Here is a 113,394-nt window from a genome sequence, read left to right as displayed (position 1 = left end):
TCCTGAAGGACGTGCCGGGCATTGCGCCCATGGGCGAGGGCGGCGAAGCCTCGGCCAACCATTCCTATTTCCCGATCCTGGTGGGCGAGGATTACCCCGAGTCGCGCGACGCGCTGTACGCGCGCCTGAAGGAAGCCGGCGTGCATGGCCGCCGCTACTTCTATCCCTTGATCAGCGACTTCCCGATGTACCGCGGCTTGCCCTCGGCCCGGCGCGACAACCTGCCGGTGGCGGGCGACGCGGCGGCGCGCGTCCTGTGCCTGCCGATCTATCCCCAGCTGGCGCTGGAAGACGTCGAGCGCATCGCGGCGCTGATCCGCGCCGCCTGATCCTTACGCTTCCTGGGCCGGCGCATGGGCCTGCGGCTCGGCCGGCAGGCGCAGCGCCAGCTCGGTGACGGCGCGGAACACATCCAGCGTCAGCGCCTCGGCCGCCGCTTCGGCATTCGCGACCACGGCGTGGCTGCCGCCGAAGGGCAGGCGGTCCGACAACTGCCAGCGCACCACCTGCACGCCGGCCTTTTCCATTGCCGCTTCCAGTTCCGGCTGCAGCGCGCGCAGCTGCGCCAGCGCATCGGGCGTGGCCGCGCACAATTCGATCGCCACCCCCTGCGGCAGCGGGTCCACCTGGACCACCACCGTGCTGCCGTCCGCCAGTTCCAGTTCCAGGCGCAGGGCCGCGCGCGGGCGCTTGCGGCGCCCCGGCGGTTGGTCGGCGTCGCGCGCCAGCACCGCCAGGTGCTGGGCGCGGTGGTCGCCCGCATGCACGGTGAAGCGCCAGGCATCCGGATGGGGCAGCAGCTGCTCGGCCACGCGCGGGGCCTGGCCCTGCTGGGCCAGGGCCAGCTGGGCCGGCGACAGCAGCCCGCCGCTGGCGGCCATGGCGCGCCCGCTCAGCTGGCTCCCCAGGCTGCGCACCTGGAAGCGCCACTGGCGCGCCAGCGCGGCGCCATCCTGGTGGGGATAGGCCAGCTGGCGCGCCAGCAAGGCCTGGTCGGGGCGCATCGCCGCGCCCTCGGCGCCGGGGTCCGCGCTTGCCGCCGGCAGCGCCGGGAGGGCCTCGGCCAGGGGATTGGAGAAGGGCAGCTCGGGCGCGCCGCCCTGGGTGAGCAGGGCCACGGGCGCGGCCGCCGCGACGGCGCCGGGAGCGAGCGGGGGAACGGCGGCGGGAGGCAGGGCGGGCAGCGAGACGGTCATGATGGACCCCGATCAAAACGAAAAAAGGCCAACCGGAAGGCTGGCCTTTGAAGATTCTACCCGGGCTGGCCCGGGTTGGCGGCCATTACTGCAGCAGCGACATGACCATCGAGGACATGCTGTTCGACTGCTTGAGCATTGCGGTACCAGCCTGCAGCAGCATCTGGTTCGAGGTCATGTTGGCGCTTTCGCTAGCGAAGTCGACGTCCATGATCAGGCCTTGTGCGGCCTTGCTGTTGGTGCTGATGTTCGACAGGTTGTTGTACACGTGTTCCAGGCGGTTCGCTGCAGCGCCCAGGCCCGAACGCACCTTGTTGACGCTGTCCAGTGCCGTTTCCAGCTTGCCGATGGTGGCGTTGGCGCTGGCGGTCAGTTCGGTACCGGTGGTGGTGGAGGTGTAGTTCGCGGTTGCAGCGCTGACCTGCGATGCCATCGAGGTCATGTCGGTCGACAGGTTGACCGACATCGTTTCGCTCGACGAAGCGCCGATCTGGAAGGTCATCGACGAAGCGACGGTGCCGCCGACCAGCAGCTTGGTGCCGCCGAAGGTGGTGTTTTGCAGGATGTTCTTCAGTTCCAGGCCCAGTGCATCGTATTCCGACTGCATGGCGGTCTTGTCGGCTGCGGTCGACGAAGCGTCGGCCGACTGGGTTGCCAGATCCTTCATGCGGACCAGCATGTTGCCGACTTCGTCCAGCGCGCCTTCGGCGGTCTGCAGCATCGAGGTCGAATTCTGGGTGTTGCGCATTGCGACGGCCATGCCCGAGGTCTGGGCTTTCAGGCGCGAAGCGATCTGCAGGCCGGCAGCGTCGTCCATTGCCGAGTTGATGCGGTAGCCGGTCGACAGGCGGGTCATCGAGGTCGACAGCGAGCTCTGGGTGCGGCTGATCGAGTTTTGTGCGGACAGTGCAGCGTTGTTGGTGTGAAGGCTCAGCATGTTCAGCTCCTGTTGGGTTCGGTTTCGAGTGCGTCACTCGCTCTCAACAGTACAAGGCGACCGCCACGAACCCGGCATTAAGTGCCGCACGGAAATTTTTTTAAATTTCTTTCTTTTTCTTTTTCTCAGCGTCACAAATGCGTCCGGCCGCAGGGGCGGCGGCCGGACAGGCCATCAGGCCGGCAGCTTCAGGTCCGACAGGCGCACCCGCAGCGGGGCCGGGGCTTCGTCCGCGCACCAGCGCTGCCACATCATGCGCCAGGCGCACTCCAGCGCCGCCGCCGTGATGCCGGGGTAGCCCAGCAGCGAATCGGTGAAGCGCTTGCGCATGGTGGCGCGCATGGTCGCCAGCGCATCCAGGTTCTGCGACAGGAACACGCCGAGGGCAATATAGGTCGCTTCGCTGTCGGCCACGAAGTCGGCCAGCCCGAGGTGGGCCATGACCGGCACGGCCGCATGGCTCGGATTGGTTTCCCCGACCGGAATCAGGGTCGGCACGCCCATCCACAGCGCCTGGCCGATCGTAGTCGAGCCGCTGTACGGGAAGGGGCACAGGCAGACGTCCACGTCGTGGTGCTGTTCCAGGAAGCCGTACACGTGGGTGCGATTGCGGAACAGCAGGCGCTCGCGCCCGATGCCGTGTTCGGCAAACCAGCTGGTCAGGACTTCCTCGGTGCCGGTCTGCATCCCGCCCAGCAGCATGCGCGAGTCCGGTACGGCATGCAGCAGGCGTGCCCACTGGCCGATCACGTTCCGGTTCAGCTTGTTAAGGCGGTGGAAACTGCCGAAGGTGATGTAGCCGTTGCGCAGGGCCGGCAGCTCGTTCACCGGCGGCGCCACGGTGGCCGGGGTGAACGGCGCGCCCAGCGGCAAGCGCACGATCTTTTCGCTGAACTGCTCGTCATAGCGGCCTTCCGGCAGCGAGAACTGGTCGTACAAGATGTAATCCATCGCTTCCAGCCCGGTGGTGCCGGCGTAGCCGATCCAGCTGCATTGCAGCGGCGCCGGCTTGCGCGCGAACAGCGGCAGGCGGTTGAGCGCCGAGTGCCCGGACAGGTCGATCAGGATGTCGATCGCGTCTTCGCGGATCAGACGCTCGGCCGCATCGTCGTCCAGCTGCGCGATCGGGCGCCAGGCGGCGGCGACCTCGCGCAGCTGGGCCGTCATCGCGTCCTCGACGGTATTGTTATAGTAGGCATACAGCGCCACGCCCGGGCTGTCCTTCAGGGCTTCGAACACCGGCGCCACAAAGTTGGTCACCGCGTGGTCGTACAGGTCGGCCGAGACGATGCCGACGCGCAGGCGGCGCTGCGGGTCGCGGCTGTTCGAATGCGGCTGGCGCAGGGCGCGCAGCCCGGTCTCCCAGCGCTCGGCGAAGGCGAAGTGTTCGCGGGTCAGCTCCTCGGCATCCATGCAGCAGTGGCTCATGATGAACAGCAGCACACTGTGGGCCTGCGCCGAGGGGCGCAGATCGAGCGCCTGGCGCGCCAGCTGCATCGCCAGCTCCCACTCGCCCATGGAGAAGCAGGCGCCGAGCAGGACGTACATGACTTCGGTATTGTCCGGCGCCAGTTCCAGCGCCTGCTGCATCAATGCCGCGGCACCGGCCAGGTCGCCGGACATGCGCAGCGCGGCGCCCAGGTCGATCAGCACCTCGATGCGATCCGGGCTCAAGGCGTGCAGGCGGCGGAAGTAGCCGGCCGCATCGGCGTATTGTTTCAGGGCGCGGCTGCTGCGGCCGAGCTGGAGCAGGGCGCCGGCATGTTCCGGCGCGGCCTCGAGCACGCTGCGCAGGCAGGCGATCGCCTCACCATGGCGCGCGCACAGGGCGAGCAGCAACCCGAGGTCGTAGCGCGCATCCAGCAGGTCGGGCGCGAGCACCAGCACACGCTCGAATACCGTGACCGCTTCCTCCAGCTTGCCCTGTCCATGCAGGACATTGCCCAGGCTGAGCAGCAGCGCCACGTTGCTCGGAGCCAGCTCGACGGCGCGCCGGGCCGGGGCTTCAGCCTCGGCGGCGCGACCGAGGCGCAGCAGTGCGTCGGCCAGGCCCTGGTGCAGGTCGGCGCCGTTCTCGAAGCGCAGCGCGGCCCGGTAGGCGCTCACCGCTTCCTCGAAGCGTTCGAGTTCGAACAGGGCGGCGGCCAGCACGGCCTGCAGGCCGCGCACCTTCGGATTGAGTTCGAGCGCGCGGCGCAGGCTGGCAACCCCGGCGTCGAGCTGGCGTGCTTTCAGCAGCGCCAGGCCGAGCAGGGCGTGAGCGTTGGCGTCGCGCGGGTTGCGCTGGACGGCGCGGCGGTGCTGCGCAAGCGGATCCTGGCTGGCAGGCTGGACGTGAAGATTCATGAGGATGGGCAGGTTTCTGTGCGGAAATTACCCGCGATTTTAAATCGCCGCGCCTTCCGATGGTTTGGGATTGTTGCGCCTGCTTCGAAAAAATTTTCGTTTTCCTAGCGTTTAGACACTGTCGACAATTCTTACAGTACAGTTTCATGTCGAAACTGAAAGCCAAATAAATCAGTTACTTGCATCAACGGTATGTTTCTTGCTTGTGAGAACTATCGTAAATATTAATGAGGTTTCTTGATGAGTAAATTGCTTCGTGCTGTGGCCTCCTGCGTGCTGCTGACCGCCGCCCAACTCGCCCACGCCGTTCCGAGCGCCGGCTGGACCACGAGCGACGGGTATGCATATGGGACTTCCCTGGATTTCGACGGCGCCGGGCAGCTCGCCGCCAATACGCTCATCACCAACCAGTTCCAGGCACAGGGCGTGACCTTCTCAGGTTCGGTGCGCGCCAACGCATGCGGCTACGGCGCCTGGAGCGCCTACGGCATGCCCATGAACAGCCTCGGGACTTATGGCCCGGATTGCAGCAATAACGCCCAGGAGGACAGCTTCGCGATCCGCTTCGATGGCACGGTGTCGAAGCTCGCGCTGGACGCCTTCCTCGATGACCGCCAGGGCACGGCAAGCTTCGACCTGTACCTGAAGGGACAACTGGTCTCGAGCTTCTCGCTGTCCGCGCTGGCCTATGGCGACCTGGCCTGGAATACCACCATCAATGTCGACAACCGCTATTTCAGCAATGGGCCCTACGGCCGCGCCGGCATCCTGCGGGTCGACGGCGCGCTGTTCGACGAAATCCGCTTCGCGGAAAACCTGGCCAGCGGCAGCGCCGGCTTCCTGTTCTTCGACAACCTGCGCTTCGACGCCGCGCGCGAAGTGCCGGAGCCGGCCAGCCTGGGCCTGATCGCACTCGGCCTGGCAGGCATCAGCGCGCTGCGCCGCAAGCCGGGCGCCACGCGCCAGGCCTGATTCGCCACCCCTGCGCCGCGCGGCGCGACGCGATCCGCCGGTCCATCTTCGTTATGCTGCGCCTGCCCTGATCCGCATGGCCTGCCCCATATACGGACGGGCAGGCGCATTTGGTCTATCATGTCGCCCTTTCGCTGCTTTTCGCGCCGTCATCACCGTCGCGCGACCGATCCATGTCTCTCGCACCCGTCCGCTCCGACCTTTCCGCCAAGGCCCTGCCGTCGCGCCGCCTGTCCGTCGCCCCGATGATGGACTGGACCGACCGCCACTGCCGCGTCTTCCACCGCCACATCACCAAGCACACTTGGCTGTACACCGAGATGGTGACCACCGGCGCCCTGGTCTATGGCGACGTCGAACGTCACCTGCGCTACGACGACAGCGAACACCCGGTCGCGCTGCAGCTGGGCGGCAGCGACCCACTTGATCTCGCCAAAAGCGCGAAGCTGGGCGAGCAGTGGGGTTACGACGAGATCAACCTGAACTGCGGGTGTCCTTCGGAGCGGGTGCAGAAGGGCGCTTTCGGCGCCTGCCTGATGGGGGAGCCGCAGCTGGTGGCCGACTGCGTCAAGGCGATGCGCGACGCGGTTTCGGTCGACGTCACGGTCAAGCACCGCATCGGCATCGACTACAACGAGGAATACGGGTTCGTGCGCGACTTCATCGGCACCATCGCCGACGCCGGCTGCCGTACCTTCATCGTGCATGCCCGCAATGCCGTGCTGAAGGGCCTGTCGCCCAAGGAAAACCGCGAAATCCCGCCGCTGCGCTACGAAGTGGCGTATCAACTCAAGCGCGAGTTCCCGGAACTGGAAATCATCATCAACGGCGGCATCAAGACCAGTGACGAGGTCGCCCTGCACCTGGAACACGTGGACGGCGTGATGCTGGGGCGTGAGGCCTACCACAACCCCTGGGTGATGGCGGACTGGGACCGGCGCTTCTACGGCGACCTCGACGCGCCAGTAAAAACCCGGGTGCAAGTGCTGGAAGCCATGATTCCCTACATCGCCGAGCAGCTGCGCCTTTACCAGCAGCATGGTTTCAAGCTCAACAGCATCACCCGCCACATGCTGGGCATCATGACCGGACTGCCGGGGGCGCGCGCCTTCCGCCAAATGCTGTCCGACCCGAAGAAGCTCGCGGGCGCCGATCCGGCCCTGCTGCTCGAAGCTGCGGCGCGCATGCCGATCGCCGCCTGAGCCGGCTTTTGTCTCTCTCCTAAGGCGTACTTCGGTACGCTTTTTTTATTGCTTGTCGGCAAATAGCGACAGTTGCGGGTCAAAAATGCCTAGACAAGTTGCTTAAAGCTTGCCGAGCGGCAAGACTACACGCATAATTTCTCTCGCTCCCTACACGTTGAGTGTCACCAACACTGTTGTTGAGCTGAAACAGTTCGGATGTTGCAGTCGATTTCTGACTTTCCGGTGGGAACTTTTGATTTATCCTGTCGGAAATACCCATCGGTCATGAAATGACCGTGGAACGCGTCGCACGGCGCAGGGAACCGGGCGAAATTCGATCAATAGATACAGGGATGAACAGGAATGGCTTTTTTGAATAACTTGAAGGTCGGTACCCGCCTCGCACTCGGTTTCGCACTGGTGCTGGTGCTGCTGATCGTCGTGACCGCGGTCGGCATCATGCGCATGGCGCAGATCCAGGACCGCCTCGACAAGGTGGTCAGCGTTAGCAACGTGTCGACCGGCCTGGTGATCGACATGCGCAACAACGTCAGCGACCGTGTCGCTTCGCTGCGCGTCCTGACCCTGATGACTGATCCGGCCGACATGGAACCGGAAATGGTCAAGTTCAAGGAACAGACCAAGAAGTACGACGAAGCCCAGAAGAAGCTGTCGAGCCTGTTTGCGGCCCACGCCACCGACAAGGAAAAAGCCCTGCTGGCACAGATCAAGGAATTCGAAGGCCAGGCCATGCCGGCCATCCAGAAAGCCTCGGAACTCTACCTGGCCAACAACGCGATGGACGCTACCCGCGTCATGATCCGCGAAGTGCGCCCGGTGCAGAAGAAGTGGATGGAAGCGCTGGACCAGCTGGCGATCCAGGAAGAAAAGCAGAACGCCCAGAGCAAGACGGATGCAGAGTCGGAGTTCCAGAACGCCCGTAACTTCATGATCGTCATGCTCTTGACCGCCGTCGCCATGGGCGTGGCCGCAGCCTGGGTGATCGCTCGCAGCCTGCGCAAGCAGCTCGGCGGCGAACCGGCCTACACCGCGGCGATCGCCGGCAGCATCGCCCACGGCGACCTGTCGATCTCGATCGAGACCGAAGAGTCGGACCGCGGCAGCCTGCTGGTGGAAATGAAAGAAATGCGCAACAGCCTGGTCGGCATCGTCGAACAGGTGCGCCGCGGCACCGAGACCATCGGCACCGCCTCGCGTGAAATTGCAGCCGGCAACATCGACCTGTCCTCGCGTACCGAACTGCAGGCCAGCTCGCTGGAAAAGACTGCCTCGGCGATGGAAGAATTGACCTCGACCGTCAAGCAGAACGCCGACAACGCCCGCCAGGCGAATGCCCTCGCGGCAACCGCCTCGGACGTGGCCCGCAAGGGTGGCGAAGTGGTGTCGCAGGTGGTCGGCACGATGGGTGAGATCAACAGCTCCGCAAGCAAGATCTCGGACATCATCGGCGTGATCGACGGCATCGCGTTCCAGACCAACATCCTGGCGCTGAACGCCGCAGTGGAAGCTGCCCGTGCCGGTGAACAGGGCCGCGGCTTCGCGGTGGTGGCCTCGGAAGTGCGTAACCTGGCCCAGCGTTCGGCTGCTGCGGCCAAAGAGATCAAGACCCTGATCGGCGACTCCGTCGAGAAGGTCGAGCGCGGCAGCAAACTGGTCGGCCAGGCCGGCGTGACGATGGACGAAGTGGTGACGAGCGTGAAACGCGTGACCGACATCATGAGCGAGATCGCCAACGCCAGCGCCGAGCAGAGCGCCGGTATCGAACAGGTCAACATGTCGATCATCGAGATGGACAGCATGACCCAGCAGAACGCCGCCCTGGTCGAAGAGGCCGCTGCCGCCGCGCAGAGCCTGCAGGACCAGGCAAGCGAACTGGCCCGCGTCGTCAGCATCTTCAAGCTGAGCGAGGGCGAGCAGTACCAGGCCGAGGTGCAGGCAACTGCAGCTCCGGCCACCAGCACCGCGGTTGTGGTGCGTCCGGCCGCTGCCAAGCGTCCGGCCCCGGCCCTAAAAAAGCCGGTGGTGAAGAAAGCTGCGGGCTCGGCTGCAAAACCGGCCGCGGCGCAGGAAGAAGCACCGGCTGCACCAGCTGCCAAAGCAAAGAAAGCCGCCACCGTCGCCAGCGACGAGTGGGAAGAATTCTAAGAAGAGAAGAAGGGCCGGCCTCCGGGCCGGCACGCAGTAGAGACTGCCAACTTAATTCAACAAAATCTTATTGGGGAAAAACATGAAAAACCTGACCGTGAAACTGATCGCTGCAATGACCCTCACCGCCGCCGCTGGCGCCACCTTCGCTGCCGAAGTGCCGGCATCGTTCGACCCGAAGAAGTGCGCGGTCGAATACCCGAAGGCCTCGCTGATGAACGAAGAGCAGGGCACCACCTCGGCATCGTTCCTGGTCAGCGCCGACGGCACCGTGACCGAATCGAAGCTGGAAAAGTCGAGCGGTTTCAAGAACCTGGACAAGGCAGCCCTGAAAGGCCTGTCGTCGTGCAAGTTCAAGCCGGGCACCAAGGACGGCGCACCGGCAGCGACCTGGACCAAGGTCGACTACGCCTGGAAGCTGGACTAATCCAGTTTTTCCCTGAAGCACGAAGCAGCCGGCACCCGCCGGCTGTTTTCTTTTGTGCTTCAGTTACATTTTCGTGGCGGCATGTTTCGAATGTAAGAACTTTTTTCATTTCTCCCGTGCGCGGTTGGGCTTGGCTATAGTGGTTCCAACACAACCGAAAGGAGAAGTACCATGAAAAGCATTCTTGCCGCTACCGCAGCTGTCCTGATCTCCACCGCAGCCTTCGCGCCGGTCCAGGCGCAGGCCCAGGGTCGCACTGAAGTGATCGTGGTGCGCCAGGCGCCGCCGCCGATGCGCAACGAGGCGATCCCCGCCGCCCGCCGCGGCTACGAGTGGGTGCCGGGCTACTGGAGCTATAACGGCCGCCGCTATGTGTGGGAACGTGGCCACTACGAAAAAGTGCGTGCCGGTTATGTCTATAATCGTCCGGAATGGCGCCAGGACCGTAACGGCTGGTACTTCGAGCGCGGCGGCTGGGTCCGCGACCGCGACCACCGCATGGCCCGCCGCGACCGTGACGGCGACGGCGTCCCGAATCGTTACGACGAGCGCCCGAACAACCCGAACCGCCACTAAGCACGACGAAGCCGCCCCATCCGGGGCGGTTTTTTTTTGGACTTACATCGCGAGCGGGGGAACCGGCGCCGCGCCGGTGTTGTCGAGATCGGTGCAGACACGGTTGCGGCCGTTCGCCTTGGCGCGGTAGAGCAGGGCGTCGGCGCGCATCACGAAGGTTTCCGGGTCCTCGTTGTCGCCCGGCGCCCCGTGGAAGGTGCAGGCGCCGGCGCTGATGGTGGCGGTTCCGAGCGGATTGTCGGCGTGCGCGATGCCGAGGTCCATCACCGCCAGGCGCAGGCGCTCGGCCACGTACCTGGCGCCGACCTGGCCGGTGGCCGGCAGGATCATGGCGAATTCCTCGCCGCCGTAGCGCGCTGCCAGGTCGGTCGGGCGCGCCAGGCAGGCCTGCAGCGCGGCCGCCACCTGGCGCAGGCAGTCGTCGCCGGCCACGTGGCCGTAGCGGTCGTTGTACTTCTTGAAGAAGTCGACGTCGAGCAGCACCAGCGAGAGCGGGGCGCCGGTCCGGCGTGCGCGCTTGAGTTCGAGGCACAGCGACTCCTCGAAGTGGCGCCGGTTGGCGATGCCGGTCAGGCCATCGTTGGTGGCCAGCACCGTCAGCTCCTGGTTGCGTTCCTGCAGGTGCTCTTCGGCGATGCGCAGCTCGGCCTCGAGCAGGTCGCGGATCATGATCTGGCGTACCAGGCGTGCGCCCACACCCACCAGCAGCAGCACCACCAATAAGGTGGCGGCCGACAGCAGCAGGGTCGATTGCTGCCACTCGGCCAGGATCTCATGCTTGGACTGGGCGGTGGCGACGATCAGCGGCAGCTTGTCGAGCCGGCGGTAGCTGTACAGGCGCGTCACGCCGTCGATCTGCGAGCGCAGCATCGCCGTTCCCATCGGACCGGATGAGCGCACCATCTGGAACACGGGGCCGCGCGAGACGTCCCTGCCGACCAGCTTTTCGCTGAAGGGACGGCGGTAGATCAGCGTACCGTCGTCGCGCGCCAGGAACACCACGCCTTCGCGGCCGACGTCGAAACTCTCATACAGCTCGGCGAAGAAGGCAATCTGGATGGTGCCCAGCGCGACGCCGGCGAAGCTGCCGTCCGGACGGTCGATGCGGCGCGACACCGGCAGGATCCACAGCCCGCTCGAGCGGCTCTTGATGGGCTTGCCGATGTGGACGGCGCGGCTGCGGTTGTGCAGGTGGTACTGGAAGTATTCGCGGTCGGCGTTGTTGCCAGCGATAGGGCGGTCGAGCGAGGTGACCAGCCAGCTGCCGTCGGCGCCGTAGACGAACAGGCCGTTCAGTTCCTTCACCTCCGACACCATGTTGCGCATGTGGCTGCGCAGGCGGTCCGAGGCGGCTGGGGTGATGCCGTCGACTTCGACGCGCTCGACCACGCCGGCCAGCACGGTGTCGACGATCCGGATCGTGCTTTCAGCCTGGGCCGCGAGTGCGGCCGCCATGTTCGAGGTCGCCGCCGTGTTCTCGGCGAGCCGGCTCTGGCGTGCAGTCCAGGCGCTCCAGCCCTGGGCCGCGACCAGCAGCGCGCAGAACAGGATCAGCACCCGGATCGCATAGCGAACCGCCGGGCGCTTCTTGGCGGTCAGGCTGCTGATGGGCGTAGGGGCAGGATGCTGTTGGGGCATGAGTGGCGACAGGGTTACCGTAGTCCTGAGCATATCCATGGTGCATGTAAAAGTCGAGCAAGAGTACGCGTTGCGTCGCAATGCTGGTTTACTTCGCCGGGTCAGCCTCTTAGAATAAGTTAAACGTTTTCCAAAAAGGAGGCAACATGCAGCGTGAGACCCGGGAGCGCCGATCGGCGGCCGTCAAACCTTTTGTGGCGGCCATGCTGCTCACCCTGAGCGCCGGCAGGGCGCTGGCCTGCGCGGCGCCGCCGGCGGCCGTGTTCGACATCGACGCCAACCGCTATTACACGGACACCCGCAGTTCGATCATCGACCCTGTGCTCAAGGCGCGCAACGAGGCCGCGGTCAAGCCGGTCAACGATTACCTGGAAGCGGTGGCGCGCAGCGCCAACGACTGGCAAGTCAAGCGCGACCCGCAGGATGCGCGCTGCGCCCTCGGCTGGCTCGAGGCCTGGGCCAGGCAGGGCGCCATGCTCGGCAAGATGACGACCAACCAGTCCTGGTATACGCGCAAGTGGACCTTGGGCGGCCTTGCCCTGAGCTATGCACGGGTGCAGGCGGCGGCCACGCCGGAACAGCGCAAGTTCATCGAGGACTGGTTCCGCGCGCTGGCCGACGTCACCATCGTGCACGCCGACGCCAACAAGGGCGTGCGCAACAACCACTACTACTGGGAAGGCCTGGCCATCACCGCCGTGGGCGCCGTCACGGGTGAGCAGCGTTACCTGGCCTGGGGCCGCAAGGTATTCGACCACGCGATGGGGCAGATCCAGCCGGACGGCTCGCTGCCGCACGAGATGGCGCGCGCCGCCAAGGCCCTGCATTACCACCTGTTCGCGGCCGCTCCGCTGGTGCTGATGGCCTCGATTCTGGACGTCCAGCATCCGAACCTGGACCGCCTGGTGCGCTTCGGCGCCGAGGGTGTCGCCAACCCCGCCGCCATCGAGCGCCTGGCCGGCGTCGCGCAGGAACGGCCGCAGCGCGTGCCCGGCTGGATCGCGATCTACGACCGCCACGCCGCGCAGCCGGTGTCGAACGTCCCGCCGCCGGCCAACAACTGGGATGCGCGCATGGGGGGCGACCGCAGCCTGCCCAATCCTCTCGAGCATCCGCGCCGCGGCTGAAGTTTGACCGCTTGGTAAAAAAAAGCCGGACCGGCGACAGGGCCGCGGGTCCGGTGACAAACGCGAGGAGTCGCGTGGAGAGCAGGGGACTTACTGGTAGCGGATGGTCCAGCGCACCACCAGCGGCTCGCGCATGCTGAAGGCGCCGCTGCTGCAGCGGACGATCGTGTTCATCTGGCCGTAAGGCGCGCGATACAGTTCGCTGCCGGCGGTCGGCTGCGCCGTGCAGCTCGACAAGCCGCTGACCTCGAAGGCCTGTACCGCGCCTTCCTTGAAGCGCACGGTGTTGCCCTCGACCGTGGCGCCGCTCGAGAACGAGGGGAAGTCCAGGGTCAGCTTCGACACCTCCAGCGGCGCGCTCGGGATGTAGCGGTCGGTGCGCGTGATGGCGCCCGGCTGCAGGCTGTATTCGGTCTCGACGCGGATGCGGCCATCCTTGATCGGCAGGTTCTTGCCCAGCTTGCTCACGGCATCCTGGCGATACGTGACGGCCTGGCCGGCGCCGCGCGGCGTGGCCTGGATGTCCTTCATCCACGCGGTCGCAATCAGCTCGCTGCCGTCGGCCAGCGTGAACTTCGGCAGCAGCTGCGAGTTCTCCGGGCCGCTGTCGGCCACACCGGAAATCACATTGTTCGCGAAGGGCAGCGGGAAGTAGGGGCTGTTGTCGTGCTGGCTCTGGCCGCCGTTGATGATGGACAGGCTGAACACATGGCCCTTGTCGCGCCAGATCGCCAGCGCGCGATCATATTCGCCGCGCGCGAAGCGCGTCAGGCTGAACTTGGGCCGCGTGCGTTCCAGCCAATTGGCCAGGTCCTTACGCGGCACGATGTCCTTCATGCCGGCCTTGTTCCACATCTCGTTGGTGGCGATCAGCTGGTGCAGCAGCGAGAAGTTCTCGCCCAGGATGCGGTGCTTGCCGCGGTAGGTGTCGGTGCGGCGCCCGCCGTTCCACATGTCGACCGAATGGATCTCCGGGTTGTACCAGAACTTCATATAGCGCTCGGCGATCCGGCTCGAATAGGCGTAGGCGTATTCCTTTTCTTCCAGGCTGAGGACGCCCAGGTAGGCCGCGGTCGACAGGATCTCCAGCATCGCGGTCTCGCCGTAGGGACCGAGGCTGCGGCCCATGGTGAAGCCGCTGCCGTCGGCGGTGGCGCTGTTCAGGGCGACGTCGGCCGACTTGCGCAGCAGGGCCTTGAGTTCCGGCGTGACCTCCAGGCCGGTCTCGATGAAGCGCTCGCAGATCTCGGCCGCCAGCAGGATGCTGTAGCGGTCGAAACGGCCCTGGCCGTCGGTCTCGTCGCTGAAGCCGAATTCGCCCGAGTAGGCGGCATAGTGCTTGAGCATCTTGTCGAGCAGGACTTCGCTGCCGGCCGTGTCTTCCCAGCCCATCAGCATGCGCAGGCGCGCGATGCTGAAGGCGACGCCATAGTAGTTGGTCGGCAGGTTGATCAGCTCATAGCTGGGCGTGCGGACGAACGTGCGCCAGTCGAGCTTCTTGCGCAGCGCTTCCAGGGTCTCCGGGCGCACTGCGCGCTCGAGCAGGCCGGCCTGTTTCAGGCGGTGCAGGGCGCCGATGTAGTAATAGATGCCCCAGGTCTCGTTGTCCATGCCGATGGTGAGGTCGGCGATCTCGGCGTAGTCGCGCAGCATGCCCGCCAGGCGTGGGTCGTCCTTCGGCAGGTGCAGCAGCACGTCGGCCAGGCCGGTAGCCACTTTCCCGGGCAGGAATTTGTCCTTGGCCTTGAAGGACTCGCGTCCCTCCATCGTCATGCCCGCGCGTTCCTTGGTCAGTTTCTGGAACAGGTATTCGAGCTGCGGGTAGGCCTGCTCGACGCTGCGCTGCAGCGGCGGCGTGACCTGGGCGGAAGCTGGTACGGCCAGCAGCGATGCTGCCGCCAGCAGGGGAAGTGCATGACGCATGAAGGAAGTCTCCGGTGTTGTTAAACGTTTTCCTAAATATAGGCGAACGCTACCGGAATGTAAAGTATTGCAGGGCCGGATTTTGTATCAGGACTTGCGCGCTTGCGTAGAAGCGCGCAGCACCAGCTGCGGCGCGACCTTGGTCAGCTTCTCGACCTGCTCGCCGCGGATCACCTGCAGCAGCTTGCTCATCGCAGTGGCGCCCATGCGCTCGCTCTGCAGGTCCACCGTGGTCAGGGCCGGTGACACGTACTTCCCGTAGGCGATGTTGTCGAAGCCGACCACCGACAGGTCGCTCGGGATCGACAGCCCGAGATTGGCTGCCTCCTTCATGAAGCCGAGGGCCATCAGGTCGTTGTAGCAGATCACCGCGTCGGGCCGCTGCGCCTGCAGCACGATGGTCGAGCACATGCGCTCGCCCTCGGCCATCGACGGGGCCTCGCCGTCGAACACGGTGAGTTCGATGCCGGCCGCGTCCAGGCATTCGCGCACGCCGCCCAGGCGTTCCTCGTCGCGGCGCGACTTCGAGAAACCGAGGTAGGCGACGCGCTGGTGGCCCAGCATGCGCAGGTGCTGGGCCAGCAGGAAGGCGCCGCCGTGGTCGTCGCTGGCCACGGTGGGAATCGGCAGTTCGTTCAGTGAGCCGAAAAACACCAGCGGCTTGTCGATCTCGGCCATCCAGGCCATCTCGTGCTCGCGCAGGCGCGAGAACACGATCATGCCGTCCACGCGCCGGCTCAGGTCTTCCAGGGTGCGGCGCTCGCGGCTCGGGGTTTCTTCCGTATCGACCAGCACCACTGAATATTCATGATCGTGCGCGACCCGGTTGGCGCCTTTCAGGATGCTGCTGAAGTGGGGGTTGGTCACGTCCAGCACCGACAGCCCGATGGTGTTGGTGCGCCCGGTGATCATCGACTTGGCCAGCGGATTCGACTTGTAGCCCAGGCTGGCGATGGCCGCATCCAGCGCCGCCTCGACCTTGGGCGAGAAACGCTGGGCGCCGTTGATGTACTTCGACACGGTGGCGGTGGACACCTGGGCTGCTGCGGCGACGTCGCGAATGGTCGGGGCTGAACTTTTCATGATCGGGTAATCGTTATTTGACTGGACATCTTAACATGGCCCGGCAGCCGGAAAGCCGGTCGCTGTCGGGGGAAATCGATTGTCCGTGGCGTGAAAGCGGCGCTTCCGGCATTGACGCACACAACGTATCGGCTATACTTCAGTTAAACGTTTAACTCAACACCGGAGTCCATCCATGAATGAAGCAACACCGCGCAAGCCCTTCCACCGTCTGCTGCTGACCGGCGCCGGGGGCGGTCTCGGTACCGTGCTGCGCGAGCGCATCAAGCCCTGGGCCGACGTGGTCCGCCTCAGCGACGTCAAGGTCATTCCACCCGCCGAGGACGGCGAAGAGGTGGTGCGCTGCGACCTCGCCGACCGCGCGGCCGTGCTGGCGCTGCTCGAGGGCGTGGACGCGGTGCTGCACTTCGGCGGCGTCTCGATCGAACAGCCGATCGACGATATCGTCCAGGCCAACATCGTCGGCCTGCATCACCTGTATGAAGCGATCCACAAGCAGGGAGTGAAGCGCGTCATCTACGCCAGCTCCAGCCACGTGGTCGGCTACTATCCGACCACCCAGGTGGTCGACGCCGGTGCGCCGCTGCGCCCGGACTGCATCTACGGCGTCTCGAAGTGCTTCGGCGAAGCGTTGTCGCGCTACTACTACGACCGCTTCGGTATCGAGACCGTCTGCCTGCGCATCGGCTCCTCTTTCGAAGAACCGCGCAACGCGCGCATGATGACCACCTTCCTCGCCTATGACGACCTGGTGGAACTGGTGCGCTGCGCACTGTTCACGCCGCGCGTCGGTCATACCATCACCTTCGGCGTCTCGGACAACCCGACCCGCTGGTGGGACAACCGCCTGGCCGCCCACCTCGGCTATGAACCGAAGCGCAGCTCGCGCGAATTCGCCGACCGCTTCCCGCCGAGCGGCGCGCGTCCGCCGGCGGATGACGTCACCGCCACCTACCAGGGCGGCCCCTTCGTACTGGCCGGTCCGATCTACAAGGACTGATTCCACCTAGCTCCACACACTTGCGGCGCCTTTCACTTCCATGAAAGGCGCCGCATTTTTTTACCCAGCGTTTCGGCAGGATGGCGGCAGCGCCGCCATCCCTTCACTACTTAGAACTTCACGTCCAGCTTCACGCTGTAGAAGCGGAACACATCGCGCGGCGGCACCCAGCTGTCGACGTTGATGCCCGGCGAGGTCGAGGTCGGACCGGCGCGGAAGCTCGGGCCGCTCGCATTCGCGTTCGGGATGTAGAACTTGTCGAACAGGTTGTTGATGCGGAAGCTCAGGCGCCAGCGGTCCTTGTTCTCGCGCAGGCCGAAGCCCAGGTCGGCGATGGTGTAGCCGTCGTTGACCGAACGCGGATCGTTGTTGATGTTGGTCTGGTAGTCGCTCTGGTAGCGCACGTTGCCGTTGATGAAGGCGCGGAACGGCATCGACGTGAAGCGCAGGTCATAGTTGCTGCCGATGTTGACCTTGATCTTCGGCGTGCCCGGGAAGATCCCGCCCGACAGGTCCTGGATACCGGTGGTGGCGCCGGTGCGGATCGGGAAGCAGGCGCGGTTCCAGCCGCCCAGCGAACCGCCTTCACCCAGGCCGGTGGTGCCGATCGCGGGGTTGGTGTTGTCCTGGTAGCAGGGCCCGTTCTTCCAGTCCTTGATGCTCGGACGGGTATAGGCCAGCGCGGCGTTCATCGACCAGCCGGTCGTGATCAGCATGTTGGCGTCCAGCTCGAAGCCCTTGGTGCCGATCTTCGGGATCGAGTTCAGCTGGGTGTAGATGGTCGGGTCGTTCGGCAGGACGAAGGAGGTGTTCTGCTGGTAGTTCTTGAAGTCGGTCTTGTAGACCACGGCCGCCACCGACATGCGGTTGTCGAACAGGTTGGCCTTGGTGCCGATCTCGAAGGTGCGGCTGGTTTCCGGATCGACCGGGAAGGCCGCCGAGGCGCGCAGGCCGCTGGTCACGTCATAGGCCTTGCCCTTGTGGCCGGTGGCGGTCATGGCGTACACCATCACGTCCGGGGTCAGCTGCTTCTGGATACTCAGCTTGCCCGTGGTGGCCCAGTCCTCGTTGCCGCTGCTCGAGAACACGTCCACGCCGACCGGACCCGGCACGAAAGTCGAGCGGTCCAGCTGGTCGGTGTAGAAGTTGCGCTCGTAGTTGAAGCCCGATTCTTCCAGGTTGCGGCGCAGGCCCGCGACCAGGGTCCAGGTCGGCGCGAAGTCCCAGGTGGCCTGGCCAAACACCGCCTTGTTCACGTTGTAGATGTCGGTGTAGTAGTTGGTCGGGCTGGACGGCGAGTTGGACGCGCACTTGGTCGGTGCGACGCAGAAGCCGCGGATGAAGTGGCGTTCGATCTCGTTGCGCGCCCACCAGAGGCCGGCCACGTAGCGCAGGCTCCTGTTGTCCGGCGAGACCAGGCGGAATTCCTGGGTCTTGGAGTTGATGTCGTAGGTGCCGAACTGGTTGTTGCCGACGGTGAGCTTGGTCTCGCCTGGACGGGCGATGGTCGGGACGTCGGTGAAGTCCTGGTCGCGCGAGTCGTTGGCCTTGTAGCGCTGGTAGGACGAGATCGACATCAGGGTCGCATCGTTCGGCAGCGTGTACGAGAACTTCAGGCCGGCGCCGTGGGTGCGCGAGGCAATCCCGGTCGGGAAGTCGCGGCGCACCAGGCGGTTGCGCGGGTCGGTCGGGTCGATGCCCGCCAGGACCAGGGACGCCGGCAGATCCTTGTTGCCGTTCATGTAGGCGGTGTTGATGTCGACCGGGATGCGCTGCAGGTTGCCTGCGGCGGCCGAACCGGTGGTGCGGTAGAAGCCGTTCACCGCGGTCACGCCGCGGGTGTTCTCCTGCTCGTTATATTGCGGCATGAAGTCGATGTCGAGGTTCTGGATCGGGGTCCAGCTGAACTTCGCCATCATGGTCTTGCCGGAGGAGCCGTTGACCTTCTGACCGTTGGTCAGGTTGGTGAAGTTGCCCGGCATGTCGCTCTTGTTGGCCGCGATGCGCATGCCGAAGCTGTCGGTCAAGCGCCCGCCCATCGAGGCCGCCAGGCGGTACTCGTGGTCGTTGGTGTAGTAGGCGCTGCCGCGGTAGGTCATCGGGCCGCTGATCGGCTTGGTGACGATGTTGATCGCGCCGGCCACTGCCGACTTGCCGAACAGGGTACTCTGCGGACCTTTCAGCACTTCGACGCGGGCCACGTCCGCCAGGTCGCGGAAGGCCTGGAACTGCACCGCGATCGGGATGTCGTCCAGGATCACTGAGACGTCCGATTCCACGCCGATGCCGACCGAGACGGTACCGATGCCGCGCATGAACAGGGCGTTGTTGGCGGCGGTGGTGCCGGAAGCCTGGGTGAGCGATGGGGTGAGGGCGATGACGTCCTCGATCTCGCGCACGTTATTGCGCTGCAGTTCCTCTTCCGACAGCACCGAGATCGCCATCGGCACGCTCTCGAGCTTCTCGACGCGCTTGTTGGCGGTGACGACCACCGACTGCAGCTTGGTCGGATCCGGCTGCGCTTCCGGCGCTTCCTGTGCGTAGACGGGCAGGGCCCATTGGGCCACGGCCAGTGCGACAACCAGTGCCAGCGGTTTCACCGCGATGTGGGCACTTTCGATTCTGTTCTTGTTCAACGCTGTCTCCTCCGGTTTTATAGATGTTTACTTCTGGCTGGCCTTCAGGCGCAGCAATGCTTCGAGAAAGTAGTAGTCCGCGTAGTTGAGCGGCACGTCGATTTCCTTACCGGCCGGCTTGTGGCCGGTGGCGTGCTTCAGCAGGAAGCCACCGTTCTCGCCCGCCGTTGCCAGGTACTCGGGCGACGAGAGGCTGCGCAGCTGGGCTTCGGCGAAGCCGCGGTAGCGCTGCGCCAGCTGTTTGTCAGAGAACTGCGCCAGCTCGAGCAGGGCCGAGCTGACGATGGCCGCGGCCGACGAATCGCGCGGCGCATTCGGGATGGCCGCGTCGTCGAAGTCCCAGTAGGGGACTTTGTCGGCGGGCAGGCGCGGATGGTTCATGAAGAAGGCGGCAATCTTGTGCGCCTGCTCCAGGTACTCCGGCTTCTTCGTCTCGCGGTACATCATGGTGTAGCCGTACAGGCCCCAGGCCTGGCCGCGCGCCCACGAGGACGCATCGGCATTGCCCTGCACCGTCTGTTTGCCACGCACCGCGCCGGATTGCGGGTCGTAGTCGACCAGGTGGTAGCTCGAGTTATCGGGGCGGAAGTGGTTCTTCAGCGTGGTGTCGGCGTGCGCGATCGCGATCTCGCGGTAGCGCGGCTCCTTGGAGGCCTGCGTGGCCCAGCTCAGGAGCTCGAGGTTCATCATGTTGTCGATGATGACGGGGAAAGCCCAGTTGGTGTTCTTCCACAGCTCCCAGGACTGGATGCTGCTGACCTTCGGATTGAAGCGCGTAACCAGGGTGGTGGCGCCGGCCAGCATGGCGTCACGGTAGGCCGGGTTCTTGGTCAGGCGATAACCGTTGCCGTAGCTGGCGCCCAGCATGAAGCCGAGATCGTGGTGGGTCTTGTCGAACTTGGCCGGCGCCATGCGCGCGGTGTAGTCCTCGGCGGCCGCGCGCCATTTCTTGTTGCCGGTGGCTTCGTAGAGGTACCACAGGGAGCCGGGGAAGAAGCCGGCGGTCCAGTCCTTTACTTCGACGATCTTGACCTGGCCATTCTCGACGGTGCGAGGGAAGCCGGGCGTCGACTGGACGGCGGCGAGCATGCCGGTGTACTGCTTCTCGGCGCTGGCGAGGCTGCGCTTGACCAGGTTCGAGGTGGATTCTTCCGCTGCCGCAGCGCTGACGCCGGCTGCGAACAGGAGGCCGCCCAGCAGCATGCTGGCGCGAGGGACGGCGAAAAAGGCGGGTTGTGCGTGCCGCATGTTGACTGTCTCCAAACTATTTTTTTGTACTTGAGTAAATCCTAGTGAGAGATTAAAGCAAAGTCAACAGATTTAGGAAAACGCTTAACTAGGTTGTTGTGAAAGCTGCATGCTAGGTATTTCACTGCTAAGGCGGGAGGATGATTAGCGAATTGCAAGATTTTTGACAGGTTGTGAGAAAACGTTTTGCCGGTCCTGTGGTCCTGTCCGTGGGGTATCTCGGGGGAAGTTTAAAAGTTTGGCTAAAACCACACGCTTGAGAAGGTGGAAACCTTGCCAAGTGCTTTTGGTAGAACATCAGGCATGAGCGGCCGCATGAAGTGTGCGCTGTTCCAAATGTGCGGTCTTAGTTTCGGCCGGGGCTGGTGTGAGCGAGTATGTAGTCGATCTGGCGGTGCAAGGACGCATGGCGTGGCAGCGGTGCCGCGAGGAGGGCGCGTAGGCTTGTCAGCGCTTTCCGGTCAATTCTATTGCATGTAGGAATTGCAACATGTAGCATCGAAGGAAAATATACGGGTGAAATATGCGCACGATTGATAGAAGGATCTCGTTAAACGAGTCGTTCTCTTTGTACCTCGACCTGGCAAGGTTCCTTGCTGCTGCAATGGTAGTGATCACCCATTGCATTCAGCATAAGATCATAGGCGAGGGCGCTGCTCGATTTATACCCAGCCTGGGTAGAGAGGCCGTTGTGACCTTCTTTGTTCTCTCCGGGTTTGTTATTGCTTATGTGACCAGCACTAAGGTCGTATCAGCTCGTGATTACATCGTTGCTCGAAGCGGGCGGATCTATTCAGTTGCTCTACCCACTCTTCTCATTGCTTGGCTATTTGCTTTAGTGATCGGAGATGGCGACTACCAGCTATCGAAGCCGTACGTCTACATCCCGCTGCATCTCATGTTTCTCGGGCAGAGCTGGAACTTTTCTGAAGTGCCACCTTTGCTAGGGGCATACTGGTCGCTCTGCTACGAGGTCTGGTACTACGTTCTGTTCGGAGTCGTCTATTTCATGCGTGGATGGGGGCGGCTCGTAGTGACGGCCTTGGTCCTGGGAATAATGGGGTTCAAGCTTTGGCTAGTGCTTCCAGTCTGGCTTGCCGGTGTCGCGGTCTACCACCTCCAAGACAGGATTCGAATGACTCGGTTACCTGCGCGGGTTGGATTCGCAGCGTCTCTTATTCTCCTCCTTGCGTACAACCTTGCCGGCCTTGAAGGTGTTTTAAGAGGGCTTGCGGTAGATATCTGGCCCAGCAGGACCTTTGACCTTGGTAGCTCTGAGCGCTTTTTGGCTGACTACGTCGTGGCAGTGTTGGTAGGCGGGAACTTCCTGTGTGCTCGCTATTTAGATCTCGGAGGCCTGGTTAAGTACGGCGCTGCTATACGTGCTCTTGCGAACTACACCTTCACGCTTTACCTGGCGCATATGCTCGTGATCTTGGCTTGGCTAAGGTGGTATCCGCACAACAATACCAGCGTTATCGATATCGCGAACTGCTTGGTTCTAGTGGCCTTGGGAACGGTCGTTCTTGCGCAGATTACAGAGCAGAGAAAGCAGAAGTTTCAGGTTCCGGTTGCGTGGTTCCTCGCGTTCTTCTGGCCGGCTAAAAATGAAAAATCTTTGCCACGAGCTGTAGTTTAGAAAAGTTCGAAGGCAAGGGTTCTCCTGCGCGCATGGTACGCTTGCTTATCCGCAACTAGGGCCGGCCACCATGTTTGCAGAACGATACCTCGTAACGCTCAACACCTCGGACTTACGCGACGATGAACAGCACCAACAGACGGAGACGCTCGCCGCTGCAGCGCTTGCTGACCAGGGCGGAGGCCGCTCAGTATTCGGCTCGCTGCTGGCTCGCGCGAAGTACGTGCGACTTCAAGCTAACAACTCTCGGGGCGAACTAGATGCTGTTCAAGGGGTTGGAGCGTGACTCGAGCGGCGCCGAGTGGGTCCAAGAGTAGTCCGTTCAGGTGAACGGCGCATTGTTGGCTGAAGCAGTACGCGGGGATGAGCTTTAACCGCAGGCCGAGTTGGAATAGCACTTAGGCGGCGCAGGCAATGTGCTGAGACCGGATTAGGTCGATGGCTAGGTCAACTTGACATGCGGTCGTGCGGTTAGTTCGCTTATGAATTTGGGGGCACGACATACTCTGACCGCTAGCACTTTATGCACCTCATGCTTGTAGCATGCGCACGACTTCGAAAAACCACGAGACCACTATATAGCCCGTTACCTCACTAGGCAACATGACAGTTCGTCATTAGAATCAAGTGATTCTTGAAGGAATCTCATGACGCAACATGTTCCCTATCTTGACGGCTGGCGTGGCCTTGCGGTCTCCTGTCTTCTTCTCGGCCATTTTTTCCCCGTTCCAGGGTTTAATTTCGGCACCGTTGGGGTTGCATTGTTTTTCGTGCTCTCGGGTATGTTGATGACCAGAGTATTGTTTGTCCAGCGTTGCGAAATAGGGACCTTTTACCGTAGGCGTATCTCTAGGGTATTCCCATCCTTGTTTGCCTACATTGGGATAATCACCCTACTATTCATCGCGTCGGACCAGCCATTTGATCCTGCTGAAATTCTGACTGCGCTTACTTTCACGAACAACTACTTCGTGGCTGAAAAATGGACGCTACCGTTCGGGCACATTTGGTCGCTAAGTGTCGAGGAGCATTCTTACGTGATCTTGTCGATAGCGGCAATCTGGTGCAGGTGGAGAGGCTGTAGAGAGGTTGCAGTGGTTAGCTTGATCCTATTGCTTATCCTTTCGGTGATCGCCATTTATTCGCTATCCCCCGATGGCTTTGCCTCGAACTTCGCTTTGCGAACGGAAGTTGCCTCGTTCGGTATTTTCTTCTCAGGCCTCCTTTTTCTGCTAGGTGCTCGACACAAAGTCCGTCTCTCGAAGCCGTGGATTGCTCCGGCCACATTAGCCTTGGGCATCTTATGCCACTGGTGGAGTGTGCATCCCGCGATCAAGGTGGTGATTGGCTGGGGAGCCCTGGCGTTGGCAATCAACGCAATGTCGGCGGCGCCTGCAATGATCCGTCGCTTCCTTGAGAATCCATGGCTACAAAAGCTAGGCCTCTATTCATTCTCCCTTTACCTGTGGCAGCAGCCGTTCTATCAACTCCACCGTCATCACGGGATGCCGGCCTTAGTTGCGCTGCTGCTGTCGCTCGTAACTGGTTACTTGGCGTTTCGCTTTGTGGAAAACCCGGCTCGTATATACCTCAACACCCACTGGAGACCGGCGAACATTGGTGGAACTCAGGCTAGCAGCGTCGGATAAAGTCCAAGAAGGCGCTAACAGCCGGCGTAGTCGTCAGCATCGCATTCGTCGTCTGGCGCACATACTCGATTTGCTGAAGCCTCTGCATTGTCTGAGCCAGCGACGCCCGCACCGTTTCGAAGAATGGCCGAAGCTTCTGGTCGATCACAGCGTGGCACGGTAGGTCTTGGTGCGCATGCAGCCTGATAGTCCAATCAACCAGCTCGGCCAGTGGCGATTCGACCACAAGCGCGCTCTTCATCTCACCCGGCGGTTAACTTAGGCAGCACCGATTTGAAGGGATCTGCTTGATCGCTGAAATATTGCACGAGAGTGGGCGCTGATTGCCCCTCGGCCAGGCAGAATTCCATGCTTAGCTGTTGCTGCGCTTTAATAAACACGATCCATTCAGACAGCGGCGCCAAACAAAAAAGCCACCTCAAGGGTGGCTAATCAGATCGGCACGTTGTAAAGTTCCGATTTACGTTGTAAATTTCATCATCTGAAATTATTAGATTCGCATAACTGCTTGAATCTAAACGAATTCTTGGGGTGGCTGATGGGACTCGAACCCACGACAACAGGAATCACAATCCTGGACTCTACCAACTGAGCTACAGCCACCATTGTCTTGCTTTGTGTCTCGCTGTTTCCGAGACAGAACAAGATTATACAAAGGTCTTCCCGAACTGGCAAATTTAAATGTGCGGTCCCGTCGGGTTGGACAGCGTCGCCCCAAGGGCGACTTCATGCACAGGCGGATTCTGTCCGAGCAGGCCGGCGAATGCGGAGGACAGGGCAGTGCCGCTGGCGCTGGTGAAGCCGGTCAGCTGGGCCGTCTCGGCGCTTGCCATGCGCAGCAGGCCCGCTGCCTCGAGCAGACGCGCCAGTTGGCGCGCCACCGCGTCGCCGGTATCGATCAGCGTAACCTCGCCATCGGTGTGCCGCCTGATCACGCGCTCGATCGACGCCTGGACAAGCGGATAGTGGGTGCAGCCCAGCACCAGTGTATCCGCGCCCTGCGCCAGCAGCGGCGCGATATAGCGCTCCAGCATGGCGTCCAGCGCCGGGGCGCCGGTTTCGCCGAATTCGATCTGGTCGGCCAAGCCCACGCAGGCTTGCAGCAGGAAGCGGGCGCCGGTTGTGTCGACGATCTGGTCGCGCAGCTGCAGGAATTTGTCGCCGGCGAGCGTACGCTCGGTGGCCAGCACGCCCACAAGGCCATTGCGGGTGCTGGCTGCGCCAGGCTTCAGGCCCGGCTCGACGCCGACGATCGGCATGCTTGGGTAGCGTTCGCGCAGGATGCGCACGGCGGCGACGGTGGCAGTGTTACAGGCCACGACCAGGGCCTTCACGCCGCGCGACACCAGGAAGGCGGCGACGCCGAGGACACGGTCGATGACGACGTCTTCCGGTTTGTCACCATAGGGCGCAAAGCCGGAATCGGCGAAGTAGAGGAGATGTTCGTGCGGCAGCTGCGCCTGGATGTGGCGCAGTACCGAGAGACCGCCGACGCCCGAGTCGAAGATGCCGACCGGGGCGCCAGGGGAGAGGGGAAGGGTGGTCATGGTCGAAGACGCGGGCGTATCAATGGGTGACACGCCCACACGGCCTTACGCGGCGTTGACCGGGATGCCCTTCAGCGATTCGATCTTGGCCGACCATTCCTTCGGACCGGTGTTGTGCACCGAGGTGCCGGTCGAATCGACGGCCACGGTGACTGGCATGTCGGTCACGTCGAACTCGTAGATCGCTTCCATGCCCAGGTCTTCGAAACCGACCACTTTCGCGGTCTTGATCGCCTTGGAGACCAGGTAGGCCGAGCCGCCGACCGCCATCAGGTAGGCCGACTTGTGCTTCTGGATCGCTTCGATGGCTGCCGGGCCGCGCTCGGCCTTGCCGATCATCGAGATCAGGCCGGTCTTTTCCAGCATCATGTCGGTGAACTTGTCCATGCGGGTCGCGGTGGTCGGGCCGGCCGGGCCGACGACTTCCTCGCGCACCGGATCGACCGGGCCGACGTAGTAGATCACGCGGTTGGTGAAGTCCACCGGCAGCGGCTCGCCCTTGGCCAGCATGTCCTGGATGCGCTTGTGCGCGGCGTCGCGGCCGGTCAGCATCTTGCCGTTCAGGAGCAGGGTCTGGCCCGGCTTCCACGACGCGACTTCCTCTTTGGTGAGGGTGTTCAGGTCGACGCGCTTCGACTTCTCGGTGTCAGGCAGCCAGTTCACGTCCGGCCAGGTCGACAGCGCTGGCGGTTCGATGTAGGCCGGGCCCGAGCCGTCCAGCACGAAGTGGGCGTGGCGGGTGGCCGCGCAGTTCGGGATCATCGCCACCGGCTTGGAGGCCGCGTGGGTTGGGTACATGTTGATCTTCACGTCCAGCACGGTGGTGAGACCGCCCAGTCCCTGGGCGCCGATGCCCAGCGCGTTGATCTTGTCGCACAGTTCGATACGCAGTTCTTCCAGCTTGTTCTGCGGGCCGCGCTGCTTCAGCTCGTACATGTCGATGTCTTCCATCAGCGACTCTTTGGCCATCAGCATCGCCTTCTCGGCGGTGCCGCCGATGCCGATGCCCAGCATGCCCGGCGGGCACCAGCCGGCGCCCATCAGCGGCACGGTCTTGATGACCCAGTCGACCAGCGAGTCGGACGGGTTGAGCATGACGAACTTGGTCTTGTTCTCCGAGCCGCCGCCCTTGGCCGCCAGCTTCACGTCGACGGTGTCGCCTTCGACCAGTTCCATGTGGACCACGGCCGGGGTGTTGTCCTTGGTGTTCTTGCGCTCGAAGTGCGGGTCGGCCACGATCGAGGCGCGCAGCTTGTTGTCCTCGAACGCGTAGGCACGGCGCACGCCTTCGTTGACGGCGTCGGTCACGGTGCCGGTGAAGCCTTCGAAGCGCACGCCCATGCCCACTTTCAGGAACACGTTGACGATGCCGGTGTCCTGGCAGATCGGACGCTTGCCCTCGGCGCACATGCGCGAGTTAGTCAGGATCTGCGCGATGGCGTCCTTTGCGGCCGGGCTTTGCTCGGTCTCATACGCGCGCGCCAGGTGCTGGATATAGTCGGCCGGGTGGTAGTAGCTGATGTACTGGAGGGCTGCCGCGACCGATTCGATGAGGTCGCTTTGGGTGATGACGGTTGCCATAATTTTCTCGATCAGGAGGAATGTGTGTTTCGCTCAGTGCTTGGAGTGGGTGGTCATGACGATGCGGTCGGTGTAGGCGATGGCCATGGCCGACAGCAGGAAAGCAAGGTGAATGATGGTCTGGAAGATCAGGGTCTTCTCGTTGTACGCGCTGGCGTTGATGAAGGTCTTCAGCAGGTGGATCGACGAGATGCCGATGATGGCCATCGCCAGTTTCGTCTTGAGTACCGAGGCGTTCACGTGGGACAGCCATTCGGGCTGGTCCGGGTGGCCTTCGAGGTGCATGCGCGAGACGAAGGTTTCGTAACCGCCCACGATGACCATGATCAGCAGGTTCGAGATCATGACCACGTCGATCAGCCCGAGCACCACCAGCATGATGGTCACTTCGGTCAGCTTGGTCGGACGCGGCGCGCCCGGGACGGTGACGGCGTCCAGGATATGCTGGAGCGAAGCCACGTTGCCCAGGGCCGCACCGATCAGGTCCTTCAGCTCGACCCAGAAGTGGAACACGTAGACGCACTGCGCCAGGATCAGGCCGAGGTACAGCGGGAGCTGCAGCCAGCGGCTGGCGAAGATCAGGTTGTTCAGGGGGCTGAGTTTCTTTGCTTCAGTCGGGGGAATTAACTGCGCCATCGAGTTGCTGACTCCTGGAAAGCTGGACAAATACAGCCGAGCATTTTACACCTGCCGGCGCGCGCATGCCCGGCTTCTTAGCGCACGCCGGCAAGCTTGGTAGAATTGCCATCGACGAGAAGCGACCGGCTGGCCCGATGTAAGGGCTCAGTAAGCGATCGCCCCTATGGTGTTTGGTAAAAACCTACCAATATGGAGACAATGATGGCCGAGAACGAGAGCAATCAAGAATTCACGCTGCAGGAAAACCGCGTGTTCCCACCACCTGCCGAGTTCGCGAACAAGGCCGCGATCTCCGGCATGGAAGCCTACGAAAAGCTGTGCGCCGAGGCCGCCAGCGACTATGAAGGCTTCTGGGCGCGCCTGGCCCGCGAAAACATCGACTGGCACAAGCCATTCACCAGCACCCTCGACGAATCCAATGCGCCGTTCTACAAATGGTTCGCGGACGGCCAGCTGAACGCGTCCTACAACTGCCTCGACCGCAACCTTGCCAACGGCAACGCCGACAAGACCGCCATCATCTTCGAGGCGGACGACGGCACTGTCACCCGCGCCAGCTACCGCGAGCTGCACGAGCGCGTCTGCAAGTTCGCCAACGGCCTCAAATCCCGCGGCATCAAGAAGGGCGACCGCGTCATCATCTACATGTCGATGTCGATCGAAGGCGTCACCGCGATGCAGGCCTGCGCCCGCATCGGCGCCACCCACTCGGTGGTGTTCGGCGGCTTCTCGGCGAAATCGCTGCAGGAACGCATCATCGACGCCGGCGCGGTGGCCGTGATCACCGCCGACGAGCAGCAGCGCGGCGGCAAATCGCTGCCGCTGAAGGCCATCGTCGACGAGGCCCTGGCGCTGGGCGGCTGCGACAGCATCCGCGACGTCATCGTCTACAAGCGCACCGGCGGCAACATCAACTTCCAGGAAGGCCGCGACCTGTGGCTGCACGACCTGGTCGCCAACCAGCCGGCCGAGTGCGAGCCGGAATGGGTCGATGCCGAACACCCGCTGTTCATCCTCTACACCTCGGGCTCGACCGGTACGCCGAAGGGCGTCCAGCACTCGACCGGCGGCTTCCTGCTGTGGGCCGCGCTGACGATGAAGTGGACCTTCGACATCAAGCCGACCGACATCTACTGGTGCACCGCCGACATCGGCTGGGTCACCGGCCACAGCTACATCGCCTACGGCCCGACCGCCGTCGGCGCGACCCAGATCGTGTTCGAAGGCGTGCCGACCTTCCCGCACGCGGGCCGCTTCTGGGAAACCATCGCCAAGCACAAGGTCTCGATCTTCTACACCGCGCCGACCGCGATCCGTTCGCTCATCAAAGCGTCCGAAGCCGACGCCAAGGTGCACCCGAAGAACTTCGACCTGTCCAGCCTGCGCCTGCTGGGTTCGGTCGGCGAGCCGATCAATCCGGAAGCCTGGATGTGGTACTACAAGAACGTCGGCCAGGAACGCTGCCCGATCGTCGACACCTTCTGGCAGACCGAGACCGGCGGCCACATGATCACCCCGCTGCCGGGCGCCACGCCGCTGGTGCCGGGTTCGTGCACGCTGCCGCTGCCGGGCATCATGACCGCGATCGTGGACGAAGCGGGCAACGATGTGCCGAACGGGCAGGGCGGCATCCTGGTCGTGAAGCGTCCATGGCCGTCGATGATTCGAACAATCTGGAACAATCCGGACCGCTTCCGCACCAGCTACTTCCCGGATGAATTGGGCGGCAAGTACTATCTGGCCGGCGACGGCGCGGTGCGCAATAAGGACACAGGTTACTTCACCATCACCGGCCGCATCGACGACGTGCTGAACGTCTCGGGCCACCGCATGGGCACGATGGAGATCGAATCGGCGCTGGTGGCGCATCCGATGGTCGCGGAAGCGGCGGTGGTCGGTAAGCCGGACGACACCACCGGCGAGGCGATCTGCGCCTTCGTGGTGCTCAAGCAGGCGCGCCCGAGCGGAGAAGATGCCAAGAAGCTGGCGGCCGAGCTGCGCAGCTGGGTGGCGAAGGAAATCGGCCCGATCGCCAAACCGAAGGAAATCCGCTTCGGCGACAACCTGCCGAAGACCCGCTCCGGCAAGATCATGCGCCGCCTGCTGCGCGTGCTGGCCAAGGGCGAGAACATCACCCAGGACGTGTCGACCCTGGAAAACCCGGCCATCCTGGAGCAGCTGAAGGAAACGGCCTGAGGGTTTAAATGAAAAAGCCGCCCTGTTGCGACAGGGTGGCTTTTTTTATGCGCCGTCCGCTTCTCCGCCGCCGAAGGCTCTCATCAAGGCTTCGCGGTCGAGCGCTTTCTTGTCCAGATCGGCGCCAGCGCGGCCGCGGCGGCCGGTGAACTCTTCCTCGATGTTGTCGCGGTAATAGCTCCAGGCAGAGCTTGACGTCGACAGCTTGCGCCAGACTTCCGCGCCGACGGCGTCGTAGTCGATGGCGCTGCCGTCGTCGAATTCCACGCGCAGCCGGCGTTCGCGCGCGTCATAGCCGATCGCACGCAGCTTGCCGGCGTTGATTCTCTTCATTTCCATGCCGCTCTCCTGTCGGGGTGCCTGCAGACAGTCTACAGCTTCTCGAGCTGCTGCTTCGCGTAAGCCGACTGCGAGCCCGTCGGCGCCAGCTCCAGGTAGGTCTTGTACGCCCCCTTCGCCTTGTCCTTGTCGCCGCCGCGCGCATAGGCGTCGCCCAGGTTCATGTAGGCGATCGCGCGCGATGGATCCATCTTGACCGCGTTCTCGAACCAGCGCGCCGCCTCCAGGAACTTGTCCTGCTTGTAGAACACGAAGCCCAGGTTGTTCGCCGCCAGCGCGAAGTTCGGCCGCAGCTTGAGCGCCTCGGTGAACTGCGCCTCCGCCTGCGCATACTGCTTTTCCTTGTACAGCAGCAGCCCCTGGTCGTTGGCGCGCTGCGCCTGCTGGCGGGCGGACACCGGCACCGCTGCCGGCGCCACGATCTTGGTTTCGCCACCCTGCAAGTCCTTGACCACCACCGTGGTGGCGGGCGCCGAGGCCTGGGCGTCGAGCTTGGTATTCAGCGCGATCGCATCGTTGGACAGCTGCGCGGTATTCGTATTCAGGAACTCGGTTTCTTCCGGCAGCTCGAACACGAACTCGCCGCCTTCCGAGCCCGGCAGGCTGCCGAAGGCCGGCGTCTGTTGCGACACGCTCGATACCGCCGGCGCCACGTAGGCCGCCAGCTCGGTGCCGGTGATCAGGCTGTCGCCATTCAGGTCGGCCTTGCCGCCCAGGCCCTGCAGCAGGGTCCAGGTGAACACCGAGTGACCGTTCGGTCCGCCATCCGACACCAGCTGGTCGGTGCCGCCGGCCGTCAGCATCTGGCGGCCGAGGCGCTTGGCGTTATCGCGCAGGAAGGACGCATTCGCCGCGCCGCGCGTGAGACCGAGGCCGCTGTAGCAGGCGTCCATCACGAACAGCGCGTGTTTGGCCGGCAGGCTCTCGGCGATGTTCTGGATCTCGGTCATCGGGATCGCGTCGGTCGCCAGGTTGTTCGGGTCGGCGTCGACTGGCACGATGTAACCGAGGTCGCGCCCCGAGCTGAGCTTGCGCGTGGCGCCATGGCCGGCGAAGAACACGAAGATGCGGTCGTTCGGCTGCAGGTTGCCGTGGGCCAGCTTGTCGTGGAAGGCGGCCAAGATGTTGTTGCGCGTCGCCTGGTCGTTCTTGAGGGTGATCACGCGCTCCGGCGCGAAGCCGAACTTCTGCACCAGCACCTGGCCGACGCCTTCCGCATCGCGCACGGCATATTGCAGTTGCGGCCATTTCTGGTACTTGTCGATGCCGACCACGATCGCCCATGAATTGGCGTAGCCAGTGACGGCCGTGCGCTGCACCGGCGCCGGCGCTGCCGACCCGGATACCTTGAAGGTCTCGCCATCCCAGCCGGCGAACTGGTAGCCCTCGGCCACCAGGCGGTCGAGGATGGCCGGCAGCGCCTTCACGGTGCGCTCATGGATGTCGTGGAACAGGATGATGCCGCGGCCCTCCTTGTCGACGCTGCGCAGCACGCGGTCGGCGATGGAAGACGGCACCGGGTCGGCCCAGTCGAGCGAATCGATATTCCACATCACCGATTTCAGGTGTGCGTTCTCGAGCGTCTGCAAGCCTTCGCGGTTGCGCGCACCGTAGGGGAAGCGGAACAGGCTCGAGCGCTGCGGATCGACCGCCTTGAGCAGCGTGTCCGTATTGAGGATCTCCGCCTTGAGGCCGTCGCCGGTCTGCTTCGACAGCTGCGCGTGCGTGAAGCTGTGGTTGGCCAGCACGTAGCCGGACTGCTTCAAGCGCCGCATCACGTCCGCGCCGCCATTCAGCTTGGCCTTGCCCTGGGCGTCGAGCGAGCCGATATTGCGGCCCACGCTGAAGAAGATCGCCGGCGCGTTGTACTGCTTCAGGATCGCTGCGATCTCTTCGCTGTAGCGGCGGTGCGGACCGTCATCAAAAGTGAGCACCACGGTCTTCTTCGGCAGCGTCTTGCCGAAGATCTCGCCGTCTTCCACGGCGGCCTGCGCAGGCTGTGCGGGCGCCGGCGGTTCGGCCTTGGCCGGGTAGGGCAGGACCACGCCGTAATCCTTCAGGATGCGGTCGCGCTGGTACAGGGTCTTCAGGTAGGCGACGTAGCTGCTCCACTTCTCGCGCTTGAGCTCGATCGAGCGCGTCTCGAAGCGGCCGAACACGGCGCGGATTTCCTTTTCATAGTTACGCTCGATCTCGGCCAGCGCGTCCAGGTCTTCCGAGACGCGCTTGTGCAGCTTGATCGCGGGGAGCGAGGAATCCTTGGCCACCTGCGCCAGCAGCGACTGCATCAGCTCGCGGAAGGCCAGGCGGTCGGCGTCATACAGGCCTTCGCCCGATTCCACGAAGTCGAGCAGCCGGCCGAGCGCCTCGAAGCGCGCCGTGTTGTTGGAGGAGAGTAGCTGCGCGAGGGCGGCGTCGACCTTGCCGACGCGCTCCTGGTTCTCGTGGAACAGCTGCTGGCCGACGCTGTTGGCCTGGGCGCGCGCATCCGCCGATAGGCCGGCTTCGTCCTGGGTCAGCACAATGATCTTGCGGTAGGACGCCAGCATGGTCTGCATGTCGGCCGAGATGGCGCTGACATCCATTGCCGGACCGGCCGGTGCGGAAGCCGCTGGAGCGGTAGAAGACGGGGACTTGAGGCTGACGATCCAGCTGCCGGCAGCGGCGCCGGCGGCGGCGACGGTAAAGACGACGTAGTACAGGACTTTGCGTTTCACGGCGTGTCGTTATTGAAGAGTTGAACTCCGGCAACGATACCATTGGGGCAAGGGCGCTAGTTGAGGAAAACCACTAGCGTCCGGGCTAGAAACGACAATGCCGCCTTTCGGCGGCATTTTTATGCGCAGCGCGTACTGGCTGTATCAGGAAGACGACAGCACGAAGGTATTGCCGTCCGGGTCGCGGAACTTGGCAAAGGAGCCCCAGGGCTGCACGGTCGGCGGTTCGATGAATTCGACGCCGCGCTGGCTCAGCTGGCGGTAGGTGGCCTCGACGTTGTCGCAGCCAAAGGCGCCATTGAAAAAGGTGCCGATGCGGTCTTCCTGGCCGTCCATCGTGAACAGCACGACGCGCGTGCCGGACGAGGCGATGCGCAGTTCGATCCAGCGCTTGCCTGGGCCCATCGGCTGGTCGGTCGAGATGTCGAAACCGAGCTTCTCGGTATAGAAGGCGAGGGCGCGGTCCTGGTCCGAAACGGGGATGCTGACGAATTTCAGTTGGGTGATCATGGCGGTGATGGGTGGGTTGTCTTCGGCAGCATTATCGTGGCAGACTCGCGGCTGCATGTATTTTTAATGACTATAGTATTCATGACTACCCGCCAGTCTTCGCTCGATGCCTACGTGTTCGAGGTCCTGATGCCCGACCTGGTCGGGCACGACCGTCGTCCTGCCGCCTTTGTCGTCTATCTTTACCTGCTGCACAGTGCGGAAGCGCTCGGCCGCGACCAAGTGCCGGCGAGCCTGCAGACGATCGCGGTCAAGACCGGGCTGTCGAAGTCGGCGGTGCAGGTAGCGCTGCGCCACCTGAAGCGGCGCGGGTTGGTTGGCGGGGAGGATGTCGGCACGCAGGTCAACCCGGTGCGGCAGGTGCTGCGGCCCTGGCGTCGGCGCTGGCCGGCAGAGGTCACGGCATGACGGATGCCAGAACGGTCTTGTACAGAAGAGAATCCTTGCTATAATAGGCGGCTTCGTGGACACACGAGACCCCATCAGGAGAGATGGATGAGTGGTTTAAGTCGCACGCCTGGAAAGCGTGTGTAGGTTCATAGCCTACCGGGGGTTCGAATCCCCCTCTCTCCGCCAAGATTGCTTTAAACCCTTGTTCCATAAGGAAAACCCAGTAAAATAGCGGGGTTTTCCGACTCGGGTTCTACACAAAGCTTCTACACAAAGGCTGGCGACAGTTCCCGACCTGACTGGTTTCTGACCACATGAAACCGGGACTTCAGAACTCATGCCCATGCTTCCTACCGGCCTCGTCCGCGACAAAAAATCTGGCGTCTACTACCTGCGCCGTCGTATCCCAACCGAAATCTTGAGCCAGTACCCTGGCAAGAAAGAGGTTACGTTTTCCTTAAAAACCAAAGATTCCCGGACCGCCGTAGAGCGGCTGCGGCGTGAAGATGCCAAGCTGTACGCCGAGTGGGATAAGGCGCGCGAGCGTCTGGCGCGAGCCGCTGCGCGCTGGAAATTACGCGAAGTTCAGCGTATCGATGTGCTTACACCAGAAATAATTGACACTATCTGTACGCACTTCGAGGCTGGCAGTCTTACTGTGGATGAGCAACGTCGGAAGGCGGGAGCTTATACCGTCGAAGACATCGAGCAATACAAAGCCAGCTATGCCGAAGCCAATCTTGAGTTAAAGATGGGTGTAGCCATTGGAGACGTGGACCGGATGCGCCCGGCGCTGGAACAGTTCCTGTCTTTGTATGGATATGACGTTAATGTGCCGGAGGCGGACATGCAACGGCTGACGTTGGCCTTTGCGCGTACTGCAATCCGCACGAACGAAAAACTGCTGAATCGCTATGAAGGCAAAGACGAGCCAACGCCGAATGTGGTCGGCACTCGCCTGACGCCAATGCTGTCCGAAGTCACGCAGGCTTACATCGCATATTACGAAAAACTTCAAAAACCAGCGATGTTAAAGAAGGTAAAAACGGTAATGCCGGCGCTGCTTCAGGTGGTAGGCAACAAGCCTATTGGTTCGCTGACGCAATCAGACATTCTTGAATTTTTCGACACAGTGCAATGTCTACCACCCCGGTGGAGTGATGTCTGCCGTCAGCGCGGTATCACTCTGCGCGAGTTGGCTGAGCGTCGTGTAGGGGAAATGAGTAAGGGCACATTCGATGGCACATATATGGCCGCGATGGCGCCATTCCTGAAATACTGCCGCGGCAGATGGCAAGACAAAGGCTGGCCGATGACGGTTACGGTCGAAGGTATTCAGTACCTGGGCAGCCGTCGCGACCCCGAATTCGGACAACGGCACTTCAAGCAGGACGAATTGAAGCGACTCTTTCAAGGCTCGGAGATGGCCGCGCTGGCCAAGAGCCAGACCGAGGCTTACAAGTTCTGGCTGCCGCACGTCGGTCTGTTCTCGGGCGCTCGCGTGAATGAGCTGTGTCAAGTGAATCCCCAGCTCGACATCCGTCAAGACGAGAAATCTGGCTTTTGGTTTTTCGACATTACAGAAGACTCAGCAAGCCACAAGGATGTCGAAAAGTCGGTCAAAACCAAATCATCGAAAAGATGTGTGCCAATACATCCACAGCTCGTAGAACTCGGCTTTCTGCGCTACGTTGAGCACATAAAGAAGCAGGGACACACACTGTTGTTCCCAGGTTTCCCTCCAAGTGTTGGCCGGGCTTCCCCCAAGGCTGGTGAATGGTTCGGAGACTTCCTGCGGGACCTCAATTTGCGTGACGAGACTCCAGGCGCGCGCTTGGTTGGTATGCATGCATTCCGTTTCACGGTACTAAACCAGGCCGCAGAACTCGGCGTCGTCAATGCTGAGGCGATTACTGGCCATAGCAGCAATATTACTAATATTGCACGAGTTCAAGACGGTCAAATCGAGAACAATGCTTCGGCTGTAGTCAGGACCTATCGCGGGGAGTTGTCGGTTGGGAAAAAGATGGACATTCTTAAGCAGGTTGTCTATGCCAACCTAAAGTTCCATACTCCCGTTCCACCTCAACTAACGTAACGCCCAAAGAGGTAGTCGCCAATCGACGCAGATACGGCGCACACTAAGCCCAGATTTCCTCGCTGGGCACATGTGCCCGTAGATGGCGGAGGAATTCAACCCAGCGCGGAATCTTCTGGTCGAATTCTTCCGCAAACGCTGCGTAGTAATACGCATACTGCTGCACCGCCCAGAAGTCCATGCGCATTAGCTCCCAGCAGGTTGGGCGAATCCAGCCGTCGTCATCACGCGCCCCGATATAGCCTAGCCGCTCGGCGAGGTACATAGAGAGCTCATCGGCGTTGACGTACATCTTCCACCATTGGGCGTCATATTTTCCGCTCGGCGTAGAGAGCACGCGGCGCCACGTCTTCGGCTCCCCTGGAAGGTAATAATATTTTTCACCTGCAGCCAGGGCTCTCCTGGCGGGGGAGTTAGCCCAATCATAATCATCATCACGGGTCTGGGTAGGGCGAGCTGCCGTAGCCGGCCGCGAGTCCCAGCCCGAGGAAGGCGCATAAGAAGGCGCCGCTGAGGGTGCCCACGCTTGGTCTCGCTCGGCTTGGTACCGGTTGCGCTCGTCCTCTTCACGCTGATTGCGAATCATGATGGCGACAGGGTCCATCGTGCAGTAGTTGTACGACTCCATGTAAGGGTCGGCAGCAGAAGCACAATACGAGGCCGCGTGCGAATACCCATCATGGCAATCGAAGTTATTAAAATCGTCCATAGTCGAGACCTTATTCAAAAACGGAAAGACAGTAGGTGTAAACGGCAGTTCAGTTGTAGCAAACAACGTCGCCGGTCGGCAGTTGGACGCAATATCGGATACGCCCTGCTTCGCCTGGCCGGGCGTATTCAATGACCTGCAATGTGTCCAGCTGGGCCCCGGCCGGCAGGTCTACGGTTATTGGTTCCAGTCCCGACTCTTCAAGCCGACGAGCGTCCAGGCTGTGCCAGTGCGTTTGAATTTGAAGCGGGGAGACATCTATGGGCAACGGGTCAGGTACTCGCTGCGTAAAGAGCTGTAGACGCTCTGTTGCCGGAGTTATCGGCACCGGCGAGTACAACAGTGCGATGTACTCCACGGGAGCCGTTCCATTCGTAGGATTGCTCCTTACGTGATAGACGCCACCGTTCATTGGGCTGACTTGAGTGAATCCAAGTTGTTCTAACAGCGTCGGCTGCGGGGTGTTGCTGAACCCCGGCATATTTGCTTGGCTTCCTAGAGGTGCCATTTCGGCGGCGATGTCGGCCAGAACGGCGGCGGTAGCCTTTTGCGCAGCAATGGCTAGTTCATCTGGTGTTGCCGCATTCTTCAATGCCTCAAAAGCTTGCCTGGTCGCCGGGGTTTGGGTTATTTCCCGGACTTGGCTGAGCCATGCGGGGTAAGGGTTTGGTTCCATATCGTTGAGACTTTCTGAGTAGGGGCGCTCTTGCACGAAAGTCAAGTTAACAGGGTGACTCTGAGCCGGTCAACAGGGCGGCGCGGCCGCTTTACAAAGTGCACATTTCGCAATATACGAGCTGTTGCTTTTGAGCATCATGCACCCGAGCCCAGCTAAGTAAGCTGTATAATTCAGTTTCCACAAGGAAATGAAATCATGAAGTCTGCAAAACGGAAAGACCCGAGCGCGTCGAGCAAAGCATTCCTGCAAACGATGATGAGCCTGTACTTCACCGAAAAGGTGGAGCCTCACTCAGGCAAGAAAGAAGCGGAAACGCTCCCGCCGATGGAAGCGCTGGTCTTGGGCATGATGTGTCTGAACAGCACCTATAGCAGCCAGGCCTTCAGCAATCGCCTGTTCTCGCACAGAACCTTCAATGCACGCGAGTGCGATGTCTTCAGCGAGGCTGGCATCCTGGGCCTGCTGCAACGTGGCTACCTGAAGCCGGCCTCGAAAAAAGCTGAGCAAGCACTTGAGGTTGAAAAAGAATCAAAGGTGTGGGGACTCGGAGATGTGCCGCTCGTGGTCACTGCCAAGGGGGCTAAGCGTATCGGCTTTCTCGTAGCTAACCTGACCGGGGAAGACGTCAAAGAGGTCATCAAGAGGTTACAGGCGGACTCCAAGGAAGCCGCAAAGGCCTGGACGGCCGCCTGACCGGCCTACATCCAAAAAGCGGCGTCTTGCACGGCCGCCGTCGGCCGCCTTCTGATGCTACTAAGCCGGCTGCTTGCGCGGGGCGGTCAGGTTGTACAGTGTCGAACGAGACACGCCGAAATGCCTAGCGATTTCTGAGATAGACATCTCCCTGTCCTTCATCATCGCCAGGGCCGCCCGCTGCTGCTTGGGGTCCAGAACAGGTCGCCGGCCGCCGATTCGACCGCGAGCTCGCGCAGCAGCCAGGCCAGCCAAGGTTCGCTCCCGCAGGAGTTCGCGTTCGAATTCTGCCAACGCGCTGAACATGTGGAAGACGAGCTTTCCCGCCGGGCCGCTAGTGTCGATAGCTTCCTTCAGCGATTTGAGCGTGACCCCGCGCTCTTCGAACTCGCGACCGATGCGGATGAGGTCTTCCAGGTTGCGACCCAGGCGGTCAAGGCGCCAAACGACGAGAGTGTCGCCGGCCCGCAGGGCTTTCAGGCAATGCGTGAGTTCCGGTCGGTCGGCATTTTTGCCGCTTGCCGTGTCTTCATAGATAACAGCTGCTCCCGCGGCCAGGAGCGCGTCACGCTGTAAGTCGAGCGTCTGCTCAATTGTGCTCACCCGAGCATATCCGATTGTCGTCATTGGTACCCTCTTTCAGACGTTGATTGTTGGACTGGTTTTTAACCATCTGAAGGGGTATAGCTTCGCCTCTCGGTGATAAATTGGCGCGTGCCCAGCAACTCATCGTTTTCCGAACTGCTCGGGCGCCAGTGACCAGTTCGTGCGAACTTGGCGATAACTCCGGCCGGCTCAGCTAGGGAAATGGAGCGGTAAAGCTTAGTTCATTGATGGGCCTGGGCGGAGAGCGCTTCTATAGCGAGAAAAGTCCGGACCGATAAACCCGATAGCAGTTGCGGCCCTCTCGCTTTGCAACATACATGGCAGAATCGGCCGCTTTCAACAACTCTTCCGGAGAATATGCATCTGCCTGCAAGATAGCCACACCAATACTTGCCGAAATTCTAACGTGTATGCCCTCAAGTTCTAAAGGAAGGCTTGATGCGTCGAGAAAACGTTGCATGAGAACTGGCAGGATGGAGTCGTTTCTAAGGTCCGGCAGAACGGCAATAAACTCGTCGCCTCCAAACCGGGCAAGCGTGTCTGAGGCTCGTATTGCCTGAGCAAGCCTTCCGGCTGTTTGCACAAGGAGATTGTCACCAGCCGCGTGCCCGAATTTGTCGTTTACTTCCTTGAAACCGTCCAGGTCGATAAAGGCGACTGCCAGTGGGACTCCAGAAGCTTTGGATTCTTCGATGGCTTTTGTCAGACGTTCCATCAAAAAGACGCGGTTTGGCAGCCCTGTCAGGGTGTCGAAATAGCTCTTTTGTTCGAGCCAACGGCGCCTCTCGCTCATCTTAGTGACGTCACTAAAAACGGCAATGTAATGGCTTGGATGTCCATGCGCATCCGGTACCATCGTAACGGTTATGTTTTCCGCGAAGTGGGCGCCGTCCTTACGTCTGTTCCATGCTTCACCATTCCAGAACCCGTGCAATCGTATCGAGTCCCACATATCTTTGTAGAAATCAGCACCTTGTCGGCCGGACTTTAGAATTCTTGGATTTTTACCAAGGACCTCATCTTCTGAATAGCCGGTTATGACCGTGAACGCTGGATTCACTGCCAGAATACTGCCATCCAAGGCGGTAATCATCACTCCGTTACGAGTATGAGCGAAGACCGATGCCGCAAGGGCAAGCCTGTCGTTGGCTGAGCAATCTTGGCTTTGTACAAAAGCGGGCATATGAAGTTCCGCGCAAATGGCAAATGTAGCAATGAATGTTGTCTCTTGTCAATACAATGGTTTGCTATCGGTTGCTGTATAAGTCCTGATGCTCACGATGTGGTTAAAATGCGACAATTTCTGCCTATTGTACCGTCAGACTTGCGGCTGAAGTTTGCATCTGCGGCGCGTCCCGCCCGGACTACAGCCAATAGGTACGCATTACACTCAAATTTTCGAGTGAACTTAAGAGTCGTAACAAAGCATGGCAAGTATAGAGTGGGTCTTCGGTGTGTTTATTGTCAAAATTGACGAGCCTCTTTTTGTCAAGAGTGCGCCGCGTACAGTTGCTGTCTGCCGCATGCATATTCTTTAAGTTTTGGTAGGATTCATCTTAGTTTTCGATACCTGAGGGGTACTGTCGGGAATGAGTGGAATGCAAGATGTACGTGATAAAATGGACATGGCAGTAGCATTCCTTCGGCGTGCGCTGCAGTTACTTATTTGTGTCTCAGCGCTCATTAATAAGTTATAGGAAATTTTTCAGACGTCGCCTTAATGTGGAGTTCCATAGTAGGACTGTGAGCATATTTATGAAAATAACCACGATGTCTTTGGGATTAGCGCTTTTCCTTTCTGCCGTCGCGTCGGCGCAGGCCCAAGTTCCCACATCTGATGCTACTCCCGCGTTTAAGAAACTTGACTCCATTGAGGCTCGTGCCCAAGGCTGCGTGACTTGTCACGGGCAGCAGGGACAGGGTACTGCGAATGGTTACTTCCCGCGAATCGCAGGTAAACCTGCGGGCTATCTCTACAATCAGCTTATCGCTTTCCGTAACGGCACTCGAAGCTACCCGCCGATGAACTACCTGGTTGCATACCTTCCAGACGCTTATCTCAAAGAATTAGCGGAACACTTCGCAGCACAAAGGCCTGCTTATAGCAACCAGGAGCGCCCTGTTCAGGACGCGGCCGCGGCTGCCCGTGGCCAGATGCTCGTCACCGCAGGCGACCCTAAGAAGGGGCTACCCGCTTGCATCGCTTGCCATGGCGCCGGCTTGACAGGTATGGAACCCGGTATCCCAGGCTTGGCTGGTCTGCGTCCAGCATATGTCGTTGGCCAATTGACGAGGTGGAAGGTCGGCGAACGTCACGCGGCTGAACCGGACTGCATGAAACGCATTGCATCACGGCTCACTGACGAAGACATCTCTGCTGTAGCCGGCTATCTCGCGCAAAAAACGCCTCCGACCAACGCGTCGCCGGAACCCTCCAACCTAGTTCGCATGCCTTTTGCATGTGGCAGCCAACGGTAGGTCTCTATGCGTAAAAGTGCCCGTATTGTTTTATCTCTTGCTGCTCTTGGCGTGGCCGCAGCCGGTGTGCTCTATTTCCTTCGACCTGGCGTTCTTCCCCAGAACAAGAATACTGCACAGCTGAGTGCATCAACCCAGCAGATTAACAAAGGTGAGTATCTGGCTCGGGCAGGGGACTGCGTCGCATGTCACACAGCACCGAATGGGACCGCTTTTGCCGGCGGCCGGGCGATGCCGACCCCGTTTGGTGCCTTGTACGTCCCTAACATCACCCCTGACGATGAAACAGGCATCGGACAATGGACCTCGGACGAGTTCTACCGGATGATGCATACGGGTGTATCGCGGGACGGTTCGTTGTTGTATCCGGCGATGCCCTATCCTCAATATACCCAGGTAACGCGGAGCGACTCTGACGCCATCTACGCATATTTGATGTCGATTCCGCCGGTCAAGCAGAAGAACCGGGAGCACGAGCTACGCTTCCCGTACAACAATCGCGACCTCCTCATTGGCTGGCGGACCTTGTACTTCAAGGAAGGCGAATACCAGCCGAATCCGAAACAGTCAGCAGAGTGGAATCGCGGCGCCTACCTTGTCAAGGGCCTTGGCCATTGCGCTATGTGCCATACCGCCGTAAATGCCTTGGGCGGCTCGAGCGAATCGAAAGCCTTTGAAGGCGGGATGATTCCTAATCAAAACTGGTATGCACCTTCCTTGACATCGAATCGCGAAGCTGGCCTGGGCGATTGGAAAATTCAGGAAATCGCAGACCTCCTCCAAGCCGGCATCTCGCACCGTGGTACGGTTTACGGCCCTATGGCCGAGGTTACCTTCAACAGTTTGCAATATTTGAGTGACGACGACGCGAAGGCAATGGCAGTTTATCTGAAGGCGTTGCCGCAAAAAGATAACTCGCCGCCTCCCACCAGCCAGGCAAGGCTCGTCGCACCCGAAACGATGGAGCTCGGCAGTAAGGTCTACGCTGCCCAATGCGTCATGTGCCACGGTGCCGAAGGTAAGGGGCAGACCCCGGAGTATCCGCCCCTCGCCGGCAATCGGTCAATCACGATGGAAACACCGGTCAACCCGATTCGTATGGTCCTGAATGGCGGTTACCCACCCGGTACACGCAAGAACCCGCGGCCACACGGCATGCCACCGTTCTCGCACATCCTAAATGACAACGAAGTTGCGGCGGTCGTGACTTATATCCGTGTCGCATGGGGTAACAGCGGTACGCCAGTGAACGCCAAACAGGTTAACGACCTGCGCACCTTGCTACCGGAATGAGGAGAGAACATGCACACGCCTGATGAAAATGATGACGAGCTCGGAAAGCGAATTGATGAGATTGTAAGCCGGGGTCCCTCCGGCGCATTCGCCGTGGCAGGGGTTGCAACCTTCCTTGTTGTGGCGATGTTTTTCCTCTTCTATTTTGTGGTCTATCTCCCGCGGGGCACCGTGCAATGACGTCACCTAATCATGTAGACCCAGCTGGCAACAGTCATCACGCATCTGAAGGTATTGCCAATGCCGCGGAGCGACGTTGGGCCATTATTGTTGTGCTAATCATTGGTTCCCTGGTTGCGATGATGGTCTTTACTGGAGTCCATTGGGCGTCCATGCCACCGTCGCGCGTGGAGACAGTTGACGTAAAGACTCTCCATTTAAAGGGTGAATTTGTCGAAAACAACCTAGGCACCATGATTGAAAAAGATGGCCGAGTTGTCGTGCGGCTCATCGCTCAGCAATACTCCTTCGCGCCCCAGTGTATTGTCGTCCCAGCTGGCGTATCCGTCACTTTTCGCGGCACGAGTACCGACGCAATCCACGGTTTCGTCGTCGGCAGGACCAACGCCAACACAATGTTGATTCCTGGTTTTGTATCGACTTTTACGACGTCGTTTCCGAAGACTGGCGAACAGTTGATGCCCTGTCACGAATATTGCGGTACCGGGCATGAAGCGATGTGGGCCAGGGTCCAGGTCATTCCTCCCGACGAGTTCTTTGCCAAAGCAAAAGCGGCAGAAAGGTTGAGCTGTGTACAACGCTAAGAAACTGGTTCTGGCGCACTTCTGGATAGCGTTTATCGCCTTTTTTGCCGCCATTCTGCTCGGCGAGTGGCAAATGTTCGTACGTAGCCCGCTGTCGCCATGGGTCAATAACCCCGAACATTATTATCGTTCAGTGACGGCTCACGGCACTGTGATGGGCTACGTACTCCCAACACTCGTTGCGATGGGATTCGGCTATGCAATCACCGAACTGGCCTTGAAGCGTCCTCTGAAAGGCTTGCGCTGGGCCTGGGCTGGCTTCTGGTTAGTTGTCGCCGGTACCTTGATGGCGGCCGCGACAACGGCAATCGGCAAATCCTCAGTGCTTTACACCTTTTACCCGCCAATGATTGGTAGCACTTTCTACTATCTCGGCGTGGTTTTGGTCGTCGTCGGCTCCTGGATATGGGTCGCGCTCATGTCCGTGAACCTGTACTCATGGAAGAAGGACAATCGCGGCGCAACGGTCCCGTTGGCCATGTACGGAAATGTCGCCGGCGCATACCTCTGGGCTTGGACTTCGGTTGGTGCAGCTGTAGAGATTCTGACGCTTATCCTGCCCGCTTCGATGGGGTTTACCGACACAATCAACGCTGGTCTGGCCCGTGTCTTCTTCTCCTGGACACTTCATGCGATTGTGTACTTCTGGCTCATGCCAGCGTACATCGCGTTCTATACGCTCTTTCCCCGCTCTATCGGTGGAAGGCTCTACAGTGACACTATGGGACGGGTTGCTTTCGCGCTCTTCCTGGTGTTCTCGATGCCAATTGGTATTCACCACCTGTTCGCTGACCCACAAGTCGGTGCCGGTTTCAAATTTGTGCACGCTGCGATGACCGCAATGGTTTCAATCCCAACTCTGTTGACCGTGTTCACTATCGTCGCGTCAGCTGAGGTTGTCGGCCGGCTGCGTGGCGGCAAGGGACCATTTGGCTGGGTAAAGTCGCTGCCGTGGGAAAATCCGATGATGCTTGCAGTGACCTTCGCTTTCATCATGCTGGGCTTTGGAGGTGCAGGTGGCCTCATCAACATGAGCTATCAGCTCAATGAGTCCATCCACAACACTCAATGGGTTACCGGCCACTTCCACCTGATTTTTGCAGGCGCTATCGTCATCATGTATTTCATGGTTGCGTACGAGCTGTGGCCCCAACTGCGTAACTCGGCTCCCTTGCCTGCCAAACTGGTCAAGACACAACTGTGGCTGTGGTTCGTAGGGATGATGATTCTGACGATGCCTTGGCACTTGGTCGGTCTGTTGGGAGCACCGCGCCGCATGGCCTATTACGATTATACGAATCCGGCCCTGCACTCGCAGGCGATAACGGTGACGATTTCCACATTCGGCGGACTACTCTTGGTCATCTCGGCTGCCATATTCCTGTACATCCTCGCTACCGCCAAGCGACAAACTGCGCCAGTGCCAAACTTTGCGTTTAGCAGAGCAGTACATCCAGATAGCAAGCCTCCTGCAGTTCTAAATGGATTGGGCCTTTGGGTTGGCATGATGATAGCGTTGACAGTCGTGAACTACGGCTATCCTATCGTACAGCTCGCACTAACCCCGGGAGCGGCAGTTCCTATTATTCCAATTGGAGAACGGTGATGCGGGAAAACGGTTTCTTCGCTCGGTCAAACAGGTGGACGTGGATAAGCGTCGTCGCGCTCGTTGTTCTGACAGCTGCTTCGATACTTATCGGCTTTGGACTACTGCCTTCAGCGCAGGCGGACTTCCGCACCCAGGGACTATGGGATAGCATCTGCCGCGCTGCCGGGGTTCCGAGTAAGTGGCTCGACTCCTCGGACCAGAAGTCGCCCGTGGTTTCGACCAGCGTTGTACTCGTACCAGAGATGGCGAAGCAGGCATCGTCAGCGTCAGTCGGGCGCGGTGCGACTCTCGCGTTGAACTGCACAATGTGCCACGGCGCACAAGGTATGAGCCGCTCCGATGCGCCTAATCTTGCTGGTCAATATCCTGAGGTGATTCGTAAGCAGCTTCTTGACTACAAGAGCGGGAACCGGGCAAACCCTATCATGGTGGCATTGGCAACAAGCCTGTCGGAAGAGAATATTATCGACCTGGCTGCGTATTATGCGACGCTTCCAAAGGCGCGTACGGCACCGACAACCTACGATGAATCGCTGCCTGCCCTCGTGCGCGTGGGCGACCCGATGCGAAATATCGCGCCATGCATCTCGTGTCATGGCGGCGTTGACCAAAAGCTCGGAGCGCCCTGGCTGGAAGGCATGCCAAAACAGTACCTCGTCGACCAACTACACGCGTTCAAAGAAGGACGTCGTCGGAACGACGGTCAACAGCAGATGCGAAACATGGCCAGACCGATGACCACAGAGGAAATCGATGCTGTCGCTACTTTCTACGCCAGGAAAGCTGCGCCCGCCGGTCATTAGTTACTGCTCATGCTCACAGTCTTAAGCGCTGTTGTGAACAACGACGCAAGCTTAGACTTACTCGAAGACGAGTGGGGAGGTAATTCCACTCCCCAATCCGATACCGTCACTGCAAACTGCAGGACGTCGTCTCAGCGGTAGAAATCGACGCGAAATCTTACAGGTTCGGACACATCCACGTGGTGCTTGACCTGTGGTTCGATAATGCCAGCGACGCCGACAGTCAACCTATGCTGCTCGGGTATCCCCTCTGAGATGTAGTATGTAAGCGCGCCTTCAAGCACATTGATTTTTGCCCATACCCCCGCAGCTGTCGTATGGTCTCGCTTCAATGCTAGAGGAACACTCGTTTCGTTAAACTCTGGAGTGCTTTTGTAGAACTCGACTGAATCAGGTAATGACTTCATGCTGAGCCTTCTATGTGAGGTTGCGTAACATTAATAAGATTATCATACGGCGGCGGCGTTGACCGCCAGGTCCGCAGTACAGATAGCGCCGCACGCTTATCCGTTTAGGCATTCCCCGCCGATTACAAAATAGCTATGCCGTTCGAAAGCTGCAGTAAAAACGTGTTTCTACCGATGGCAGCCTTCATCTTATAGGGGAATGACCGCCGCAGAGCTAGACGCCACGAGCAACGAACTTAACAAAAACATTTCCGGGCCAATCGCTGGCCGTCGAGCGTGTACTGGCAGCAACATGCAGTTCGGCACGCCTCATGACCCGAAAGTGGGAAGTGACTAGACGGCTTTCGAGAAAACCCAGAACGACCTTGCTGCTCACTGCTAGTTAAGCGGTCAGCACGGGCCATCGTATTCGAACAGCTAAGGTGCTAAGGATTTCGCGTGCGAACTTGGCGTCAGACGGCCCGCTCATAGCGTGGTGTAGTGCGGAGCCGGGAGAGCTCCTTGAGGGGGAGCTGGGCGACGCCGCACGGTCGGCGCAGGGCTGACTGTCGCGGCTACAGGGGGGGGCGCAGGATAGTCGGGGTGAGCAGGTGTGTTGCCAGAGCGGCAGCTCGTCCTAGTTGCGAACGGCGTCAGCCGCAACTACGCTCACCAAGATTGGCTGCTGGGTCGTAAGGTCACTCGTGACCAGTAGATGCCCATTTTTCGAGCCGCCTTCGGCGTCTACGGCATCTGTGGCGACTGTGGTTCCTTCGAGGTCAACTTTCATGTCGTACACATCGACTATCCAGTCGCTATCAAGCCAGTCGTCCCCCTTCAGAAACTCGACAAAACCGACGTTGTCGGTGTGCGTCATCCCGCCGTTGTGTCCGGTGTCGGCGCCGTAAAGCCGAATCCCATCGCAGCGTACGGTGGTAACGCTGAAATCGCCGCCTGCCCATCCAAGCTCTTCGTCTGGGCAGTTCGCCAGGGTAGCAAGAGCGGCCGCTTGCGGTGTGCGATACACGGAGAAGAATGCGCCCGGAGAATCTTGGTTCGGGGTCTTGCCGACGCACTGTTCGGCGATGTAATCGGCGCCTTCATCGCTGCGGGCGAAGGCAATGCTGCTGTCAAAATCGGTGTAAGTGAATTTGCTCATGTCGAAGTCTTTCAAGTTTGGGGATGAACGTATAGTGTCGTCGACTGCCCATGAATGAAGCGGCAGCAGTGAACGCCAAAGATTCAGCCCGTGTGTGCTTTGGGTTAGCCCTGGTCTGCTCACTTGAGGCGATGCAGTGAAGGTGATGGGCCAGGGCCCGGGACCTGAGCGACGCCGTCAGGTCCGATATAGGGGCGGCCGGCCCGACTGATTGGGGCGGTTGCATGGCACCGCTGGGCGCAGCTGCAATGCCGACGGGCGGCAACTCGTCCTGGTTGCGGGCGGCGTCAGCCGCAACTACGCTCATGGGGGGCGTTCATTGAACGCCCCGTTTTCATGCGGCCGGCGGCAACAGAATCAGACCATCGAGTTGGTCGAGAACGCGCTTGAGTTCTGGATAACGCTTCACGAGCTTGGCGGGATAGACCACCATGCCATGAACAGGCATGGGGTCGTCTAGGTCGGGGTGCATCGACCATATTCCTACTAGGATGAGTCTATTCTGGAGGTCGCTGAGGCGGCTCAGGAACTTCGAGTTTTCGTTCCGGAGCGGGTCCGCCAATTCGGCGAGCGTGGCCCCGATAGTTTGCTCCCCTAGCGGCAGGGCAAGAACCTTACGCGCCAGGAACTCCGTGGTCGGCACAGCGCGCTGGGTGTCTGCTGGCGGCGGCAGCTTGCGTTTACGGGAGGTGTTGGTTACGACCAGCTTAAGGTGAGACATACCGAGTTTTCCTTTCGTAATAGTTGACCTACATGGAGCGGGTTCCATGAGTCAAGACAAAGACCGCGAAGGCAGGAAAACTTGGCTGTTGCCAGCGCTATTCGCTTCGTTAGCTGGAAGCCGCCTTTAGGCGGTAAGCAACCGAAGCAACAAGTTCAATAAGCATAGCTGAAAAGTTTCCGTGTGACAACATAATTTTGCATGGAAAGTGGTCCGAGGTCACGGAACGCTCATAGGGCCTGCGCAAGCGAGGTTAGATACAGGTATGGCGACACTATACTTAAGGCAGTCATGTGATTGCATTCAGGTATTGCGCAACATGCAGCAGCTCTTCTCTCCCCAAACACTCGCCACATACCTCGGCCTGGCTCAGCAGACCATCTACAACCGCCATTCCGCAGGCGGCGACCTACCCAAGGCCATCAAGCTCGGCCACCTGCTTCGTTTCAGGCCCGACGACGTCGACGCTTGGCTGAACGCAAAACGTCGGACCACCGCCGCTGCGCATTCTTCGGTCGCATAAACACAGTCGCCCGCAGTTCTTGCACCCAAAGTAAAACGCCCCGGGGGAACCGGAGCGTTTTGCGCCAAAGACGCGTTTGTACTCTTACTGACACAAGAGTATAAGCGCGGAAGTTCTTCAAACCCGCCGCTCAGCACGCGGAGGACATATATTTTTGCAGTACAGAGGAAACAGCTAATCAGCTGAACGGCACACGCACGGAGTGTGCCAATTGCCTTTCAATTCGTTGTCAGCCGGTGACCAACCGACCGTCACCGCCGCATCTGTTGCCAGGTTCGCTGAACTTGTCAGAAAGACCGGAACAAGTGCGACATCATCCGGAAAACGGAAAAACGCAGGACGAAAAAAGCTCAACCGCATCATCAAAGAACAAATCCGATACGCCAAAGCCGCCAACCTTCGCGCTGTCGCCATGACGCTGACCTACGAAAACGCGACAGAATTTTCGTCAAAACACATCAGTGAATTCCTGGGACGACTGCGCCGGGCCTTGAAACGCATGGGCCAAAGCCTGCCGTACGCTTGGGTACTGGAGCGCGCCAGCCATTTGCACTATCACCTTCTGTTGTGGCTGCCGCGCGGCTACAAGCTCGACCTGGCCAAACTGTCGAAATGGTGGCCCTTCGGCAGCACGTGGGTGCAGAGCTGCCGCAGTGTCAAGGCTTGGGCGCGCTACATGGCTAAGTTCAACAGCATCGCTCAGCTGCCGAAAGGTGCCCGCCTGTACGGGCATGGTGGGCTGGACCAGGATGGAAAACTGGCAGTTTCCCGTGCAGCTTTGCCGCGCTGGCTGCTTGCATTGGTGCCCGTCGCACATCGTGTCCGCCGTTGCCCTGGTGGAGGCTGGGTAGACATCGCGACGGGAGAGATTCATTGCTCCCCGTACCGATGGACACCATGGGGCGCCGTCCTCAAGGCTTGGCCATCATGCTGCCATTAACCATCGAGCAGGTCCGGCTTGCGTCGCAATCCGGGAGCGGGTCGGTGCGTCCCAGGGTCGGTGCGCTTCAGGTTCCGGTCGAATCAGGACGGGGCCAGGGCTAGGCGGTCGCCGTGGCTCACCTTCTGAAGGAAAAATAGGTGGGGGAGCTGGCCGCCGTAACCGCGCCGCCGAGCTTCCTGGCACAGCGCCCAGGACTGCACCCGCACGCCACTGAACCCGGGTTGTCGGGCGATGCGCACGAGCGTTTCCTCCAGAGCCGTCAGGTGCTTGGCATTAGCTTGATGGGCCACCAGCGCATGCAGCTCGGCCATTTCCTCTCGCGGCCGTCGCCAGGTCCAGCTTGTCCGCCCTTGTGCGCTGTACCGAGCCAGCTCATAGCCCAACCAGCTCAGGCGGGGTTTCTCATCAACGAGGCGAAGCTTCTCGAACTCAAGCCCGGTTCCAACCGTCGCCAGCAGCATCCAGTGGACCTCGTCCGTGCCTTCCGGCCAGTACATCACGAAGATTGCGTTCGCAAGCCCTTTCGACTTGCGGGTCAGGCGCTGCGCAGGGGAGCACCCAATCCCGTACAGGGCGTGGAATTTGTTCGCCAGGGCCCAGGCCTTGGCCGAGTTGACCGTGCCAAAGGTGTACCGATGGTAGCCCTTCGGGACGCTGTCCAGGATACGGCTCAGCGCGGCTGTTTTGCTGCGTGCGATTGGAGTGGATGGTGGCATGAGAGTCCTTATCAAAGTTACACCTCCGTATAGTCAAAATCCGCGCGAACAAGATGTGATTGGGGTGGCGGGGATGAGACGTAATGATGTTCCGTGCGCCAGCACGGCAATCACGCTATACAGAGATGTGGAAACACGTGTTTGCAAGGGAATCTGCCCGGCAAAAGCCGGCATGGCTCGCGTGCACGGCAGTCTGCTCTATGCGCCTTCGCAAGAGGACGCACAGAGCAGACCGCCAGCTGCAAAACACACACATGTCGAAAGACACGCGAAGGGTTGCCACCCCTTCGCACACCGCCTTAGCTGCATGCCTCTTAACAGGGGCTGGTGCGGCTGAAACGGGCGCTAGGAGGCGACAGCCTCCTTTCGACCCAATCCGGGACCTGACACCAGGTCACGAGGTTGGGCGACACGGACACGGGCGGCGCGGCAACGCGCACAAACCCTGTTCACTACGAAGCGGTGCAAATCCGCACCGGGGGGCGTTCGGAACACGAACGGCGTTACCCGGGCTCGGCAGGTGGGCTGATGAGGTCGCAGAAATGCGACAGGGGCACGAGGGGAAACCTGGACTGCTCGGCACCACGCGGGAATGCGTGGGTCTCTGGATAGCTTAAGCCTGTACTTGGGGGTGTGAGTCCCCCATCTGAGTAAAGACCCTTGGATATGCGCCTACGGGCGTGATGAGTTGATGAAAGGTCGGGCTGGTAAGCCGATGCTCTGGAACATCGTAGGCCGAAAGTGGCGCAAGCCATGAAGCGTATGCGATGCCTGGACCTGGAGACTCCATATCTCAAAACGTGGGTTTGACGTTGTGGAATAACGTGGGAATCTCTGACGGCCACTTGACCGGGTTGGCACCTGGGACGGCGCAAGAGAGGGAGCGGCGGATAGTAGAGTTTGAGCGAACTTCGAGGCCTAATCAGCCGAGCGGAGAGTGAACCGGGAAACCGGTACTTGAAAACTGCCAGCGGTGGAAAATGTGTGTATTCCCTTCGGGGATGGGCTTGGCGGCCCGCTGTAGTGAAGTGCCGACCTCCCCGCTTGGCGGCGGGAGGCCGACTTCTGACCTTGGCCGGTCAGACAGTGAGAACAGGTAGCATCTCAAAGCAGTTTTTACCTCAAGACCGAGCGTCACGCTCGATGCTCGGTCTTATTTCGAAGGTTTCTGTGGACGAATCAGGTAGTGCGGCGGCAAGATGGTTATGAGCTTTATATCGCCAACTCTCGATGGGCGAGGTCCTATGCGGTCTGGCGCATATATTCCTGCTGATGGCTAGTGAGAATGCCAACAAGGCAGCCCTCAAGTCGGCTAAGGAATTCAGCCGTGCCGAGATGAACCAGTCGTCTGCGCTGTATCAGACTCCAACACGGGCCGTGCTGTATGCACTAATGGACTTGCAAGCTCAGAAGGACTTGGACGACGTGCTCAAGGGTTTGGAGCAAAACCTCAAGCCTGGAGCGTTTTACTCCTCGCGTGACGTGCTTGTCGCTATCGCAAGGTTCATCGGCAAGAAGGTTGATGTAATGAGACCGGATGAGGCCTCTGCAGCACGTGTGCTAGCCGACGGCATTGAGAATCAGCGGATGTAACGCGATGCAGGCAGACGATGTGAAGCGATTTCGATTTGCCTGTTCTGAGCGATGGTGGTTCTCAAGAAATTTTGATGGCCTAACGTGATGATTGGCCGGATGCGGTTATCTTCCCAAAACTATAGCCGGAAGGTCATCAACGCCGATTGGTGAAAAAGCACTCAGGGACAAGGCCTTGGTCGAATACATCTACAAAGCGAAAGCCAAGACATGAGTAGTATTCAGCGGTTTAGCTCACGCCGGCAGCGCCTGGACAAGGAGTTCTTGGCCATGCGCCTGGAGGGTGCCGTATCCTACCGGCGCATCGCTGGTTACTTCCGCAGTTCCATCTTTGAACTGGTGGGTGAGGAAATTTGCGACATTCCAGACGTCCGTATCGTCTGCAACAGCGAACTGGACATCGCAGATATTAAAGTGTCGCAGGCCGCTCGTGAGGCGGCACTTAAGGCCAGAATGCCTGTCTTCGGCCCGGCTCCCGAGCCTATTCGTAAAAGAACCATAGCTCGATGCGGCAGTGTGGTTGATGGTACTTCTAACAATCGAAGCTCGACCGCGATGTGGCGCCACTGAATGCCAACAAAGACCCGGGCGGCTTCCGCGCCGACCGGGTCTTGCTAGCGGCAGAGCCGCGCTGTTTGCACCTCGTTAGAGCTGGCTTCCAGTCGATGCTTCAGGTATGCGCAAGTTGCAGTCTTGCGCACGACCATTGGCATCAGAGGCGAGACTATGGCCGCGCGACCACAGTTTAGAGTGCCTAGGAACACCATCAACAACGTTTGCCACGTAACTGTATAGCAAAGCTGGGTGCCCATGTTATGCATGGATATATGCCTGGCTTCACGCTAGCTAACCCGGCAGCTAAGGCTGTGCCTATGGTGTCGTTTAGGCTCACGCCTTGTGACGCTCTGAAGGCGATGGCACGGGGCGACCGACGGCGCTCCTAGGCCTTCACCTGGCTGCCCGCTCCGCGGTTCAGTGGCGTGAAGAGTACGAAAAGGGGCGATGGTTTGAGTCCCAAACGCGGATTCGAACTGGGACAAGTCAGCTTAAGACATTGCCAAGCTTAGAGGACATACGCGGCGGCAACGCCGATTTCATGAATAGGCGTGGCTTACCTTCGCTAGATTCGCTGTGTTACACTGTCCTAGTTCTACACAGCAATACTACACATTGATGTGTAGAACTTTTAAAATGCCCAGTAAGGTAAGGGAATTTTGAGGGAGCGATTTGAATCCCCCTCTCTCCGCCAAGAATGCCAAAAAGCCCCTATGAAAGGGGCTTTTTCGTTTGTCCTACCCCCATTTCTACCCATAGGCAAAACAGCTGCTTTTTGACGCCTTGGGTTAGGGATTGCTGCCATTCGGCGATCTTTCCGGAATTCGCGACAGCACCTCGGCCCTTGGTGCTATCGCTCGCCTGAAAAAAGCCCGCTGTTTTAAGTCAGTGCGCTTTGTGTTTCGTTACCCGGCGTCGCGCAGCTAGTGCCCCGAAGGCGCCTAGGCTAAGCAGAGCAAAGTGCGCAGGCTCCGGCACTTGGCGGAAGTATCCTGTTGCTCCCTCGCAGTATCCGTTGGGCTCTGAGTAGCAGGGCGCCGCCATATCCCAATCAGTATTGTTGATGCGCCAGAGAAGAGGGGCACCAGGAATGCCCGAACTCGTATGCACTCGAGCCATCCAATCCTGGGCGCGAATTGAGCCAACCGCAAAGAAATTATTATTTGTAAATTGAAGGTCGATGTACAGATAACTAATTGGCGTTGACATCCACAAAGTCGGTGACGCGCCCAGCATTTGGTATGAGAACGAGACAAGCCCAGTATTTGGGATCACGGTTTCCCCTGGATTGACCGCTAGACTAAAAGATCCACTCCGCACTACAGACTCTGCAATCTCAATTTGCATGTAGATCGGGCCAACCGGCATCTTGTTTTCTACCTCTACCCATCTATAAATGACCCCAGCGTGAGTAATGTTCGACGCGAGCATTAAGCTGGCTGCTACGATGATCGATTGTAGTTTCATTGGAAGCTCCGTGTTTTGGTGCTTCATTAACAGCAATTTTCATGCCCGTGACGTAAGTTGTTGGTTTTCTTGGCGCTCCTGGGAGACACTCGGTCTGTCCTTGAAATAACCGTAAAAGTGCTCGACACTATTTCATGCGCTTCGAATAGACTTGTCGATGGCGATCGCGGTCTCTGCACGAAGGATGGGCTTTGAATCCGCGCTCACCGTCCAGTGAGCGCACTCCTTGACTAGCCCATCGTTCCTCCTGACGCGCCTCACCCCACCCTATTTTTCTTACATCAGACGAGTTCGCGCTAGTAGCCCATCCTTCAGGGGCATCTGTCTTTGAAGTGCCATATGTTGCGCGTTTCCATCCTGATGCGAATAGAGAGTCGGAAGAGAAGAGTGCCGCCAGGCGGTGCCTGTCCACCTGTATTAGCGGAACGGCGGATGATAGCGATGGGGCTACGTCCGGCTATCGAGCCTGACGAGGTGCTTGTCGGCCGTATTAGCACCAATCCCAAGGTCGTTCGGAGCCCCGATGGCTGACGCCGCGCTACGTGAGAGCTTCAACCCTACGGCCTCGAAAAACTTTGGCAGCACGTCCTGGAGCCTCAAAGCGCGCTCCGTTGACTCTATGGGAACGCGGAAAGGTAGTTCTGCTTTTCGCCATTCCATATACAACCAACTCGTTTGTGCCGCTCTCACCTCGAGGTGAAAAGGCTTCCCAGTTAGGCTCCCATCGAGCTGACTTAGATTGCTGACGTATTTTTTTGAAAAATAGGGCTTAGCGCGATCGATGACGAATTCCTGCATACACAAGTAATCCGCCGCACACGAAACAGATTAAAGCCAGACTTAGTCCAACAATCAGGGCCGCTGGTGTACAGCTGAATAGGAAGATCGCCAGCGAGTACAAATTGCGGCGATGGGTCGTCATCGCCTCTTGGGGCGTTACCTCATCCAGGATCAGGCCGCGGCGCATGGCCAGGTAGAAGTAGAGCAGCTGCAGCGCCAGGATCAGCCCCACCAGCGGCAGATACACCAGCAGACACACCACATTCCCATAGATCATGTAGCGCCCAAACACTGCGGCCGCAAACGGGAAGAAGCAAACCAGCGCCAGGAAGGTGAGGGTGCAGAACAGCAGCGCCCCATCGATGCGCTTGATCTTGTCCTTTAGCCCGTGGTGCCAGACCCAGAACATCCCGAGCAGCGCAAAGCTGACGAAGTAGGCGATCACTAACGGCAAGCTGGCGCCCACCGCGTCAAGCAACTCACGCGCACTGCTCGGATTCTTCAGCTCCGGTACCTTGACCTCGAGAACCAAAACCGTGAGCGCCACGGCAAAGATGCCGTCGATGAGGGGATCAAGCCGATGGCTGGAGAGGTTGAATGGACCGCCTTTGCGCATGGGACACCTTGCCGCTATTCGAAGAATTATGTTGATCTATATTAACACTTCGATATGACTAATACTCACTGCTCTGCATTAACCTCCGATAAATCCTCTTACCTGTCGGATGTTAGCCACCAGCTCGTGCACGCAATGTAAATATCCGGTGACTCAGCCATAAGTTAGTGCTAAATTGCTACTTTGCTAGCAAAATAATAATTTACTGAAGCGTTACTTTTCTGAGGGGGAGAGCGACGATGGATGACACGACGTTCGAGCAGATGAAGCAGGCGAAGGAGTACTTCCACGCCACCGCCATGACCATTCCCGGCGTGCACGGCACCAGCATCGGTGTGAAGCGCGTCAACGGCAAGCCCACCAACAGGTTAGCGATCTGCGTCCACCTGACGCGCAAGCGACCGCTGGCTACTATCCCGGCAGATGAACAGATCCCGCTCGAGGTCGACGGCTTCGCGATCGACGTGATCGAGCACGCGCCCATCATCCGCTGCGACGCCCAGTCGGAACGGCGCGCCATGTACGAGGACAACAGCAAATACCGCCCGCTCGTGGGCGGCACCAAGCTGAGTAGCGGTTATTCCTTCGGCACCCTCGGCTGCATCGTCAGGAAGCCGGACGGCAGCTGCCACGCGCTGTCCGCGGCCCACGTGCTCGGCGAAATCGGCAGCACGGTCTACCAGCCGTCCAAGGTGAAGTGCGACGAGATCGGTTCCACCAGCGAGGTGCAGGAGTGCTCGCAGATGGATGCCGCGATCGCGAGCCTCGACTATTACTACGACGCCGGCCTGGCCTACATCCGCGAGATCGGCGCCATCAGCGGCACCCACGACATCGGCCGCAACGACCTGCCATACCCGATCGCCAAGCGCGGCGCCTCCACCGGCCTGACCCACGGCAGCGTGATGGCGATCCACTACAGCGGCCTCGCGGCCAACCTCGAGCAGTTCCAAGACATGCTGTTCATCGATGGCCGCGGCGACGAATTCGTCGACCACGGCGACTCCGGCTCCGCCATCGTCCACCGCATCGACGAAGATCACAACCTGGTCACCGGCCTGTTGTGGGGCAAGGCGCCGGACGCGAACCGGATCGGCGTCGCCACGCCGATCGAGCGCATCACCGATGCATTCGGCGTGAGCGTACTCACAGCGAGCGATCCGGTGCGTCCGCAAAGCGAAACCCTGCTGGGCCGCTTCGAAGCCTTCCTGAGCAGCACCGAGCGCGGCAAGGCGTACTGGGACGCGTATGCGCACAACCGCATCTATTTCCGCCACATCTTCCATCACGTGCCGCGGCTAGCGGCAATGTGGCGCAAGATGCCGGTGCCGGAGATGATCGAGGCACTGCGCGAAGCGATGCTCGATCCGGACACCGTCATCCCAATCAAGCTCGGCGCCCACGACACCGAGGAGGTGATGTGGGACCTGTACGAAGCGCTCGGGAAGTTCCTGCAGGCGAACCACCAGCGCCAGCTGCAGCAGCAGGCGGCGTCCTTCTGCCGCCTGGTGTGCGGGAACATCGGCAACAGCTGGCGCAACGCCCTGCACGGGATCCCAATCCCGGAACTCAGCACCGAGTCCTGAACTTCACTCAGAGATCGTAGCGCGCCTCCAGCACCCAGGTGCGCTGCGAGTAGGGGTGGAAGTTCCAGTACTGGTAGTTGTTCAGGTTATCCACACCGACGGCGAGGCTCCACTGCTTCGCCGGCTTCCAGCTCACGCGCGCATCCACCGTGAAGTACTTGCTGGCGCCCTGGTAGGCGAAGCCGTTCGGGTCCGAGTTATCCAGCGTCGAGAACTGCCTGCCGGAGTAGCGCGCCGCCAGCGTGTAAGCCAGTTGGTCGCTGGCGCGGTAGGTCGCCACCCCGGTGGCGCGCCAGCGCGGGATGCGCGGCTGCCACTTGCCGACGCTGGCCGGGAACTTGTCGTTGCGCGTGATTTCCGAATCAGTCCAGGTTGCGCTCGATTGCAGGTCGAGGCCTGTCAGCACGACGTCGCCGGCGTTGTAGGCCAGCTCCAGTCCCTTGGTTTCGATCCGCCCGACGTTCTGCACATTGGTCACGTTCGGCGTCACCAGCACGTTGGTCTGCGAGTACAGCGCATCGCTGGTGCGTTCGCCGAAGGCGGTCAGGCGCAGCAGGCCCTTGTCGAGCGTGCGCTCGGCGCTCAGCTCTCCCGTCCACGAACGCTCCGGCTGCAGGTTCGGGTCGTTGTTGATCAGCGTGCCGCTGCCGCTGATGCCACCCTGGTACAGCTCCGATACGGTCGGCATGCGCACCGCGCGGCCGGCCGAGGCCTTCAGCACCCAGTTTGGGACCACCTGCCAGGCCAGGGCCGCTTTCGGCGAGACCCAGGTGCCGGAGCGCTCGCCATGCACGACGGTGGTCGCAGCGTTCGACGTGCGGCCCTCGTGTGCGCGCCAGTGTTCCAGGCGCAGGCCCAGCACAGTCTTCCAGCCCGGTGCGAAGCGCCAGGTGTCCTGGACCCACAGCGCCTGGGTCTCGGTGCGGCCCGAGAAAGCCTGATTGCGGCCAGCAGGCGCGCCGCCCAGCCAGTCGGCGGTGGCGTTCTCGATGCTGGCCAGTTTGTAGGCTTCGCGCTGGTAGCCGAACTCCGCGACGTGCGCAGCTTCCGGACGCCAGATGCCCTTGGCCGCCACCGTGTTCCAGCCGGTGCCCGCCATGTTGACGATCCGGCCCGCGCCGCCATTCAGTGCGGCGGGGAGGGCGGTGGTCGGCGCCCGCAGCTTGTCTTCGTCGTAGTCGTACAGGCTGGCGGCGAGCTCCCAGTCGAACACGCCCCTGCTGTGGCTTTTCACGGACAGGCCGTGCATCAGGTGGCGCAGTTCCTCGTTGGAGGCGTTGAAATCGGTGGCGCCCAGCGTGTAGCCCTTGCCGTCGATGTCGATGCGGCCGCTGTACACGGGAAGGCCCGTGCCGTCCTGCAGGTAAGAAGTGGGACGGCCTTCCGAATCGTTCTGCCACAGCCCGAGCGTGTAGCTGGCACGTATCGTCGGCGTGATGTCGTAGGCGATCTTGGCCTTCAGGTGGTCCTGCACGGTGCGGTACTGTGTGCCGGCGCCGAGCAGGTACCAGTCGCGGTTCGTGCGGTCCCTACCGAGGACGGCGCCGGTGACCGGTACGCCGCCGGGCGCCGCACCGGCGCTCAGGTAACGGGTGGGGAAGGTCAGCGGCTGCCCTTCGTTGTCGCTGCGGTTGACGTCGATGAACCAGGACCAGCGTCCGTGCCGGTTGCCGAGCGAGGCGCTGGCCTGCTTGCCCTGGTAGCGCTCGTGGGTGCCGTACAGCTCGAACGGCTGGTGGGTAAAGCCGAACTTGGCGTGGGCTTCGAATTTGTTCGGCATGCGCGTGACGTAGTCGACCACGGCGCCGACCGAGTTGCCACCGTAGGCCGCCGAGAAGGGGCCGTACAGCACCTCCACGCGTTCGATCTCCTCGGGCGTGACCATGCCCCAGCGCGGCGCGAAGCTGGCGCCGTTGCCGAGGTAGTTCGAGAGCAGGATGCCGTCCGCGTACACCATCGAGCGCGCGCTGTTGCCGGTGCCGGAGGCGCGCGTCGACAGCACGGCGTGGTTGTAGTCGCCGATGTAGCGCTTGCGCACCAGGAGGCTGGGCAGGTACTTGAGCGCGTCTTCCGAGTCCGTGGCATTGATGCTGCGTTCGATCTCCGCGCGGGTGATGCCTTCGATGGTGGTCGGGATCTGGGTCGGCAGCGAGGTGGGGCGGTTGCCGGTGATGGTGACGGTGCCCAGCTGTTTGACGGGACCATCTTGTCCCTGCGCCAGCGCAGCCTGTGAGGCGGCGGCCAGCAGGGTGAGTGCAAGCTTCTTCATTCCGTTTCCTTGGCGCGTGACGGCACAGCGTGGCGGGTCACGCGCGATAGCGAATGTTCCGGCGCGAACGCCGGGACCTTGTGAAGCGGTTACGAGAAGCTGGCGGGCGGCGCGCGCGACTGCGCGGGCGTCCAGGCGAACTGCGGGGAATGGGACTGGTAGAACAGCGGCGGATAGCTGTCGCGCGCACCGGCCATCGTCAAGGGCAGCACCGGAGGCGTGGGCAGCATCACGGGCGCATGGTGCGAGCAGCACAGGTCGCAGTGCGCCATGCCCGGCATCGCGCCGGCCTTGCGCTCGGCGCTGTCGTCTGCCATCGGCATCATCACGATCCCCATCGCGGTACAGACCTGGCCAGGGGGCATTGCGCGCTGCGGCGCAGAGAAGGCGTGCGACAGCGCAGGCGCGAACAGGCCGAACACGAAGGCCGCGAGGGCGATCCATGCGCGTACGAGCTGCGTTGTCGATGAGCGGGACATGGCGGCATTATAACGAGCAGCTCCGGAAGGCGCGCTCGCGTGCCCATCAGCAATTTGCTATCATGTCCACCTATTCATTCTGGAGGGTTCGTCCAATGCGCCATTGATGCCGCCGTCTTTCCGACGGCCTGTACTCCCATCTTCCCGCGACAGCAGGGAGCAACCGGCATCCATGGAGGTCATATGACGCATCCTTATCTTGCGCTCGACAGCGCATCCTTTACTCTTCCCGACGGCAGCACCCTGTTGTCCGGTCTCAGCGAACAATTCGACACGCGCCACACCGGGCTGGTGGGCCGCAATGGCTTGGGCAAGAGCGTGCTCGCGCGCCTGCTCGCGGGCGAACTTGCGCCGACGTCGGGCCGCTGCATCCGCTCAGGAAGGGTCCACTACCTGTCGCAGCAGGTGGACGGCCCCCAGGCATCGACGGCCGCCGCGCTGGCCGGCGTCGACGATGTCCTTGCCGCCCTGGCGCGCATCGACGGCGGCAGCGTCGACCCGGCCGACTTCGAGCTGGTGGGCGAGCGCTGGGACCTGCCGGCACGCTTCAGGCACGCGCTGGACGCGGCCGGTCTGGCGCAGCTCGACGCCGCCACACCCGCCAGTCGCCTGAGCGGTGGCGAAGCGATGCGGGTAGCGCTGCTGGGCGCCATGCTGTCCGATGCCGATTTCCTGATCCTCGACGAGCCCACCAACCACCTCGACGCGCCGAGCCGCGCAGCGCTGGCGACCGAGCTGCGCGGCTGGAAGCGGGGACTTCTCGTCATCAGCCACGACCGCGCCCTCTTGGCGCAGATGGAGCGCATCGTCGAGCTGTCGGCGCAGGGCCTGCGCAGCTATGGCGGCAACTACGCCTTCTACCAGCAGGCGCGCGAGGCCGAAGAGGCCAGCAGCCTGCGCGAGTTCGAGCATGCGCGCCAATCTTTGCAGCGTGAGGAACGCGCCATGCGCGAGCAGCGCGAACGCCAGCAGCGGCGCCAGGCCCAGGGTACACGAGAGGGCAAGACCGCCAACCAGGCGAAAATCCTGCTGGGCCGGCAGAAGGAACGCAGCGAGAACAGCACCGGGCGCCTGCGCCAGCAGCACGAGGAAGCGCGCGCCGGGCGCCTGGAGCAGGTGCGCGCCGCGGCGGCAAAGCTGCGCGACGACAGCGCCGTGCGCGTCCACGTTGCTCAAGTCAGCGCCGCCGCGCCGCGCCGCGTGCTGGAGCTGATTGACGTCGAGCTGCCATTTGCCGCGCCGGCACTGCGCCGGCTCAGCCTGAGCGTCGGCGGCCAGCAGCGCATTGGCATTACGGGACCGAACGGCAGCGGCAAGTCGACGCTGCTGAAGGTGATGGCGGGAGAGTTGGCGCCGGTGAGCGGTCAGCTGCGGCGCGACCCGGCCTGCGCCTGGCTCGACCAGCGCCTCGGCCTGCTGGACCCGGCGCGCGGCACCATCGACCAGCTGCTCGACCTGAACCGCAGTACGCCGCAAGACCGCCTGCGTACCTACCTGGCCCAGGTAGGACTCGACGCCTGCAAGGTGGCGCAGCCGAGCGGCCAGCTGAGCGGCGGCGAGCGGCTCAAGGCGGCATTGGCTTGCGCCCTGTACGCCGATCCGCCGCCGCGCCTGCTCCTGCTGGACGAGCCGGGCAACCACCTCGACCTGGCCTCGCTCGCGGCGCTGGAAGCGATGCTGAACGGGTATGCCGGTGCGCTGGTGGTGGTGTCGCACGACGAGGTCTTCCTGGAGCGCATCGGGCTGACCCACCGGCTGGAGGCGACGGCCGCCGGCTGGCGGCAGCGATTGTTATAATCGCGGATCACATTGCAGGAACGAAGGACCATGTTGCGCACGCTTGTCATTTCACCCAACTGGATCGGCGACGCCGTCATGGCGCAGCCGCTGCTGCGCCGCCTGAAGGAGCAGCATCCCGAGCGCCCGATCGACGTGGTGGCGCCCGGCTGGGTCGCGCCCGTGTGGCGCGCCATGCGCGAGGTCGACACCGTCCTCGAATCGCCTTTCAAGCACGGTTCGCTCCAGTGGAAGGAGCGCAAGGCTTTTGCGAAGATGCTCAAGGCGCGCGGCTATGCCGACTCCTACGTGCTGCCGAACACGCTCAAGTTCGCCCTGATCCCCTGGCTGGCCGGCATTCCGCGCCGCGTCGGCTACAAGGGCGAGATGCGCTATGGCCTGGTCAACGTGATGCACCACGACGACAAGGCGGCGCCGCGCCCGATGGCGCAGTTCTACGCCGCGCTGGCGGACGAACCGGTGCGACACCTAGGGCGTCCCGATAAACTCCCCGAGCCCGAGATGGTGGTGGCGTCCGAGGACGTCAATGCCGCCGTCGCGCGTCTCGGCCTGCCGGCGGGGACCTATGTCGCTTTTGCCCCCGGCGCCGAGTTCGGCCCGGCCAAGCGCTGGCCGTCGAGCTACTTCGCGGAGCTGGCGCAAACCATCCGCGCGAATCGCCCGGATGCGCAGATCCTGCTGCTCGGCTCCCCCAAGGACCGCGCGGTCTGCGACGAGATCACGGCCATCGTGCCGCAGGCGCACAACCTGGCCGGTTCGACCTCGCTGAGCGAAGCGATCGCGCTGATCTCGCGCGCCGCGGTGGTGGTCACGAACGACTCGGGCCTGATGCACATCGGCGCCGCGCTGCGCCGTCCGGTGGTGGCGATCTTCGGCCCGACCGACCCGCGCCACACGCCGCCGCTATCGGAACTGGCGAAGGTGCTGTGGCTGCACATCGAGTGCTCGCCCTGCCAGCAGCGTGAGTGCCCGTTGGGCCACCAGAACTGCATGAAACAGATACTGCCGACCGATGTCTGGCAACCGCTGCAGCCGATATTGGCCGCAGTCTGAACGAATAGAGAAGAGGTCGAAAATGATACTGGTTACTGGCGCAGCAGGCTTCATCGGAGCCAACCTGGTGCACGCACTCTCGAGCCGCAAACCCTTCAGCGTGTTCGCGGTCGATAACATGTCGCGTCCGGAGAAGTTCCTCAACATCGTCGACGCTGAAGTGGCCGACTACCTGGACAAGGAAGACTTCATCGTGCGCCTGAAGGCCGGTGAATTCGACGGCAAGTTCAGCGCCGTGCTGCACCAGGGCGCCTGCTCCAACACCATGGAGACCGACGGCCGCTACATGATGAAGAATAACTACGAATACACGATCGCGCTGTTCGAGTTCTGCCAGCGCGAGCGGATTCCCTTCATCTACGCCTCCTCGGCCGCGGTGTACGGCGGCGGCACCGTGTTCAAGGAAGAGCGCCAGCACGAGCGGCCGCTGAACGTCTACGGCTATTCGAAATTCCTGTTCGACCAGTACCTGCGCCGCTACTGGCAGCAGCACGGCATGCACAAGGGCAGCCAGGTGGTCGGCCTGCGCTACTTCAACGTGTACGGCCCGCTGGAAGGGCACAAGGGCAGCATGGCCTCGGTGCCCTTCCACCAGTTCCACCAGTTCCAGAAAGAGGGCAAGGTCAAGCTGTTCGGCGCCAACGACGGTTATGAGGCCGGCACCCAGATGCGCGACTTCATCTACGTCGAAGACGTGATCAAGGTGAACCTGTTCTTCCTCGATCACCCGGAGCAGCGCGGCATTTTCAACCTCGGCACTGGCCGCGCCCAGCCATTCAACGACCTGGCCGTCGCTACCGTCAACGCGCTGGCCAACGAAGGCAAGCCGGCGCTCACCCTCGAACAGATCGTCGACAAGGGCCTGCTCGAATACCTGCCGTTCCCGGATAAGCTCAAGGGCAAGTACCAGAGCTTCACCCAGGCTGACATCCAGGCCCTGCGCGCGGCAGGTTATACCGAGCCCTTTACCGACGTGGCCACCGGCGTCGCCAAGTACATGGATTACCTGAAGACGGGCCGCTGATCCATTTATAAGCTTTTCCGATACATCGGGCTCACCTAGAAGGTAAGCTGATGAATCGTATTCACGCGCCGCCACGGGAAGCCGTCGTGTAGACTGAAATCAGCTTCTACTTTGACAACGCGACCGTGGCATGAGCGCAAACCTGACCGGACACCTGTCGCCGGACGATCCAGAGCTTTCCCCTGTTACCCGCGCCATGGTCGCCCTGCGCGGGGCGATCGTGGACGCCTGGATGCAGGAGGTGCGCGGCACCGTGCCGCAGGCGAAGGATCTGCCGCTGCCCATCCTCGAGAACACGCTGCCGGCCTATTTCGACACCCTGGCCGCGCTGCTCACGCCCGGCTATTCGGCGCGCGTGGTCACCGACCTCGGTGCGGTGGCCAGCGAACATGGCGGCGAGCGCGCCCGTCTGACGCCCTACGACGCCACCGCCCTGATCCACGAACTGCAGATCTTCCGCGAAGTGCTGCTGCGCGAGCTGGCGCAGCAGGGCGTGCAGCTGGAAGAGGGCCAGCGCGCCACTCTGGTGGCCCACATCGACGCCACCATCCGCGAAAGCGCGAATGCCTTCACGGTCGTGCAGGCCGCGCTGCGCGAGCAGTTCGTGGCCTCGATGGCGCACGACCTGCGCACGCCGCTGTCCACCGCCCAGATGGCGGCCGAGATGATCAACCGCACCTCGAACGACGACACTATCCGCCGCTTCGCCGGGAAGATCGTGGCCAGCACCCAGCGCATCGATGGCATGACGCGCGAATTGCTGGACCGCATCGCCTTCTGCAAGACCGGCCAGGTCGCGCTGCGCATCGAGCGCTTCGACATGGCGGCGCTGGTGCGCGACGTGGTGCAGTCGGCCGAGGCCTTCCACACCATCGAGCCGGAACTGGGGGAGGATCCGGTCGAGGGCTGGTGGTGCGGCGAAGCGGTGCGGCGCGCGATCGAAAACCTGGTTAACAACGCGATCAAGTACGGTTCGCGCGAGGTGCCGATCAAGGTGACCTTGTCGACCACGACCGAGCGGGTGCAAGTGATGGTGCATAACCAGGGCGCGCCGATCGCGCCGGAAGACAGCGAGAGCATCTTCCAGCTCTACCGCCGCGCCGGCAGCCGGGGACCGGGCGAGGGCTGGGGCGTGGGTTTGCCCTACGTGCGCCGGGTGGCCGAGGCGCATGGCGGCAGCGTGCTGATGTCCAGCTCCAGCGAGGACGGCACTGCATTCGTCATCGATATCCCGATGGACGCGCGGCCGTTCGCCAATGCCCCCAGCGCGGCCTGAAGATCAGGCGCTGCGCTTGGACATGGTGCGGTGGCCGCCCACCGGCTCGGTTTCGAAGCGTTCGCCGAAGCCGGCGATCAGCGGACGGCCCTTGGCGATCGCCGCCTGCACCGCCGGCAGCGCGAGCGAGGCCTTGTGGCTGGCTTGGCTGTCCCAGGTCTCGGTGATCCAGATCGCGTCCGCGTCCTTCAGGTCCTTGGCGATGTCGTAGCCCAGGCAGCCCGGCATGCCACCGGTGCCCTCCAGCAGGATGGCGATGAGGGCGTCGCGCTGGCCCGGCTGGGCGCGCATTTTTCCGATCAAACCGTACATGGGCGTGGCTTCCTTCTGTTCAGGCGCGGCCTGGCTGGCCAGGGGCAGGGCGGCCAGGGCGGCAACAGCGGTGCGGCGGGTGATCGTCATGGCTTTTCCCTGGAGGTGAAACGGCCAGTATAGGCTGGCCGGCACCGAACGTGCAACAGGGATGGCCGCCGTATGCATGCTCGGTTAAGATGGCTGTTTGCCACGCCACCCTGAATGGATTCTTCGATGCGATTGACCCGTCTTGCCCTCGGCGCCGCACTGGCCGTTTCCTCCGGCGCCTACGCCCAGCAACAGGCCCCCGCCATTTCCGAACCGGTGCTGCGCGGCCACCTGGCCTTCCTCGCCGACGACCTGTTCGAAGGCCGCGGCACCGGCCAGCGCGGCGGCGATCTCGCCGTACGCTACCTCGAGACCCAGGCTGCAATCATCGGGTTGAAACCCATTCCCGGCGGCGGCTACCGCCAGAAGGTCGAGATCGAAGGCACCCGGCTGCTGCCGGGCAGCGCGGTCAGCTTCCGGGCCGGCGGCAAGGAGATCAAGCCGGAGAACGGCAAGGGCATCGTGTTCGGCACCGGCAGCGGACGCACCCAGCTCGCCTTTGATGCGCCGCTGCTGTTCGTCGGCTACGGCGTCTCGGCCCCGGAAGAGAAGTGGGACGATTACAAGGGCGTCGACGTCAAGGGCAAGATCCTGGTCATGATGGTCAACGACCCGCAACCGACGAGCGAGGAACCTAACCGCTTCGCCGGCAAGGCCTATACCTGGTACGGCCGCTGGCTGTACAAGTTCGAGGAAGCGGTGCGCAAGGGCGCGGCCGGCGTGCTCCTGATCCACACCCTTCCATCGTCCTCCTATCCGTGGAGCGTGCCGGCAAACGGCTTCTCGCACGAGCGCTTCCACCTGGCCGGTCCCGGCAACCCGATCGAGGGCTGGCTGCACGAGGACGCCGCGCGCGAACTGTTCGCGGCCGGCGGCTTCGACCTCGACGCGCTGCGCGCCCAGGCCGAGCGGCGCGACTTCCGTCCGGTGGACATCAAGGTCGCGGCCAAGGTCGAGCTGAAGTCGGCGATCCGCACCGTGGAGCAGTACAACGTGGTCGGCATCGTGCCGGGCACGGACCCGAAATTGAAATCGCAGGCGGTGGTGTATTCCTCGCACTGGGACCACATGGGCATCGACGACATCGCGCAACCTGGCAAGACCGACCGCATCTACAACGGCGCGATCGACAATGCTTCCGGCACCGCCGCGCTGCTCGCGATGGCGCAGGAAGCCGTCAAGAAGCCGGCGCGCCGCACCCAGGTCTTCCTGTGGCCGGCGGCCGAGGAGCAGGGCCTGCTGGGCAGCGCCGCGTACGTCAAGAACCCGGTAGTGCCGCTGGCGCAAACCGCCGCCGACCTGAACCTCGACAGCCTGAACTTTGTCGGCAAAACCAAAGACATCGGCGTACCCGGCGCCGACCGCAGCAGCCTGTACGAGAGCGCGGCTACGGTGGCCAAGGGCATGGGCCTCAAGCTCGCGCCCACCATCCCCGACCTGTCGGGCTCCTACTTCCGCGCCGACCACTTCAACTTCGCCAAGGCCGGCGTGCCGGCCTTTAACGTGGGCTCGGCCGTGTTCTCGGGCGACGGCCACTTCGAGTTCGCGCACGACCACGCCGCCTCGAGCGAAAAGATGGTGGGCTTCAAGAAGGACTACCACCAGGTGAGCGACGAGTACCGCGCCGACTGGGACCTGTCGGGCATGGTGCAGCAGGCCCAGTTCACGCTGAACCTCGGCTATGCGGTGGCGAACGCGCCCGCGATGCCGACCTGGAAGAAGGGCGATCCTTTCGGCAGCGTCAAACGCTAATCGCTGGCTTCGGCCGCAACGGCGGCCACGATTTTATCGAGGGCCGCCATGTCCACCGGCTTGACCAGGTGGTGGTCGAACCCGGCCGCCGCGCTGTTCTTGCGGTCCTGGTCCTGGCCGTAGCCGGTGACCGCGACCAGGGTCGCGTGCGCGGTCCCCGGCAGCTGGCGCAGGCGGCGCGCCAGTTCGTAGCCGTCCATCTCGGGAAGGCCGATGTCGAGCAGGCACAGGTCGGGCGCGAAATCCTCCGCCAGCGCGAGCGCTTCGTGCGAGCCGTGTTCCACCCGCAGTTCGTGGCCCTGGGCGCCCACCACCATGGCCAGCACCTGGGCCGCGTCGACGTTGTCGTCCACCACCAGCACTTTCAGGCGCCCGCCTTGCGCGGTGGCGCCTTCGCTCGCCGCGGCATCGGCGGCGCCGCGTTCGACGCAGCGCGGCAGGCGCACCGTGAAGCTGGTGCCCATGCCCTGGCCGCCACTGGCCACGTGCACGCTGCCGCCGTGCAGCTCGACCAGGCTGCGCACCAGCGCCAACCCGATGCCCAGGCCGCCGAGCGAACGGTCTGGCGTGCGCTCGCCCTGCACGAACATGTCGAAAGCGCGCTCCATGTCCGCCGGCAGCATGCCAATGCCGTTGTCGCGCACTTCCAGCAGCACCGCGTCGCCGCCGGCGTTCAGGCTCACGGCGATATGCCCGCCGCGGTCGGTGAACTTGGCGGCGTTGTGCAGCAGGTTGCCCACCACCTGCACCAGGCGCTTGCGGTCGCCCAGCACGAAGCAGGGCTCCGGCAGCAGGTTTACCTCCAGCCAGTGCCCCTTGTCGCGCACCAGCGCCTGCACCTGTTCTGTGGCATCCAGTACCACCGCATTGATGTCGATCCGCTCCTTGGTCAGCACCACCAGGCCGCGCGTGACGCGCGAGACGTCCAGCAGATCGTCCACCAGCCCGGCCATGTGACGCGCCTGGCGCGCGATGATGGCGCTGATCTGGCGCGTGCGCGCCGGTTCCAGCCCGTCCTGGCCGAGCAGCTGGGCGCCCGAGGAGATCGGCGCCAGCGGGTTGCGCAGCTCGTGCGCCAGCATCGCCAGGAATTCGTTCTTGCGCTGGTCGGCCTGGCGCAGCGCTTCCTCGGCGCGCACGCGCTCGGTGATGTCCTGCATCGAGCCGCGCAGCGCTACCACCTTTCCGTCGGGGCCGTGCACGCTCTCGCAGCGGTAGTCGAGCCAGATGCGCTGGCCGTTCGCATGCAGGGCATGCAGCTGCAGCTTACCGCTGCCGCCCACCCGCACCAGTTCACCGGTCAGGCGCTGCACCTGCAGCCAGGATTCTTCCGTCAATATGCTGCCGCGCTGCTCGGCGAAGGGCGGCACGGGACGGCCGAAGATGTGCGGCACCGAGGCCGAGACCTCGATCTCCGGCTTGTCGAGGTTCCATTGCCAGGTGCCGAAGCGCGCCAGCATGTGGGTCTCGCGTAGCGCCGACTCCTTGGCGGCCAGCTGGCGCGAGCGCTCGGCCAGCAGGGCGGCAGCGTCGCCGATGGCGCTCGCCACGTCGGCCGCTTCGCGTACGTGCACCTCGGGCAGCGGTGGCGGTACGTCGCCGCGGCCCAGCGCCAGCGCCTGTCCTGACAGGGCCTGCACCGAGCGCGCGAGGCGCCCGCCGATCAGCCAGGCCAGGCACATGCCGATCGCAAACAGGGCCGCGGCCACGCCCGCCATCAGGGCCAGCTGATCAACCAGTTCGTTGCGCAGGGTCTCGCGCGGGATGCCAATCGCCACGCCCCAGCCGCTGAAGGACGAGCGCGAGAAGCTGGTGAGTAGGGGCTTGCCTTCGCGCGAGCGCGAATCGATAGTGCCTTCGCTGCTGCGCGCGGCGGCGTTGCGCAGCAGCGGATTGACCGGCTGGCCGATCGACTTCTCGCGGTTCATGTTGCGGTTGAAGATGACCCCGTTGCGGTCGAACAGCGAGGCCACCGCGCCTTCCGGCACCGATTTGGGAGTGAGCAGCTCGTCGAACTCTTCCGGCCCGAGGCCGATGCTCAGGACGTAGCGCACCTGGCCGCCCACGCGCACCGGCACGTCGACGCTGGCAAGCGCACTTTTCCGCAGCACGCCCTGGAAGACGTTGGAAACCGCCGGCTCGCCGGTGGCGAAGACGCGGTCGATGGAAGGCGAGGGGTGGCGCGGCAGCGCGCTGCCATAGGCCACCGTGGTGTTGAACAGCTGCTGGCCGCTGCGGTCACGCAATACCGCATTCATGCCCTTGCCGGCGAAGGTGAGGGCCGCGCGCGCCTGGGAGTGGGCGCGGGCGAAATCCCCGGCCTCGAATGCATCGATGGTGGACAGGGTCTGGGCGATCGATTGCGCCTGCAGCAGCTTGTTGTCGGCGCCGTGCACCAGCGCCCGCACGGTCTGCAGCGTGTTCTTCTCGATCTCGGCGCGCGCCTTCTGGTACTGGTGGACGAACAGGAGCGAGGCGCCGACCACGCCGGGCAGCAGGGTGGCCAGCACCAGCCAGAGCAGGTAGGCGCGCAGCGGCCTGCGGACGATCGAAGGAGAAGTGCCGGTCACGTTGTATGTTGGACTCAGGGTAATGCCTGATTCTACGTGACATTTCGTCCACGCACCGCCTACTTCGTATCCAGAACGGCAATTAAAGCGGCAGTCCGACCCCGGCGCTTCCCGCGCCCAGCGCCAGCACGATCGCAATCGCCAGCGGCAGCACCCCCGGGCGGCGCCGCAGCGTGCCCCAGGCCAGCAGGGCGATCATGGCGAGGAGGGCCAGCGGCAGCGCCGCATGCTCGAGCAGGCCGTGGCCGGGCGCGGCCCCGTGGCCAGGATGCGCGAGCGCCGGCAGCGCGGCCAGCAGCGCCGGCAGGAGGGCAAGGATGCGCAGGTGCTTCATGAGGGTTCTCCATGGTGATGGTCGAGCAGGCCCTGCGTGCGGATGAAGGCGACCACGTCGTCGACGCCTTCGCCGCTGCGCAGGTTGGTGAACAGGAAGGGCCGTTCGCCGCGCTGGCGGCGCGCGTCCTGCGCCATCACGGCCAGGTCGGCGCCGACATGGGGCGCAAGGTCGGTCTTGTTGATGATCAGGAGGTCGGAGCGGGTGATGCCCGGCCCGCCCTTGCGCGGGATCTTCTCGCCGCCGGCCACGTCGATCACGTACAGGGTCAGGTCCGACAGCTCGGGACTGAAGGTGGCGGCCAGGTTGTCGCCGCCCGATTCGACCAGCACCAGCTCCAGCGCCGGGAACTCGGCCTGCAGGCGCGCAATCGCTTCGAGATTGATCGAAGCGTCCTCGCGGATCGCGGTATGCGGGCAGCCGCCGGTTTCCACGCCCATCAGGCGCTCGGGCGGCAGGGCCTGGGCGCGCAGCAGGATCTCCATGTCCTCGCGGGTGTAGATATCGTTGGTGACCACGGCCATGTCGTAGTGCGCGCGCATGGCCAGGCACAGGCGCTCGCACAGGGCGGTCTTGCCGGAGCCGACCGGGCCGCCGATGCCGACGCGCAGGGGATTCGATGGGTTCATGTGCTTCCTTGTTATTCAGGATCGATACAGCCGGCCGTGCTGCACTTCGTGTCGCATCGACAGCATGGACAGGCCGGGCGCCCAGTTCGACAGCGCTTCGTCGGGCACGCCGCGCGCATGCAGCGCTGCGCGCTCCAGTTCCGGGCGCAGCGCCAGCAGCAGGCGCTGGCCGGCCACCTGGCCGAGCGGCAGCGACTTGACGCAGGCCAGCACCTGGTTCTCGGCCCAGGAAAACAGCATGGCCAGCAGTGCTTCCTCGTGCGGGATGCCGAGCGCGTCGACCGCGCAGGCGAAGGCGGTCGGCAGCGGCACCTCGCCGCGCAGCGCTGGATGCGGATCGGCCACGCCCAGTTCGGCCAGCAGGCGCGCCAGCGAATAGCCCATCTGCACGGTCTCGGCGCGGAACTCGGCGGTGTCGCGCGAGGCCAGGTAGCACTCGCTCCAGAAGGCGATGGCGGCGTCGTCGCGCACCGCATATGCGCCCAGCAGGCGCCAGAACAGCGGGGCGTCCCACTGCGCCACCACCTCGCGCAGGTGGCGCCCGATCCAGTCGCCGGCGCTGGCGGCGTCGCGCACCAGGCCTGCTTCCAGCGCCGCCTCCAGGCCCTGGGAGTAGCTGTAGGCGCCCACCGGCAGCGCGGGGCTGGCGAACTGCAGCAGGTGCAGCAGGGCGGCGGCCTTCATGCGCCGTCCACGTCGGCCGGGCGGTGGATCTTCTGGCGCAGCGGCACCGGGGCCAGCATCGCCGGAGCGCCGTGCCCGTGCCCATGGCCCGCAGCCGTGTAGGCCCCGGCCTCGGGTTCGAACGAGGCCAGTTCTTCCTCGACCTGGGCGCCCAGGCCGAGCACCATCTCGCGCAGCACCGGGTCGGCGCGCATGCGCAGGCCCCAGCCGCAGACCTGCAGCTGGGTATGGCGGTTGCCGAGGTGGTAGGCGCAGCGCGCCAGCGCCAGCGGATCGGCGCAGCGCACCGCGTAGGTCGGCTCGGGCGCGGCCACCACCCGCACCACGCGGCCGTCGTCGCCGCGCAGCAGGTCGCCGTGGCGCAGCGGCGCGCCGCGCGGCAGGAACAGGGCCACTTCCTCGCCCGAGGCGAGGGTGGCACGCATGCGGCAGCGCTCGCGCCGGTCCCAGGGCAGCACCAGGGTGCCGTGCACCTGCGGTGCGTCGTCGATACGGGTGTTCAGGGTCAGCATGATGTCGCCTCGCGCGGGTCAGAACAGGAAGTAGCGCTGCGCCAGCGGCAGCACGGACGCCGCTTCGCACACCAGCAGGCGGCCGTCGGCGCGCACTTCATAGGTTTCGGGATCGACCTCCATGTGCGGCGTGGCGCCGTTGTGCACCATGTCGGTCTTGCGCAGGGCGCGCATGTTGCGCGCCACCGCGATGGTCTTGGACAGTCCCAGTCGCCCCGGCACGCCGGCGTCGAAGGCCGCCTGGGACACGAAGGTGAGCGACTTGCGCAGGCCACCGCCGAAGGCGCCGAACATGGGCCGGTAATGCACCGGCTGGGGCGTCGGGATGGAGGCGTTGGCGTCGCCCATCAGGCTGGCCGCGATCATTCCGCCCTTCAGGATCATCGAGGGCTTGACGCCGAAGAAGGCAGGGCGCCACAGCACGATGTCGGCCAGCTTGCCCACTTCGAGCGAGCCGACTTCGTGCGCGATGCCGTGCGCGATGGCCGGGTTGATGGTGTACTTGGCGATGTAGCGCCGGACCCGGAAGTTGTCGTTGCGGCCGTTCTCGAACCGGTCGGACGGGTCGGCCAGGTGGCCGCGCTGGACCTTCATCTTGTGCGCCGTCTGCCAGGTGCGCAGGATGGTTTCGCCGACCCGGCCCATGGCCTGCGAGTCGGACGACATCATCGAGATCGCGCCCAGGTCGTGCAGGATGTCCTCGGCGGCGATGGTCTCGCGCCGGATGCGCGATTCGGCAAATGCGATGTCCTCGGCGATCGCGGGGTCGAGGTGGTGGCAAACCATCAGCATGTCGAGGTGCTCGTCGAGCGTATTGACGGTGAAGGGCCGGGTCGGGTTGGTGGAAGAGGGCAGCACGTTGGGCTGGCCGACCGCCGCGATGATGTCGGGCGCGTGGCCGCCGCCCGCGCCCTCGGTATGGAAGGTGTGGATGGTGCGGCCCTTGAAGGCGGCCAGGGTGCTTTCCAGGAAACCGGCCTCGTTCAGCGTGTCCGAGTGCAGCGCCACCTGCACGTCGAGGCGCTCCGCCACCGCCAGGCAGTTGTCGATCGCGCTCGGGGTGCTGCCCCAGTCCTCGTGCAGCTTCAGGCCAATGGCGCCCGCTTCGACCTGCTCTTCGAGCGGGCGCGGCAGGCTTACATTGCCCTTGCCAAAGAAGCCCAGGTTCATCGGGAAGGCGTCGGCCGCCTGCAGCATGGCGTGGATGTGCCAGGGGCCCGGCGTGCAGGTGGTGGCCGCGGTGCCGACCGCCGGGCCGGTGCCGCCGCCCAGCATGGTGGTCACGCCGCTCATCAAGGCTTCCTCGATCTGCTGCGGGCAGATGAAATGGATGTGGGTGTCGACGCCTCCGGCGGTGACGATCATGCCTTCGCCGGCGATGATCTCGGTGGCGGCGCCGATCGCGATTGTGACGCCCGGCTGGATGTCCGGGTTGCCGGCCTTGCCGATGGCGGCGATGCGCCCGTTGCGGATGCCGATGTCGGCCTTGACGATGCCCCAGTGGTCGACGATGACGGCGTTCGTGATCACGGTATCCATCACTTCGGCGTGGGGACGCTGCGACTGGCCCATGCCGTCGCGGATCACCTTGCCGCCGCCGAACTTGACTTCCTCACCGTAGATCGCGTGGTCGTATTCGATCTCGATGAACAGACCGGTGTCGGCGAGGCGGATGCGGTCGCCCTTGGTGGGGCCGTACATGTCGGCGTAGGCGCGCCGCGTGATGAATGCCATCTCAGCCTCCCGGGAGCGGGCCGGCGACCTGCCCGTTGAAACCGTGGACGATGCGCGCGCCGCCAAGGGCGACCAGAGCGACGGTGCGGCGCTGGCCGGGCTCGAAGCGCACCGCGGTGCCGGCTGCGATGTCCAGGCGCATGCCGAGCGCGGCCCCGCGGTCGAACTGCAGGGCGCTGTTGGCTTCGGCGAAATGGTAGTGCGAGCCAACCTGCACCGGGCGGTCGCCGGCGTTGGCCACCACCAGCACGCAGCCGGCGCGGCCCTCATTGAGTGCGATCTCGCCGTCTTCCAGCAGGTATTCGCCTGGGATGAAGTTGGTGGGCATCATGGGCGCGCCCGCGAGAACAGGGTCTTGTAGTAGATCACCGTGGCGCGCCAGTGGCCGTTCGGGCTGCTGCAGTATTCCGGCAGCTCGCCGACGCGGGTGTAGCCGGCCTTCTGATACAGCTGCTCGGCACCGGAGCCGGCCTCGGTGTCGAGGAACAGCAGGCCGCGCCGCAGCGACAGCGCCTCGATCTCGGCCGCCTGGAGCAGGGCGGTGCCGACGCCGCGCCGGTGCATCGTGCAGTGCACCAGCATCTTCTGCAGCTCGGCGCGGTTGCTGCCGTTGGGCTTCTGGCACAGGTCGAGCTGGACGCTGCCGACCAGCAGGCCGTTGCGTTCGGCCGCCAGCAGCACCCGGCTGCCGCGCAGGACGTCGGCTTCGACCCTGCTCCAGTAGGCCTCGAGCTGCACGTCGTCCAGGCCCGCCAGGAAGCCGAGCGAATGGCCGTCGGCCACCGCGTCCAGCAGCAGCGTGGCGAGCTGGGTGCGCACCTCCTTGATGGCGCGCGCATCGAGTCTGCGGATGATCATGCCGGTCTCCTCATGGAATCGGGTGGTGGACGGTGACCAGCTTGGTCCCGTCGGGGAAAGTGGCCTCGACCTGGATCTCGGGAATCATCTCGGGCACGCCTTCCATCACGTCGGCGCGCCCCAGCAGGGTCGCGCCTTCGGACATCAGCTCGGTCACGCTGCGGCCATCGCGCGCGCCTTCGAGGATCGCAGCGCTGATCAGGGCCACCGCTTCCGGATAGTTCAGCTTCAGGCCGCGCGCGCGGCGCCGTTCGGCCAGCAGGGCGGCGGTAAACAGCAACAGCTTGTCCTTCTCGCGCGGGCTCAGGTCCATGGTGTCCTCTAGGTGTTCCAGATGCGGGGCGGGCGCGCTTCGAGCCCGAGCAGGTGCGGGCGCAGCGCCTGCCATACCCGCGCCAGCGCATGGCGCGCGGCCTCGCTGTCGTCGCACAGGTAGCGTGCCACGAATACCGACTTGAGCTGGCTGAGACCGAGCGCGGCGTCGCCGGAGCGCAGGCCAGCCAGCAGGGCGGGCGGCGCTGGCGGCCCGACCGCGAGCAGGGTCGCACACACGTGGCGCCCGCCCAGCCCGAGCGGGCTGGCCAGCGCGTCGCCTCCGTCCAGCCGTCCCTGCTCGTGCCAGACCAGGCGCCCGCCCTGGCGGATGCGGGTGCGCTGGCGCAGTGCGCCGCGCACGAAGCGTTCGCCCGCGGCGGCGCGGCCGAAGCACAGGATTTCGCTGCCGATGTAGGTGGCGCCGTCTTCCAGTTCGACCTCGTGCTCGAGCGTGACGTCGGCGCCGTCGTACAGGATGGTTTCCTGGGGCAGCCATTCGACGCTGGCGCCACCCGCCGCCAGCAGGCGCACCTGCTGGCGCGCGGGCCGGCCGTTGGCACGGTACCACTTGGCGGCGCCGGGCGCGGTCAGGAGGGCACGCGCATCCGGCCCGAGCTCGACGCCGATGTCGAGCACGTCGCCGCCGGCGACACCGCCCGGCGGATGCACCAGCACCGCGTGGCACACGCCCGGGCCTTCCGGATACAGCGGCTTCTGCACCCGTAGCGGACCCGCGTGGCGGCGCTGGGCCAGCCTGGTAGTGCCGGCGTCGCAGGCGAAGCCCAGCCTCAGGCTGGCGTGCCAGCCGGACTCGGTCGATGAAGCGGGGAGGGAAAGGTCACGCATGCCTGCAACCTATGCAGGATGCGTGCCAGCACAGAAATTGAACGAACGACCGTACTCTAAGTTTTCTCTTCGTTAAGAGCACCTATCAACTCATCTATATGAGCGTTGTAGCCGCGCCATACGCGTGCACCATTTTGGGAAAAAATTCCCGGTTTTGCTATTCCGCCATCGAGTTTGCACCGCTTTGGCCGTAATGTATTTTGCGTTACAGCAATAATTTCACGCGCAGCGTCAACGAAAACAGAACAAACATGGAAACCACGACCAACCAAGAGAACGAAGTCCTGTCTTTCCGCCTGGCGAAGGAAGAGTACGCCATCAGCATCCTCAAGGTGCAGGAAATCCGCGGCTACGAAGAGCCGACCCTGCTGCCGAGCGCTCCAGCATGCATCAAGGGCATCATGAACCTGCGCGGTTCGATCGTCCCGATCGTCGACATGCGCATCCTGTTCAAGCTGGGCGAGCCGGTCTACGACCAGTTCACCGTCGTGATCGTCCTGAACATCAAGAACCACGTAATCGGCATGGTGGTGGACAGCGTCTCCGACGTGGTCACCCTGACCGAGGACCAGATGCGCGCGGCCCCCGAGATGGGCAGCACCGCCGAGGGCGATTACATCACCGGCCTCGGCACCGTCGGCGAGCCCATGCTGATCGTGCTCGACATCGACAAGCTGATGAGCTCCGAGCAGCTCGGCCTGATCAAGAACCTGCAGAAGGCCGCCTGACGGCCGGACGCACCCTCGGGCAGGACGCCCGGACCATAAGGAGAACCAAATGAACTTTGCAAACCTGAATATTGGCAAGCGCCTGGGCCTCGGCTTCGGCGCAATCTGCGTCATGCTCGTCGGTATGATCGCCACCAGCAACATGATGCTGGGCCGGATCAACACCGGTACCGAGGAAATCGTCGCCAACCGCATGCCGCGCATCGAATCGACGACCCGCCTGATCGGTGAAGTCAACGACATCGCGATCGCGCTGCGCAACATGATGCTCACCGAAGAGCAGGCCGACCGGCAGAAGCAGGCCGAGGAAGTCCGTTCCTCGCGCAAGGAGATCGACCGCATCCTCGACGAGCTCGAGAAGACGCTGCAGAATCCCAAGGCGCGCGAACTGCTCACGCAGATGAACCAGCACGCCGATCGCTATACCGCGGGCCAGGAACAGCTGATCAAGCACGTGAACGCCGGCCTGCACGAAGAAGCGCGCCAGTACCTGGCGGAGGAACTGCGTCCGCTGCTGGTGCAGCTGAAGAAGGCCGTGCATGAGCAGGCCGAACTGCAGAAGGCGCTCGCCCGCGAGAAGGCCGAGGAAGCGCAGCGCACCTACGAGAACACCGCCCGCCTGATGTGGGCGCTCGGCGCCGTGGCGCTGGCGCTGGCGGGCTTCGTGGCCTGGTCGATCACCCGTTCGATCACGCGTCCGGTGCAGCGCGCGCTGGAAGTGGCGAACACCGTCGCCGCCGGCGACCTGACCAGCCGCATCGACGTGACCACCCGCGACGAAGCCGGCCAGCTGCTGCAGGCATTGAAGACCATGAACGAGAACCTGGCGCGCACCGTCGGCACCGTGCGTACCGGCACCGACACTATCACGGTGGCCGCCGCGGAAGTCGCGGCCGGCAGCCAGGACCTGTCCGCCCGCACCGAACAGCAGGCCTCCTCGCTGGAAGAGACCGCGTCCTCGATGGAAGAGCTGACCTCGACCGTCAAGCAGAACGCCGACAATGCGCGCCAGGCCAACGTGCTGGCGGAAGCGGCCTCGCAGGTGGCGCAGCGCGGCGGCGCCGTGATCGGCCAGGTGGTCGGCACGATGACGGACATCGACGCCTCGTCCGGCAAGATCAGCGACATCATCGGCGTGATCGACGGCATCGCCTTCCAGACCAACATCCTGGCGCTGAACGCGGCCGTGGAAGCGGCGCGCGCCGGCGAGCAGGGCCGCGGTTTCGCCGTCGTGGCGAGCGAAGTGCGCAACCTGGCGCAACGCTCGGCCGCCGCAGCCAAGGAAATCAAGGGCCTGATCAACGACTCGTCCGAGAAGGTCGCGAGCGGCAGCCGCCTGGTGGCCGAAGCCGGCGCCACCATGCAGGAGATCGTCGACAGCGTGCGCCGCGTGACTGACATCATGGGCGAGATCACCTCGGCCAGCCAGGAGCAGACCGCCGGCATCGAGCAGATCAACCAGGCCGTGGTCGAGATGGACAACGTGACGCAGCAGAACGCGGCGCTGGTGGAGGAAGCCGCGGCGGCGGCCGAAGCGATGAAGGAGCAGGCGGCCACGCTGAACGCGGCGATGGCGGCGTTCCGCGTCGAGGGCGGCGAGCAGGCCGCTGCGCCGGCAGCGGCGCGCGGCGCCCAACGCCCGGTGATGGCGCTGGCAGCGACGTAAGAAGCCGCGCCCAAACAAAAACGGCAGGCCATCGGCCTGCCGTTTTTCCTTGGTGCTTACCCGATCAGAACGAGTGGCGCACGCCCAGGTTGAACACCGACGGATCGGCGCCCAGCGCGGTGGCCGGCGGGGCGAAGGTGCCGCCTGCCGAAGACAGGCCGAACACGCCGCGCGCATTGTTACGCACGCGGCCATAGCTGGTGTACAGGTTGGTGCGCTTGGACAGGGTGTAGCTGTAGGCCAGCGAGAAGCCGTTGCCCTTGGCGCCGGTTTCCAGCTTCTGCTGGTGCACCGAGGCGTAGAACTTGTTCGGACCGGCGGTGTACACGCCACCCACGGTAGTGTACTTGAACTCGTTGTTCACGCCTTCCGGATCGGCTTCCATGTAGGCTGCGCGGAAGTCGAAGGCGCCTGCGGTGAAGCCCGCGCCGAAGGTCCATTCCTTGTCGTCGCCGGTGGTCAGGCGTTCGGTCTGCTGGTAGCCGGCGCCCAGGTACAGCGGGCCGTTCTTGTATTCGACCGCGGCGCCCACCAGGCTGCCCGACGGATCGCTGGTCTGGCGCTCGCCGGCACTGTAGGCGGCCAGCACGGTGAAGCCGCTCAGCGCTTCGCTCTTGTAGTTGACCGAGTTCGACAGGCGGCGGGTCAGGCGGCCGGTGCCGAAGCCGGTCAGGGTCGAGCCGTAGAAGCCGTGGCCCAGCGGGTCGGCCGATTGCGCGACCGCGGCGATCGGACCGTATTCGCGGCCGATGGTGATGGTGCCGAAGGAGCCCTGCAGGCCGACCACGGCGCGGCGCTGGAAGGTGCCGGCGGCATCGCCCGCGCCGCTGTCGAGGGCGACGCCGGCTTCGATGTTGAAGAGCGCTTTCAGGCCGTTGCCCAGGTCTTCCGTACCACGGAAGCCGACGCGGCTGGTGGACTGCGTGCCCGAGCTGATCACGGTGCGGCTGTCTTCACCCGGTGCGTCCGTGTTTTCGATGCCGATCGAAGCGTCGGCGATACCGTAGATCTGGACGCTCGTCTGTGCATGGGCGGCTGCCAGTGGCAGGAGGGATAAGACCGCGATGGCCAGGCTCTTCTTTTTCATTGACATCTCCAGTGGTTGAATGGGGTTTCCGAACGCCGTTCTCGTTGTCGATCTTGGCAAAACGCGCTGTTGCAAAAAGCTTACCTTACCAGTGCCATCGAAATGATGCCACGAAACATTAGCTCTTTGCTTATTCGGTTTCTGAGAAGCATGTGTGCGTAGCCAAAAAGCCGCACGATGCAGCGCAAACTACGTGGTTCTACCGATGCTGGTGTTGTAATTACGTAACGAAAACGCTGGCTCGCCCCCGTCGGAGCGCGTGCGCGGGCCGCTTTCGCCCCGTGGTAGCATCGGCCCATTCACCCCACAAGGACGACCACAACGTGCGCACCGGTATCACGCAAGCGCCTTTCGGCCACAGCCGGGACGGCGCGACCATCACCCAGTTCACGCTCACCAACGCCAACGGCATGGTGGCCAGGATCATCGATTTCGGCGGCATCATCACCGCGCTGCACGCGCCGGACCGCGAGGGCAAGATGGCAGATGTCGTGCTGGGCTTCGACACGCTTTCGCCCTACGAGACCGACAGTCCCTATTTCGGCGCCCTGATCGGGCGCTACGGCAACCGTATCGCACGCGGAAGATTCACCCTCGACGGCGAGGCATACAGCCTGCCCACCAACAACGGCAACAACCACCTGCACGGCGGCGCGCCCGGCTTCGACAAGCTCAAGTGGGAAGCGAGTGTCGAGGACGACGTCCTGCGCCTCGTCTACCGCAGCCGCGACGGCGAGCAGGGCTACCCGGGCAATCTGGTGGCGACCGTCACCTACCAGCTGCTGGACTCCAACGAACTGGTGGTGCGCTTCCACGCCGTCACCGACAAGGCCACGCCGGTCAATCTGACCCAGCACAGCTACTTCAACCTGGCCGGCGGCGGCAGCATCCTGGACCACGTGCTCACCATCGATGCCGACGCCTTTGTCGCCATCGACAGCGAGTCGATTCCCACCGGTGCGCTGGCGCCCGTGGAAGGCACGCCTTTCGATTTCCGCAGCCCGCGCCCGATCGGCGCCGGCATCCAGGAAGCCGACATCCAGCTGGCCAACGGCCAGGGCTATGACCACTGCTTCGCCCTCAACAAGCCGCAGGGCAAGGCAATGACGCGTGCTGCGCGTGTGCTGGAGCCGCGCTCGGGCAGGGTGCTGGAACTGTTCACCGAGGAGCCGGGCGTGCAGTTCTACAGCGGGAACTTCCTCGACCGCTCGCTCGCGGGCAAAGGCCAGTCCTATGCCCACCGCAGCGGCTTCTGCCTGGAGCCGCAGCACTTCCCCGATTCGCCCAACCAGCCGCAGTTCCCGAGCGTGATCCTGCGTCCGGGCGAGGTGTACCAGACCGAATCGCGCTTCCGTTTCTCGGTGAGCCGTTAGCTGATTGGGCTTGGAGCCCGCATATTCATCGTACCGCCCCCTGCTATAGCCTTAATCTTGATTGCATGCTTTTGCACGGGAGCTTACCAGCAGTAAAAGGCATGGTCCGTCCATCACAGTGTACTTTTTCATAGCCCTAGCAGTATTGCAGAAATCCTCTCAGAGCGTCATCTTGTCATGCCCTTTACATATTTTGATTTCGTGGGCAGTGCATATCGTGTGTGCGTAGCGCACGCAGCTTATTGAGCGCTAGCGATGATGACGCGGTAAGAAAAGGCCTCTGCCTCGTAATACTGATTCTTTTGCTGTTCACATGCATGTATGATGTGAACTCACTCTACTAATCTTGCTAACCAACTGAAGAGCCCCAAATGCGCACGATATCGGTTTTCATAGCCTCCCCTGGCGATTTGTCGGGTGAACGTAAAGCGTTTAGGGAGGTAATCGACGAATTAAATGCGGGCTTTGGCGATGGAGCTGGTGTTCAATTTAAAGCACTTGGATGGGAAGATACCTTGGCGTCAACCGGACGGCGCAATCAGAGTGTAATTAACGAAGAGATCGACCGTTGTGATGTGTTTATTCTAGCCATGCATAGACGATGGGGACAAAGTGCACCGGATGCGAAACCTTTCTCATCTTATACAGAAGAGGAGTTCTATCGTGCCCTTGATCACTCTAACAATAAAGAAAAACCGGAGATTTTTGTTTTCTTTAAACGCGTCGACCCGGCATCTGAAGCCGATCCCGGGGAGCAATTGAAACGAGTGATGGATTTTCGCCGGCAACTCGAGGAGACGCGAAAAGTACTTTACCATTACTTTGATGACGAGCTTACCTTTAAGAAGGAAGTTAGTAGGCACCTAAGGGCCTTCGCTAAAGGGGAATTGCCCAGCACTAAGCGAGATCGAGAGGTTTTAATACTTCCGGCTGCGATTCTTGAAGAGGTCGAACGTGCCAAGAGAACAGCAATTCGCCAAATGGAGGAGGCAAAGCTTGCTCGTGACGCCGAGCGAGAAGCATATCTCAAGCTTGAGTCAATCCAACTGCAAATAGCGGAGGACGCAGCTGAGTTATCAAAGCAAGGGAAAATTGAATTTGCGCGTCAAAAGTTTGCCGTCCTGGTAGTCGAGAGTACCCAAATAAAAGTATTGGAGTTAGCGGGTGCGTTCTACAAACGTATAGGTGATCTAGAATCAGTTGTATCAGTAACTCAGAAAATTCTCGATGTTATAGGCCTCGATGTCGACTCAATTACTGCTGGAATATGTTTCGAAAATTTAGGTGATGTTTACCGGCTTCGCGGGGAAATGGGTTTATCTGAAGAGATGTTCCGCAAGGCTTTGGGCATTTTCGAAAAACACGGTTATAAGTCCGGGATCGGTGCCGTTTATCGTGATCTTGGCGCAATTCTGCGAGGTCGTGGGGAATTAAGGCAAGCTGAGCAAGTAACTCTACAGGCGCTTGCAATCGATCAGGAGCAAGGAGATAGAGAAGGCGAGTCGAGTAGTTATCTGCATCTTGGTCTTATATACATAACCCGAAGCGAATACGAGAAGGCGGAGGAAAGTTTTAAAGAATCTCTCGAAATATCGGAAGAGATTGGAAACGACCTTTCTTTGTCCGCAGTCTACGGAAATTTGGGGACTGCTTATTTGGGATTAAAAAAATTCGAACTTGCTGAAGCAACTTTTAAGAAATCGCTCGCAATCCAAGAGGTAGTAGGTTATAAGGAGGGGATGGCTAGCGCCTACGGAAATCTTGGTAACATATATCTGGCTAGAAACGAAGTTGGCGATGCTGAGGCCATGTACAAAAAATGCTTGAGCATTATGCAGGATATGGGGCATGCTGAAGGACTCGCTAACACCTTCGGTAACCTTGGTCGGCTTTATAAACGCCAAGGAGACTATTCGCAAGCTGATGTTATGTACCGAAAGTCGCTGGCGATTGAAGAGTCACTGGATCGAAAAATTGGGATGGCAAACGATTATTGTAACCTAGCTATTCTACGTCACTCAACTGGTCAACATGATAAGGCTGAGGAATTGTTCCGAAAATCGTTAGCGATTAACGAGATTTTAGGACGACAGCCTGCCATCATGATTCAATGTCGACATCTCGCAATAACTTGTGCGTTGCGTGAAAATTATGATTCTGCAATTGACTTCACGGTGCGCGCCATCGAAATCGGCGAGGTATTGGGAGATAAGGAGGAGCTAATTATGCTAAACGAACTGCTTAGTAAACTGCATGAGGTAAAGACACACACTAATGGTGCGTCGATTGAAAATGAGAAGTGATTTTGCGGCCGGGAAGTGCCACCGTCACCTACAAGCTGCTTGATTCCAACGAGCTGGTGGTGCGCTTCCACGCCGTCACCGACAAGGCCACGCCGGTCAATCTGACCCAGCACAGCTACTTCAACCTGGCCGGCGGCGGCAGCATCCTGGACCACGTGCTCACCATCGATGCCGACGCCTTTGTCGCCATCGACAGCGAGTCGATTCCCACCGGTGCGCTGGCGCCCGTGGAAGGCACGCCTTTCGATTTCCGCAGCCCGCGCCCGATCGGCGCCGGCATCCAGGAAGCCGACATCCAGCTGGCCAACGGCCAGGGCTATGACCACTGCTTCGCCCTCAACAAGCCGCAGGGCAAGGCAATGACGCGTGCTGCGCGTGTGCTGGAGCCGCGCTCGGGCAGGGTGCTGGAACTGTTCACCGAGGAGCCGGGCGTGCAGTTCTACAGCGGGAACTTCCTCGACCGCTCGCTCGCGGGCAAAGGCCAGTCCTATGCCCACCGCAGCGGCTTCTGCCTGGAGCCGCAGCACTTCCCCGATTCGCCCAACCAGCCGCAGTTCCCGAGCGTGATCCTGCGTCCGGGCGAGGTGTACCAGACCGAATCGCGCTTCCGCTTTTCGACCGACCAGCCGGGCTGATTCGCTCCCGAACAGCCCTGGCCGGGCTCGTATCGGGCGCGGCTCATCCGGATTGCTCGTTATAATCCCCCGATTACAAAAAGTTGGCGGCGAGACAACAAAGCACGGCGGCGGACTTCCCATCCTGTCGACCGGACGCCGCATGGAATCGAACCGGGGCTATCCTGATGAGCAACGAAAGCAGTCTCTCCCTTCTTCCTGAAGGCGGCGCGACGCTGCCCACCTGGCCGGAAGGCATGCGGGCCATCGCGGACCTGATCGTGGCGTCGCACTTCCCGATGGCGATCGCGTGGGGGCCGGATCTACGGCTGTTCTACAACGACGCCTATGCCGAGCTGCTCGGCGACAAACACCCCGGCGCCATGGGCCAGCCTTTGCCGCTGGTCCGGCCCGAGCTCTGGCCGCAGCTGGCGCCGTTTGTCGGGCAAGCGCTGGCCGGCCAGCCGGCGCATTTCGAGAATGCGCTGACCGATTTCTACCGCAACGGCAAGCTCGAACGCCGCTATTTTTCGGCCTCGATCACGCCGCTGCGCCATGAAGGCGCCGTCGTCGGCGTGTACTTCGTGCTGTCCGACAGCACCTCGCGCGTGCAGGCCGAGCATCGCCACGCCTTCCACCTGAAACTGAGCGACACGCTGCGCGGCCTGACCGACGCGGTGCACGTGATGGAAGCGGCCAGCAGCCTGACCGGCGACTACCTCGGCGTGGGCCGGGTCGGCTACGGCGAGGTCGATGCGGCGGGACGCGGCGTGAGCGTGGACCGCGACTGGACCGACGGCAGCATCGCCAGCCTGGCCGGCGAATCGCGCGAACTGGACAGCTTCGGGCCTGCCATCATCGAGCAGCTGCGCAGCGGCCGCACGCTGCGCTTGGACGACATCGCGCTCGACGCCCGCGCCGCGCCCTATGCGCCAGGCTACGCCAGCATCGGGGCGCGCTCGATGATCATCGTGCCGCTGATCGAGGAGGGCCGCCTGGCGGCCCTGTTCTACCTGCACGAGCAGCGTCCGCGCCGCTGGAGCGACCAGGAGGTCGCGCTGGCCGAGGACGTGGCGCGCCACACCCGCGAAGTGGTGCGCCGCGCGCGCGTGGAAGAATCGCTGCGCGACGAGAAGCGCGTGCTGGAAATGGTCAACCGCACCGGCCAGGCCCTGGCCTCGACGCTCGACCTCACGACGCTGCTGCAGGCGATTACCGACGCCGGCACCGAGCTGGCCGGCGCGCGCTTCGGCGCCTTCTTCTACAACACCGAGGACGAGCACGGCGAGCGGCTGCAGCTCTACACGCTGTCGGGCGCTGGTCCTCAACTTCGCGAGGCCATGGAAGGGCTGGGCACCCCGCGCGCCACCGACATCCTGCGCCCGACCTTCAACGGCGAGGCGCCGGTGCGCAGCGACGACATCACGCGCGATCCGCGCTACGCGGCCGGCGGCGACGGCATGCCGCCGGGCCATCTCGCGGTGCGCAGCTACCTGGCGATGCCGGTGGTCTCGCGCTCCGGCGACGTGCTGGGCGGGCTGTTCTTCGGCCATCCGGAAGCGGGCGTGTTCACCGAGCGCACCGAACGCATCGTCGCCGGCGTGGCGGCGCAGGCGGCGGTTGCGATGGACAATGCACGCCTGTACGAGGTGGCGCAGAAGTCGGCGCAGGAACGCGACGCGCTGCTGCAGAGCGAGCGCGCGGCGCGCGTGCAGGCCGAGCGCCTGAGCCACGCCAAGGACGAATTCCTGGCGATGCTGGCGCATGAGCTGCGCAACCCGCTGGCGCCGATCAGCAGCTCGGCCAGCCTGCTGTCGATGCAGTTCAAGGACGAGCCGCGGGTGCGCCAGACCAGCACCATCATCAGCCGCCAGGTGCGCCACATGAGCCGCCTGATCGACGACCTGCTCGACGTCTCGCGCGTCACCCGCGGCCTCGTCAAGCTCAAGCTGAGCGTGGTCGACTTCCGCGACATCGTCACCGGCGCGCTCGACCAGGCGCGCCCGCTGGTGGACGAGAAGGGCCACCGGGTGGAGCTGGCATTGCCGTCGGCGCCGGTCTACGTGCGCGGCGACCAGACCCGCCTGGTGCAGAGCGTGGCCAACATTCTCAACAACGCCGCCAAGTACACCCCGAAGGGCGGGGAAGTCCGGCTGGTGCTGGAAAGCCTCGACGGCCGCATGCGCCTCACCGTCAGCGACAACGGCTCCGGCATGCCGCCGGAACTCCTGCCCAACGTGTTCGACCTGTTCACTCAGGGCGCACGCACGCTGGCGCGCTCGCAGGGCGGTCTCGGGCTGGGGCTGACCCTGGTCAAGCGCCTGGTCGAGCTGCACGAGGGCGAAGTCAGCGCGCACAGCGGGGGCGTCGGCATGGGCAGCAGCTTCACGCTGGCGCTGCCCTGCGTCGACGCGATGCCGGACGCAGGTGCCGGCGGCTCACCGGCGGCCCAGGAGCAGGGCGCGCCGCTGGCACGGCCCCTGAGCCTGGTGCTGGTGGATGACAATGCCGACGCCGTCGACAGCCTGTCCACGCTCTTGAACGTGCAGGGTTACCGCACCGCGGTCGAGTACGACGCGCGCTCGGCGCTGCGGCGTGCGCGCGCCGAGCGGCCGGACGCCATGCTGGTCGACATCGGCCTGCCCGACATCGACGGCTACCACCTGGCCGAGCAGCTGCGCGCGATGCCGGAAATGCGCGACACGGTGCTGGTGGCGGTCACCGGCTACGGCCAGGCGCGCGACCGCGAGCGCGCCATCGAGGCCGGCTTCGCGCACCACCTGGTCAAGCCGGTGGACATGACGGCGCTGGTGCGCATCCTGGAGCAGGTAGCCGCCGCCGCGGCGCGCGCCGAAACTCCGGCGGCGACGGCCTGACGCAGCCGCGCAGGACGGTTATCATGGGCATCCAGCCCATGAAAGGATCCGCATGTCCAGTTACGTCATCCATGCTCCCGCCCAGCCCTCGCTGGCCGTGGCGGGGTCCCAAGACCGCTTCCCGATCCGCCGCGTATTCTGCGTCGGCCGCAACTACGGCGCCCACGCGCGCGAGATGGGGAGCGACCCGAACCGCGAACCCCCGTTCTTCTTCACCAAGCCGGCCGACGCCGTGGTACCCGCCAGCGGTGCAGTGCCGTATCCGCCCGCTACCGGCGACCTGCACCATGAGGTCGAACTGGTGGTGGCGCTGGGTGCCGGCGGCGCCGACATCACGTCGGAGCAGGCGCTGTCGCTGGTGTGGGGCTATGGCGTCGGCCTGGACCTGACCCGGCGCGACCTGCAGGCGGTGGCCAAGGACGCCGGCCGGCCCTGGGACATGGCCAAGGGCTTCGATGCTTCGGCGCCGTGCAGCCCCCTGATTCCGGCCGCCACGCTCGGCCATCCGCAGGATGCGCGCATCTGGCTCGAGGTGAATGGCGCGCTGCGCCAGGAAGGCAATCTGAACGAAATGATTTGGTCGATTCCGGAAGTGATCAGCTACCTTTCCAGTCTGGTCACGCTGGCGCCGGGAGACCTGATCTACACCGGCACGCCGGCCGGCGTCGCGGCGCTCAAGCCCGGCGACCAGCTGCGCGGCGGCGTGGACGGCGTCACCGAGTTCGCGCTCAGCATCGCCTGATCAAGGCTTCCATCTGCGCCAGCAAGCGCTCGCGCGCGGCATCGATCTGCGCGCCGTTGGTCTTGCTCGAGAGCGTACTGCGCTCCTTGCGGCCCAGGAAGTAGGCCACGCGCTCCGCATTCGCTCCCGAGGGATGCGGCAGCCCGTGCAGCACCCGTCCGGCGGGAATCACGCCTTCGGTCACCAGCCAGTCGAGCGTCTCGCTGACGCTGGCGCCCATCGGGATGTAGAGCGCGTCGGGCAGCTGGCGCGCCTCCTCGGCGAACCAGCGCAGCACCTGCTCGCGCAGGAAGGGATTGCGCAGCGGAGAAGGGGAGCCGCTGTAGTTTTTCCCATCCACGAAGACCGGGTGGCGCAGGATCGCGCTCACCTGCACCAGCCCGGCGTCAAGGCCGAACAGGGTGGCGCAGCTGGCGATGCCGAGCCAGCGCTGCACGCCGATCGCATCGAGCAGGGCGACGAAATTCGGCCGGATCGCGCCGCTGAAGGCGCCGGCCAGGCGTGCGGCGCGCAGCACCGTGTCGTCGTCAACGCCCGCCGCCAGCTGGCGCTGCGCTTCCCGCATGGCGTTCTGCCACTGCGCGAAGCCGGGCGTGATGCCGGCCACCACGATGCGCGCCTGCGCGTGCACCGATTCGAAGGGAATGTAATGGGTGCTGTAGCCGCCCTCGCGGCCGAGCAGGAAGGTCTCGGGAATCTGCGCGGGCGCGGTGAGCTGCGCCAGGTCGAGGCTGCGGATGGCCTCGCGGTAGCGGCTGAAGAGGACTTCCGGCATGGATGAATTGTCGAGTCTGAAAACCGCATGGTAGCGCAGGCCCGCACGGCAGCACAGGCCGCGTCGAAAGCGGCAAAAAATGGTAGGCTATCCCCATCAATACACCCGGCGCGAGACAGCTAAGGCGCCTGGCAGAAGGGGAGGATGCCATGGCTGACGTGGCCTTGATTACGGTGCACGGAATGGGCGAAACCCTGCCCGACTATGCCGACAGGCTGATGGCCAGCCTGCGCGGGCGGCTGGGGGCGCTGGCGGGGCAGGTGGCGATGCGCTCCGTGTACTACCAGAAGATCTTGCAGGACAACCAGAACGCCATCTGGGAGATGACCCGCGAGCACGCCACGGTGCGCTACGCCGACCTGCGCAAGTTCGTGCTGTTCGGCTTCGGCGACGCCGCCGGCCTGGAAAACCGCAAGGAGATTCCGGGTTCGGTCTACGAGCTGGCGCAGGGCGAGATCGCCAGGGCGCTGCTATCGGCGCATGCCGTACGTCCCAACATGCCGGTGGTGTTCGTGGCCCAGTCGCTCGGCTGCCAGGTCCTGTCGAGCTACATCTACGATGCGCAAAAGGCCGCCAAGGGCCAGCCGGTCGGCGCCGGCATCTGGCGCAACATCGATGCCTGGGCGGAGGCGAGCCTGGGACGGCCCTTGACCGCGAGCGAAAAGACCTTCCTGGGCGCCGGCACCTGCGCGGCCCTGGTCACGACCGGCTGCAACATCCCGGTCTTCATCGCCGCCCACAAGATCATGCATATCATCCCGATCGAGCGCCCGACCTCGCTCTTCAAGTGGATCAACTTCTACGATCCGGACGACGTGCTCGGCTGGCCGCTGCAGCCGCTGCCGGGTGGTTACCGCGAACTGGTCGAAGACCGCGTCGTCAACGCCAACGGCGGCGTCGCCAGCCTGCTGCTGCGCAGCTGGAATCCGCTGGCCCACAACAGCTACTGGGATGATGGCACCGTGATCGACGCCATCGCCGCCATGCTGCGCAGGCTGGCCGCCTGAGTCCCCGCCAAACCTCACTCCCGGCCGGGTGCGGGCCCTTCGAGCGTGAACAGGGTGCGGATGTCGCCGGCCACCGCGCCGCGCGCATTGCGGATGGACGGCTGCCGGAACTGCTCGAGCTGGGCGCGCCGTTCTTCGTTCAATAGCCCGAGCTGATCCAGCACGCCGTACACCGCCGGGTGCAGGGCGCGGCTATTGCCGTCGGCGATCTTGATCGCGATGCCGATGCCGGCCGAGCGGATGCCGATCGCCTGCACCGCGTCGGCGCCGATCTTCGCTACCCAGTCGCCGCCGCCAGCCGTCATCCAGGCCAGGTCGGTGCGCGCCGTGCCCGAGACCATGTCCGGCCGCCCCGTCATCGCATCGAACAGGTCACCCATCGCGCCGCCCAGCAGCGGGTCGCTGCTGCCCTGCGCCAGGCGTGCATACAAGTGGGCCAGGCTGGACAGGGGCAGCGCATAGTTCGGCGCCGAGCAGCCGTCCAGGCCCGTCGGCATGCGCTCGGCCGGGATCCCGGCCACGTCCGCCAGCGTGGCGCGGATCGCCTGCTGCAGCGGATGGCTGCGCTCCACATAGCCGCGGGTCGGCGCGCCGTGCAGGCGGCACCAGGCCAAAAAGCCGCTGTGCTTGCCCGAGCAGTTGTGGTGCAGCGGGGTCCACGTGCGGTCGGTCGGCGCCGGCTGGCCGGTGAACTCGTAGAACAGGGGCGTGGCGCAGCCGCATTCCAGATGCCCGGCGTCGAGGCCGATCTTGTCCAGGATCGCCTGCACGCCTTCCAGGTGCTTGTCCTCCCCCGAGTGGCTGGCGCACAGCAGCGCCAGTTCGGCGCGGCTCAAGCCATAGCGCGCCGGCCCGTCGGACAGGATGAAGGGCAGGGCCTGGAAGGGCTTGAGCGCGGAGCGCGTGAAGGTGGGGTAGTGCGGGTCGCCGGCCGCATGCAGCAGGCGGCCGTGGACGTCGACCACGGCGATCGAACCGGCGTGCACGTTCTCGATGACGTTGCCGGTATCGGGATAGCCACGGGTGGTGGCGACGAGGGGAATGGCTGGCATGGGCGTGTGGGAGCGAGTGGTAAACAGCACTACTGTAAGACATCTGGAAACATGCAGACGCACGTTCGGCTATTGCCCGTTCAGCCCGTCAATCCAGGCGATCCGGGACATCTGCACGGCGTGCAGACGTCCGGCAAAGGCACGAATATGCACCTCCCGTCTGGCCCGCATTTTCGACGTTTCGTCCTGCTTTTCCGACGTTTCGGCGCGAGCCGCTTGAGCCTGTCCGGCGCATCGCTACACTTCCCTCATCGCCAGACAAACCTAGATAAACGCTGGCGAACTTGAATACGTGGACCGCGCGGCGCGAGTGACAAGCCGCACAGGTCCGAACCTTCGAATTCGACCTGAAAGGAAGTACCCATCATGCGCACCAAACTCCTGCTGGCAGCCGCCGCCACCTTCTTCACCCTGACCGCTACGGGCGTAGCTACTGCAGCACCGCAAGGCGAAGGCACCGAACGCGTCAACGTCGTCGGCGTCCAGCCGACCCAGGCCATCATGAGCCCGATGATGTTCGATAACGTGCAGGGCCTGTACGAGCTCGAAGACGGCCGCATGCTGACCGTGACCGGCAAGGTCGATGGCCGCCACCGCACCCTGTATGCGGACCTGGGCGACGGCCAGGTCGAGCTGATCCACATCGGCAAGAGCCGCTTCGTCGCTGCCGGCAAGGACCTGCGCTTCGCCTTCGAGCGTCCGAACAGCCGCCGCCTGCCGGACACCGTCTACATCACCAACCTGGCCGGCCGCCAGGTCGCGCTAGCCCAGCGCTGATCCGAAGCGTCCCGCCTGGTAGTCCGCGATGGCCTGCGCGATCTCTTCGCGCGTGGTCATCACGAAGGGGCCATGCGCCACCACCGGTTCCCCGATCGGATCCGCATGGCCGAACACCAGCAGCGCGTCCTGGCTGGCGTTGATCTCGACCGTATCGCCGGTCTCGTCCAGCTCCACCAGGTGCATCGGGCTGACCAGGTCAGCGTGCTTGCCGACCTGGATCACGCCGCGCACCACGTACAGGAACACGTTGCGTCCTTCCAATCCGCCAAAGCGGATGCCGGCGCCGGCGCGCATCTCCACGGTGCTCATGAAGACGCCCGTGAGCGAAGCGATCGGCCCGGTGCTGCCTTCGTACTCCCCTGCAATCAGGTTCAGCGTCACCCGGCCCTCATCGAGCCTGAGTGCGGGGATGTCCGCGCGCTGCAGGCCGGTGTAGGCCGGCTCGCTCATCTTCAGGCGCGAGGGCAGGTTCACCCACAGCTGCAGGATCTCGATCGGGCCGCCGCGTTCGAGGAATTCGCGTGGCGAGATTTCCGCATGCACGATGCCGCGCCCGGCCGTCATCCACTGCACACCGCCTGCATGGATCACGCTTTCGTGGCCGGCATTGTCGCGGTGCGCCAGGCTGCCCTCGAGGATAAAGGTGACGGTCTCGAAGCCACGGTGCGGGTGCGGGCCGAAGGGCAGGCCGCGGTTGTGCGGCGGATAGGTCTGCGGCCCGTGGTGGTTGAGGAACAGGAAAGGGTCGATCTGGTCGACCAGGCGGCCCGGCAGCGGACGCTGCGTGATCAGGTCGCCGATATCGTCGCGCATCGCGGGATGCAGGCGGTGGACGTTGCGGGCGGTCATTGGTGGCTCCTTGGATTCACAGCCTTTCACGATACCTGAAGCCCGCCTGCCGCGGGCACACGCCTGTGCTAGACTCTTTTCGCTTTGCAACACCGCTTTGCAAACGACTTTGGAGACCGGCACACATGATTCGACACACCCTGCTTGCCAGCCTGCTGCTGGCGTCCTTTTCCCTGCCGGCCGGCGCGGCCACCAAGGCGCCGAGCGACACCGCCGTCAAGACCGCCAAGTATGCGGTGACCACCTACCGCAAGGACATCGTCGACACCCTGGCCAAGCTGGTGAGCTTCAACACGGTGGCCGACAAGACCATCCCGGCCGACAAGAACCCGGTCCACATCGCCTTCAAGGAAGCGCTCAAGGCGGAGGCCGAGCGCCTGGGCCTGGATTACACCGACCACGGATGGACCGTGGTGATTGGTCTGGGGCAGGGCAGCGAACGGGTCGGCGTCGTCACCCACGGCGACGTGCAGCCGGTCGACCCGAGCAAGTGGAAGAAGTCGCCCTTCGTGCTGGACCGTACCAGCGAGCCGGGCAAGCTGCTGGCGCGCGGCGCCGAGGACGACAAAGGGCCGATCGCCACCGCGCTGTACGCGATGAAGGCGATCCGCGACAAGGGCGTGCCGCTGTCCAAGCGCATCGAGCTCTACGTGTACCTGGGCGAGGAATCCGATTGGCAGCCGCTGGTCGAATTCCTGAAAACCCACCAGCCGCCGCAGGTCAACATCACGCTCGACGCCGAATATCCGGCAGTGACGGCGGAGAAGGGCTCCGGCCTGGTCGCCGTGACCATCCCGAAGGCGGGCGCGGCCGCGCCGCCGCAGGGCGAGCCCTACGTGGCCGAATTCGGCGGCGGCTTCTTCATCACCCAGATTCCCGAGGATGCCAATGCGCTGATCGCCAACGCCACACCGGAACTCGAGCAGGCCATCCGCGCCCGCGGCGCCAAGCAGGAAGGCATGCAGTACAGCTTCACCTGGCAGGGCAGCAACCTGGCCATCAAGGCCAAGGGCGTGTCGGCCCATTCGTCCAAGCCGGAAGACGGCGTCAACGCGGTCAGCATGCTGGCCGATGCGCTGGCGGTGCGCCCCTGGGCCAACACCACGGCCGGCGCCACGGTCAACTACCTGAACGAGATGGTCGGCACCGGCATCTACGGCGAGAAGTTCGGCGCCATCGCCTACCGCGACAGCTTCATGGGTCCGATGAGCTTTGCGCCGACCGTGATCAAGCAGAACGAGGACGGCATCGAAGTGCAGATCAACCTGCGCCGCCCGCAGGGCAAGAGCGGTGAGCAGCTCACCGCCGAGATCAATGCCGCGCTGGCGAAGTGGCAGGCGAGCCGGCTGCCGCTGGCCAACGTCAAGGTGCGCGTCAACGAGCCGTGGGTGCAGAAGAACGCACCGCACCTGCCGACCCTGATGAACGTGTTCTCCTACTTCACCGGCATGAAGGATCCGCAGCCGATCGCGATCGGCGGCGGCACCAATTCGCGCCTGTTCCCGGGCGCGGTCAGCTTCGGTCCGGCAATGCCGGGCAAGGTCTACACCGGTCACTCGGAGCACGAGTTCATCACCGAGAAGCAGTTGTTGCTGAACCTGCAGATGTACACGGCGGTGCTGGTCGAGCTGGCGAAATAAGCCAATACTTCCTCATCCGAGCCCCGGCCTGTGCCGGGGCTTTTTTTTACCCCGGCGGGTTAGGGCGCTCAACATCATGATCATGTCGAGTTTGTAGGCCTTTATCTCGCCAAAATGTGTAAAAATTTCTAGTGGTTTTGTAGGATTGTACTTACAGAACTGAGCCGCTATATGAGGCGCGATCCGTCTTTCCCTAGGAGTGACAGGGCAGGCTGCGAAGACGGCTTTTTCCCTGCGACGCCAGGTCGTTGATGGCTGGAAAATACCTCGGTTCTAGAGGGAAAATCTGACGAAATCAGCATGATAGGATCGTTGTTACAGATCGCGAGCAGACCGGGATCCCCGGTGCCTGCTCGCGCGCATTCGCTTCATTCATCAAGCCTTTTGCCCGACATTTTTTGGATGCCATGCACAGCAAAGATCTCAAGAAGCCGGACGGACGCAACATCACCCTGTACAGCAACCAGCCGATCCCGGAAGGCCTCACTGCGCCCAGCCCCTTCCCCGATCCCCAGCACGCCAATCCGCATTTGCGCTGGCACCCGCTGCGCGGCGAATGGGTGACCTACGCTGCGTTCCGCCAGAACCGTACCTACCAGCCGCCGCCGCAGTACAACCCGCTGGCGCCGATCAGCGATCCGCAGCACCCGACCGAGATGCCAGCCGGCGACTACGAGATCGCGGTGTTCGACAACCGCTTCCCCTCGCTGGCGCTGGAGTCGCACGATCCGCCCAGCGTGACGGTGCCGACCGCACCCGCCAACGGCCACTGCGAAGTGGTGGTGTTCACCCAGGACCCGAACTCCTCGCTGGCCTCGCTGCCGCTGTCGCGCATCGAGCTGCTGCTCTACGCATGGGGCGACCGCACCCAGCGCATCGGCAGCCACCCGCACATCCACTACGTGCTGCCTTTCGAAAACCGCGGCGCTGAAGTGGGCGTGACCCTGCACCACCCGCACGGCCAGATCTATTCCTATCCCTTCGTGCCCTCGGTGCCGGCGCGCCAGCTGGCGCAGGAGCGCGAGTACTTCCTGCAGCACGGCACCAGCCTGCTGTGCGACATGGCGCGCGACGAAGCGGCGGACGGCAAGCGCGTGCTGTACCAGGACGAGCATGCGATCGCCTTCGTGCCGGCCTGCGCCCGCTACCCCTACGAGGTGTGGGTGATGCCGACCGCGCCCTGCAAGGATTTCGCGGCCCTGACCCCGCCGCAGCGCGCCGGCCTGGCGCGCGCGCTCAAGACCGTCCTGATGAAGTTCGAGGCGCTGTGGAACCGGCCCTTCCCCTACCTGATGGCCTGGTACCAGGCGCCGACCGACGGCGCCGAGCATCCGGAAACCCAGCTGCACGCCCAGTTCTATCCGCCGTACCGCACCAAGGACCGCCTCAAGTACCTGGCCGGCACCGAGCTGGCGGCCGGCATGTTCGCGATGGACGTGCTGCCCGAGACCACCGCCTACGAGCTGCAGCAGGTGGAGGTCAGCCTGGACGGCGAGGGCGGCCCCGCGGAGGGTCGCGCATGACCGGAGCCCAGCCACGCGCCCTCGAGGTCGCGGACAAGCTGGCGGTCCTGCGTGCGCACCTGGCCGCGGCGAGCGCGGGCGCGATCCGCCTGCGCGGCGTCGACTGGTTCGCCTGGCTGACCGCAGGCGGCTCGAACGCCGTGCTGCACACCACCGACGGCGGCGTGGCCGAAGTGCTGGTCACGCCGGAAGAGGCCTGCATCCTGACCGACGAAATCGAGGCCGAGCGCCTGCGCGCCGAGGAGCTGCCCGAAGGCTTCACCTACCACGTCGAACCCTGGGCCGAGCCCGAGCTGCGCGAACGCTACGTGCAGAACGCGGCCGCCGGCCGCAGCATCATGTCGGACCGTCCGGCGGCGGGCGAACAGCCGCTGCCCTACGCATTGCGCCAGCGCCGCCTGGTGCTGGGCCCGGACGAACGCGAGCGCTACCGCGTGCTGGGCCGCGAGGCCGCGCAGGCGATAAGCGAGGTCTTGCAGCGCGCCCGGCCTGACTGGACCGAGCAGCAGCTGGCCGGCGCCGGCGCCGAAGCGCTGTGGCGCCGCGGCATCCATCCGGCGCTGGTGCTGGCCGCCGGCGAGCGCCGCCTGCCGGCCTATCGCCATCCGACGCCTTCGCACGAGCCGCTGGGAAGCCGCGCCATGCTGGTGTTCTGCGCGCGCCGCCACGGCCTGTATGCCAACCTCACGCGCTTCGTCAGCTTCGGCGCACCGGCGCCGCTGGACGAGCAGCGCGCGCTGATGGAGGTCGAGGCCACCGGCCTGGCCGCCGTCCAGCCGGGCAAGTCGCTGTCGGCCGTGTACCACGCGCTCGACGCGGCCTATAAACACGCGGACCGCGAGAACGCGATCCGCGAGCACCACCAGGGCGGCATCACCGGCTACAAGGCGCGCGAGATCGTCGCGGGCCCCAGCACCGCCACGCTGCTCGAAGAAGGCATGGCCTTCGCATTCAACCCGAGCTTCGCGGGCGTGAAGATCGAAGACACTTTCCTGCTCGGGCCTGACGGGCTCGAGAATCTCACGTTCGACCCCGGCTGGCCGGCGGCGGACGTACATGGCCGCAAGCGGCCCCTTTGGCTGGAGGCGCAAGCATGATGAACACCGACACCTTCTTCGGCGGCGCGCCGGAAGTGAACGCGTCGGCGCCGGGACGCGTCAACCTGCTCGGCGAGCACACCGACTACAACGACGGCTTCATGCTGCCGGTGGCGACGCCCCAGGGCACCATGGTGGCGATGAGCCGCAGCGGCGACGAGCACTTCCACTTCTATTCGCCGACCTTCGACAACACCGTTACGTTTGCCCAGGACGGCAGTGCACCGCAGGGCTACGGCAGCTACATCGAGGGCTGCATCCGCCTGGTCCAGGCCGAGGGCGTGCAAGTGCCGCCGCTGCGCGTCTACATCACCACCAACCTGCCGGTCGGTTCGGGCCTGTCGTCTTCGGCCGCGCTCGAGGTGGCGACCCTGCGCGCGCTGCGCGCGCTGCTCGGCTTCGAACTCGACGACGTCAAGCTGGCCCGCATCGCCCAGCGCGCCGAGATCGAATACGCGCACGTGAACTGCGGGATCATGGACCAGATGGCATCCAGCCTGGCCGACGAGACCAACATGCTGTTCATCGATGCGCGCACGCTGGAGCATCGCCTGGTCAAGATGCCGCCCGATACGGAACTGATCGTGATCGACTCGGGCGTCGCGCGCAAGCTCGCGGCCAGCAAGTACAACGAGCGCCGCGCCGAGTGCGAAGAGGCCTCGCGCAAGCTGGGCGTGCAGGCGCTGCGCGACGTTACCGACCCGGCATCGGTGGAGGACCTGCCGTCGCCGATGCGCGAGCGCGCCCGCCACGTGGTGCAGGAAAACCTGCGCGTGCTGGAAGCGGCGCAGGGCGTCAGCGCCGAGCGTTTCGGCGAACTGATGAACGCGTCGCACTTCAGCCTGCGCGACGACTACGAAGTTTCGATCCCCGAGCTGGACGAGCTGTGCGAGCACCTGCGTGCGGCGCCCAGCGTGCTCGGGGCGCGCCTGACCGGCGCCGGTTTCGGCGGCGCGTGCGTGGCGCTGTGCCGTGCGGGGCAGGCGCAAGAAGCGGCCGCCGCCGCGCTGGCGGCCTACAACAGCAAGCAAGGACGACAGGGCCGGATCCTGGTTCCGGTTCCGACTGAACAGAAAGGACAACAATGAATCAGTTTGAATACCCCCGTCCCCAGCTGGTGCGCGACAACTGGATCAATCTGAACGGGAAGTGGCGCTTCTGCTTTGACGACGAGATGAAATACCGGCTGCCTGACGGCGCGCCGGAATGGACGCACGAAATCAACGTGCCGTTCGCGGTCGAGACGGAACTGAGCGGCATCCAGGACACGGGCTTCCACCGCGCCGTCTGGTACGAGCGCGAGTTCGAGCTCACGCCCAACAAGAAGCGCACCATCCTGCACTTCGGCGCGGTCGACTTCGCGGCCCGGGTCTGGGTCAATGGCCGCCTGGTGGCGGAGCACGAGGGCGGCCACACGCCGTTTCAGGCCGACATCACCGGCGTCATGAACGAAAACGGCAAGCAGGTGGTGACGGTGTTCGTCGAGGACGACCCGGCCGACCTGGCCAAGCCGCGCGGCAAGCAGGACTGGCTGCTGGAACCGCACTCGATCTGGTATCCGCGCACCACCGGCATCTGGCAGACGGTCTGGGTCGAGCAGGTCGAGGACACCTACATCGCCTCGCTGCGCTGGACCCCGATTTTCGAAACCTACGAGATCGGCTGCGAGGTGTTCGCGGCCGGCCATACCCAGCAGGAGCTGTTCGTCGAGGTCAAGATCTGGCATGGCGAACAGCTGCTGGCGGACGACTACTACAAGCTGCTGCAGGGCGAAGCCAACCGCAAGATCGCGCTGTCCGACCCCGGCATCGACGACTCCCGCAACGAGATCCTGTGGAGCCCGGAACGCCCGACCCTGCTCGATGCGGAAGTGACGCTGCGCTGCGGCGACCGCGTGCTCGACCGTATTCGCTCGTACACTGCGCTGCGCTCGGTCTCGATCAACCGCGACCGCTTCATGCTCAATGGCCGTCCCTACCAGCTGCGCCTGGTGCTGGACCAGGGCTACTGGCCGGAATCCTTCATGACTGCGCCGTCGGACGAGCACCTCAAGCGCGACGTCGAGCTGGTCAAGCTGATGGGCTTCAACGGCGTGCGCAAGCACCAGAAGATCGAGGACCCGCGCTTCCTGTACTGGGCCGACAAGCTGGGCCTGCTGGTATGGGAAGAGATGCCTTCGGCCTACCGCTTCAGCTCGCGCGCGATCACACGCATGGTGCGCGAGTGGACCGAAGCGATCCAGCGCGACTACAGCCACCCCTGCATCATCGTGTGGGTTGCCTTCAATGAATCCTGGGGCGTGCCGAACCTCACGCTCACCCAGGCCCACCGCAATGCGGTCGAGGCGCTGTACCACCTGACGCGCACGCTCGATTCGACGCGTCCGGTGATCGGTAACGACGGCTGGGAGGCGTCGGCCACCGACATCCTCGGCATCCACGACTACGACTGCGATCCGGAAAAGCTGCAGGCGCGCTACGCGGTCACCGACCCGGTGCGCACCCTGTTCGATCAGCGGCGTCCGGGCGGCCGCATCCTGACCCTGGACGGCTTCCCGCACCGCGGCCAGCCGATCGTGCTGACCGAGTTCGGCGGCATCGCCTACGATCCGAAGCAGGATCCGGACGCGGACAAGACCACCTGGGGTTACTCGCGTGCCCACTCGGCCGAGAGCTACCTGTCGCTGTACCGCGACCTCTTGCGCGTGGTGAACGAGACCTTCATGTTCTCCGGTTTCTGCTACACGCAGTTCACCGACACCTTCCAGGAAGCGAACGGCCTGCTCAACGCCGACCGTACGCCGAAGCTGCCGCTGGAAGTCATCAGCGCCGCCACCCGCAACGTGGCCCTGCAGCGCAAGGAGATCGAGGCGGAAGGCGATGGCATCCCGGGTGGCACCGGCATGCCGTAAGCATCGCGCCGATGCCGGCAAGGGAAGCGCACCGGATCCGGTGCGCTTTTTTTATGCCTGGGGCGACCGCGGCGATGCTTCAGCGCTGGATGGCGCCGCTGGTGACGTTCACCCGGTCGCCGCTGCGGAAGTCGGGCGTGGTGTCCTGGGTGATGGCCTGGGTGCTGCCGTCGTCCATGCGCACCGTGATGCGGTAGCTGTTGGAGCCGGTGGCGCCGCTCGAGCCGGTGCTGCCGGACGAGCCGGAGCTGCCCATGCTGCCGGCGCTTGCGCGCGGGATGACCTCGATCGCCAGCACGGTGCTGTTGGGCGAGGCGCTGGCCGCGCTCGAGGCGCCGGTGGCGCCGGACGCGCCGGTGCTGCCCATGGCGCCCGAGCTGCCCGAGCTGCCGCTCCCCATGCTGCTGCCGCTGCTGCTCGAGCTGCCGCTGCTGCCGGTGGGATTGCCGGACGCGTCGGTGGCGCTGCCCGAACCGTAGCTGCTGGAACCGCCGGTGCCGGTTGCGCCGCCGGTGCCGCTGGAACCGCCCGAGGTGCTGCCGCTCGTGCCGCTGCTGCCGCCGGACGAACTGTCGCCGCCGCCGCGCATGCTGGAGCACCCGGTCAGGCCCAGCGCGACAGTCAGCAAGCCCGCCAGGATCATGCTCTGGTGTTTTTGCTTCATGATCAACTCCTTATGGTGGATGTTCAATCGTGGATGTTCAATCGGATGCGTGACGATGCCACGTGCCACTGGAGTGAGAGGGGAGAAAGGCGTCAGCGTTCCAGCTGACTCGGGTTCAAGCTGAGCTGAATCAAGCTCGCCACGAGGGCGGCAGATTTTTCGGGGGGAAGGAAGGTCAGCGCTGGCGCACGCTGTCCTGAGGCAGCAGCACGGCCAGCAGGGTGCTGGTCAGCACGGCGGCGGTGACGTCGACCATCCAGTCGCGCACATCGCCGTTGCGGTAAGGCAGGAAGCTCTGGACCAGCTCGTCGCCGGCGCCCATCAGGGCGATCGCCAGCACCGCCTTGGCGGCGCGCACCGGTCCGCTCCCCGTGCTGCCGAGGAACCACAGCAGGGCCAGGAAGGCGTAGGTGAAGCCGTGCAGCACCACCCCTGGCGCGAATTCGCCCACCTCGGCACGCGCCCCCGGGATTGATCCGGCCACCAGCACGCCCGCATACAGCAGCAGGGCGGCCTTGATACGGGCGGAACGCAGGCGGGGATCGAGCAGCAGGAGCGACAGGAAAGCGGGCATGGCGGCAGATCGTTGGGCAAATGCCAACGATACCATGCCATTCTTCTTGCTTGTCACACCGGAAGAGCGCCTGGCGCTCAGATCGTCAGCGCCGGGGCGCCGTCCGCATAGTGGGCGTCGAAACAGCTTTCGCAATCGGCGCAGAACAGGTGTGCCATGCGCACGCTGTTCTGCCGCAGCACCAGCTTCAGGTGGGTGTGCTCGCACTTGGGACAGATTTCGCGCACGCTGCCGAAGGTCAGGAGGTTCAGCGGGACGCTGTCTTCGTCGAGCTGGTCGATGACGGCATGGGGATTCAGTTCGCTCAGCACCAGGCCGCCGTCCGCGTGGTGGCGGCGCGAGGGGGCTTCGGGCGGATGCGCGTAAGTCTCGGATACACGTAGATTCATAGGACAGGCTCCCATTATCATGTTGTCTCCGCAACCCTGCAGGCAAGGAAAACTGCAAGGCGGGAGCTTCATCATAGCCAAATCCCGTGCGGCTTCAAGCTGTGCCGGGATTTTTTTGTTAGCGTGTTGCCAATATGAAGAAAAAAATGCCCGTCAGGAGCTGACGGGCACAACCCAAGATCGGGCCAAGAGACGCGAATTCGGTTGGTGTGTTGCACGCCGTGCAGCACACCTGCTGCCATCACGCATATCGGTTGCGTGTACGGCAGGTGATTCAAAGTATATGGCTTGATTGTGACCACGCCGTGACAGCGATCAAACGCCACCCCCTTGCGCGCGAACTGTTCCAGCTGCTAGTGATCTCAACAATATGGCGCAGGACGCGCGTGGCGGGACAAAAAAAAGCCCGCTCGAGGCGGGCTTAAAACTATTTTCTTGGAGGAGAATAGTGGAGACAGGTGCAATTATGCTGCGTCGCCAAATATACGTCCAATTTTGAATACGGATACCAGACATTGATAATTCGCATATCTGTTCCAATAAGCACCCCCTGATTTTCTATTCGCGCACCGGCACCGTGTAATTCAGCGCCATGCGGCCGCCGTCCGCGTACAGGGTCTGGCCGGTCATGTAAGAGGCGTCCTCGCTGGCCAGGAAGGCGCAGATCGAGGCCACTTCTTCCGGCTCGCCGCAGCGTCCCAGGGGCGTGCGCGACAGGATCGTGTGGCGCGCTTCCGGGCTGCCGAGCACGGCTTTCTTGGCCAGTTCGGTCAGGATCGTACCCGGGCCGATCGCATTCACGCGGATTCCGTGTTCCGCAAGGCTGATTGCGGCCACGCGGGTCAGCTGGTTGACGCCGCCCTTGGAGACGACGTAGGGCACCTGGTTCGGAATCGTCAGCTCGGCATTCACGCTCGACATGTTGATGATGCAGCCCGCCTGGCGCTTGACCATCTCGCGCGCCACGCCCTGGCTGCACAGGAACATCGATTTCAGGTTGATGCGCAGGACGCGGTCGAAGTCGGCTTCTTCCAGCTCGAGGAAGTTGGCCGCATGGGTCACGCCGGCATTGTTGACCAGGATGTCGATCTGGCCGAAGGCGCTCAGCGTGGCGGCGATCATCGCATCCACCTCCGGCTTCAGGCTGACATCCGCCTGGTAGAAGCGCGCCGCCTCGCCCAGTGCGGCGGCAGCCTGCGCGCCTTCGGGACGGACGTCGACGAGCATCACACGCGCGCCTTCCTGCACCAGGCGGGTGGCGCAGGCAAGGCCGATGCCCTGGCTGGCGCCGGTCACGATCGCGGTTTTGTTGGCTAGTCTCATGGCGCTCTTTCGTAGCATTAAAAGCCGCCATTGTAGCCAGCCTCGAAAGCCGCCGGCCATTCCGTCCCGGCCGCAGCCTCCGCAAGCCTATGCGGCACCCGTCGCCTGGAGCACGGAGATGCCGATGACCATCCCGTTCTGGACCGCATGCGCACTGGCGGCGGCGACATAGGCAGGACCGACGCCCTCGCGCCGCAGCGCCGCATACGCGCAGGCGAGCACGATCCCGGTGCAGAAGCTGGTGATCCCGTGCAGCGGGCCGCCGTTCACGTAGTGGCCGAAGCCGAACAGGAGCGCGCTAGACAGTACCCACACGAGCGGGCCGGCGTCGAGGCGGCGCGCAATTTCAATCGGCAGCCATTGCGCGAGGGTCTCGAGGAGCGGTGCGTAGACAAGGACCATGACCACCATGCCGGCGGGGCTGAACCAGCGCAGTCCGCTCGCGGCCGAGCTGCCCCATAGTTCGGGCGGCAGGAAAAATCCGGCGAGCTGGTAGGCGATGGCGGCGCAGAGCAGGCCCAGCGGACCCATGCTGCTGCCCAGCGCCAGCGCGGCGCGGTAGGGATGCCGTTCGCGCAGGGAGCGCCAGCGCGCCAACCACGGCGAAACGGATTTACCTGGAGATGCCAGAGCGCTATCCATGATGTGCCCGCCTTGAAAGCCTGGTCGCTGCGCCGCCGGGCCGCGTGCCCCGCGCATACGCACACCTTACAGCATCAGCGGCTTGTCGGGCAATTCGTTGGCGCGGCTGCCGTTGGCCGGGAAGTGCTGGCGCAGCAGCTCGTTCACCTGCTTGACCGCGCCCAGGGTCGCATCGTGGAATTGGCCGTCCCTGAAACCTTCGGTCATGGTGCGGCATACCGCCTGCCAGGTGGCGCTGTCGATCCTGCGGTCGATGCCGCGGTCGGCGACGATGTCCACCTTGTGCTCGGCCAGGTTGATGTAGATGAGCACACCGCAGTTGTCCTCGGTGTCCCACACGCCGTAGTCGGCGAACAGGGCCAGGGCACGCTGGCGGTTGCTCACGCCGTCCCAGGCGTCGTCGAAGGGCAGGGCCTTTTCGACGATCAGGCGCACTTCGCCGCGGTGGGTCTGCTCGCCGGCCGTGATGGCTTCCGTGATCGCCGTGAGCGTCGCTTCCGGGAAGGCGCGCTTGGCGTCCGCGCTGCTGCTGCCCAGGTGGCGCCAGGCGCGCTTGATGTTTTGTCCAATACCCATTACCAGGCTCCCGAGGCGCCGCCGCCGTCGACGCTGCCCCCGCCGCCGGAGAAGCCGGCGCGCCAAAGCCGCCCCCACCGCCGCCGAAGCCGCCGCCACCGCGCCCCATGCCGCTCATGATGTTGCCAAGGATGATGCCGGTGGCGACATTGCCCAGGCCACTGCTGTTGCGCCCCCAATGATGCGGGGACAGCCGGCTGCGGCGTGGACGGAAGATCGAGCGCAGCAGGAAGAAGCCGATGATGAGGGGAATGATGCCGAACAGCGAAAAGCCGCCGCTGTCCTGCTGCACCTGGCGCTGCGGCAGCTGTTGCTGTGCCGGGGCCGGGAATTTTTCCTGGTTCAGCAAGGTGGCGATGGCGCCAACGCCGGCCACCAGGCCTTCGTAATAATGGTTCTGGCGGAAGTGCGGTGCGATCACGTCCTGCAGGATGCGTTTCGACTGCGCGTCGGTGAGCACGCCCTGCACCCCGCGTCCGGCCTCGATGCGCAGCCGGCGCAGCGCGCTCGGGTTGTCGCGCGCCACCATCAGGAGCACGCCGTCATCGACGCCCTTGCGTCCCAGCTTCCAGGCGTCGGTGACGCGGATGCTGAACTGCTCGATGGCTTCCGGTTCGGTCGATTTCACCAGCAACACCGCGATCTGGCTGCCGGTGCGCGCCTCATAGTCGGCCAGCACGGCGCTCAAGCGCTCGCGCTGGCTGGCGTCGAGCATGCCGGCTTCGTCGACCACGCGCCCGCTCAAGGCCGGAACCTGCTTGAGCTGGGCAAACGCGGGCGCGGCCAGCACGAAAGCCAGCAGCAAGGCCCACAGGGAACGCAAGAAACGGCCGCTCGACGCGTGCATCGTGTGCCTGTCCTTATTTGCCGAAGTTGACCGTCGGCGCCGTCGAGATCGCTTTCTCGTTCTCGACCGTGAACGAGGGCTTGGCCTCGTAGCCGAAGGCCATCGCGGTCAGGTTGGTCGGGAACTTGCGCACGGTGACGTTATAGTCCTGCACCGACGCGATATAGCGCTGGCGCGCCACCGTGATGCGGTTCTCCGTGCCTTCCAGCTGCGACTGCAGGTCGCGGAAGCTGGTGTCGGCCTTCAGGTCCGGGTACTTCTCGGACACGGCCATCAGGCGCGACAGCGCGCCGGACAGCTCGCCCTGCACCTGCTGGAACTTCTGGAAGGCTTCGGGATTGTTCAGCACTTCCGGCGTGATCTGGAAGCTGGTGGCCGCGGCGCGGGCGCGCGTGACCGCCTCGAGGGTCTCGCGCTCGTGCGAGGCATAGCCTTTCACGGTGTTGACCAGATTCGGAATCAGGTCGGCGCGGCGCTGGTACTGGTTCACCACCTCGCCCCAGGCTGCCTTGGTCGCCTCGTCCTTGGTCTGGAACTCGTTGTAGCCGCAGCCGGACAGCAGGGTACCGGTGAGAACGGCCACGGCCAGGGTGCGGGTCCAGCGGGAGAAGAGGGTAGATGTCATGATCGTTTTGTCCATGGCAAGTTGTCGAATGGTCAAAATATACATGATGTAAAGATCTTTTGGCGCATCGTCCACGGCCTGCGGCCCGTCCGATGACTGGCAGGTACAATAGCGGGTTCGCAATAATCGACTGACAAGGGGCCCCGACGTGAATTTCATCGACAAACTTTCCGCTGCATGGACCCGCAACAATTCCCTGCTGTGCGTTGGGCTCGATCCGGACCTGGCGCGCTTCCCGGCGCATCTGCAGGGGCAACCGGACGCCATCGTCCAGTTCTGCAAGGCGATCATCGACGCCACCAGCGACCTGGCCTGCGCCTTCAAGCCGCAGATCGCCTACTTCGCCGCGCTCGGCGCCGAGGCCCAACTGGAAGAAATCTGCACCTACCTGCGCGACACATATCCGCACATCCCACTGGTGCTCGACGCCAAGCGCGGCGACATCGGCGCCACCGCCCACCAGTATGCGCGCGAAGCCTTCGAGCGCTACGGCGCGGATGCGGTGACGGTCAGCCCCTACATGGGCTTCGATTCGGTCGAGCCCTACCTGGAATGGGCGGACCGCGGCGTGATTGTGCTGTGCCGTACCTCGAATGCAGGCGGCTCCGACCTGCAGTTCCTGGACGTGGGCGGCCGCCCGCTGTACCAGCACGTGGCCCAGCTCGTGGCCGAGAAGTGGAACCGCAATGGCCAGCTGGCGCTGGTGGTCGGCGCGACCTTCCCGGAAGAGATCGCGCAGGTGCGCAAGCTGGTGGGCGACATGCCGCTCCTGATCCCCGGTGTCGGGGCGCAGGGCGGGGATGTGGAGGCGACCGTCAAGGCGGGACGCACGGCGAACGGCACCGGGATGATGATCAATTCCTCGCGCGCGATCCTGTATGCGGCGCCGCAGGCGGGTGAGGATTTCGCGGCAGCCGCCCGCCGCGTTGCACGCGAGACCCGCGACGCGATCAACGCCGCGCGCAGCTAGACATGAACCGTCTGATTTCTGCAGTCGTTGTAGACGATACAACCATCGTGATCGACGGTCGCCGATTGATTGGAATGGATGAGGTTGCTGATGCACTTGCATCGGCACTGCACAGCGATCCGAACTTCATTCTTCTCATCGAGTCCAGACCGGCTGAGCATTACAAAGGCATAGGTACGGTGATCTATGCCAGCCAACGTGTCGGCGTGCCAGTCGAAAACCTGCGGTGGACAACCGATGATGGTGACGTCGTGTCCTTTGGAGAATTAAAGGACCGACATCCCTCGTCGCGTATGTGACGATGCGCCCGTTCCCGGGCGGCTGCAGAGGCCCGGGAAAGTGTTCAACTGGCCGGGCACCGAGAACGCGCCCAAGCCGCCATTGGGACTCAGCCTCGAGAATCTTAATACCTGCTCGGCGCAATCATCTCCGCATAGTCATACAGCGCGCCGAGGATCTCCTCCGCCCGCTCGTCCGCGGTCTCCGACAGCGCGTCGATCTCCCCGAATAGTTGATCCACGGTGCGCGCTCCATTGGCCCCGTCGAACAGGCGCGCCGCCCGATGGGCTTCCCACTGCTGCATTTCTGCTTCCGACAGGGTCTGCGGGAAGTTGCGCGCGCGGTAACGGAAGAACAGCTCGCCCAGGCGCTCGTCCTCGAACGAGGGCCGCATGCCGGCCAGCGCTTCAGGCTTTTCGTGGCGCAGCGATTCCAGCTTGCGGCGGTCGCCATTGCCCACGAAGCCACCGTACAGGTCTTCGTCCACGTCGACTTCGTCCGTGGCAGCGGGTTTCTTGAACACCTCGGCCCAGATCGCCGCCATGTTGCGTCCGCCAGCGGCCAGCGCCGCATGCGCGCGTGCGCGCTCGAGATCGATGTCCCAGCGCGTGGCCATGCTCGGGTGCAGGGTTTTCAGGTTCCCGACCAGCATCGGCGACTTGTTCAGGTGGACGCTCTTGATCGGCAGCCGCGTCATCCCTTCCGGCATGTCGGCGCTGCGCGTGAACAGGCGGGTGCGGATCGTCTCGACGTCCAGGTCGAACAGTTCCGACGGATCGTGGCGGCAGTCCCATACCAGGATCTCGTTCTTGTTGGTCGGGTGCTGCGCCAGCGGGTACACCAGGCCCAGGCAGCCGTACTCGACCGGAAACATGCCGGAGACGTGCAGGAAGGGCTGGCGCTGCGCGGGATCGAGGTGCAGGCCCATCTCGGCGGCGACCCGGTCCTTGCGGCGCAGTTCCAGGCAGAAGTCGAACAGCTTGGGCTGCGCCCTGCGGATCAGGCGGGCGAGGGCGATGGTGGCGCGCACATCGGACAGCGCATCGTGCGCAGCCTCGTGCGACAGACCGTTGGCGGCGGTGAGGTGTTCCAGCCGGAAGCTCGGCTTGCCGTCTTCCTTGCGCGGCCACTCGATGCCGTCCGGGCGCAGCGCATAGGTCATGCGCACCACGTCCAGCAAGTCCCAGCGGCCGCAGCCGTTTTGCCATTCGCGCGCATAAGGGTCGATCAGGTTGCGCCAGAACAGGTGGCGCGTCACTTCGTCGTCGAAGCGGATCGTGTTGTACCCGACGCCGACCGTACCCGGCTCGCTGAAGGCGGCCTCGATCCGGCGCGCGAATTCATGTTCCGGCACGCCTTGTTCCAGGCAGTGCTGGGGCGTGATGCCGGTGATCAGGCAGGATTGCGGGTCGGGCAGGAAGTCCGGCGCCGGCTGGCAGTACAGCATGATCGGCTCGCCGATCTCGTTCAGGTCGGCGTCGGTGCGGATGGCCGCGAACTGGGCTGGGCGGTCGCGGCGCGGGGTCGCGCCGAAGGTTTCATAGTCGTGCCAGAGGAAGGTATGCGTGCTCATGTATTGTTCTGGTATAGCGGGCAGGCGCCATGGTGGCATAGAATCCGCGCGGCGTCAGCCGTTGCGAGCAGCGGTCTTGGCCTGGACTAGATGCTGACGCGGTCGCGTCCGGCTTCCTTGGCGCGGTACAGCGCGGCGTCGGCGGCCGCCACCAGGTCGTGCTCGTTGCCGCCAAAGGGCAGGCAGGCGACTCCGAAGGAGCCGGTAATGTGGGGCAGGGGCAGGCGCATGTCCGGGAACACCACGGCCGTGCGCAGCCGTTCGGCCAGGCGCTGCGCCACCATTTCGGCGAGGCCGGTCTGGGTATCGGGCAGCACCGCCATCAGCTCTTCGCCGCCGTAGCGGACCGCGAAGTCCGAGGGCCGCAGCGATTCGCGGATCACGGCGGCCGCGCTCGACAGGGCGGCGTCGCCGGCGATGTGGCCGTGGGTGTCGTTGAAGCGCTTGAAGTGGTCGAGGTCGATCATGATGACCGACAGCGGGCTGCTGTCCTGGCGCGCGCGGGCGGCCAGCTTGGGCAGCATTTCGTTGAGCCAGGCGCGGTTGTAGAGACCGGTCAGGCCGTCGTTGAGCGAGAGCTGGCGGTAGAACTCGCCCAGCTTCTGGCGGCGCTTCAGCTGGGCATTGGCGGCGCGCACGCGGAAAGAGAGCAGGCGCAGCAGGTTACGCGCCAGCACGTTCGAGCGGTCGATCAGCTGCCACACCAGCTCCGGTTCGATCACCAAGAGCTCGCAGTCTTCCAGCGCGGTCATCGCGGCCAGGTTGACGGCGTCGTCCAGCACGGCCTGTTCGCCCACGCTTTCGCCGGGCAGGACACGGGTCACCCCGCTGTCCTCGTTGCCGCTGTGGTCATCCGGCGCCACTTCCAGCGTGCCCGAGAGCACGATGTAGAGGCGCGCCCGCAAGCCGTCCTCGACCCGCTGGCCGGCCGCCACCCGTATCACCGAGCACGAGGCGAGCGCCGCCGTGACGGCCGGGTCGTCGGCGTCGCGGAACAGCTGCAGGTCGCGCGTGGCGTAGGGGGATGCACCGAAGGTGCCGATGGGGTCCAAGGGTTTCTCTTGTGGAAAGCGTCATTACGACACGGTAAGTACGACATGGAATGATAACCCATTGCAACCCGGGCGGACCGGGTAGCGTTTCAGAAACAACAGTGGTCAAATAGCGGCCATGACGAATCCATCCCTGGTCGACGCCCTCGGCCACCAGCATCTTCCCGCGCCCGAGGCCCGCATCGTGTCGCTGGTGCCCTCGATTACCGAACTGCTGTGCGAGCTCGGACTGGCCGATCAACTGGTCGGCCGCACTGGCTTTTGTATCCATCCGCAGGAGACGGTGGCGCGCATCCCGAAGGTCGGCGGCACCAAGGATGTCAATGTCGACAAGATCCGCAAGCTGGCGCCGACCCATCTGGTGGTCAACATCGACGAGAACGAGAAGCCGACGGTCGAGCAGCTGGCCGAATTCGTGCCGCACATCGTCGTCACGCATCCTGTCGTCCCGGTCGACAATCTGGCGCTGGCGCGGCTGATGGGCGGGATTTTCGGGGCCCAAGCGGCTGCGGAGCGCTGGTGCGCCGAGTTCGAGCAGGAATACGCGGCCCTGCGCACCTTACCGGCGCTGCCGCGGCGCACCGTCCTGTATTGCATCTGGCAGGATCCGTGGATGAGCGTGTCGAAGAACACCTACATCGCCGCGATGCTGGCCGAGCTGGGCTGGCAAGTCCCTGAATTGGGCGAGGCCCGCTACCCGCGCTTCGACTGGTCGGAACAACTGGTCGGCCAGCTCGACGCGGTGCTGCTGTCCACCGAGCCCTACCGCTTCACGGAAGCGCACGCGGACGCGCTCGAGAAGCAGCTCGGCATCCCGGTCTTCCTGGTCGATGGGGAAATGATGTCGTGGTACGGCAGTCGCGCGCTGGCCGGTCTGCGCTATCTGCGCGAGGTACGGGCAATGGTGGAAGGCGCGGCGCGATAACAGCGTACGCCCAGGAGCAGGGCGTACGCCGGACGCATTACGAATCAGTCAGGTGCTTGTCGGACAAGGGGTCATCGATGGCGGGCGACGTATGCTTGTTCTTGTCCTGCAGTCGGCCAAGTGCGCTGTCGAGCGCGCGCGCCAGCTTATTGCCAGCGTTTTTAATCGACTGGTGCAATTCATCGGCGTGCTCATGGACCACGACCGGCTGGTAGCCACGCACGCGGGCTTCCATCATGCACGAATTGCCGCCGTCGGCGTGCTTTTCGCGGTTTTCATTGCTCAGGTGCACTTCGACACTGGTGAGATGGTCGCTGAAACGACCAATCGACCCGTTGACCACCGTTTGCACATGTTCTTCCAGGCCCGGGCTGTTGCTGATGGTGCGGTCGGTATTGACGTTAATTTGCATAGATTTGCTCCTGTTGTCATAACGCTTACATCTTACCTGCGGCGCGATTTGCACCGCGTCCTGTTAAGTCAGGTGGGGCCGGTCCCGCAAGTTGCAAGGCCGACCATGTTCCTCAGCGGCGATGCTGCGCGAAGAACTGCCAGATGAGCTCGTTTGCGTCCACGTCACGCGTGGTCTTGCCTATCGGGAGGCCGACATTGAAGGCATCGGCGCCGGGCCAGGTGTGGCCACCGTCCTTGACCGTCACCAGGCTTACGCGGGTCTCCCGGTCGCCCTGTTCGATGATGCTGACAGCGGTGCCGTCGCCCTTGTCCGCGTCGATGGCGCGCGACTGTTCGGCTGAGGACGCGAGCCCGTTGTGCTTGATCCAGTAGCGGTGGCTGTCGGCCGCGGACAGGTAGCCGCCCGCCTTTCCCTCATAGGCCACCACCTGGTCGGCCGTGCCGTGGATCAGCATGACGCCTACCTTGCCCGGCTTGCCGTGGTGCTGGATCACCGGCTCGGGCATCGGCGCGCCGACCGAAGCCACCGCCGCGAAGGATTGCGGCAGCTCGGCCGCCAGCCGCAGCGCGAAGAAGCCGCCGCGTGACAGCCCGGTGGCATACACCCGGCCGGCGTCGACGCGGTAATCCTTCTTGAGCTTTGCCAGCAGCGCTTCGGTGAAGCCGACGTCGTCGCTGCCGCCGAGGTAGGACGTGCCGAAGCCCACGTTCCAGTCGCGCTCGATGCCCAGCGGGTAGACCACGATGAAGCGGTGCCGGTCCGCGGCCCGGTTCATGCCGGTGTAGAGCATCTGCTCGGCCATGCTCATGCCGCTGCCGTGGAAGTTGAAGACGACCGGATAGGGCTGGGTGTCGCTCTGGTATAAAGGCGGCGTGTAGACGATGTAGCGGCGCTTTGCTTCCTTGTGCACTAGGCTGCCGACCTGGGCGAAGGCGGTACTGCAGGCGCTGGACAGGACCAGCAGGGCGATCAGGATCTTTTTCATGGGGGCTCCGTAGTAATGGAGCCGCCAGCGTAGGGGGGCGACGGTGAAATCGCGGTGAAATCCGCCGGCTTTTTATGATGCGGGCAAAGGGAGGATCTCCACTCGGTAGCTGTCGGGGCCAGGGTGGAAAGCGATGTCCCAGCCCATGGCCCGGGCCACCCGCCGCAGCAGGTTCTGGCCGTGCGCAAAACCCTGCACCTGGCCGTGCTGGCCGGTGTCCACTGTGTTGGCAAGGCTCAGCCTTCCGTGCTCCCATGCGATGCTGAGGCGAGTTGTTGGCCCGCCATGGAACAGCGCATTGCCGATGCAGTTGTTGAGCAGAACGCCGGCCAGGTGGCGGTTGCCCTCCACCGGCAGGCGTTCCGGCAGCCTGAGCGCCAGGCGCTCTTCACTCCATTCGGCCGCGCCGGGCAGCCGCAACATGCAGGTCTCAATGCTGGCGCGCAGGTCGAACACCTCGTGGCCGACGTGCTCGGCGCGCGCGAGTGCGAACAAGACGTCGATGCTGGCGCCGATCTCGTCCAGGCCCGTGCGCAGCTGGGTCAATTCGTCAGGGCGCAGGCTTCTCGCCTCGGCCAACGCCAGCGTATTGCGCATGACGGTGAGCGGCGTGCGCAGTTCGTGGCCGACGTCGCGCGTGAAATCGTGCTCGCGGCGCAGCGCGGCCTGCAGGGCGTTGAAGCTCGATTCCAGGCGCTCGGCCAGTTCGCCGATTTCGTCGGGGCGGTGGCGTGCGCTGAAGGCGGCCACACCCCCTGGATGCAGGGCGCGCGCCTCCACGGCGAGCCGCTGCAGCGGCAGCACCAGGCGGCGCGCCAGCAGCCAGGCCAGCAGCAGGGCGAGGGCGACCAGTAGCAGCGCGAAGAAGATCAACACGCCGCCGACGTCCTGCACCACCTTCGACACCACCAGCATCGGCGCCACGTCGGCCAGTAGGTAAACGCGGCCCGCGCCGGGCATGTCGCGCACCATCAGGTGATAGTGCTGGCCGGTGTCGGTGAATACCTCGGCGCGCAGGCTTGAGGGTGCGGTGGCCGCCTGTACCGCGGCGGGAAGGCTGGCTCGGCTGGCATGGATGGCGATCAGGTCGGACGAGGGCCGGGGCAGGCTGCCGTGCCGGCCGAGGTGGCGCTCGACTGCCTGCGCCTCGCGTTCGAGCAGACGCTCGACCAGCATGTCTTCGGTGACGTAGGCGATTACCACCGCCAGGCCGGTGTAGCACAGGCAGATCAGGATGGTGAAGCCTGCCAGCGCGGCGAACAGGCTACGGCGGATCGACTTAGTCATCGAGGTCGAGCCGGTAGCCGAGCTGCAGGATGGTGGCCAGCAGCTTACAGTTCGAGGCCTGTTCCAGCGTCTTGCGCAGCGTGTAGATGTGCGACTTCAGCGCGTCGCTGTCGGGCGGCGAGGCCCCCCACAGGTGCTGGATCAGCGCCGAGCGCGAAACCGGGTGCGGGTGCTCGCGGCACAACAGGAGCAGGATGCTGAAGCCGGTCTGGGTCAGGCCAAGCGGCACATCCTGGTACAGCGCGCGCTTCTCCCGCACCAGGAGGGTCAAGGGCCCGACCCGCAGTTCCTGCGGCTGGTGCAGCACGCCGCGGCGCGCCAGCGCCTCGCAGCGCAGGGCGACCTCACGCAGGTCGAAAGGCTTGGCCAGATAGTCGTCAGCGCCATCGCGAAAGCCCTGGGCCTTGTCCTCGAAGGCATCGCGTGCGGTCAGCATCAGCACCGGGACGTTGCGCGGCGCCGTGGCCTTGATCGCGCGGCAGACCTGCAGGCCGTCGACGTCGGGCAGGTTGAGGTCGAGCAGCACCACGTCATAGGGGTGCTCGGTGGCCAGCCGGATCGCCAGGCCCCCGGTGCCGGCGTGGTCAAGTTGCCAGCCGAGGCCCTCGAGGAAGTCGACCAGCTGGCGCGCAATGGTCGGATGGTCTTCGACCACCAGTACGCTCAGCGCCTCACGCTTCACGCCTGCGCCCGTTCGTTCTGTTCTTTTTCGTGGTGCGGGAAGCGGTCCATGCGCGACAGCACGGGGAACAGCACCGCCCACAGGCCGGTCACCGCCAGCGTGGCGGCGCCGCCGAGCAGGATTGCGCGCACCAGTCCCAGCCAGCCGGCGGTGACGCCCGATTCGAATTCACCCAGCTCGTTCGAGGCGCCGATGAACACCGAGTTCACCGCGCTGACGCGGCCGCGGATGTCGTCCGGCGTTTCGTACTGCACCAGCAGATGGCGGATGTAGACGCTCACCATGTCGCCCGCGCCGAGCAGGAACAGGGCGCCGAGGGCCACCGGGAAGCTGCTGGTGAAGCCCATCACCAGCGTGCACAGGCCGAATACCGCAACGCCACCGAACATCCACAGGCCGACCCGGCGCGTGATCGGGAAGAAGGTGAGCAGGATCGAGCACAGGGCCGCGCCCAGGCCAGGCGCGGTGCGCAGCAGGCCGAGGGCCTGCGGGCCGGCGTGCAGCACGTCGTGCGCATAGGCCGGCAGCAGGGCGGTGGCGCCGCCGAACAGCACCGCGAACAGGTCGAGCGAGATTGCGCCCAGCACGATTGGGCGCGACCACACGAAGCGCAGGCCTTCGAGCAGCGAGGACAGGCTCACCGGTCCCTGGCTGCGTACTTGCTTGGCGGCGCGGGTGCCGGACATGCACAGCACCGCGACGGTGAGCAGGCTGGCCGCGACCATGTGCACGGTCATTGGGCCAAAGGCGTACAGCAGGCCGCCGATGATCGGACCGGCGATCACGGCCACGTGGAAGGTCGAGGAACTCAGGGCCACGGCCTGGCTGAAATCGCGGTCTGATACCAGGTTTTTCAGCACCGCCTGCGAGGCCGGCATCATGAAGGCGCGCGCGGAACCGAACAGCACCAGGATCGCGAACACCGGCCAGACGATGTTGCTGCCGCTGGCGGTGAAGCCGACCAGCAGCAGGCTGCACAGCAGCTGGGTGGCCATGCACAGCAGGACGATGTTGCGGCGGTTGTGGCGGTCGGCCACGTGGCCGGCCCACAGGATCAGCACCAGGAAGGGCGCGAACTGCGCCAGGCCGATCAGGCCGAGGTCGAACAGGCTGCCGGTGATCTGGTAGACCTGCCAGCCAATGGCCACGCTCTGCATCTGCACCGCGAGGGTGCCGAGGAAGCGCGCCGACAGGTAGAAGGAGAGGTTGCGGTTGCGCAGGACGGCCAGGCCGCTGGAAGAGGACAGCAGGGACATGTAGGGCTTTCGGGGACGATGCTGGAAGTCGTTAGCATTCCATTGTGCCCGAAGTGGCGGATTTTCGTAGGGTGGGCGGGTCTCCCGCCCACGCGGTGGTAGTTTACAGTGAGATCATCCGGCACGAAAACGGAGCCGATAACATTCACCACGTGCGGTGATCTGGTCCGGTGGACCAGATCACAAGCCGCCCACCCTACGGATTATGCGAGGTCGGCTTCCGACGTGAACGCATCCGCAAAGAACTCATCCTCCGGCAGAGCGCACTGCGCCACGTAGTCGCGCCGCGCCGATTCCACCATGATTGGCGCGCCGCAGGCATAGACCTGG

Annotated in this window: 103 protein-coding genes, 2 tRNA genes and 1 pseudogene (2 of these 106 running past the window's edge); 48 read left to right on the top strand and 58 right to left on the bottom strand. The window is 63.4% G+C overall.

All coding sequences use genetic code 11. From position 1 onward, the window contains the following. Positions 1-329, top strand: the end of a protein-coding gene (locus GV068_RS04135; protein ID WP_159696129.1) for a DegT/DnrJ/EryC1/StrS aminotransferase family protein. The gene continues 781 nt to the left of window position 1, outside the view; only the last 329 of its 1,110 coding nucleotides appear in the window; the start codon falls outside the window, past its left edge; the stop codon is at positions 327-329. Positions 330-332: 3 nt separating this feature from the next. Here GV068_RS04135 and GV068_RS04130 read toward each other — a convergent pair whose 3' ends face one another. The 3 genes from GV068_RS04130 to GV068_RS04120 all read right to left on the bottom strand — a co-directional run bounded on the left by GV068_RS04130 (position 333) and on the right by GV068_RS04120 (position 4,479). Then, positions 333-1,196, bottom strand: a complete 864-nt coding sequence (locus GV068_RS04130) for a hypothetical protein (RefSeq protein WP_159696128.1) — start codon at positions 1,194-1,196, stop codon at positions 333-335. A gap of 85 nt (positions 1,197-1,281) precedes the next feature. Then, entirely contained in the window at positions 1,282-2,133 is an 852-nt protein-coding gene (locus tag GV068_RS04125) for a flagellin (RefSeq protein WP_159696127.1), read from the bottom strand. Positions 2,134-2,307: 174 nt separating this feature from the next. Continuing rightward, on the bottom strand, positions 2,308-4,479 hold the full coding sequence (locus tag GV068_RS04120) for a tetratricopeptide repeat protein (protein WP_159696126.1): 2,172 nt from the start codon (positions 4,477-4,479) through the stop codon (positions 2,308-2,310). A gap of 240 nt (positions 4,480-4,719) precedes the next feature. Here GV068_RS04120 and GV068_RS04115 point away from each other — a divergent pair, with 240 nt between their 5' ends. The 5 genes from GV068_RS04115 (at position 4,720) to GV068_RS04095 (ending at position 9,804) form a co-directional block, all read left to right on the top strand. Further along, complete coding sequence (locus GV068_RS04115) at positions 4,720-5,451, top strand: PEP-CTERM sorting domain-containing protein (RefSeq protein WP_159696125.1); 732 nt, start codon at positions 4,720-4,722, stop codon at positions 5,449-5,451. A gap of 173 nt (positions 5,452-5,624) precedes the next feature. Then, positions 5,625-6,653 carry a tRNA dihydrouridine(20/20a) synthase DusA gene (gene dusA, locus GV068_RS04110; protein WP_159696124.1) on the top strand — a complete coding sequence of 343 codons (1,029 nt, stop codon included), beginning with the start codon at positions 5,625-5,627 and terminating at the stop codon, positions 6,651-6,653. A 363-nt stretch (positions 6,654-7,016) separates the two neighbouring features. Further along, complete coding sequence (locus GV068_RS04105; protein ID WP_159704557.1) at positions 7,017-8,801, top strand: methyl-accepting chemotaxis protein; 1,785 nt, start codon at positions 7,017-7,019, stop codon at positions 8,799-8,801. An 82-nt stretch (positions 8,802-8,883) separates the two neighbouring features. Then, positions 8,884-9,228, top strand: coding sequence for an energy transducer TonB (locus GV068_RS04100; protein WP_159696123.1), 345 nt, complete (start codon positions 8,884-8,886; stop codon positions 9,226-9,228). 171 nt (positions 9,229-9,399) lie between these two features. Next, positions 9,400-9,804, top strand: a complete 405-nt coding sequence (locus tag GV068_RS04095) for a YXWGXW repeat-containing protein (protein WP_159696122.1) — start codon at positions 9,400-9,402, stop codon at positions 9,802-9,804. Positions 9,805-9,846: 42 nt separating this feature from the next. On the opposite strand, the gene GV068_RS04090 is transcribed toward GV068_RS04095, so the two are convergent. Next, positions 9,847-11,442, bottom strand: coding sequence for a sensor domain-containing diguanylate cyclase (locus tag GV068_RS04090; RefSeq protein ID WP_159696121.1), 1,596 nt, complete (start codon positions 11,440-11,442; stop codon positions 9,847-9,849). Between the two features lie 146 nt (positions 11,443-11,588). Here GV068_RS04090 and GV068_RS04085 point away from each other — a divergent pair, with 146 nt between their 5' ends. After that, a complete protein-coding gene (locus GV068_RS04085; RefSeq protein ID WP_229463703.1) occupies positions 11,589-12,569 on the top strand; it encodes an alginate lyase family protein in 981 nt (326 codons plus the stop codon). Positions 12,570-12,659: 90 nt separating this feature from the next. Here GV068_RS04085 and GV068_RS04080 read toward each other — a convergent pair whose 3' ends face one another. Beyond that, entirely contained in the window at positions 12,660-14,492 is a 1,833-nt protein-coding gene (locus GV068_RS04080; RefSeq protein WP_159696120.1) for a hypothetical protein, read from the bottom strand. 87 nt (positions 14,493-14,579) lie between these two features. Beyond that, the gene (locus GV068_RS04075) at positions 14,580-15,575 is read right to left on the bottom strand and encodes a LacI family DNA-binding transcriptional regulator (protein ID WP_159696119.1); all 996 of its coding nucleotides are present in this window, start codon (positions 15,573-15,575) and stop codon (positions 14,580-14,582) included. 175 nt (positions 15,576-15,750) lie between these two features. On the opposite strand from GV068_RS04075, the gene GV068_RS04070 reads away from it, so the two are divergent. After that, positions 15,751-16,575: an NAD(P)-dependent oxidoreductase gene (locus GV068_RS04070; protein ID WP_159696118.1), complete on the top strand. Its 825-nt coding sequence runs from the start codon at positions 15,751-15,753 to the stop codon at positions 16,573-16,575. 110 nt (positions 16,576-16,685) lie between these two features. Here the strand turns inward: GV068_RS04070 and GV068_RS04065 are convergent, their stop codons facing one another. Beyond that, positions 16,686-19,211 (bottom strand): TonB-dependent receptor, encoded by a 2,526-nt coding sequence (locus tag GV068_RS04065; RefSeq protein ID WP_159696117.1) that lies wholly within the window; start codon positions 19,209-19,211, stop codon positions 16,686-16,688. A gap of 27 nt (positions 19,212-19,238) precedes the next feature. Continuing rightward, positions 19,239-20,459, bottom strand: coding sequence for a glycoside hydrolase family 88 protein (locus tag GV068_RS04060; protein WP_201303241.1), 1,221 nt, complete (start codon positions 20,457-20,459; stop codon positions 19,239-19,241). 523 nt (positions 20,460-20,982) lie between these two features. Between GV068_RS04060 and GV068_RS04055 the strand changes: the two genes are divergently transcribed. Together GV068_RS04055 and GV068_RS04050 are read left to right on the top strand one after the other, a co-directional pair. Beyond that, on the top strand, positions 20,983-22,098 hold the full coding sequence (locus GV068_RS04055) for an acyltransferase (RefSeq protein WP_159696116.1): 1,116 nt from the start codon (positions 20,983-20,985) through the stop codon (positions 22,096-22,098). A 647-nt stretch (positions 22,099-22,745) separates the two neighbouring features. Beyond that, the gene (locus GV068_RS04050; protein WP_159696115.1) at positions 22,746-23,747 is read left to right on the top strand and encodes an acyltransferase; all 1,002 of its coding nucleotides are present in this window, start codon (positions 22,746-22,748) and stop codon (positions 23,745-23,747) included. Between the two features lie 527 nt (positions 23,748-24,274). Here the strand turns inward: GV068_RS04050 and GV068_RS04045 are convergent. The 4 genes from GV068_RS04045 to GV068_RS04030 form a co-directional block, all read right to left on the bottom strand. Next, positions 24,275-24,350, bottom strand: a tRNA-His gene (locus GV068_RS04045). Between the two features lie 74 nt (positions 24,351-24,424). After that, on the bottom strand, positions 24,425-25,294 hold the full coding sequence (murI, locus tag GV068_RS04040) for a glutamate racemase (protein ID WP_159696114.1): 870 nt from the start codon (positions 25,292-25,294) through the stop codon (positions 24,425-24,427). A gap of 45 nt (positions 25,295-25,339) precedes the next feature. Next, positions 25,340-26,875 (bottom strand): fumarate hydratase, encoded by a 1,536-nt coding sequence (locus tag GV068_RS04035; RefSeq protein ID WP_159696113.1) that lies wholly within the window; start codon positions 26,873-26,875, stop codon positions 25,340-25,342. A 33-nt stretch (positions 26,876-26,908) separates the two neighbouring features. Next, positions 26,909-27,511: a TIGR00645 family protein gene (locus GV068_RS04030; protein WP_159696112.1), complete on the bottom strand. Its 603-nt coding sequence runs from the start codon at positions 27,509-27,511 to the stop codon at positions 26,909-26,911. A 204-nt stretch (positions 27,512-27,715) separates the two neighbouring features. Here GV068_RS04030 and acs point away from each other — a divergent pair, with 204 nt between their 5' ends. Continuing rightward, positions 27,716-29,710 carry an acetate--CoA ligase gene (gene acs, locus GV068_RS04025; protein WP_159704547.1) on the top strand — a complete coding sequence of 665 codons (1,995 nt, stop codon included), beginning with the start codon at positions 27,716-27,718 and terminating at the stop codon, positions 29,708-29,710. Positions 29,711-29,755: 45 nt separating this feature from the next. On the opposite strand, the gene GV068_RS04020 is transcribed toward acs, so the two are convergent. The 3 genes from GV068_RS04020 to GV068_RS04010 form a co-directional block, all read right to left on the bottom strand. Further along, a complete protein-coding gene (locus GV068_RS04020) occupies positions 29,756-30,049 on the bottom strand; it encodes a KTSC domain-containing protein (RefSeq protein ID WP_159696111.1) in 294 nt (97 codons plus the stop codon). Positions 30,050-30,081: 32 nt separating this feature from the next. Further along, positions 30,082-32,766, bottom strand: a complete 2,685-nt coding sequence (locus GV068_RS04015) for a polysaccharide deacetylase family protein (RefSeq protein ID WP_229463681.1) — start codon at positions 32,764-32,766, stop codon at positions 30,082-30,084. Between the two features lie 144 nt (positions 32,767-32,910). Then, positions 32,911-33,333 (bottom strand): VOC family protein, encoded by a 423-nt coding sequence (locus GV068_RS04010; protein ID WP_229463678.1) that lies wholly within the window; start codon positions 33,331-33,333, stop codon positions 32,911-32,913. A 24-nt stretch (positions 33,334-33,357) separates the two neighbouring features. Here GV068_RS04010 and GV068_RS04005 point away from each other — a divergent pair, with 24 nt between their 5' ends. The 3 genes from GV068_RS04005 (at position 33,358) to GV068_RS03995 (ending at position 35,764) form a co-directional block, all read left to right on the top strand. Continuing rightward, a complete protein-coding gene (locus GV068_RS04005; protein ID WP_159696109.1) occupies positions 33,358-33,684 on the top strand; it encodes a helix-turn-helix domain-containing protein in 327 nt (108 codons plus the stop codon). Positions 33,685-33,761: 77 nt separating this feature from the next. Then, a tRNA-Ser gene (locus GV068_RS04000) sits at positions 33,762-33,852 on the top strand. Positions 33,853-34,003: 151 nt separating this feature from the next. Next, positions 34,004-35,764, top strand: coding sequence for a site-specific integrase (locus GV068_RS03995; RefSeq protein ID WP_159696108.1), 1,761 nt, complete (start codon positions 34,004-34,006; stop codon positions 35,762-35,764). Positions 35,765-35,807: 43 nt separating this feature from the next. Here the strand turns inward: GV068_RS03995 and GV068_RS03990 are convergent, their stop codons facing one another. Continuing rightward, entirely contained in the window at positions 35,808-36,473 is a 666-nt protein-coding gene (locus GV068_RS03990) for a hypothetical protein (protein ID WP_159696107.1), read from the bottom strand. A 49-nt stretch (positions 36,474-36,522) separates the two neighbouring features. Continuing rightward, the gene (locus GV068_RS03985) at positions 36,523-37,149 is read right to left on the bottom strand and encodes a hypothetical protein (RefSeq protein ID WP_159696106.1); all 627 of its coding nucleotides are present in this window, start codon (positions 37,147-37,149) and stop codon (positions 36,523-36,525) included. A 198-nt stretch (positions 37,150-37,347) separates the two neighbouring features. On the opposite strand from GV068_RS03985, the gene GV068_RS03980 reads away from it, so the two are divergent. Then, entirely contained in the window at positions 37,348-37,845 is a 498-nt protein-coding gene (locus tag GV068_RS03980; RefSeq protein WP_159696105.1) for a hypothetical protein, read from the top strand. 60 nt (positions 37,846-37,905) lie between these two features. On the opposite strand, the gene GV068_RS03975 is transcribed toward GV068_RS03980, so the two are convergent. Together GV068_RS03975 and GV068_RS03970 are read right to left on the bottom strand one after the other, a co-directional pair. Then, positions 37,906-38,472, bottom strand: coding sequence for a recombinase family protein (locus tag GV068_RS03975; RefSeq protein WP_159696104.1), 567 nt, complete (start codon positions 38,470-38,472; stop codon positions 37,906-37,908). Positions 38,473-38,701: 229 nt separating this feature from the next. Next, on the bottom strand, positions 38,702-39,634 hold the full coding sequence (locus GV068_RS03970; RefSeq protein ID WP_159696103.1) for a GGDEF domain-containing protein: 933 nt from the start codon (positions 39,632-39,634) through the stop codon (positions 38,702-38,704). A 572-nt stretch (positions 39,635-40,206) separates the two neighbouring features. Between GV068_RS03970 and GV068_RS03965 the strand changes: the two genes are divergently transcribed. The 6 genes from GV068_RS03965 to GV068_RS25395 are packed head-to-tail and all read left to right on the top strand — an operon-like array spanning position 40,207 to position 45,398. After that, on the top strand, positions 40,207-40,929 hold the full coding sequence (locus tag GV068_RS03965; protein WP_159696102.1) for a cytochrome c: 723 nt from the start codon (positions 40,207-40,209) through the stop codon (positions 40,927-40,929). A 6-nt stretch (positions 40,930-40,935) separates the two neighbouring features. Next, positions 40,936-42,222 (top strand): cytochrome c, encoded by a 1,287-nt coding sequence (locus GV068_RS03960; RefSeq protein WP_159696101.1) that lies wholly within the window; start codon positions 40,936-40,938, stop codon positions 42,220-42,222. A 9-nt stretch (positions 42,223-42,231) separates the two neighbouring features. Continuing rightward, positions 42,232-42,402 carry a hypothetical protein gene (locus tag GV068_RS24895; protein ID WP_201303240.1) on the top strand — a complete coding sequence of 57 codons (171 nt, stop codon included), beginning with the start codon at positions 42,232-42,234 and terminating at the stop codon, positions 42,400-42,402. After that, the gene (locus GV068_RS03955) at positions 42,399-42,986 is read left to right on the top strand and encodes a cytochrome C oxidase subunit II (RefSeq protein WP_159696100.1); all 588 of its coding nucleotides are present in this window, start codon (positions 42,399-42,401) and stop codon (positions 42,984-42,986) included. The genes GV068_RS24895 and GV068_RS03955 overlap by 4 nt, the downstream gene beginning before the upstream one ends. After that, positions 42,973-44,592, top strand: coding sequence for a cbb3-type cytochrome c oxidase subunit I (locus tag GV068_RS03950; protein ID WP_159696099.1), 1,620 nt, complete (start codon positions 42,973-42,975; stop codon positions 44,590-44,592). The genes GV068_RS03955 and GV068_RS03950 overlap by 14 nt, the downstream gene beginning before the upstream one ends. Beyond that, on the top strand, positions 44,592-45,398 hold the full coding sequence (locus GV068_RS25395) for a cytochrome c (protein WP_159696098.1): 807 nt from the start codon (positions 44,592-44,594) through the stop codon (positions 45,396-45,398). Before GV068_RS03950 ends, GV068_RS25395 begins: the two co-directional genes overlap by 1 nt. Before the next feature lie 131 nt (positions 45,399-45,529). Here GV068_RS25395 and GV068_RS03940 read toward each other — a convergent pair whose 3' ends face one another. From GV068_RS03940 to GV068_RS03930, 3 genes are all read right to left on the bottom strand, one after another. Beyond that, a complete protein-coding gene (locus tag GV068_RS03940) occupies positions 45,530-45,805 on the bottom strand; it encodes a DUF1971 domain-containing protein (RefSeq protein ID WP_159696097.1) in 276 nt (91 codons plus the stop codon). A gap of 616 nt (positions 45,806-46,421) precedes the next feature. After that, the gene (locus GV068_RS03935) at positions 46,422-46,943 is read right to left on the bottom strand and encodes a hypothetical protein (RefSeq protein ID WP_159696096.1); all 522 of its coding nucleotides are present in this window, start codon (positions 46,941-46,943) and stop codon (positions 46,422-46,424) included. 334 nt (positions 46,944-47,277) lie between these two features. Beyond that, positions 47,278-47,664, bottom strand: coding sequence for a hypothetical protein (locus GV068_RS03930; protein WP_159696095.1), 387 nt, complete (start codon positions 47,662-47,664; stop codon positions 47,278-47,280). Between the two features lie 319 nt (positions 47,665-47,983). Here GV068_RS03930 and GV068_RS03925 point away from each other — a divergent pair, with 319 nt between their 5' ends. After that, on the top strand, positions 47,984-48,187 hold the full coding sequence (locus tag GV068_RS03925; protein WP_159696094.1) for an AlpA family transcriptional regulator: 204 nt from the start codon (positions 47,984-47,986) through the stop codon (positions 48,185-48,187). A 211-nt stretch (positions 48,188-48,398) separates the two neighbouring features. After that, entirely contained in the window at positions 48,399-49,127 is a 729-nt protein-coding gene (locus GV068_RS03920) for a hypothetical protein (RefSeq protein WP_229463674.1), read from the top strand. An 83-nt stretch (positions 49,128-49,210) separates the two neighbouring features. On the opposite strand, the gene GV068_RS03915 is transcribed toward GV068_RS03920, so the two are convergent. After that, positions 49,211-49,846: a hypothetical protein gene (locus tag GV068_RS03915; RefSeq protein ID WP_229463666.1), complete on the bottom strand. Its 636-nt coding sequence runs from the start codon at positions 49,844-49,846 to the stop codon at positions 49,211-49,213. Positions 49,847-51,076: 1,230 nt separating this feature from the next. Here GV068_RS03915 and GV068_RS03910 point away from each other — a divergent pair. Together GV068_RS03910 and GV068_RS24890 are read left to right on the top strand one after the other, a co-directional pair. Further along, the gene (locus tag GV068_RS03910) at positions 51,077-51,439 is read left to right on the top strand and encodes a hypothetical protein (protein ID WP_159696093.1); all 363 of its coding nucleotides are present in this window, start codon (positions 51,077-51,079) and stop codon (positions 51,437-51,439) included. A 210-nt stretch (positions 51,440-51,649) separates the two neighbouring features. Then, positions 51,650-52,009: a hypothetical protein gene (locus GV068_RS24890; RefSeq protein ID WP_201303239.1), complete on the top strand. Its 360-nt coding sequence runs from the start codon at positions 51,650-51,652 to the stop codon at positions 52,007-52,009. 870 nt (positions 52,010-52,879) lie between these two features. On the opposite strand, the gene GV068_RS03900 is transcribed toward GV068_RS24890, so the two are convergent. Continuing rightward, positions 52,880-53,461 carry a PEP-CTERM sorting domain-containing protein gene (locus tag GV068_RS03900; protein WP_159696092.1) on the bottom strand — a complete coding sequence of 194 codons (582 nt, stop codon included), beginning with the start codon at positions 53,459-53,461 and terminating at the stop codon, positions 52,880-52,882. A gap of 769 nt (positions 53,462-54,230) precedes the next feature. After that, positions 54,231-54,857: a TMEM175 family protein gene (locus GV068_RS03895; RefSeq protein ID WP_159696091.1), complete on the bottom strand. Its 627-nt coding sequence runs from the start codon at positions 54,855-54,857 to the stop codon at positions 54,231-54,233. 239 nt (positions 54,858-55,096) lie between these two features. Here GV068_RS03895 and GV068_RS03890 point away from each other — a divergent pair, with 239 nt between their 5' ends. After that, on the top strand, positions 55,097-56,443 hold the full coding sequence (locus GV068_RS03890; RefSeq protein ID WP_159696090.1) for a hypothetical protein: 1,347 nt from the start codon (positions 55,097-55,099) through the stop codon (positions 56,441-56,443). A 7-nt stretch (positions 56,444-56,450) separates the two neighbouring features. On the opposite strand, the gene GV068_RS03885 is transcribed toward GV068_RS03890, so the two are convergent. After that, complete coding sequence (locus GV068_RS03885; RefSeq protein WP_159696089.1) at positions 56,451-58,712, bottom strand: TonB-dependent receptor; 2,262 nt, start codon at positions 58,710-58,712, stop codon at positions 56,451-56,453. A gap of 89 nt (positions 58,713-58,801) precedes the next feature. Next, on the bottom strand, positions 58,802-59,191 hold the full coding sequence (locus GV068_RS03880) for a DUF2946 domain-containing protein (protein ID WP_159696088.1): 390 nt from the start codon (positions 59,189-59,191) through the stop codon (positions 58,802-58,804). A 183-nt stretch (positions 59,192-59,374) separates the two neighbouring features. Here GV068_RS03880 and GV068_RS03875 point away from each other — a divergent pair, with 183 nt between their 5' ends. From GV068_RS03875 to GV068_RS03860, 4 genes are all read left to right on the top strand, one after another. Continuing rightward, positions 59,375-60,988, top strand: coding sequence for an ABC-F family ATP-binding cassette domain-containing protein (locus GV068_RS03875; protein WP_159696087.1), 1,614 nt, complete (start codon positions 59,375-59,377; stop codon positions 60,986-60,988). A 30-nt stretch (positions 60,989-61,018) separates the two neighbouring features. Further along, positions 61,019-62,041, top strand: coding sequence for a lipopolysaccharide heptosyltransferase II (waaF, locus tag GV068_RS03870; protein ID WP_159696086.1), 1,023 nt, complete (start codon positions 61,019-61,021; stop codon positions 62,039-62,041). A 22-nt stretch (positions 62,042-62,063) separates the two neighbouring features. After that, complete coding sequence (gene rfaD / locus GV068_RS03865; RefSeq protein ID WP_159696085.1) at positions 62,064-63,065, top strand: ADP-glyceromanno-heptose 6-epimerase; 1,002 nt, start codon at positions 62,064-62,066, stop codon at positions 63,063-63,065. A 130-nt stretch (positions 63,066-63,195) separates the two neighbouring features. Further along, positions 63,196-64,341 carry a sensor histidine kinase gene (locus tag GV068_RS03860; protein WP_159696084.1) on the top strand — a complete coding sequence of 382 codons (1,146 nt, stop codon included), beginning with the start codon at positions 63,196-63,198 and terminating at the stop codon, positions 64,339-64,341. Positions 64,342-64,344: 3 nt separating this feature from the next. On the opposite strand, the gene GV068_RS03855 is transcribed toward GV068_RS03860, so the two are convergent. Continuing rightward, positions 64,345-64,743: a putative quinol monooxygenase gene (locus tag GV068_RS03855; RefSeq protein WP_201303238.1), complete on the bottom strand. Its 399-nt coding sequence runs from the start codon at positions 64,741-64,743 to the stop codon at positions 64,345-64,347. A 126-nt stretch (positions 64,744-64,869) separates the two neighbouring features. On the opposite strand from GV068_RS03855, the gene GV068_RS03850 reads away from it, so the two are divergent. Continuing rightward, positions 64,870-66,495 carry a M28 family peptidase gene (locus tag GV068_RS03850; RefSeq protein WP_159696083.1) on the top strand — a complete coding sequence of 542 codons (1,626 nt, stop codon included), beginning with the start codon at positions 64,870-64,872 and terminating at the stop codon, positions 66,493-66,495. On the opposite strand, the gene GV068_RS03845 is transcribed toward GV068_RS03850, so the two are convergent. The 10 genes from GV068_RS03845 to GV068_RS03800 form a co-directional block, all read right to left on the bottom strand. Then, positions 66,492-69,065, bottom strand: coding sequence for an ATP-binding protein (locus GV068_RS03845; protein WP_229463664.1), 2,574 nt, complete (start codon positions 69,063-69,065; stop codon positions 66,492-66,494). The two genes, GV068_RS03850 and GV068_RS03845, sit on opposite strands and share 4 nt — an antisense overlap. Before the next feature lie 82 nt (positions 69,066-69,147). Continuing rightward, entirely contained in the window at positions 69,148-69,399 is a 252-nt protein-coding gene (locus GV068_RS03840; RefSeq protein WP_159696082.1) for a hypothetical protein, read from the bottom strand. Beyond that, on the bottom strand, positions 69,396-70,028 hold the full coding sequence (gene ureG, locus GV068_RS03835; RefSeq protein WP_159696081.1) for an urease accessory protein UreG: 633 nt from the start codon (positions 70,026-70,028) through the stop codon (positions 69,396-69,398). The genes GV068_RS03840 and ureG overlap by 4 nt, the downstream gene beginning before the upstream one ends. Before the next feature lie 15 nt (positions 70,029-70,043). Beyond that, positions 70,044-70,712 carry an urease accessory protein UreF gene (locus tag GV068_RS03830; protein ID WP_159696080.1) on the bottom strand — a complete coding sequence of 223 codons (669 nt, stop codon included), beginning with the start codon at positions 70,710-70,712 and terminating at the stop codon, positions 70,044-70,046. Beyond that, positions 70,709-71,224, bottom strand: a complete 516-nt coding sequence (ureE, locus tag GV068_RS03825) for an urease accessory protein UreE (RefSeq protein WP_159696079.1) — start codon at positions 71,222-71,224, stop codon at positions 70,709-70,711. Before ureE ends, GV068_RS03830 begins: the two co-directional genes overlap by 4 nt. Positions 71,225-71,242: 18 nt before the next feature. Next, on the bottom strand, positions 71,243-72,958 hold the full coding sequence (gene ureC, locus GV068_RS03820) for an urease subunit alpha (RefSeq protein WP_159696078.1): 1,716 nt from the start codon (positions 72,956-72,958) through the stop codon (positions 71,243-71,245). 1 nt (position 72,959) lies between these two features. Beyond that, complete coding sequence (locus tag GV068_RS03815) at positions 72,960-73,286, bottom strand: urease subunit beta (protein ID WP_159704532.1); 327 nt, start codon at positions 73,284-73,286, stop codon at positions 72,960-72,962. Next, a complete protein-coding gene (locus GV068_RS03810; RefSeq protein WP_159696077.1) occupies positions 73,286-73,816 on the bottom strand; it encodes a GNAT family N-acetyltransferase in 531 nt (176 codons plus the stop codon). The genes GV068_RS03815 and GV068_RS03810 overlap by 1 nt, the downstream gene beginning before the upstream one ends. Positions 73,817-73,826: 10 nt before the next feature. Further along, positions 73,827-74,129 (bottom strand): urease subunit gamma, encoded by a 303-nt coding sequence (locus GV068_RS03805; RefSeq protein ID WP_159696076.1) that lies wholly within the window; start codon positions 74,127-74,129, stop codon positions 73,827-73,829. Positions 74,130-74,137: 8 nt separating this feature from the next. After that, the gene (locus GV068_RS03800) at positions 74,138-74,977 is read right to left on the bottom strand and encodes an urease accessory protein UreD (RefSeq protein ID WP_159696075.1); all 840 of its coding nucleotides are present in this window, start codon (positions 74,975-74,977) and stop codon (positions 74,138-74,140) included. Between the two features lie 251 nt (positions 74,978-75,228). Between GV068_RS03800 and GV068_RS03795 the strand changes: the two genes are divergently transcribed. Next, positions 75,229-75,705, top strand: coding sequence for a chemotaxis protein CheW (locus GV068_RS03795; protein WP_159696074.1), 477 nt, complete (start codon positions 75,229-75,231; stop codon positions 75,703-75,705). Positions 75,706-75,754: 49 nt separating this feature from the next. Further along, positions 75,755-77,371, top strand: a complete 1,617-nt coding sequence (locus tag GV068_RS03790) for a methyl-accepting chemotaxis protein (RefSeq protein ID WP_159696073.1) — start codon at positions 75,755-75,757, stop codon at positions 77,369-77,371. 64 nt (positions 77,372-77,435) lie between these two features. Here GV068_RS03790 and GV068_RS03785 read toward each other — a convergent pair whose 3' ends face one another. Then, positions 77,436-78,458 (bottom strand): porin, encoded by a 1,023-nt coding sequence (locus GV068_RS03785; protein ID WP_159696072.1) that lies wholly within the window; start codon positions 78,456-78,458, stop codon positions 77,436-77,438. 323 nt (positions 78,459-78,781) lie between these two features. Here GV068_RS03785 and GV068_RS03780 point away from each other — a divergent pair, with 323 nt between their 5' ends. The 5 genes from GV068_RS03780 to GV068_RS03760 all read left to right on the top strand — a co-directional run bounded on the left by GV068_RS03780 (position 78,782) and on the right by GV068_RS03760 (position 86,366). Then, on the top strand, positions 78,782-79,831 hold the full coding sequence (locus GV068_RS03780; protein WP_159696071.1) for an aldose epimerase family protein: 1,050 nt from the start codon (positions 78,782-78,784) through the stop codon (positions 79,829-79,831). Positions 79,832-80,202: 371 nt separating this feature from the next. Next, positions 80,203-82,134 (top strand): tetratricopeptide repeat protein, encoded by a 1,932-nt coding sequence (locus GV068_RS03775; RefSeq protein ID WP_159696070.1) that lies wholly within the window; start codon positions 80,203-80,205, stop codon positions 82,132-82,134. Positions 82,135-82,136: 2 nt separating this feature from the next. Continuing rightward, positions 82,137-82,769 (top strand): aldose epimerase family protein, encoded by a 633-nt coding sequence (locus tag GV068_RS03770; RefSeq protein ID WP_229463662.1) that lies wholly within the window; start codon positions 82,137-82,139, stop codon positions 82,767-82,769. Positions 82,770-82,936: 167 nt separating this feature from the next. Then, complete coding sequence (locus GV068_RS03765) at positions 82,937-85,624, top strand: GAF domain-containing protein (protein ID WP_159696069.1); 2,688 nt, start codon at positions 82,937-82,939, stop codon at positions 85,622-85,624. 52 nt (positions 85,625-85,676) lie between these two features. Further along, on the top strand, positions 85,677-86,366 hold the full coding sequence (locus GV068_RS03760; RefSeq protein WP_159696068.1) for a fumarylacetoacetate hydrolase family protein: 690 nt from the start codon (positions 85,677-85,679) through the stop codon (positions 86,364-86,366). On the opposite strand, the gene GV068_RS03755 is transcribed toward GV068_RS03760, so the two are convergent. Then, entirely contained in the window at positions 86,353-87,141 is a 789-nt protein-coding gene (locus tag GV068_RS03755) for a hypothetical protein (RefSeq protein ID WP_159696067.1), read from the bottom strand. The two genes, GV068_RS03760 and GV068_RS03755, sit on opposite strands and share 14 nt — an antisense overlap. A 149-nt stretch (positions 87,142-87,290) precedes the next feature. On the opposite strand from GV068_RS03755, the gene GV068_RS03750 reads away from it, so the two are divergent. Further along, complete coding sequence (locus tag GV068_RS03750; RefSeq protein WP_159696066.1) at positions 87,291-88,148, top strand: hypothetical protein; 858 nt, start codon at positions 87,291-87,293, stop codon at positions 88,146-88,148. 14 nt (positions 88,149-88,162) lie between these two features. On the opposite strand, the gene GV068_RS03745 is transcribed toward GV068_RS03750, so the two are convergent. Continuing rightward, positions 88,163-89,200 carry an asparaginase gene (locus GV068_RS03745; protein ID WP_159696065.1) on the bottom strand — a complete coding sequence of 346 codons (1,038 nt, stop codon included), beginning with the start codon at positions 89,198-89,200 and terminating at the stop codon, positions 88,163-88,165. A gap of 366 nt (positions 89,201-89,566) precedes the next feature. Here GV068_RS03745 and GV068_RS03740 point away from each other — a divergent pair, with 366 nt between their 5' ends. After that, positions 89,567-89,977 (top strand): hypothetical protein, encoded by a 411-nt coding sequence (locus tag GV068_RS03740; RefSeq protein ID WP_159696064.1) that lies wholly within the window; start codon positions 89,567-89,569, stop codon positions 89,975-89,977. Here GV068_RS03740 and GV068_RS03735 read toward each other — a convergent pair. Beyond that, complete coding sequence (locus GV068_RS03735; RefSeq protein WP_159696063.1) at positions 89,963-90,829, bottom strand: pirin family protein; 867 nt, start codon at positions 90,827-90,829, stop codon at positions 89,963-89,965. The two genes, GV068_RS03740 and GV068_RS03735, sit on opposite strands and share 15 nt — an antisense overlap. Positions 90,830-90,954: 125 nt before the next feature. Between GV068_RS03735 and GV068_RS03730 the strand changes: the two genes are divergently transcribed. From GV068_RS03730 to GV068_RS03710, 5 genes are all read left to right on the top strand, one after another. Then, positions 90,955-92,469, top strand: coding sequence for a dipeptidase (locus GV068_RS03730; protein WP_159696062.1), 1,515 nt, complete (start codon positions 90,955-90,957; stop codon positions 92,467-92,469). 407 nt (positions 92,470-92,876) lie between these two features. Beyond that, the gene (galT, locus tag GV068_RS03725; protein ID WP_159696061.1) at positions 92,877-93,992 is read left to right on the top strand and encodes a galactose-1-phosphate uridylyltransferase; all 1,116 of its coding nucleotides are present in this window, start codon (positions 92,877-92,879) and stop codon (positions 93,990-93,992) included. Continuing rightward, positions 93,989-95,089: a Xaa-Pro peptidase family protein gene (locus GV068_RS03720; RefSeq protein WP_159696060.1), complete on the top strand. Its 1,101-nt coding sequence runs from the start codon at positions 93,989-93,991 to the stop codon at positions 95,087-95,089. The genes galT and GV068_RS03720 overlap by 4 nt, the downstream gene beginning before the upstream one ends. Then, positions 95,086-96,177, top strand: a complete 1,092-nt coding sequence (gene galK, locus GV068_RS03715) for a galactokinase (RefSeq protein ID WP_159696059.1) — start codon at positions 95,086-95,088, stop codon at positions 96,175-96,177. The genes GV068_RS03720 and galK overlap by 4 nt, the downstream gene beginning before the upstream one ends. Continuing rightward, a complete protein-coding gene (locus GV068_RS03710) occupies positions 96,174-98,000 on the top strand; it encodes a glycoside hydrolase family 2 protein (RefSeq protein ID WP_159696058.1) in 1,827 nt (608 codons plus the stop codon). Before galK ends, GV068_RS03710 begins: the two co-directional genes overlap by 4 nt. Before the next feature lie 79 nt (positions 98,001-98,079). On the opposite strand, the gene GV068_RS03705 is transcribed toward GV068_RS03710, so the two are convergent. The 8 genes and pseudogenes from GV068_RS03705 to GV068_RS03670 all read right to left on the bottom strand — a co-directional run bounded on the left by GV068_RS03705 (position 98,080) and on the right by GV068_RS03670 (position 103,640). Then, a complete protein-coding gene (locus GV068_RS03705; RefSeq protein ID WP_159696057.1) occupies positions 98,080-98,664 on the bottom strand; it encodes a hypothetical protein in 585 nt (194 codons plus the stop codon). A 175-nt stretch (positions 98,665-98,839) separates the two neighbouring features. Beyond that, a complete protein-coding gene (locus GV068_RS03700) occupies positions 98,840-99,238 on the bottom strand; it encodes a VanZ family protein (RefSeq protein ID WP_159696056.1) in 399 nt (132 codons plus the stop codon). A gap of 77 nt (positions 99,239-99,315) precedes the next feature. Next, positions 99,316-99,627 (bottom strand): hypothetical protein, encoded by a 312-nt coding sequence (locus GV068_RS03695; protein WP_159696055.1) that lies wholly within the window; start codon positions 99,625-99,627, stop codon positions 99,316-99,318. A gap of 558 nt (positions 99,628-100,185) precedes the next feature. Continuing rightward, positions 100,186-100,950 carry an SDR family NAD(P)-dependent oxidoreductase gene (locus GV068_RS03690; RefSeq protein ID WP_159696054.1) on the bottom strand — a complete coding sequence of 255 codons (765 nt, stop codon included), beginning with the start codon at positions 100,948-100,950 and terminating at the stop codon, positions 100,186-100,188. An 87-nt stretch (positions 100,951-101,037) separates the two neighbouring features. Further along, positions 101,038-101,592, bottom strand: a complete 555-nt coding sequence (locus GV068_RS03685) for a type II CAAX prenyl endopeptidase Rce1 family protein (RefSeq protein WP_159696053.1) — start codon at positions 101,590-101,592, stop codon at positions 101,038-101,040. A 66-nt stretch (positions 101,593-101,658) separates the two neighbouring features. After that, positions 101,659-102,168: a TPM domain-containing protein gene (locus GV068_RS03680; RefSeq protein WP_159696052.1), complete on the bottom strand. Its 510-nt coding sequence runs from the start codon at positions 102,166-102,168 to the stop codon at positions 101,659-101,661. Further along, a pseudogene (locus tag GV068_RS03675) lies at positions 102,168-103,015 on the bottom strand (YgcG family protein). Before GV068_RS03675 ends, GV068_RS03680 begins: the two are co-directional and overlap by 1 nt. Positions 103,016-103,028: 13 nt before the next feature. Beyond that, positions 103,029-103,640, bottom strand: coding sequence for a LemA family protein (locus GV068_RS03670; RefSeq protein WP_159696051.1), 612 nt, complete (start codon positions 103,638-103,640; stop codon positions 103,029-103,031). A 148-nt stretch (positions 103,641-103,788) separates the two neighbouring features. Between GV068_RS03670 and pyrF the strand changes: the two genes are divergently transcribed. Continuing rightward, the gene (pyrF, locus tag GV068_RS03665) at positions 103,789-104,610 is read left to right on the top strand and encodes an orotidine-5'-phosphate decarboxylase (protein WP_159696050.1); all 822 of its coding nucleotides are present in this window, start codon (positions 103,789-103,791) and stop codon (positions 104,608-104,610) included. A 2-nt stretch (positions 104,611-104,612) separates the two neighbouring features. Continuing rightward, positions 104,613-104,909 carry a hypothetical protein gene (locus tag GV068_RS03660; RefSeq protein WP_159696049.1) on the top strand — a complete coding sequence of 99 codons (297 nt, stop codon included), beginning with the start codon at positions 104,613-104,615 and terminating at the stop codon, positions 104,907-104,909. Between the two features lie 104 nt (positions 104,910-105,013). On the opposite strand, the gene sbcB is transcribed toward GV068_RS03660, so the two are convergent. Then, positions 105,014-106,462 (bottom strand): exodeoxyribonuclease I, encoded by a 1,449-nt coding sequence (sbcB, locus tag GV068_RS03655; RefSeq protein WP_159696048.1) that lies wholly within the window; start codon positions 106,460-106,462, stop codon positions 105,014-105,016. 86 nt (positions 106,463-106,548) lie between these two features. Next, the gene (locus GV068_RS03650; RefSeq protein WP_159696047.1) at positions 106,549-107,514 is read right to left on the bottom strand and encodes a GGDEF domain-containing protein; all 966 of its coding nucleotides are present in this window, start codon (positions 107,512-107,514) and stop codon (positions 106,549-106,551) included. A 118-nt stretch (positions 107,515-107,632) separates the two neighbouring features. Between GV068_RS03650 and GV068_RS03645 the strand changes: the two genes are divergently transcribed. Beyond that, a complete protein-coding gene (locus tag GV068_RS03645) occupies positions 107,633-108,439 on the top strand; it encodes a helical backbone metal receptor (RefSeq protein ID WP_159696046.1) in 807 nt (268 codons plus the stop codon). Positions 108,440-108,476: 37 nt separating this feature from the next. On the opposite strand, the gene GV068_RS03640 is transcribed toward GV068_RS03645, so the two are convergent. From GV068_RS03640 to GV068_RS03615, 6 genes are all read right to left on the bottom strand, one after another. Beyond that, the gene (locus GV068_RS03640) at positions 108,477-108,851 is read right to left on the bottom strand and encodes an HPF/RaiA family ribosome-associated protein (RefSeq protein ID WP_159696045.1); all 375 of its coding nucleotides are present in this window, start codon (positions 108,849-108,851) and stop codon (positions 108,477-108,479) included. Between the two features lie 112 nt (positions 108,852-108,963). Next, positions 108,964-109,839, bottom strand: coding sequence for a PHB depolymerase family esterase (locus GV068_RS03635; protein ID WP_159696044.1), 876 nt, complete (start codon positions 109,837-109,839; stop codon positions 108,964-108,966). A gap of 72 nt (positions 109,840-109,911) precedes the next feature. Further along, positions 109,912-111,126, bottom strand: coding sequence for a HAMP domain-containing sensor histidine kinase (locus GV068_RS03630; RefSeq protein WP_159696043.1), 1,215 nt, complete (start codon positions 111,124-111,126; stop codon positions 109,912-109,914). After that, positions 111,119-111,808, bottom strand: coding sequence for a response regulator transcription factor (locus GV068_RS03625; protein WP_159696042.1), 690 nt, complete (start codon positions 111,806-111,808; stop codon positions 111,119-111,121). The genes GV068_RS03630 and GV068_RS03625 overlap by 8 nt, the downstream gene beginning before the upstream one ends. Further along, positions 111,805-113,064, bottom strand: a complete 1,260-nt coding sequence (locus tag GV068_RS03620) for an MFS transporter (RefSeq protein ID WP_159696041.1) — start codon at positions 113,062-113,064, stop codon at positions 111,805-111,807. The genes GV068_RS03625 and GV068_RS03620 overlap by 4 nt, the downstream gene beginning before the upstream one ends. 203 nt (positions 113,065-113,267) lie before the next feature. After that, positions 113,268-113,394, bottom strand: the 3' end of a protein-coding gene (locus tag GV068_RS03615; RefSeq protein WP_159696040.1) for a CDP-6-deoxy-delta-3,4-glucoseen reductase. The gene runs 896 nt beyond the window's last position; 127 of the gene's 1,023 nt are visible here — the last part of the coding sequence; its start codon lies off the right edge, out of view; its stop codon occupies positions 113,268-113,270.

The organism is Massilia sp. 9I, assembly GCF_902506415.1.
GTDB lineage: Bacteria > Pseudomonadota > Gammaproteobacteria > Burkholderiales > Burkholderiaceae_D > Telluria.
Note: the sequence above shows the minus strand (reverse complement) of the source record. Positions and strands in the feature narration are given on the sequence as shown.

Bases quoted from the DNA above. Each gene is read 5' to 3' on its own strand.
- GV068_RS04130 (WP_159696128.1), bottom strand. From the start codon at position 1,196: ATGACCGTCTCGCTGCCCGCCCTGCCTCCCGCCGCCGTTCCCCCGCTC.
- GV068_RS04125 (WP_159696127.1), bottom strand. From the start codon at position 2,133: ATGCTGAGCCTTCACACCAACAACGCTGCACTGTCCGCACAAAACTCG.
- GV068_RS04120 (WP_159696126.1), bottom strand. From the start codon at position 4,479: ATGAATCTTCACGTCCAGCCTGCCAGCCAGGATCCGCTTGCGCAGCAC.
- GV068_RS04115 (WP_159696125.1), top strand. From the start codon at position 4,720: ATGAGTAAATTGCTTCGTGCTGTGGCCTCCTGCGTGCTGCTGACCGCC.
- dusA (WP_159696124.1), top strand. From the start codon at position 5,625: ATGTCTCTCGCACCCGTCCGCTCCGACCTTTCCGCCAAGGCCCTGCCG.
- GV068_RS04100 (WP_159696123.1), top strand. From the start codon at position 8,884: ATGAAAAACCTGACCGTGAAACTGATCGCTGCAATGACCCTCACCGCC.
- GV068_RS04095 (WP_159696122.1), top strand. From the start codon at position 9,400: ATGAAAAGCATTCTTGCCGCTACCGCAGCTGTCCTGATCTCCACCGCA.
- GV068_RS04090 (WP_159696121.1), bottom strand. From the start codon at position 11,442: ATGCCCCAACAGCATCCTGCCCCTACGCCCATCAGCAGCCTGACCGCC.
- GV068_RS04085 (WP_229463703.1), top strand. From the start codon at position 11,589: ATGCAGCGTGAGACCCGGGAGCGCCGATCGGCGGCCGTCAAACCTTTT.
- GV068_RS04080 (WP_159696120.1), bottom strand. From the start codon at position 14,492: ATGCGTCATGCACTTCCCCTGCTGGCGGCAGCATCGCTGCTGGCCGTA.
- GV068_RS04075 (WP_159696119.1), bottom strand. From the start codon at position 15,575: ATGAAAAGTTCAGCCCCGACCATTCGCGACGTCGCCGCAGCAGCCCAG.
- GV068_RS04070 (WP_159696118.1), top strand. From the start codon at position 15,751: ATGAATGAAGCAACACCGCGCAAGCCCTTCCACCGTCTGCTGCTGACC.
- GV068_RS04060 (WP_201303241.1), bottom strand. From the start codon at position 20,459: ATGCGGCACGCACAACCCGCCTTTTTCGCCGTCCCTCGCGCCAGCATG.
- GV068_RS04055 (WP_159696116.1), top strand. From the start codon at position 20,983: ATGCGCACGATTGATAGAAGGATCTCGTTAAACGAGTCGTTCTCTTTG.
- GV068_RS04050 (WP_159696115.1), top strand. From the start codon at position 22,746: ATGACGCAACATGTTCCCTATCTTGACGGCTGGCGTGGCCTTGCGGTC.
- murI (WP_159696114.1), bottom strand. From the start codon at position 25,294: ATGACCACCCTTCCCCTCTCCCCTGGCGCCCCGGTCGGCATCTTCGAC.
- GV068_RS04035 (WP_159696113.1), bottom strand. From the start codon at position 26,875: ATGGCAACCGTCATCACCCAAAGCGACCTCATCGAATCGGTCGCGGCA.
- GV068_RS04030 (WP_159696112.1), bottom strand. From the start codon at position 27,511: ATGGCGCAGTTAATTCCCCCGACTGAAGCAAAGAAACTCAGCCCCCTG.
- acs (WP_159704547.1), top strand. From the start codon at position 27,716: ATGGCCGAGAACGAGAGCAATCAAGAATTCACGCTGCAGGAAAACCGC.
- GV068_RS04020 (WP_159696111.1), bottom strand. From the start codon at position 30,049: ATGGAAATGAAGAGAATCAACGCCGGCAAGCTGCGTGCGATCGGCTAT.
- GV068_RS04010 (WP_229463678.1), bottom strand. From the start codon at position 33,333: ATGCAGCCGCGAGTCTGCCACGATAATGCTGCCGAAGACAACCCACCC.
- GV068_RS04005 (WP_159696109.1), top strand. From the start codon at position 33,358: ATGACTACCCGCCAGTCTTCGCTCGATGCCTACGTGTTCGAGGTCCTG.
- GV068_RS03995 (WP_159696108.1), top strand. From the start codon at position 34,004: ATGCCCATGCTTCCTACCGGCCTCGTCCGCGACAAAAAATCTGGCGTC.
- GV068_RS03990 (WP_159696107.1), bottom strand. From the start codon at position 36,473: ATGGACGATTTTAATAACTTCGATTGCCATGATGGGTATTCGCACGCG.
- GV068_RS03985 (WP_159696106.1), bottom strand. From the start codon at position 37,149: ATGGAACCAAACCCTTACCCCGCATGGCTCAGCCAAGTCCGGGAAATA.
- GV068_RS03980 (WP_159696105.1), top strand. From the start codon at position 37,348: ATGAAGTCTGCAAAACGGAAAGACCCGAGCGCGTCGAGCAAAGCATTC.
- GV068_RS03975 (WP_159696104.1), bottom strand. From the start codon at position 38,472: ATGACGACAATCGGATATGCTCGGGTGAGCACAATTGAGCAGACGCTC.
- GV068_RS03970 (WP_159696103.1), bottom strand. From the start codon at position 39,634: ATGCCCGCTTTTGTACAAAGCCAAGATTGCTCAGCCAACGACAGGCTT.
- GV068_RS03965 (WP_159696102.1), top strand. From the start codon at position 40,207: ATGAAAATAACCACGATGTCTTTGGGATTAGCGCTTTTCCTTTCTGCC.
- GV068_RS03960 (WP_159696101.1), top strand. From the start codon at position 40,936: ATGCGTAAAAGTGCCCGTATTGTTTTATCTCTTGCTGCTCTTGGCGTG.
- GV068_RS24895 (WP_201303240.1), top strand. From the start codon at position 42,232: ATGCACACGCCTGATGAAAATGATGACGAGCTCGGAAAGCGAATTGAT.
- GV068_RS03955 (WP_159696100.1), top strand. From the start codon at position 42,399: ATGACGTCACCTAATCATGTAGACCCAGCTGGCAACAGTCATCACGCA.
- GV068_RS25395 (WP_159696098.1), top strand. From the start codon at position 44,592: ATGCGGGAAAACGGTTTCTTCGCTCGGTCAAACAGGTGGACGTGGATA.
- GV068_RS03940 (WP_159696097.1), bottom strand. From the start codon at position 45,805: ATGAAGTCATTACCTGATTCAGTCGAGTTCTACAAAAGCACTCCAGAG.
- GV068_RS03935 (WP_159696096.1), bottom strand. From the start codon at position 46,943: ATGAGCAAATTCACTTACACCGATTTTGACAGCAGCATTGCCTTCGCC.
- GV068_RS03930 (WP_159696095.1), bottom strand. From the start codon at position 47,664: ATGTCTCACCTTAAGCTGGTCGTAACCAACACCTCCCGTAAACGCAAG.
- GV068_RS03925 (WP_159696094.1), top strand. From the start codon at position 47,984: ATGCAGCAGCTCTTCTCTCCCCAAACACTCGCCACATACCTCGGCCTG.
- GV068_RS03915 (WP_229463666.1), bottom strand. From the start codon at position 49,846: ATGCCACCATCCACTCCAATCGCACGCAGCAAAACAGCCGCGCTGAGC.
- GV068_RS03910 (WP_159696093.1), top strand. From the start codon at position 51,077: ATGGGCGAGGTCCTATGCGGTCTGGCGCATATATTCCTGCTGATGGCT.
- GV068_RS24890 (WP_201303239.1), top strand. From the start codon at position 51,650: ATGAGTAGTATTCAGCGGTTTAGCTCACGCCGGCAGCGCCTGGACAAG.
- GV068_RS03900 (WP_159696092.1), bottom strand. From the start codon at position 53,461: ATGAAACTACAATCGATCATCGTAGCAGCCAGCTTAATGCTCGCGTCG.
- GV068_RS03895 (WP_159696091.1), bottom strand. From the start codon at position 54,857: ATGCGCAAAGGCGGTCCATTCAACCTCTCCAGCCATCGGCTTGATCCC.
- GV068_RS03890 (WP_159696090.1), top strand. From the start codon at position 55,097: ATGGATGACACGACGTTCGAGCAGATGAAGCAGGCGAAGGAGTACTTC.
- GV068_RS03885 (WP_159696089.1), bottom strand. From the start codon at position 58,712: ATGAAGAAGCTTGCACTCACCCTGCTGGCCGCCGCCTCACAGGCTGCG.
- GV068_RS03880 (WP_159696088.1), bottom strand. From the start codon at position 59,191: ATGTCCCGCTCATCGACAACGCAGCTCGTACGCGCATGGATCGCCCTC.
- GV068_RS03875 (WP_159696087.1), top strand. From the start codon at position 59,375: ATGACGCATCCTTATCTTGCGCTCGACAGCGCATCCTTTACTCTTCCC.
- waaF (WP_159696086.1), top strand. From the start codon at position 61,019: ATGTTGCGCACGCTTGTCATTTCACCCAACTGGATCGGCGACGCCGTC.
- rfaD (WP_159696085.1), top strand. From the start codon at position 62,064: ATGATACTGGTTACTGGCGCAGCAGGCTTCATCGGAGCCAACCTGGTG.
- GV068_RS03860 (WP_159696084.1), top strand. From the start codon at position 63,196: ATGAGCGCAAACCTGACCGGACACCTGTCGCCGGACGATCCAGAGCTT.
- GV068_RS03855 (WP_201303238.1), bottom strand. From the start codon at position 64,743: ATGACGATCACCCGCCGCACCGCTGTTGCCGCCCTGGCCGCCCTGCCC.
- GV068_RS03850 (WP_159696083.1), top strand. From the start codon at position 64,870: ATGCGATTGACCCGTCTTGCCCTCGGCGCCGCACTGGCCGTTTCCTCC.
- GV068_RS03840 (WP_159696082.1), bottom strand. From the start codon at position 69,399: ATGAAGCACCTGCGCATCCTTGCCCTCCTGCCGGCGCTGCTGGCCGCG.
- ureG (WP_159696081.1), bottom strand. From the start codon at position 70,028: ATGAACCCATCGAATCCCCTGCGCGTCGGCATCGGCGGCCCGGTCGGC.
- GV068_RS03830 (WP_159696080.1), bottom strand. From the start codon at position 70,712: ATGAAGGCCGCCGCCCTGCTGCACCTGCTGCAGTTCGCCAGCCCCGCG.
- ureE (WP_159696079.1), bottom strand. From the start codon at position 71,224: ATGCTGACCCTGAACACCCGTATCGACGACGCACCGCAGGTGCACGGC.
- ureC (WP_159696078.1), bottom strand. From the start codon at position 72,958: ATGGCATTCATCACGCGGCGCGCCTACGCCGACATGTACGGCCCCACC.
- GV068_RS03815 (WP_159704532.1), bottom strand. From the start codon at position 73,286: ATGCCCACCAACTTCATCCCAGGCGAATACCTGCTGGAAGACGGCGAG.
- GV068_RS03810 (WP_159696077.1), bottom strand. From the start codon at position 73,816: ATGATCATCCGCAGACTCGATGCGCGCGCCATCAAGGAGGTGCGCACC.
- GV068_RS03805 (WP_159696076.1), bottom strand. From the start codon at position 74,129: ATGGACCTGAGCCCGCGCGAGAAGGACAAGCTGTTGCTGTTTACCGCC.
- GV068_RS03800 (WP_159696075.1), bottom strand. From the start codon at position 74,977: ATGCGTGACCTTTCCCTCCCCGCTTCATCGACCGAGTCCGGCTGGCAC.
- GV068_RS03795 (WP_159696074.1), top strand. From the start codon at position 75,229: ATGGAAACCACGACCAACCAAGAGAACGAAGTCCTGTCTTTCCGCCTG.
- GV068_RS03790 (WP_159696073.1), top strand. From the start codon at position 75,755: ATGAACTTTGCAAACCTGAATATTGGCAAGCGCCTGGGCCTCGGCTTC.
- GV068_RS03785 (WP_159696072.1), bottom strand. From the start codon at position 78,458: ATGAAAAAGAAGAGCCTGGCCATCGCGGTCTTATCCCTCCTGCCACTG.
- GV068_RS03775 (WP_159696070.1), top strand. From the start codon at position 80,203: ATGCGCACGATATCGGTTTTCATAGCCTCCCCTGGCGATTTGTCGGGT.
- GV068_RS03765 (WP_159696069.1), top strand. From the start codon at position 82,937: ATGAGCAACGAAAGCAGTCTCTCCCTTCTTCCTGAAGGCGGCGCGACG.
- GV068_RS03760 (WP_159696068.1), top strand. From the start codon at position 85,677: ATGTCCAGTTACGTCATCCATGCTCCCGCCCAGCCCTCGCTGGCCGTG.
- GV068_RS03755 (WP_159696067.1), bottom strand. From the start codon at position 87,141: ATGCCGGAAGTCCTCTTCAGCCGCTACCGCGAGGCCATCCGCAGCCTC.
- GV068_RS03750 (WP_159696066.1), top strand. From the start codon at position 87,291: ATGGCTGACGTGGCCTTGATTACGGTGCACGGAATGGGCGAAACCCTG.
- GV068_RS03745 (WP_159696065.1), bottom strand. From the start codon at position 89,200: ATGCCAGCCATTCCCCTCGTCGCCACCACCCGTGGCTATCCCGATACC.
- GV068_RS03740 (WP_159696064.1), top strand. From the start codon at position 89,567: ATGCGCACCAAACTCCTGCTGGCAGCCGCCGCCACCTTCTTCACCCTG.
- GV068_RS03735 (WP_159696063.1), bottom strand. From the start codon at position 90,829: ATGACCGCCCGCAACGTCCACCGCCTGCATCCCGCGATGCGCGACGAT.
- GV068_RS03730 (WP_159696062.1), top strand. From the start codon at position 90,955: ATGATTCGACACACCCTGCTTGCCAGCCTGCTGCTGGCGTCCTTTTCC.
- galT (WP_159696061.1), top strand. From the start codon at position 92,877: ATGCACAGCAAAGATCTCAAGAAGCCGGACGGACGCAACATCACCCTG.
- GV068_RS03720 (WP_159696060.1), top strand. From the start codon at position 93,989: ATGACCGGAGCCCAGCCACGCGCCCTCGAGGTCGCGGACAAGCTGGCG.
- galK (WP_159696059.1), top strand. From the start codon at position 95,086: ATGATGAACACCGACACCTTCTTCGGCGGCGCGCCGGAAGTGAACGCG.
- GV068_RS03710 (WP_159696058.1), top strand. From the start codon at position 96,174: ATGAATCAGTTTGAATACCCCCGTCCCCAGCTGGTGCGCGACAACTGG.
- GV068_RS03705 (WP_159696057.1), bottom strand. From the start codon at position 98,664: ATGAAGCAAAAACACCAGAGCATGATCCTGGCGGGCTTGCTGACTGTC.
- GV068_RS03700 (WP_159696056.1), bottom strand. From the start codon at position 99,238: ATGCCCGCTTTCCTGTCGCTCCTGCTGCTCGATCCCCGCCTGCGTTCC.
- GV068_RS03695 (WP_159696055.1), bottom strand. From the start codon at position 99,627: ATGAATCTACGTGTATCCGAGACTTACGCGCATCCGCCCGAAGCCCCC.
- GV068_RS03690 (WP_159696054.1), bottom strand. From the start codon at position 100,950: ATGAGACTAGCCAACAAAACCGCGATCGTGACCGGCGCCAGCCAGGGC.
- GV068_RS03685 (WP_159696053.1), bottom strand. From the start codon at position 101,592: ATGGATAGCGCTCTGGCATCTCCAGGTAAATCCGTTTCGCCGTGGTTG.
- GV068_RS03680 (WP_159696052.1), bottom strand. From the start codon at position 102,168: ATGGGTATTGGACAAAACATCAAGCGCGCCTGGCGCCACCTGGGCAGC.
- GV068_RS03670 (WP_159696051.1), bottom strand. From the start codon at position 103,640: ATGACATCTACCCTCTTCTCCCGCTGGACCCGCACCCTGGCCGTGGCC.
- GV068_RS03660 (WP_159696049.1), top strand. From the start codon at position 104,613: ATGAACCGTCTGATTTCTGCAGTCGTTGTAGACGATACAACCATCGTG.
- sbcB (WP_159696048.1), bottom strand. From the start codon at position 106,462: ATGAGCACGCATACCTTCCTCTGGCACGACTATGAAACCTTCGGCGCG.
- GV068_RS03645 (WP_159696046.1), top strand. From the start codon at position 107,633: ATGACGAATCCATCCCTGGTCGACGCCCTCGGCCACCAGCATCTTCCC.
- GV068_RS03640 (WP_159696045.1), bottom strand. From the start codon at position 108,851: ATGCAAATTAACGTCAATACCGACCGCACCATCAGCAACAGCCCGGGC.
- GV068_RS03635 (WP_159696044.1), bottom strand. From the start codon at position 109,839: ATGAAAAAGATCCTGATCGCCCTGCTGGTCCTGTCCAGCGCCTGCAGT.
- GV068_RS03630 (WP_159696043.1), bottom strand. From the start codon at position 111,126: ATGACTAAGTCGATCCGCCGTAGCCTGTTCGCCGCGCTGGCAGGCTTC.
- GV068_RS03620 (WP_159696041.1), bottom strand. From the start codon at position 113,064: ATGTCCCTGCTGTCCTCTTCCAGCGGCCTGGCCGTCCTGCGCAACCGC.